At 45.0% G+C, this 113,865-nt stretch carries 84 protein-coding genes (1 of these 84 cut by a window edge); 42 read left to right on the top strand and 42 right to left on the bottom strand.

The genetic code is table 11. From position 1 onward, the window contains the following. Positions 1-994, top strand: the end of a protein-coding gene (locus ACYVE4_RS01385; protein WP_460995001.1) for an alpha-glucuronidase family glycosyl hydrolase. 1,157 nt of this gene lie to the left of the window's left edge; the window shows 994 of its 2,151 coding nt (coding positions 1,158-2,151); the start codon falls outside the window, past its left edge; the stop codon is at positions 992-994. Positions 995-1,012: 18 nt separating this feature from the next. On the opposite strand, the gene ACYVE4_RS01390 is transcribed toward ACYVE4_RS01385, so the two are convergent. Beyond that, a complete protein-coding gene (locus ACYVE4_RS01390; protein WP_460995002.1) occupies positions 1,013-1,774 on the bottom strand; it encodes a tyrosine-protein phosphatase in 762 nt (253 codons plus the stop codon). Positions 1,775-2,189: 415 nt separating this feature from the next. Between ACYVE4_RS01390 and ACYVE4_RS01395 the strand changes: the two genes are divergently transcribed. Beyond that, positions 2,190-3,188 carry a glycosyltransferase family 9 protein gene (locus ACYVE4_RS01395; RefSeq protein WP_460995003.1) on the top strand — a complete coding sequence of 333 codons (999 nt, stop codon included), beginning with the start codon at positions 2,190-2,192 and terminating at the stop codon, positions 3,186-3,188. Positions 3,189-3,203: 15 nt separating this feature from the next. Next, a complete protein-coding gene (locus tag ACYVE4_RS01400) occupies positions 3,204-4,820 on the top strand; it encodes an ArnT family glycosyltransferase (RefSeq protein WP_460995005.1) in 1,617 nt (538 codons plus the stop codon). 4 nt (positions 4,821-4,824) lie between these two features. On the opposite strand, the gene ACYVE4_RS01405 is transcribed toward ACYVE4_RS01400, so the two are convergent. The 3 genes from ACYVE4_RS01405 to ACYVE4_RS01415 all read right to left on the bottom strand — a co-directional run bounded on the left by ACYVE4_RS01405 (position 4,825) and on the right by ACYVE4_RS01415 (position 8,246). After that, positions 4,825-5,838, bottom strand: a complete 1,014-nt coding sequence (locus ACYVE4_RS01405; protein WP_460995006.1) for a glycosyltransferase family 2 protein — start codon at positions 5,836-5,838, stop codon at positions 4,825-4,827. After that, a complete protein-coding gene (locus ACYVE4_RS01410; RefSeq protein ID WP_460995007.1) occupies positions 5,835-7,451 on the bottom strand; it encodes a hypothetical protein in 1,617 nt (538 codons plus the stop codon). The genes ACYVE4_RS01405 and ACYVE4_RS01410 overlap by 4 nt, the downstream gene beginning before the upstream one ends. Before the next feature lie 96 nt (positions 7,452-7,547). Further along, complete coding sequence (locus ACYVE4_RS01415; RefSeq protein WP_460995008.1) at positions 7,548-8,246, bottom strand: hypothetical protein; 699 nt, start codon at positions 8,244-8,246, stop codon at positions 7,548-7,550. Between the two features lie 394 nt (positions 8,247-8,640). Between ACYVE4_RS01415 and ACYVE4_RS01420 the strand changes: the two genes are divergently transcribed. The 18 genes from ACYVE4_RS01420 to ACYVE4_RS01505 all read left to right on the top strand — a co-directional run bounded on the left by ACYVE4_RS01420 (position 8,641) and on the right by ACYVE4_RS01505 (position 29,466). Beyond that, positions 8,641-9,750, top strand: a complete 1,110-nt coding sequence (locus tag ACYVE4_RS01420; protein ID WP_460995009.1) for an acyloxyacyl hydrolase — start codon at positions 8,641-8,643, stop codon at positions 9,748-9,750. Positions 9,751-10,307: 557 nt separating this feature from the next. Further along, positions 10,308-11,150, top strand: a complete 843-nt coding sequence (locus tag ACYVE4_RS01425; protein WP_460995011.1) for a polysaccharide biosynthesis/export family protein — start codon at positions 10,308-10,310, stop codon at positions 11,148-11,150. A gap of 65 nt (positions 11,151-11,215) precedes the next feature. Then, positions 11,216-11,899 carry a sugar transferase gene (locus tag ACYVE4_RS01430; RefSeq protein ID WP_460995012.1) on the top strand — a complete coding sequence of 228 codons (684 nt, stop codon included), beginning with the start codon at positions 11,216-11,218 and terminating at the stop codon, positions 11,897-11,899. 46 nt (positions 11,900-11,945) lie between these two features. Then, the gene (locus ACYVE4_RS01435) at positions 11,946-14,273 is read left to right on the top strand and encodes a GumC family protein (protein WP_460995013.1); all 2,328 of its coding nucleotides are present in this window, start codon (positions 11,946-11,948) and stop codon (positions 14,271-14,273) included. A gap of 115 nt (positions 14,274-14,388) precedes the next feature. Continuing rightward, positions 14,389-15,333 carry a glycosyltransferase family 2 protein gene (locus ACYVE4_RS01440; RefSeq protein ID WP_460995014.1) on the top strand — a complete coding sequence of 315 codons (945 nt, stop codon included), beginning with the start codon at positions 14,389-14,391 and terminating at the stop codon, positions 15,331-15,333. Further along, positions 15,326-15,964, top strand: a complete 639-nt coding sequence (locus tag ACYVE4_RS01445; RefSeq protein WP_460995016.1) for a cyclase family protein — start codon at positions 15,326-15,328, stop codon at positions 15,962-15,964. Before ACYVE4_RS01440 ends, ACYVE4_RS01445 begins: the two co-directional genes overlap by 8 nt. 24 nt (positions 15,965-15,988) lie before the next feature. Beyond that, a complete protein-coding gene (locus ACYVE4_RS01450) occupies positions 15,989-16,672 on the top strand; it encodes an acylneuraminate cytidylyltransferase family protein (protein ID WP_460995017.1) in 684 nt (227 codons plus the stop codon). After that, the gene (locus ACYVE4_RS01455) at positions 16,669-17,616 is read left to right on the top strand and encodes a phosphoglycerate dehydrogenase (protein ID WP_460995018.1); all 948 of its coding nucleotides are present in this window, start codon (positions 16,669-16,671) and stop codon (positions 17,614-17,616) included. Before ACYVE4_RS01450 ends, ACYVE4_RS01455 begins: the two co-directional genes overlap by 4 nt. A gap of 3 nt (positions 17,617-17,619) precedes the next feature. Then, a complete protein-coding gene (locus ACYVE4_RS01460; protein ID WP_460995020.1) occupies positions 17,620-18,348 on the top strand; it encodes an SDR family NAD(P)-dependent oxidoreductase in 729 nt (242 codons plus the stop codon). Positions 18,349-18,350: 2 nt separating this feature from the next. Beyond that, positions 18,351-19,808, top strand: coding sequence for an MATE family efflux transporter (locus tag ACYVE4_RS01465; protein WP_460995021.1), 1,458 nt, complete (start codon positions 18,351-18,353; stop codon positions 19,806-19,808). A gap of 4 nt (positions 19,809-19,812) precedes the next feature. Next, positions 19,813-20,682 (top strand): 6-hydroxymethylpterin diphosphokinase MptE-like protein, encoded by an 870-nt coding sequence (locus tag ACYVE4_RS01470; protein ID WP_460995023.1) that lies wholly within the window; start codon positions 19,813-19,815, stop codon positions 20,680-20,682. 802 nt (positions 20,683-21,484) lie between these two features. After that, entirely contained in the window at positions 21,485-23,302 is a 1,818-nt protein-coding gene (locus ACYVE4_RS01475; RefSeq protein WP_460995024.1) for a sialidase family protein, read from the top strand. A gap of 1 nt (position 23,303) precedes the next feature. Then, the gene (locus ACYVE4_RS01480) at positions 23,304-24,458 is read left to right on the top strand and encodes an EpsG family protein (protein WP_460995025.1); all 1,155 of its coding nucleotides are present in this window, start codon (positions 23,304-23,306) and stop codon (positions 24,456-24,458) included. An 11-nt stretch (positions 24,459-24,469) separates the two neighbouring features. After that, positions 24,470-25,357 (top strand): glycosyltransferase family 2 protein, encoded by an 888-nt coding sequence (locus tag ACYVE4_RS01485; RefSeq protein WP_460995027.1) that lies wholly within the window; start codon positions 24,470-24,472, stop codon positions 25,355-25,357. 29 nt (positions 25,358-25,386) lie between these two features. Then, the gene (locus ACYVE4_RS01490; protein WP_460995029.1) at positions 25,387-26,499 is read left to right on the top strand and encodes a glycosyltransferase family 4 protein; all 1,113 of its coding nucleotides are present in this window, start codon (positions 25,387-25,389) and stop codon (positions 26,497-26,499) included. Next, a complete protein-coding gene (locus tag ACYVE4_RS01495; protein ID WP_460995030.1) occupies positions 26,459-27,181 on the top strand; it encodes an acyltransferase in 723 nt (240 codons plus the stop codon). Before ACYVE4_RS01490 ends, ACYVE4_RS01495 begins: the two co-directional genes overlap by 41 nt. A 29-nt stretch (positions 27,182-27,210) precedes the next feature. Continuing rightward, positions 27,211-28,335, top strand: a complete 1,125-nt coding sequence (locus ACYVE4_RS01500) for a DUF1972 domain-containing protein (RefSeq protein WP_460995031.1) — start codon at positions 27,211-27,213, stop codon at positions 28,333-28,335. 30 nt (positions 28,336-28,365) lie between these two features. After that, the gene (locus ACYVE4_RS01505) at positions 28,366-29,466 is read left to right on the top strand and encodes a glycoside hydrolase family 99-like domain-containing protein (RefSeq protein WP_460995032.1); all 1,101 of its coding nucleotides are present in this window, start codon (positions 28,366-28,368) and stop codon (positions 29,464-29,466) included. Here ACYVE4_RS01505 and ACYVE4_RS01510 read toward each other — a convergent pair. Together ACYVE4_RS01510 and rfbC are read right to left on the bottom strand one after the other, a co-directional pair. After that, positions 29,460-30,968, bottom strand: coding sequence for a capsule assembly Wzi family protein (locus ACYVE4_RS01510; RefSeq protein WP_460995033.1), 1,509 nt, complete (start codon positions 30,966-30,968; stop codon positions 29,460-29,462). The two genes, ACYVE4_RS01505 and ACYVE4_RS01510, sit on opposite strands and share 7 nt — an antisense overlap. Before the next feature lie 132 nt (positions 30,969-31,100). Then, positions 31,101-31,646, bottom strand: coding sequence for a dTDP-4-dehydrorhamnose 3,5-epimerase (gene rfbC, locus ACYVE4_RS01515; RefSeq protein WP_460995034.1), 546 nt, complete (start codon positions 31,644-31,646; stop codon positions 31,101-31,103). A gap of 511 nt (positions 31,647-32,157) precedes the next feature. Here rfbC and ACYVE4_RS01520 point away from each other — a divergent pair. Together ACYVE4_RS01520 and ACYVE4_RS01525 are read left to right on the top strand one after the other, a co-directional pair. Next, positions 32,158-34,200 (top strand): T9SS type B sorting domain-containing protein, encoded by a 2,043-nt coding sequence (locus tag ACYVE4_RS01520; RefSeq protein ID WP_460995035.1) that lies wholly within the window; start codon positions 32,158-32,160, stop codon positions 34,198-34,200. Positions 34,201-34,478: 278 nt separating this feature from the next. Beyond that, entirely contained in the window at positions 34,479-34,712 is a 234-nt protein-coding gene (locus ACYVE4_RS01525) for a hypothetical protein (RefSeq protein ID WP_460995036.1), read from the top strand. Positions 34,713-34,771: 59 nt separating this feature from the next. Here the strand turns inward: ACYVE4_RS01525 and ACYVE4_RS01530 are convergent, their stop codons facing one another. The 7 genes from ACYVE4_RS01530 to pgi all read right to left on the bottom strand — a co-directional run bounded on the left by ACYVE4_RS01530 (position 34,772) and on the right by pgi (position 41,974). Beyond that, on the bottom strand, positions 34,772-35,176 hold the full coding sequence (locus ACYVE4_RS01530) for a hypothetical protein (RefSeq protein ID WP_460995038.1): 405 nt from the start codon (positions 35,174-35,176) through the stop codon (positions 34,772-34,774). 141 nt (positions 35,177-35,317) lie between these two features. Beyond that, a complete protein-coding gene (locus ACYVE4_RS01535; RefSeq protein ID WP_460995039.1) occupies positions 35,318-36,274 on the bottom strand; it encodes a GDP-mannose 4,6-dehydratase in 957 nt (318 codons plus the stop codon). A 171-nt stretch (positions 36,275-36,445) separates the two neighbouring features. After that, positions 36,446-37,732, bottom strand: a complete 1,287-nt coding sequence (locus tag ACYVE4_RS01540) for a nucleotide sugar dehydrogenase (protein ID WP_460995040.1) — start codon at positions 37,730-37,732, stop codon at positions 36,446-36,448. 302 nt (positions 37,733-38,034) lie between these two features. Beyond that, positions 38,035-38,565, bottom strand: a complete 531-nt coding sequence (locus ACYVE4_RS01545; protein ID WP_460995041.1) for an NADPH-dependent FMN reductase — start codon at positions 38,563-38,565, stop codon at positions 38,035-38,037. Positions 38,566-38,586: 21 nt separating this feature from the next. After that, complete coding sequence (locus ACYVE4_RS01550) at positions 38,587-39,153, bottom strand: precorrin-2 dehydrogenase/sirohydrochlorin ferrochelatase family protein (protein ID WP_460995042.1); 567 nt, start codon at positions 39,151-39,153, stop codon at positions 38,587-38,589. A 114-nt stretch (positions 39,154-39,267) separates the two neighbouring features. Continuing rightward, positions 39,268-40,167 carry an outer membrane beta-barrel protein gene (locus ACYVE4_RS01555; protein WP_460995044.1) on the bottom strand — a complete coding sequence of 300 codons (900 nt, stop codon included), beginning with the start codon at positions 40,165-40,167 and terminating at the stop codon, positions 39,268-39,270. 148 nt (positions 40,168-40,315) lie between these two features. Further along, positions 40,316-41,974 carry a glucose-6-phosphate isomerase gene (gene pgi / locus ACYVE4_RS01560; protein ID WP_460995045.1) on the bottom strand — a complete coding sequence of 553 codons (1,659 nt, stop codon included), beginning with the start codon at positions 41,972-41,974 and terminating at the stop codon, positions 40,316-40,318. Between the two features lie 241 nt (positions 41,975-42,215). Here pgi and ACYVE4_RS01565 point away from each other — a divergent pair, with 241 nt between their 5' ends. The 3 genes from ACYVE4_RS01565 to ACYVE4_RS01575 all read left to right on the top strand — a co-directional run bounded on the left by ACYVE4_RS01565 (position 42,216) and on the right by ACYVE4_RS01575 (position 45,980). Beyond that, the gene (locus tag ACYVE4_RS01565; RefSeq protein WP_460995046.1) at positions 42,216-43,880 is read left to right on the top strand and encodes an ArnT family glycosyltransferase; all 1,665 of its coding nucleotides are present in this window, start codon (positions 42,216-42,218) and stop codon (positions 43,878-43,880) included. Between the two features lie 53 nt (positions 43,881-43,933). Next, positions 43,934-44,347, top strand: coding sequence for a hypothetical protein (locus ACYVE4_RS01570; protein WP_460995048.1), 414 nt, complete (start codon positions 43,934-43,936; stop codon positions 44,345-44,347). 67 nt (positions 44,348-44,414) lie between these two features. Continuing rightward, the gene (locus tag ACYVE4_RS01575) at positions 44,415-45,980 is read left to right on the top strand and encodes a M81 family metallopeptidase (RefSeq protein ID WP_460995049.1); all 1,566 of its coding nucleotides are present in this window, start codon (positions 44,415-44,417) and stop codon (positions 45,978-45,980) included. A 271-nt stretch (positions 45,981-46,251) separates the two neighbouring features. Here ACYVE4_RS01575 and ACYVE4_RS01580 read toward each other — a convergent pair whose 3' ends face one another. Further along, positions 46,252-47,262 (bottom strand): alpha/beta hydrolase fold domain-containing protein, encoded by a 1,011-nt coding sequence (locus ACYVE4_RS01580; protein WP_460995051.1) that lies wholly within the window; start codon positions 47,260-47,262, stop codon positions 46,252-46,254. A 156-nt stretch (positions 47,263-47,418) separates the two neighbouring features. Continuing rightward, positions 47,419-48,558, bottom strand: coding sequence for an acetamidase/formamidase family protein (locus ACYVE4_RS01585; RefSeq protein WP_460995052.1), 1,140 nt, complete (start codon positions 48,556-48,558; stop codon positions 47,419-47,421). Positions 48,559-48,697: 139 nt separating this feature from the next. Between ACYVE4_RS01585 and ACYVE4_RS01590 the strand changes: the two genes are divergently transcribed. Then, positions 48,698-50,179 carry an MFS transporter gene (locus tag ACYVE4_RS01590; protein ID WP_460995054.1) on the top strand — a complete coding sequence of 494 codons (1,482 nt, stop codon included), beginning with the start codon at positions 48,698-48,700 and terminating at the stop codon, positions 50,177-50,179. A 75-nt stretch (positions 50,180-50,254) separates the two neighbouring features. On the opposite strand, the gene ACYVE4_RS01595 is transcribed toward ACYVE4_RS01590, so the two are convergent. Further along, positions 50,255-50,656, bottom strand: coding sequence for a Dabb family protein (locus ACYVE4_RS01595; protein WP_460995056.1), 402 nt, complete (start codon positions 50,654-50,656; stop codon positions 50,255-50,257). Between the two features lie 186 nt (positions 50,657-50,842). Here ACYVE4_RS01595 and ACYVE4_RS01600 point away from each other — a divergent pair, with 186 nt between their 5' ends. The 3 genes from ACYVE4_RS01600 to ACYVE4_RS01610 all read left to right on the top strand — a co-directional run bounded on the left by ACYVE4_RS01600 (position 50,843) and on the right by ACYVE4_RS01610 (position 59,103). Beyond that, a complete protein-coding gene (locus ACYVE4_RS01600) occupies positions 50,843-51,616 on the top strand; it encodes a M48 family metallopeptidase (RefSeq protein ID WP_460995057.1) in 774 nt (257 codons plus the stop codon). A gap of 185 nt (positions 51,617-51,801) precedes the next feature. Then, positions 51,802-55,863, top strand: a complete 4,062-nt coding sequence (locus ACYVE4_RS01605) for a hybrid sensor histidine kinase/response regulator (RefSeq protein ID WP_460995059.1) — start codon at positions 51,802-51,804, stop codon at positions 55,861-55,863. 192 nt (positions 55,864-56,055) lie between these two features. Beyond that, positions 56,056-59,103, top strand: a complete 3,048-nt coding sequence (locus ACYVE4_RS01610) for a hypothetical protein (RefSeq protein WP_460995061.1) — start codon at positions 56,056-56,058, stop codon at positions 59,101-59,103. Between the two features lie 163 nt (positions 59,104-59,266). Here ACYVE4_RS01610 and ACYVE4_RS01615 read toward each other — a convergent pair whose 3' ends face one another. Continuing rightward, a complete protein-coding gene (locus ACYVE4_RS01615; protein WP_460995063.1) occupies positions 59,267-60,568 on the bottom strand; it encodes an amidohydrolase family protein in 1,302 nt (433 codons plus the stop codon). 33 nt (positions 60,569-60,601) lie between these two features. After that, on the bottom strand, positions 60,602-63,709 hold the full coding sequence (locus ACYVE4_RS01620) for an amidohydrolase family protein (RefSeq protein ID WP_460995065.1): 3,108 nt from the start codon (positions 63,707-63,709) through the stop codon (positions 60,602-60,604). Positions 63,710-63,876: 167 nt separating this feature from the next. Here ACYVE4_RS01620 and ACYVE4_RS01625 point away from each other — a divergent pair, with 167 nt between their 5' ends. From ACYVE4_RS01625 to ACYVE4_RS01635, 3 genes are all read left to right on the top strand, one after another. Further along, positions 63,877-64,635 (top strand): hypothetical protein, encoded by a 759-nt coding sequence (locus tag ACYVE4_RS01625; RefSeq protein WP_460995067.1) that lies wholly within the window; start codon positions 63,877-63,879, stop codon positions 64,633-64,635. A gap of 191 nt (positions 64,636-64,826) precedes the next feature. After that, positions 64,827-66,071 carry a BamA/TamA family outer membrane protein gene (locus ACYVE4_RS01630; RefSeq protein WP_460995069.1) on the top strand — a complete coding sequence of 415 codons (1,245 nt, stop codon included), beginning with the start codon at positions 64,827-64,829 and terminating at the stop codon, positions 66,069-66,071. A gap of 23 nt (positions 66,072-66,094) precedes the next feature. Then, positions 66,095-66,568: a GNAT family N-acetyltransferase gene (locus ACYVE4_RS01635; protein ID WP_460995071.1), complete on the top strand. Its 474-nt coding sequence runs from the start codon at positions 66,095-66,097 to the stop codon at positions 66,566-66,568. Between the two features lie 36 nt (positions 66,569-66,604). Here ACYVE4_RS01635 and ACYVE4_RS01640 read toward each other — a convergent pair whose 3' ends face one another. From ACYVE4_RS01640 to fucP, 5 genes are all read right to left on the bottom strand, one after another. Continuing rightward, the gene (locus ACYVE4_RS01640; RefSeq protein WP_460995073.1) at positions 66,605-67,717 is read right to left on the bottom strand and encodes a Gfo/Idh/MocA family protein; all 1,113 of its coding nucleotides are present in this window, start codon (positions 67,715-67,717) and stop codon (positions 66,605-66,607) included. 14 nt (positions 67,718-67,731) lie between these two features. Beyond that, positions 67,732-69,159, bottom strand: a complete 1,428-nt coding sequence (locus tag ACYVE4_RS01645) for a DEAD/DEAH box helicase (RefSeq protein WP_460995141.1) — start codon at positions 69,157-69,159, stop codon at positions 67,732-67,734. Positions 69,160-69,360: 201 nt separating this feature from the next. Continuing rightward, positions 69,361-70,281, bottom strand: coding sequence for an ROK family protein (locus tag ACYVE4_RS01650; protein WP_460995075.1), 921 nt, complete (start codon positions 70,279-70,281; stop codon positions 69,361-69,363). A 93-nt stretch (positions 70,282-70,374) separates the two neighbouring features. Next, positions 70,375-71,259: a 5-dehydro-4-deoxy-D-glucuronate isomerase gene (gene kduI / locus ACYVE4_RS01655; RefSeq protein ID WP_460995077.1), complete on the bottom strand. Its 885-nt coding sequence runs from the start codon at positions 71,257-71,259 to the stop codon at positions 70,375-70,377. A gap of 224 nt (positions 71,260-71,483) precedes the next feature. Beyond that, positions 71,484-72,746: an L-fucose:H+ symporter permease gene (gene fucP, locus ACYVE4_RS01660; protein WP_460995079.1), complete on the bottom strand. Its 1,263-nt coding sequence runs from the start codon at positions 72,744-72,746 to the stop codon at positions 71,484-71,486. A 313-nt stretch (positions 72,747-73,059) separates the two neighbouring features. On the opposite strand from fucP, the gene clpB reads away from it, so the two are divergent. From clpB to ACYVE4_RS01675, 3 genes are all read left to right on the top strand, one after another. Further along, the gene (gene clpB / locus ACYVE4_RS01665; RefSeq protein ID WP_460995081.1) at positions 73,060-75,681 is read left to right on the top strand and encodes an ATP-dependent chaperone ClpB; all 2,622 of its coding nucleotides are present in this window, start codon (positions 73,060-73,062) and stop codon (positions 75,679-75,681) included. Between the two features lie 189 nt (positions 75,682-75,870). Continuing rightward, the gene (locus ACYVE4_RS01670) at positions 75,871-76,467 is read left to right on the top strand and encodes a TetR/AcrR family transcriptional regulator (protein WP_460995083.1); all 597 of its coding nucleotides are present in this window, start codon (positions 75,871-75,873) and stop codon (positions 76,465-76,467) included. Between the two features lie 36 nt (positions 76,468-76,503). Then, complete coding sequence (locus ACYVE4_RS01675) at positions 76,504-77,658, top strand: FAD-dependent oxidoreductase (protein ID WP_460995085.1); 1,155 nt, start codon at positions 76,504-76,506, stop codon at positions 77,656-77,658. A 33-nt stretch (positions 77,659-77,691) separates the two neighbouring features. Here ACYVE4_RS01675 and ACYVE4_RS01680 read toward each other — a convergent pair whose 3' ends face one another. After that, positions 77,692-78,513, bottom strand: a complete 822-nt coding sequence (locus ACYVE4_RS01680) for a DUF5694 domain-containing protein (protein WP_460995087.1) — start codon at positions 78,511-78,513, stop codon at positions 77,692-77,694. 230 nt (positions 78,514-78,743) lie between these two features. Here ACYVE4_RS01680 and ACYVE4_RS01685 point away from each other — a divergent pair, with 230 nt between their 5' ends. Next, on the top strand, positions 78,744-80,060 hold the full coding sequence (locus tag ACYVE4_RS01685; RefSeq protein WP_460995089.1) for an aminotransferase class V-fold PLP-dependent enzyme: 1,317 nt from the start codon (positions 78,744-78,746) through the stop codon (positions 80,058-80,060). Between the two features lie 65 nt (positions 80,061-80,125). Here the strand turns inward: ACYVE4_RS01685 and ACYVE4_RS01690 are convergent, their stop codons facing one another. Further along, positions 80,126-80,932: an SDR family NAD(P)-dependent oxidoreductase gene (locus tag ACYVE4_RS01690; RefSeq protein ID WP_460995091.1), complete on the bottom strand. Its 807-nt coding sequence runs from the start codon at positions 80,930-80,932 to the stop codon at positions 80,126-80,128. Between the two features lie 164 nt (positions 80,933-81,096). On the opposite strand from ACYVE4_RS01690, the gene ACYVE4_RS01695 reads away from it, so the two are divergent. The 3 genes from ACYVE4_RS01695 (at position 81,097) to ACYVE4_RS01705 (ending at position 85,359) form a co-directional block, all read left to right on the top strand. Further along, positions 81,097-82,077 carry a Gfo/Idh/MocA family protein gene (locus tag ACYVE4_RS01695; protein WP_460995093.1) on the top strand — a complete coding sequence of 327 codons (981 nt, stop codon included), beginning with the start codon at positions 81,097-81,099 and terminating at the stop codon, positions 82,075-82,077. A gap of 313 nt (positions 82,078-82,390) precedes the next feature. Further along, the gene (locus ACYVE4_RS01700; protein WP_460995094.1) at positions 82,391-82,726 is read left to right on the top strand and encodes a PadR family transcriptional regulator; all 336 of its coding nucleotides are present in this window, start codon (positions 82,391-82,393) and stop codon (positions 82,724-82,726) included. Continuing rightward, positions 82,723-85,359 carry an ABC transporter permease gene (locus ACYVE4_RS01705; RefSeq protein ID WP_460995096.1) on the top strand — a complete coding sequence of 879 codons (2,637 nt, stop codon included), beginning with the start codon at positions 82,723-82,725 and terminating at the stop codon, positions 85,357-85,359. The genes ACYVE4_RS01700 and ACYVE4_RS01705 overlap by 4 nt, the downstream gene beginning before the upstream one ends. A 39-nt stretch (positions 85,360-85,398) precedes the next feature. On the opposite strand, the gene ACYVE4_RS01710 is transcribed toward ACYVE4_RS01705, so the two are convergent. The 4 genes from ACYVE4_RS01710 to ACYVE4_RS01725 form a co-directional block, all read right to left on the bottom strand. Continuing rightward, positions 85,399-86,466: a hypothetical protein gene (locus ACYVE4_RS01710; protein WP_460995098.1), complete on the bottom strand. Its 1,068-nt coding sequence runs from the start codon at positions 86,464-86,466 to the stop codon at positions 85,399-85,401. Then, a complete protein-coding gene (locus ACYVE4_RS01715) occupies positions 86,463-87,101 on the bottom strand; it encodes an ABC transporter ATP-binding protein (RefSeq protein WP_460995100.1) in 639 nt (212 codons plus the stop codon). The genes ACYVE4_RS01710 and ACYVE4_RS01715 overlap by 4 nt, the downstream gene beginning before the upstream one ends. 37 nt (positions 87,102-87,138) lie before the next feature. Next, positions 87,139-89,250 (bottom strand): TonB-dependent receptor, encoded by a 2,112-nt coding sequence (locus ACYVE4_RS01720; RefSeq protein ID WP_460995102.1) that lies wholly within the window; start codon positions 89,248-89,250, stop codon positions 87,139-87,141. Between the two features lie 69 nt (positions 89,251-89,319). Then, positions 89,320-90,393 carry an L-dopachrome tautomerase-related protein gene (locus ACYVE4_RS01725; protein ID WP_460995104.1) on the bottom strand — a complete coding sequence of 358 codons (1,074 nt, stop codon included), beginning with the start codon at positions 90,391-90,393 and terminating at the stop codon, positions 89,320-89,322. Positions 90,394-90,544: 151 nt separating this feature from the next. Between ACYVE4_RS01725 and ACYVE4_RS01730 the strand changes: the two genes are divergently transcribed. Continuing rightward, positions 90,545-91,534 carry an amidohydrolase family protein gene (locus ACYVE4_RS01730; RefSeq protein WP_460995106.1) on the top strand — a complete coding sequence of 330 codons (990 nt, stop codon included), beginning with the start codon at positions 90,545-90,547 and terminating at the stop codon, positions 91,532-91,534. Positions 91,535-91,645: 111 nt separating this feature from the next. Then, positions 91,646-91,993: a hypothetical protein gene (locus ACYVE4_RS01735; protein ID WP_460995108.1), complete on the top strand. Its 348-nt coding sequence runs from the start codon at positions 91,646-91,648 to the stop codon at positions 91,991-91,993. A 79-nt stretch (positions 91,994-92,072) separates the two neighbouring features. On the opposite strand, the gene ACYVE4_RS01740 is transcribed toward ACYVE4_RS01735, so the two are convergent. The 13 genes from ACYVE4_RS01740 to ACYVE4_RS01800 all read right to left on the bottom strand — a co-directional run. Continuing rightward, on the bottom strand, positions 92,073-92,918 hold the full coding sequence (locus tag ACYVE4_RS01740) for an SMP-30/gluconolactonase/LRE family protein (RefSeq protein ID WP_460995110.1): 846 nt from the start codon (positions 92,916-92,918) through the stop codon (positions 92,073-92,075). Between the two features lie 368 nt (positions 92,919-93,286). Next, positions 93,287-93,727: a lipoprotein gene (locus tag ACYVE4_RS01745; RefSeq protein WP_460995112.1), complete on the bottom strand. Its 441-nt coding sequence runs from the start codon at positions 93,725-93,727 to the stop codon at positions 93,287-93,289. Next, entirely contained in the window at positions 93,724-96,576 is a 2,853-nt protein-coding gene (locus ACYVE4_RS01750; RefSeq protein ID WP_460995114.1) for a fibronectin type III domain-containing protein, read from the bottom strand. Before ACYVE4_RS01750 ends, ACYVE4_RS01745 begins: the two co-directional genes overlap by 4 nt. A 23-nt stretch (positions 96,577-96,599) precedes the next feature. Next, the gene (locus ACYVE4_RS01755) at positions 96,600-98,777 is read right to left on the bottom strand and encodes a fibronectin type III domain-containing protein (RefSeq protein ID WP_460995116.1); all 2,178 of its coding nucleotides are present in this window, start codon (positions 98,775-98,777) and stop codon (positions 96,600-96,602) included. A gap of 29 nt (positions 98,778-98,806) precedes the next feature. Further along, complete coding sequence (locus tag ACYVE4_RS01760; RefSeq protein WP_460995118.1) at positions 98,807-105,130, bottom strand: hypothetical protein; 6,324 nt, start codon at positions 105,128-105,130, stop codon at positions 98,807-98,809. Further along, positions 105,114-106,808, bottom strand: a complete 1,695-nt coding sequence (locus ACYVE4_RS01765) for a hypothetical protein (protein WP_460995120.1) — start codon at positions 106,806-106,808, stop codon at positions 105,114-105,116. The genes ACYVE4_RS01760 and ACYVE4_RS01765 overlap by 17 nt, the downstream gene beginning before the upstream one ends. Before the next feature lie 190 nt (positions 106,809-106,998). Next, positions 106,999-107,754, bottom strand: coding sequence for a hypothetical protein (locus tag ACYVE4_RS01770; protein WP_460995122.1), 756 nt, complete (start codon positions 107,752-107,754; stop codon positions 106,999-107,001). Positions 107,755-107,788: 34 nt separating this feature from the next. Beyond that, the gene (locus ACYVE4_RS01775; RefSeq protein ID WP_460995123.1) at positions 107,789-108,403 is read right to left on the bottom strand and encodes a DUF3575 domain-containing protein; all 615 of its coding nucleotides are present in this window, start codon (positions 108,401-108,403) and stop codon (positions 107,789-107,791) included. A 106-nt stretch (positions 108,404-108,509) separates the two neighbouring features. Next, a complete protein-coding gene (locus ACYVE4_RS01780) occupies positions 108,510-109,136 on the bottom strand; it encodes a response regulator (protein ID WP_460995125.1) in 627 nt (208 codons plus the stop codon). A 4-nt stretch (positions 109,137-109,140) separates the two neighbouring features. Beyond that, positions 109,141-109,617 carry a DUF6252 domain-containing protein gene (locus tag ACYVE4_RS01785; protein ID WP_460995127.1) on the bottom strand — a complete coding sequence of 159 codons (477 nt, stop codon included), beginning with the start codon at positions 109,615-109,617 and terminating at the stop codon, positions 109,141-109,143. A 113-nt stretch (positions 109,618-109,730) separates the two neighbouring features. Further along, positions 109,731-111,653, bottom strand: coding sequence for a tetratricopeptide repeat-containing sensor histidine kinase (locus ACYVE4_RS01790; protein WP_460995129.1), 1,923 nt, complete (start codon positions 111,651-111,653; stop codon positions 109,731-109,733). A 2-nt stretch (positions 111,654-111,655) separates the two neighbouring features. After that, positions 111,656-113,590 carry an ATP-binding protein gene (locus tag ACYVE4_RS01795; RefSeq protein WP_460995131.1) on the bottom strand — a complete coding sequence of 645 codons (1,935 nt, stop codon included), beginning with the start codon at positions 113,588-113,590 and terminating at the stop codon, positions 111,656-111,658. A 32-nt stretch (positions 113,591-113,622) separates the two neighbouring features. Continuing rightward, positions 113,623-113,865: sensor histidine kinase (locus ACYVE4_RS01800; RefSeq protein ID WP_460995133.1), on the bottom strand; the 243-nt coding region annotated here is incomplete at its 5' end.

The raw sequence follows: 113,865 nt of genomic DNA on the forward strand, positions 1-113,865 counted from the left end.
CCGGGAACCGTTCTCACCGTTGTTTGGCAGCATGCCCAAAACGCCGGTTGGCATGGAGTTTCAGCTAACACAGGAATACCTTGGTTTTGCCACGCATCTGGTATACGAAGCGCCAATTTTTAAAGAATGTCTGGATGCCGATACGTATGTGAATGGTAAAGGATCTACAGTGGCTAAGGTCGTGGATGGGAGCTTACACGGTTATTCTATGAGCGTAATGGCGGGGGTAGCCAATACCGGCTCCAACCTTAACTGGACAGGGCACCCAATTGCACAGGCAAACTGGTATGCATTCGGGCGATTGGCCTGGGATCATATGCTATCCTCCGACGCGATTGCCAATGAATGGGTCAATATGACGCTGACTCATGAGCCTGATGCCGTCAAACGCATTGTAAATCTGATGAATAAGTCGCGCGAGATTTATGTTCATTACAATACCCCACTTGGTCTTTCGCGCCCCTGGACAGGTGTTCATTTCGCTCCGGAACCCTGGCAAAACCGAAGCTCCCGACCCGACTGGACAGCCGTTTACTATCATAAAGCTGATTCAATAGGACTCGGTTTTGATCGAACAGCTTCAGGAAGTCGGGCTTTGGAGCAATACCGTCCGCAGGTACAGCAACAATGGTCTAATCCTGAAACCTGCCCGTTGCCTTACCTGCTCTGGTTTCATCATGTTCCCTGGACTAAAAAATTGCCAACAGGACGGACACTATGGGAAGAGTTATGTACACATTTGTACACAGGCGTCGATTCTGTTGGTTGGATGCAGCAGGAATGGGCCCAGGTTCGTAATTCCGTTGATCCTGAGACGCATGCGAATGTGGCCGCTCGGTTGGTTACGCAGCAAAAAGAGGCTATCTGGTGGCGTGATGCCTGGGTTTTATACTTGCAGACTTTTGCGAAACAGCCTATACCAGCTCCCTTTAAAAAGCCAGATCGAACGTTGGATGAGGTTAAAAATGCAGTGAATGTTTACCTCCTGCGCTGAATAGATCACTCAGTTAAATTAATCTTGTAGCAACTGACTGTTTAGGAGCGGTTGCTGCAAGATTAATTCAACAGTACTTGGAGAAAGAGCTTTTTCCAGAATAGGCAAGTGGCCGGGTCTGTGCAGATCGCTGCCAATAAAGTTAACCGATTTAGATTCCAGTAACTTAAAGGCAAGTTGTTGTGCTTTCTTCCCGTAATGGCCAGCCAGCGACATTATATTAATCTGAAATAAACAGCCTTTCTCTTTTAGGATCATTAGGTGTTCGGGCTCTGATTGATAGTAATTGTAGCGTTCAGGGTGGGCCAGCACCGGGGTATAACCTTTCAATTGCATCAGAAATAGGGTTTGGCTAAGCTGATGTGGAGCCGTAGCCCAACCCGTCTCAAAGAGCAGGTATTTATCTTTCCCGAAACTCAAAAGTTCACTTTTTTCCAGATGATCGTAAAACGATTCATCCAGGAGATACTCCGCTGCCATAGAAAAGTCGATGGGCAGATTGGCTTCGGCAATAGCCTGTTCAACGAGCAGAAGCGTTTCTTTTAATTGCTCGGGCGTATTGGGGTGATAATCCTGGCTGATGTGAGGAGTACAAATGACCCGTTTGATGCCCCATTCGACATATTGTTGAAGACATAGCAGGGTATCTTCCATGTTGGCAATTCCATCATCAACACCAGGTAAAAGATGATTGTGAAGGTCAACAGGCCAGATATCGGCAAAGTTTTTGGGATCGTTCGTTGTTTTGGTTTGAAGCCATTGAGTAAATTGTTTCCACATACGTTGTACTGATCGATCCCCTGATAATAAAGGATAATCTATAGAGTAAAGTAAACCAGAATTAATAACGAAAGATTACTTCTTACGATATAGATTGCTGTAATATAAGCGGGTTAATCGATGAAGTCATTTTTAATTCAAAGTTAACAATAGTTATACGTAAATAAAATTTGATGCGTTGCGTGGGGCATTGAATATAGTGTATATGTTGTCAATAGGATAATAGTAATAACTTATAATAACCTTTGTTTCGATAGATTAACTGTTTATGTGAATAGTACCAGTCAAAATTCTTTTTTTATCTGATCTTTGATAAATAATTGATTCGTAATTATATTCATTGACCTCATAAGAGCAATCCTACTACTTTTGATGGATTATCTACACACAACCTGTCCGCTGAACCAGGCTATCAATGAAAATTCTGATTTTACGGTTCTCCTCCATTGGCGACATAGTTTTAACGACTCCTGCTGTCAGGTGCCTTAAGCAACAATTGCCAGAATCGGAAGTGCATTTCTGTACGAAACGGATTTACAAGTCCATCGTTCAGCATAACCCTTATATTGATCAGTGCCTTTATCTCGATACGAATTTATTGGACCTGATTCATCAGTTACGGGCTGAACGCTACGATTGTGTCATAGATCTGCACAATAACCTGCGTACGAGAATCATTAAAGCTGCTTTAGGCATTCGGTCGTATTCACTCAATAAATTAAATATCCGCAAGTGGCTATACGTTCAGTGGAAATACAATCCTATCCCTAGCCAGCATATTGTCGAGCGATATATAGCCACCATGCATTCGCTTGGTATTCGGAACGATGGGAAAGGATTGGACTATTTTATTCCGAAAGCCGAATGGATTACCAGTGGTCAGATTCCTGTAACGCATCGGCGTGGTTATGTAGCCTATGCCATCGGGGGTCAGCACGCAACCAAGCGATTGCCACCTGATCGGATGATTGACCTATGTCGAAAAATTAACGAGCCAATTATCCTGTTAGGTGGGCCGGAGGATCGGGCAGCCGGAGAAATTGTTCGGCAAGCGATAGGTAGTCACGTGATCTACAATGGCTGCGGACTGTATACAATCAACCAATCGGCCTCTCTGGTTCGGCAAGCGAGGGTTGTGTTTAGTCACGATACCGGCTTAATGCATATAGCGGCTGCGCTGAAAAAAACAGTCTATTCGATCTGGGGAAGTACGACCCCCCAACTGGGTATGTATCCATATAAGACGCAGTTTTTTGCGCTCGAAAATAAGGAATTGAGTTGTCGGCCCTGTTCTAAAATTGGCCATAGTCGTTGTCCGTTGCATCATTTCCGTTGCATGAACTACCTGCCATTCGATTTCGAGCTACCTTTGCCGACGAATCAGCCGGATGTTCCCGCTACACACATCGCTTAATTCCGAATTACTGCTGTGCCTTCGTTGAAGAAGCCCTCTGACCCGGCTACCATTTCTTTTCCCCTTGGCTGGACAATAGTACTGGTTGTGAGTCTCGTGGTTGTGTTAATTTCCCACCTGGGTCTTATTCCGTTGGATATGGGCGACGAAGCCCGGCGGGCACTGGTCTCTCTAGAGATGATTTTGTCGGATGATTATATCACGCCAACGCTCAATGGTGAGCGCTATTTTAATAAACCTCCGCTCTACAACTGGCTGATTATTGGCTCGTACAAGCTATTTGGCAATTATTCCTCGTTTGCGTTACGATTTCCGATGATTGTGTCGCTCCTGCTGTTTGGTCTGACAATATGGGGTTTTGTTCGACGACACACAACGCCGACGATTGCCATTGCAGCTGCCCTGATGACGCTAACCACCGGGCGCGTACTGATTTACGATTCGATGTTGGGGCTTATCGAAATTACGTTTTCATGGGTTACTTATTCGGCCATGATGCTGGTTTATCATTTCGATCAAAAACGTAATTACTGGCTTCTATACCTCACGACTTACGCGCTTACCTCTGTTGGTTTTTTGCTGAAAGGATTGCCACCTATTGTTTTTCAGGGCTTTACACTGTTAGGTTGGTTTATTTACACCCGACAGTATCGGCGACTGTGGCATCCGGCTCATTTTGTAGGAATTGCCGTTTTTTTAGCCATTACCGGGAGTTACTATGCGGCCTACCTAACCCGAAATGCAATTCCCTTCGGTGATATTGCGAAGGTGCTCTTCTCAGAAAGCGCCAAGCGCACAGGGTTAACATTCGGGCTGGGCGAAACGCTACTGCACCTCGTTACATTTCCGGTCGAGGTGATTTACCACTTCCTTCCTTACCTGCTACTGATCGTTCTTTTCTTTCGGAAGGGTTTGCTGAAAACACTGAAAACGAACTCGTTTGTCGCCTTCAATGCCTTAACTTTCAGTACGACTGTATTGATCTACTGGTCATCACCCCAGGTTTATGGACGTTATTTGATTGGCCTGGTTCCGTTGCTATTTACGGTAATGGCGTATCTGTATTACGAACATTCCCAGCCAACGGATCGACCTCGCTGGTGGGTTGAACAGCTCTGGTTTATTGTCACCGCTATTCTGGCAGTAGGGGCCTGGACGGCTGTTTTTTATCCAGCAACCCGCGACTTACCTGGCGTTATCTGGAAGACAGCGATTGTTTCTGGATTGCTGGGCGCGTTGGCCTGGCAACTGCGTCATGTTTCCCCGAATCGCTTGGGACTGATGCTTGCCGTTATGGTCGTTATTCGATTGGGTTATAATTGGTTAATTTTCCCCGGACGAGTAGCAAAGCGACAGTTTTATCATGACACCGCCGAACAGGCCGCTAAATTAACACTCGGACATCCCCTGTATGGCTACGGAACTACGGTCGGAAATGATAATGCGACCGATGTAAGTTCGTTTCATATTGAAGCTCTGCGGGGGGATATTCTGCGTAAAACGACAAAGAAGATACCCGGAGCCTACTACATTGCCGATTCGGTCAATCTGGTTGGTCAGCCACATCAAGTAATAGGCAAGCTGGTTCTCTTCGACCGCCATCCCGCCAACGTCGTTCGATTTGATAAATAACGTGTCAGAGTCCTGATGAAATGTGAAGCTTTTCCGTGGGCAGGCTTACCCCGCTGGCAGTAGACGGGTACATCTTTCTGACAACATAGGGTTTTTTTTCCTGTCCCTCATAATATGTTCGCATCTGCAGTTCGGTCATGAATCCGATGCCGATGAATTGCAGGCCAGCTACTAGGAGAATGACACCTATTACCAGTGTAGCGTTTCCAGCTCCACTCAAGCCAAATGCCTGCTGGAGAAGCCAATAACCCATAATACCAGTGCCCGTGAACAGGCTGAGAAGTCCCCAGCCACCGAACAGGTGCATCGGTTTCTGAAGGTATTTTTTCAGGAACAGAATCAGCAACAGATCGCTCATTACTTTCAACGTACGATTCAGCCCGTATTTCGATTTGCCGGCGACACGTGGGTGATGTTTTACCGGCATTTGCTTCATCCGGGCACCTTCCAGATGGGCCAATACCGCAATAAAGCGATGAAGTTCACCGTAGATTTTCAACCGTTTCGCCAGATCCGCGCGAATAACTTTAAGTGCACAGCCGTAATCCGTCCAATGCAATCCGGTGGAGCTGGAAATGAGTTTACCCGCTAATCGACTAGGGAACTTCCGAATTAAGGCATTATCCTGCCGGTTGGCACGGACACCCGCTACCAGATCATAATCGCCCTGCTCGGCCAGACGAAGCATCGCCGGAATATCAGCCGGATCGTTTTGTAAATCCCCATCCATCGTGACGATGTAGTCGCCCAGAGCCGCATCAATGCCCGCTTGTAGCGCCAGGCTCTGCCCGTAATTTTTCTGCAAATCCAGAATCCGCAGATGATCATCGTCAATGGCCCGAAGTTCGTCCAGCGTTTGATCCGTGGAACCGTCGTTTACGTAAATTAACTCGTACTCGAATTCATGCAGTTCCTTATGAATTCGCTCAATCATAGGTAAATTGTTGCCTGCTTCGTTGTAAACACAAACGACGACGGATAGAAAAGGGCTTCGGGAGTCTCGAACTCGTTGGGTCACTTGCAATAGATGTCTGCGTTTATTTTGAGTTTCCAGTCAGGATCGTTTACCAGGTAATTGTTTTCGTGGAAGAGCCAGTTAGCACCACCATCCAGGCTGGCCCGAAGATCGTATCGACGCCCAAGTTGTAACTTATACGAAGTCAGTTTTCGGTTTGAATTCGTTACGGTAACCAGATCGCGCCAATTGCCTTTGCCTACGTCACTATACTGCGTTTTAATTAACGAAGGTACCGCCGATTCATCTAACGTTTTGCCCGCCGGGCAGGCATAAAATAACTCCAGACTAATTTTAGGCGGTACTGGTAAGCTGGCCAGATTGATCGCAACAGGCGTTTGATCGCAGGTAGTGCCCGGTGCGGATTCGGCAATGAGGCCACCGTTCGTTCCCTTACCCCAGGCATCGGTTTCGTCGAAAATCTGGAGTTTTAACTTACGGTTTTTCGACTGGTTGTAGATACTTATCGATACCCCATTATTCACATTTGCATAAAACGAACTTACCTGCTGACCAGTACTCACATCAATCAATTTGCATAAGTAATTGACATCCACGCCCGCCAGTTTACTATTGACCTTGAAGATGGGCCCTATGTCGCAAATCGACTCGGTCCACCCCACAACATAAGCACCAACAAACCGGGCACTGGCCAATAACTCAAACCGGGCCGTTTGGCTATTATAGCGAACAACGCCTGGCTTTTCGGCCTGCCAGCGGTTTATCAACTCATCGTAGCTGTACAACGGAATGGAATCCCCCGCCTGAATCGCCTTTTGGGTTACTACATTAAACGTTCCCGGATTCAGATCCATCGTCCACGGAATGGGTTGCGATAGAGTCATCGCCAGCGCATAACTTGGATTATAAACCTGCATCGTCACCGACCCCGCAATCGACAGAATTCGGAGCGTTCCCAGTGACGAGCTGCCATTTCTTGCCCCCACGTTCGACATCACGCCGTTACCGGGAATATAGCTGGTTGCATTATCGTTTCGGGCATTGGTATGAATTACTGCGAGCGTCAAATCGCCCCCGACGGCCTGCCCATCCCGATCCGTCAATTTTGTGCCCGATGGGATCGTTACCGTAGTTCGATCATTACCTGTTTCGGTCTGAATCGTTGTCGTGCTGAAGGTTGTCGTTACTGTTCCATCCGAACTCGCATTTCCGGCCGTACGGGCAACCGCCATTGTGCGGGGCGGTTTCATCATGTTGATCCACCGAATGTAGCGAACCTGATTGGCTAGACTGGTCAACGTATACGGCTGAATAATGGTCAGGTAATCAGGAGCTTCAACGACGGCTGAAAAGCGAAAGGGTTTCTGGCTGGAGATGGTGGCTAGGGGAGAAGCGGCTACGAAAAGAATCCCATCGGTATTGATTTTATAACTGGTGGTGTTGACCGTGTTGACGACCTCAGCGCCATTCGGTCCGGCCATCCTGATCAGCGACGGCTTGGGAAGCGGATTCCCCGCCGGATCATAAAAGCGGGATTCGATCACTCCAACCTGAATCGGATCTTTAAGGCCAAGTTGTACCCCGTCGAGTGGATTCTGGCAGGCTTCTACCGTAACCAGTAGAACCAGCAGACAGTAAATGAGATAACGCATCATGTGGAGGAATAAGCGAACGAGTGAATGAGTGAATGAGCGAACAAGTAGTGTATTTTATCTAGTATTCGCTCATTTACTTGTTCGCTCGTTCACTCGTTAAAGCTTATAGGTTAACGTCAGATTAAGAGAGGGCAAATACCGGTAATTGGATAAATTTCGCTCGATGATCGGAAGTTGCTGATCGAGCGTAGTCGTTTCCAGAAAGCCTTCGTATTGCACGTTTAGGCTGGGTTTGCCTAAATAATAAACGCCCATCTCGAAGCCGACGCCAAAGCGGCTTTTCGGAATACTCCGCCCAAATCCCCCGCCGAGATAGCCGACGACCGGATGCCACAGAATATCCAGTTTCACCGTCCCGACATCCTCCGGCGTCAGAATGATCCCGTCGAGATCCAGCTTATCCTGCGTGGTCAGCACAAAACTCAGATTCGGATGCCAGGTATAGCCAAGGCCACCGACCAGAAAAAACGAACTCCGCGCAAACGGATGCCATTTCACCGCAGCCTGCGCGATACCAATAGCCGCATCGGGCTTGATATCGATATACCCATCTGACGTGGCTTTTAACCGGATCGATTGTTGATAGGCAATGTACTGACCACCAATCCGCAAGGACAGCCGGTGCGATGGACTTAATACACGATTATAAAACAGACCGGGCCCCGTCGTACCAATCTGCGCACTAATCGACTGTTTAGCGCGATAATCAATTAGGGAATCAGGCGGAGGAAGTTGAGTGGAAAAAACAGCCTTACTGAACAGACTCAGTAAGACACTAACATAAATACGTAGCATACATAGTCTGGTTTATGATTTTTCTATATAATCCTCTACTGTGATAATATGTTACTACTATTTGAATTTTTATTTGTAATAAAATACGATTTTTTGTTTTAGTAAACTTCGAATACGAATATAGAGAAAGATTCCTACATGCAAAGACTGTTAGATAGATAAACGTAGCAGATAATCTAAGATTTTGCGTTCGCGATTAAGGTTTCCTGTTTGACGTCAAGTGCTTAAATAGATAGTATATTTTGTGCCCAAATCATGAGTGTATTTTGTCATACTGAGGAACGAAGTATCTTAAGACATCCAATTTTTGGTTATAAAACAGTAAGATGCTTCCTAATGTCAGCGTGACAAAAAAAGGCCTATATCCATATCCCATTTACTTGTACAACTTCTGATGAATTATACGATAGTGGTAAATGCTATCTGCATAGCTTGTTTACTAGGCTGCAACGTTCTAACAACATTTGGGCAGGAAATTAATCTGCGTGAGGAACGGGAGTTTGGCGTTATACCCTTGATTGGGCTAAATAAGCCAGATCGTATTATGCCAGCCTCTACGCAAGCACCAATAGGACTGGAATTGCGCTACAGTCGGCTGCACATGAGTCAGCAGTCCTGGGAGCAATGTCAGTGTTTTTTTCGATCGGGGGCATTTTTTAATACCTATTCCTTCCGAAATCCAGTAGCACTCGGGCAGTCATATGGTGGCGGACTTTTTTTTGAACCTGTTTTAGCCCAGGGTCCCCATTTAGGCTTATCCCTGCGAGCGCTGGCTGGTCTTACTTATGTTACTCGCTATCATGATCCAATTACCAATCCTGGTAATGATGCTTTTGGAACCCCACTGGAAGGGCTGATTGGCGTAGGGCTATATGCACGCTACACAATTGCCACAAACTGGCGTCTGCTGCTTGGTTTCGATTACAAGCACATATCAAACGCGGGTGTCAAGTTGCCAAATCAGGGTTTAAACATTCCCGCACTATCGATTGGTATTACTCGCTTTACGGGAGAAGGCAAGTTACCTAGTACACAGACCTGGGAACCCTCGAGGGCTTACAAGCGATGGATGTTTCGGGTAATGGCTTTAGCTTCGTTAAAAATTCTGGAAGGAACCGATAAAATCCCCGATCAGAGTTATCCTATTTATGGCCTAAACTTATTGGCAGGTTATCATCTAACCCGCAGCCATGTGCTCTCTGGCGGCATTGAATTGGTAGACGACCACTATTTTAAGGAGCAAATTAATCGCTGGACAAAGGGGCAGAATATTGCTTACCGGCAAGGAACAATCCTGATTGGCTATGAATTCTGGCAGGGGCATTTTTCGTTTACCGCCCACTGGGGCTGGAATATTGTGCGTCCGTTATGGTATAAACCGGCTAATTATCAGAAGTATGGCCTCCTCTATCGGTTCACAAATGGTTTAACGGGCGGAGTAGCAGTAAAAGCTTACGGAGACGATACGAAAAATTTTCAGGCAGTAGTAGGAATGACGTTTTAAACCCAATATAACAGTTATTTGCTTTGAGTAATTGCCTTTGCTACTAAGAAGTCTTTTGGCATCGCAATGAATGGAATAAGCTTAACTCTAACCAAAAGCACAGCACAGTATTGAACTATATGGCTTAATTGTACAATTCGTAGATTATAAATCAAGTTTCTGCAAGATATACTAAAAATTGTAATTGTAAATATAATTATTTATTATTGATATGAAATTGAAATAAAGTAAACTAAAAGAATTTTATTGATTTACTTTATTTTAAAATTATATATAAACATTGGTTATAAGTTGTCTGTTAAGTCAAACTTAATGTAAAAATAATCCTGTTTTGAGTGTGAAAAAACAGTATATTATTAGGTTTAACTGCCATTTTGCCAATGAAATTTGTCTTTTTTTATAAAAAAATCGGGATTGGCACTTGTTTTATATGGATTAGCGGTATACTTTTGAATTGAGGATACTCAATAATTTCTTCCATAGTATAAGGCTTATACATCAGATTTGTAGTTTCTATAAGTAGTAATACTTAATAACTTTTGTTATCACTCTTGTCAATGATTATCCCTATAAAGTATACTTTTTCACTTAAAAGAATAGTATTTGTTCACGGGCATATGAGGCTGTTTTGTTGGCTTATTTGTTTATGCGGTTGTCTGTCTAGCTGTATTTCTAGTAAGGAATTAGCCTTATACCAGAAAAGTGAAGGAGGGAGTGACGCTATTATGATAGCTGCTCGCTATATACCGACTATAAAAGCTGGTGACGTCCTGTCTGTACAGATTAGCAGCCTTAGTCCCGAAGCCACAGCTTTTTTCAATCCGTACGCAACAATCAATATGGCAGAAAGAGCTGGAATGCAACAACCAACTACTGCAACGCCGTTACCATATATACCAGGTTATTCAGTTAATGAGGAAGGTCAAATTGAATTACCAATCATTGGCAAACAAACAGTCCAAGGATTGACGAATAGTCAGGCAGCAGCACATATCAGAGAAAAGCTGCTGAATTACTTAAAGGAGCCAACCGTTAATGTTCGTAATTTGAATTTCCAAATTACGGTTTCTGGCGAGGTAGCCAGACCTGCTCTTTTTGCTATTCCAAACGAACAGATTTCGCTGCCAGCCGCATTAGGATTGGCCGGTGATATCACCATCTTTGGTCGACGGGATAATGTTTTAATTATCCGTGAAGAAAATGGTCAACGGACATTTAATCGTATTGACCTGACAAAACGTGACATTTTTAAATCACCGTATTATTATCTACACCCAAATGATGTTGTGTATGTAGAGCCTGGCCGGGCTCGTGTGAATAATGCAGACCAGACATTTCAATTATTGCCTATTATTATTAGTGCTCTATCGTTTGTTGCTATTATCGCTACCCGATTCTGATCCCTCGATAAAGGATTTTATTTCTTCTTGTACTACATCCATACATATTCAACCCAGGCTATTTTATGATTTCATTAGACTCCTCTCATTACCAGAAAGTAAAGCCTAAACTTCTAAATGAGAATCTGTATGGCATAGATAGCCAGCAGACTTGGTATACACAGTACGGTAAGCGCATCTTTGACATAACGGTTGCGTTGTTTGTGACGGCTTTTGTGCTTTCCTGGATGGTTCCGGTCATGGGGATTATTATTTGGGCAACTTCACCAGGACCTGGTTTGTTTGTGCAACTCAGAACCGGTCGAAATGGGCGCATGTTTCGCTGCTTCAAGTTTCGGACCATGTATTATGAAAAGAACCCGGAATTCGCTCAGGCAAAGTTGGGAGATTCTCGAGTAACCCAGATTGGCCAGTTCTTACGTCGAACGAACCTGGATGAAATGCCCCAGTTTCTAAATGTATTACTGGGCGATATGAGCGTAGTTGGACCACGCCCTCATGCGATTCAACACGATAGCCAATTCTGGCATGAAATCGATAACTATCCTGTCCGATATAGTGTGCGGCCTGGAATTACGGGGCTCGCTCAGGTGCGCGGAGCGCGTGGTGAAACGGAGACACTAATAAAAATGAAGCATCGGGTTCGGTATGATTTGCATTATGCGAAACGACGATCTCTGGCTATGGATATTAAGCTTTGCTGGATGACCATAAAGCCAATGATCCGCGGTAATGTGAATGCCTGGTAAACCGACGCGTTATACATTTTCTGGTTATAAAAACTTTAATTATACAATGAACAATCCATCTAATAATTATACATACGTACCATACCAAACGGTTAATGCCGATGCTGTTAATCTAAGGGCAATCGTCTTCCGTTATCTCCGCAACTGGTACTGGTTTGTCATATCAACCTTCTTGCTTATAGCAGCGGCTTATATCTTTTTGCGTTATCAGCCGCCCGTTTATAAAAGCACCGCCAGTTTGTTAGTGACGGATGAAAAGAAAGGGATCGATGCAGAAAATATGCTGAAGGAATTAGAGATGTTTGCTCCTAAAAAAGTAGTGGAAAACGAGATCGAGATATTGAAATCGTACACACTGATGGATAAGGTAGCAAAACAACTTAACCTGAACGTGCTTTATTTTGAAGATACACCTTATGGTAAACGAGAAATTTATGAAAAATCGCCAATTCGGTTGATCATCGAGCAAGCGAAACCAGCCCTTTATGACGAAGACTTCCTAACAATACGTTTTCTGGATAGCCATAGCGTTTCCATCAATGATAAGTCGTATCCACTGAATACGAGTGTACAAACTCCTTATGGCCGTTTACGTGTTTTTAGCCGTAGGTCAGTTAATAGTCAAACTAACCCATTGTATATTAAGACAATAGGCCAGACCACGCTAGTTAATGAGCTGGTAGAAGATTTAAAAGCGGAACCAACCAGCAAGGCATCTACAGTCATTTCTCTAAGTCTGGAAACAAACGTTGCGGATAAAGGAGAAGCCATTTTAAATCGACTAATCGATGTATATAATGAAGCGGCCGTGATTGACAAAAATAGAGTAGCTGCGAATACGTTAAATTTTATAGAAGATAGACTAACGCTCATTTCAGGTGAATTAGCTACAGTCGAAAAGGGGGTAGAAGCCTATAAGTCAAGCCAGGGAATAACGGATCTTAGTACGCAGGCGCAGACTTTTCTACAGACAGTTCAGCAAAATGATACTCAACTTAGCCAAGTCAATGTTCAACTTGGGGCGCTAAATGATTTAGAGCGATACATTAGCCAACAACCGGGTAATCGGGGGGGGACACCTGCCACATTGGGCTTAAGTGATCCTATACTGCTGGGACTCATTGAGAACATGACGAAGCTGGAAGCACAGCGTGACCAGTTAGCCCGAACTACTTCTGAAATGAACCCTCTTCTCCAGACGATTGACAGTCAGATCAAATCCACAAAATCAAGCATAACTGAAAACGTGGCTACGATGAAGGAAATGCTGTCAACAGCAAAAAAACAATATACAGCTACGAATGCTAAAATGGAGGGCGTTATTCGTACAATTCCCAAGAAGGAACGCATTCTGATGGATATTACCCGACAACAGGCAATTAAAAATAATCTATATACATACCTGCTACAGAAACGTGAGGAAACGGCTGTCTCCTTTGCTTCGACTATTGCTGATTCTCGCACCATTGATGCTGCTCGTAGTAACGAAAAACCGGTTAAACCCAATAAGCCAATAATTTACTTACTATTTGCTTTAGGTGGTTTGTTAGTGCCAATTGGGGTAATAGCTTCAAAAGATGCTATGAATAATCGAATTATGCGTCGGAAAGATGTTGAAGAAAGCACGCATGTTCCCATATTAGGTGAAGTTGTTAAGAAACAGCAGTCAGAGGCTATTGTTGTAGCCTCTCGAAGCCAATCCATTATCGCTGAGCAGATTCGGGCCTTACGGACTAATTTACAGTTCTTACGAGAAAACCGGGAAGGAAGTCAGGTGTTACTCTTTACATCCAGTATTAGTGGTGAAGGGAAATCGTTTGTTTCCTTAAATCTTGGTGCCAGTTTGGCTTTAGTGGGTAAACGAACCGTTATTTTGGAAATGGACTTGCGCAAACCGCGATTGCGTGAATCACTGGCTGGTTTCCCGGTTGGTCTCGGTTTGAGCAATTATTTAATCGGCGAAGCAACCCTTAGCCAGGTAGTGCAACCCATACCTGATCAAGAGAATTATTTCATTATAACTTCTGGGCCTTTACCGCCAAACCCTTCTGAACTTCTGAGCGGCCCTAGATTAGAACAACTCATTAGTGAATTGCGTGAGCATTTCGACTATGTAGTTATTGATGCTCCACCGATCGGGTTGGTAACGGATGCCCAAGTGATTGCTCCTTTTGCCGATGCTACGCTATTTATGGTACGCCATGATGTGACGCCTAAGAATTATCTGAAGATGATCGAAACCTTGTATCAGGAAAAGCGATTTAACAAGCTCAATATTGTTATGAACGCTGTAGGCGATGGAGATGAACAATACTATAGCTACGGGTACAGAGGAAATGGCTATGGTTATGGCTATGGAAATAAAAAGAAATAATTATAGTATTTAACAAGGTCTTATAGTAGTAAGAAATCATTGCTATTAGTTAACTATTATAATCTACTGGCGAGTAACCTAGTCCAAGCTAAAGGGCTATAAATGCCTGTAAACGATGAAATGTAGTATTATCATACGAGCCTTTAATGAAGGAAAGCATATTGGTAAGCTAATCGATGGTATTGCTAGTCAGGAAACTAGCCACTCTATCGAAATTATTCTGGTAGATTCTGGATCAACGGATGACACTGTACAAATTGCAGAAAGTAAAGGGGTTCTTTGCGTTCATATTCGACCAGACGAGTTTTCTTTTGGAAGAGCTCTTAATATAGGATGTCAACGAGCTACTGGTGAAATATTGTTATTTGCAAGTGCGCACGTTTACCCAGTATATACAAGTTGGATCGATAAAATGCTTGCTCCATTTGCTGATAACAAAGTGGCTTTGAGCTATGGTCGTCAGATTGGAAACAAATTCAGTAAGTTTTCAGAACATCAGCTATTTGCCAAATGGTTTCCAAAGGCATCGAATTACAATCAATCGATACCATTCTGTAATAACGCAAATACAGCCATACGTCGTACTCTATGGGAACAAATGCCTTACGATGAATCACTGACTGGATTAGAAGATTTACATTGGGCAGAAGCTATACAACAACAGGGGTATAAGATTGCTTATGAGTCTGATGCGGTTATTGTGCATGTTCATGAAGAAACACCTAGGAAAATATATAATCGATACTACCGCGAAGCAATCGCTTTCAAACGTCTTAAGCCCCATGCTCAATTTACGTTATGGAATTTTATTTATCTGTCCATATCGAATATACTAAGTGATTATAGTGCGGCCATACAAAAAGGTGGTTTCTTTAGAAATTTCTTTGACATTGGCATTTTTCGAATTCTTCAGTTCTGGGGCACTTATCAAGGTTATCGATTTGTCGGTACGCTTGACCGAACACTCCGGGAGCGGTTTTACTACCCGAATGAATTCTTTATTCGTGAAAAGGCTAGCCAACCTATTCAGCCTTTCATGAAACAGATTGCTTATGAGTAACAATGCATTCATAGATATTTCCGTAACATTAAATTCTTCACTTCCAACTTGGCCAGGGAGTATAGGTGTTCATACCAAAGCAATACATACAATTGGGGTAGATTCGTATGCTAATGTCAGTAGATTGGATATGGATGTGCATACCGGTACGCACCTTGATGCTCCCCTTCATTTTGTTGCTGGTGGTGCTGATACAAACTCTTTTGAATTATCTACCTTGATTGGTGTCTGCCGGGTAGTTCATATTCCTGATGTGGATGTAGTTACCAGTGCGATATTAAATGAATATATAGGTACACGAGTTCCAAAGCGGTTATTACTGCGTACTGATAATTCTAATAGTCAATGGAATGAGAAGCCATTCTACTCGTTGTTTATTGCCTTATCTGCTGATGCTGCGGAATGGGTTGTGGAAAAGAAAATTGAATTAATAGGGATAGACTATTTATCCATTCAGTGTTATAACGATCCACCCGATACTCATCAGATACTTTTACACAATCAGGTGATTATACTAGAAGGTATTTATTTGGGGCACGTTGAGCCTGGAGATTACCAACTGATATGCCTTCCAATAAAAATAGAAGGCGTAGAAGGCGTTCCTTGTCGAGCAATCCTATATCAAAATTGATCAACTTTTGTAGATAAATTATTTATGCCGTATTCTGTCGCAGCTATTGTACCTATGCGTCATTCGAGTGAACGCGTTCCTGGGAAAAATTATCGAGATTTTGCTGGTAAACCCTTGTATCAGCGCATTATCGATACATTACTTGAATGTCCTTCGATTACTCAGATCGTCATAGATACGGATAGCCCGGTTATTATTGAACAGGCGCAAACGCTCTATCCGACGGTGACAGTTCTTGAGCGACCGGAGCATTTGCGCGATGGAGCTATACCAATGAATAATGTACTGCTCAATACCTGTAACCAGATAGGGTCCGATTTTTATCTGCAGACGCATAGCACAAATCCGCTTCTATCCGCTGAAACAATTGAAAAAGGACTCAAACAATTTCTTAGCCAATATCCAATATACGATACGTTCTTTGGCGTAACCCGAATGCAGGTTCGACTTTGGGATCAACTTGCAAGAGCCGTCAATCATAATCCTAATATTTTGCTACGTACGCAGGATTTACCACCTATATATATGGAAAATTCCTGTATGTACCTCTTCAAAAAGGAAACGCTAATTCAGAAAGGCAATCGCATAGGAGACCGCCCATTCATGTATGAAATACCTGAAATTGAGGCTCAGGATATTGATGTCGAGCTGAATTTTAAAGTTGCCGAGTTTTTATTTACCGAACTGTATCCTGAATTAGTTGTATGAAAGTTCTGATTACATGCCCTCCTATGCTTCGGCAATTGCCTGAGTTTTTACCTATTTTCGAAAAAGCAGGACTAGAAGTATTAGCACCAAATGTAGTTCAAATTTTAACGGAGGAAGAATTAATCGATCTGGTGCCTACAGTTGATGCCTGGATTATTGGTGATGATCCGGCTACTGAACGCGTTTTTAAAGCTGGAAAGGCTGGAAAACTGAAGGCCGCTGTAAAATGGGGAGTTGGGGTAGACAATGTTGATTTCAATGCCTGTAAAGCTTTAGGCATTCCGGTTATAAATACCCCGCAAATGTTTGGTGCCGAAGTAGCTACTATTGCAGTTGCTTATGTACTTGGATTAGCCCGGCAAACCTATTATATCGATCGCGAAGTTAAAGCTGGAAATTGGGTAAAACCGGCTGGCATGTCTTTAGAAGGTCTCACAGTAGGTTTAATCGGGTTCGGGGATATTGGTAAAGCAACAGCCCGGTTTTTGAAAGCGTTTGATATGCACATTAATGTGTATGATCCGTTTGCAAACAAAACCAAGTCCGACGAGGAAAATTATTCATTCTTGGCGTTTCCTGATGATATAGAAAAAGCGGACTTTGTTGTTACAACCTGCGCCTTAACTCCCGCAACAAAATACATGATTAACGCTGAAAGTATTCAGCGAATGAAAGATGGGGTTAGAATTGTCAATGTTTCCAGAGGCCCAATTATTGAAGAAACGGCACTGGTTGCAGCGTTAAAATCGGGCAAAGTTCATTCGGCAGGCTTAGATGTCTTTGAAATAGAACCATTACCGCTTGACTCCGAGCTTCGTCAGTTTGACCGTTGCATTTTCGGAACGCATAATGGTTCCAATACTATTCAGGGCGTTCGTCGAGCAAGCCATCAGGCAATCAAATCATTATTTGAGTTTCTGGAAATTGCAGAACCCGTACAATAACCTATGAAAAAAGTATTAATAACTGGCGTATTAGGAGGTATTGGCAGTGCCTTAGCTCAATCTTTTCGCGAAGATGGCTATTATGTGTACGGTCTGGATGTTCGACAAACAGAAGCACATCAAGCTGATCAATTAATACAATTTGATCTCTATCAGTTTAGTACGGATGAAAGCTATCGGACGGAGTGGCAGCTTAAATTTCGTGCTTTAATTCCTGAGCTTAATGTATTGATTAATAATGCAGCAGTGCAATTATTAGACGGTTTAGACCATCTAAAACTTAACGATTGGAATCATACGATAGCAGTAAATCTGACGGGCCCCCTATTACTCAGCCAGCATTTTTTAGATCAATTAGAAGAAGTTAATGGGTGCATCATTAATATTGGTAGCATTCATCAGCAACTGACAAAACGGAAATTTATTTCCTATGCTACCTCGAAAAGTGCGCTTATTGGATTAACAAAAGCATTAGCCGTTGACTTAGAAGGACGCGTTCGAGTAAATGCCATTTCTCCCGCTGCCATTGAAACGGATATGCTCTTAGCCGGTTTTAATGGGAATCCCGAAGCACTAGATGAATTACGCAAAATACATCCTGTACAGCGGATTGGTTTTCCAAAAGATGTTGCAAAGCTTGCCATGTTTTTAGCATCTGAAAATTCAGGTTTTATTCATGGCGCAAATCTTACATTAGATGGAGGAATAAGTTCGGTATTAAAGGATCTTTAGAGATGCAAAGTATAAGTATATATCCTAAAACTTTAGCAGTAAAATTATGGCAATCTCCTACATTTAATACTTGGGCAAGTCTTCTTGCTCGATCTTTAAATTTAGTAATATTAATTCCTTTCATCTTAAAAAGATTCTCACCTGCTGAAATATCTCTTTGGTATCTTTTTAGTACAATTATTGGATTAAATTTAATGCTTGATCTTGGTTTTAATGCAACTTTTACTCGATTTATTGCATATGCAATGGCTGGTAAAAAAGATAAAAATCAAGGAGGAAACAATTCTATTAGTTTGCCAACAGATTCGCATGAAAATTATTTATCTAGAATAGTAGGGACACAGCAAGTGCTGTTTAGGTGGATGACTTTATTTATTTTTGCTCTATTAATTACTATTGGGACACTATCTGTACTACATCCTATATCCCTATTGAAAAATCCCTTAAATGGTTGGTATGCATGGGTTATCGTTATAGTAGCAACTACAATTAGCTTCAGAGGAAACGTATTTTCAATATATCTACAAGGAATAAATAAGATTACAGAACTTAGACGATATGAAACTTTTTTTTCGCTAGCTGCTATTTTGTCAAGTATAATAGTATTATCTCTAAATCCTAGTTTGTTAAGTCTAATAGCTGTAAATCAATTTTGGATAGTGGTTTCAGCTCTAAGAAATAAGTGGCTTAGCTTTCATTATCATGAAAATATTTTTATAAAAAATGCTGTTTTTGTTTTTGATAGGGAAATATTCAAAGAAACTTGGCCAAGTGCTTGGAGAAGCGCCGTAGGTGTTTTAATGTCGTATGGAGTTATTCAAAGTAGTAGCTTAATATATGCACAAAGTAATCAAGCGGAAGATGTATCGTCTTATTTATTTGCTATGCGCATAGTGCAAATAATTATAACTTTTTCACAGGCTCCCTTTTACAGTAAGTTACCATTACTTGCTCGTTTGTATGCCCAGAACGACTTTAATCAAATAGTTAGTCTTGCCCGAAAAGGCATGATGAGAGCGCATTGGACATTTGTGATTGGTTTTATTGGTGTAGCACTACTAATGAGACCAGCTATGAAAATTATTGGTAGTAATATAAATTTTGTAGATACTAACTTATGGATATTAATCGGATTAGGCTTTTTTATAGAACGATATGGAGCAATGCATTTGCAATTATACAGTATATCGAATAAAATAATATGGCATATTGCAAATGGCGTTACCGGAGTTATTTATATATGTCTGGCTATTCTTTTATATAAACAAATAGGCGTATATGCTTTTCCTATATCTATATTAATCAGCTACCTGTGCTTTTATTCATGGTATACAAGCTATAGATCATATAAAACTTTCCATTTGTCATTTTTTAATTTTGAACTCCGCACATCGATATTTCCTTTAATTGCCCTTATTATAGCTTCGTTAGTTTCCGTATCCATCAATCTAAAATTATAAAGTTATGAAAAAGATATTGAAAGCTGTTGCACTTCCAATATATCATATATTTGTTGAGAAGGATTCTTATTCAATGAATACTTCTATTTTAAGCCAAATTTGGTATAGTACATGTTTTAGACTGTCTAGTCTTGGAATACATTTAACAAAGAGTCAAAAAGTTCTTGCCTCATTAAAAGATAAATACAAAGGTCAACGCTGTTTTATTATTGGTAATGGCCCTTCGTTAAATAATCTGGATTTAACAAAACTCAAAAACGAATATACCTTCGGGGTAAATGCTATTTATCTTAATTATGATAAAATGGAATTTCATCCTACGTTTTACGTAGTAGAAGATTATTTAGTGGCTGAAGATAGAGCAGATGAAATAAATGCATATTCAGATCCTCAGTTAAAATTCTTTGGAACTTATTTAAGCTATGTACTAAAAAAAGATGAAAAGTCAGTACATATGAATGTTTTAAGGAATTATGAAGACTCTAACTACGAGCCTATGTTCTCGCAAAACTGCGTTAGATATGTAGGTGTTGGAGGCAGCGTCACATATATATGCCTTCAGCTGGCATATTACATGGGTTTTGAAAAAATATACATGATTGGGTTTGATCATAGCTATCGTGTACCTGATGAAGCGAAAGTATCTACCAACTCAGTAATTGAATCGACAACTGATGATATAAATCATTTTGCTCCAGGATATTTTGGAAAAGGATATCGTTGGCATGATCCTAAAGTTGATCGTATGGAAGGGGGATTTATGAAAGCGCGTGAACAATTTGAGAAAGCAAATCGTAAGATTTTTAATGCTACTGCTGGTGGTAATCTTAATGTCTTTGAACGAGTTGATTATAATTCTTTGTGGCAACCTTAAATTACAGGTAATATTTTAAGATCAATTGAATACTATTATATCCTTATTGTTATTATGGTTATAGTCACTAAATAAAATAAATAAAAACCACAATTTCTAAAGTAAAAAAGCAAACGATTCTATGTACGTATAGGCTAATAGTTGTATTATCTATCTGTTAATAGAAAGTCATAAAGCTGATAACGTACTGTGATTCCTTCTGTAAAATACCTTAGTTAAGCTTAATGGTTAAAATAGGATAAGGATTTTGTTAAGGGCCAGTCTGCTTAACTAAATTAGGACTTATTAACTTAAATTTAACCTAACAGAAATTATAAAACGCAATTGAAGTTGTCCGTTTCCTAAATCTTTACTCGCTATCGTCTACATATCAGCTATTAAATGATATATATAGCAGTGGTAATCTTGACTACTTTCTATTAAATCTACTTTAAATATCACATTGTCAATTAAATAATAGTTTATTAAGTCGCCCTGTGTTGAAATTAAGTGTCCTGAAAAGTGGTAAATGTTGACATAGTAAATTGGATATTTTTGTACAGGTTGAATCTAGTTTGTTAATATTTCGAGAATATATGACATATAAGAGTATGAGTAAAAGTACTTAAATAAGTTATGATTTAATTTATTTAAGTACTTTGTTTATTGGTCAGTAACAAATATATAAAAGACCAAGATAAATCCGTATTTTGGTCTGTTTAGAACCACGCACTCAATTGGATTGATTTAATTGTGTATCCAATTAGGCTAAATGGTTACTATTTGTACTTATTAACCAATAATAATAAACATAATACCTAAAATGAACCTAAGTAACTTATTATGCCTAATTCTACTTACATTCTTTTTCGCCACATGTACCACCATTTACCCTGATGCTTTAGAAAAAATCGATCCAGAAGCTTACTCCGCTGAAGCGATCAACTTGGGTTTTAAAATCGATAACCCCACTTTAAAATCTAGAGATGCAGATTATAGTAAAACAATATTTAGTGCATCTTATGTCGACCAACCATACACGGTTGTTTTACCAAGTGGTAAGTGGTTTTGCGTTTTAACATTAGGTGTTGCGGCAGAGGGAAGTGATGGTGAAACTGTTAAATATAGTATAAGTGAAAATAAAGGAATTAGTTGGTCGATGCCGAAGGTGGTTGAAAGCGATACACTTAGGTCTGCCTCTTATGCCATTCCTTATTTAGCTCAAAATAAAAGGCTATATGTTATTTATAATTTTAATGGTGATAATGTAAGACAGTTAAATGGAAAGAAAATTCGGAATGATATGCTGGGTTGGTGTTGTTATAGATATTCTGATGATGAAGGGAAGACCTGGTCCAGCAGATATCGAATTCCAATACCTGTGACAAAGGCAGATACGGAAAATGATTGGCAGGGAAAGGTCCAAATGTTCTGGAGTGTAGCTAAACCTATCAGAACAAAAGATGGTATGTATTTTAATTTTAGTAAAATAAAAAAATACGTTATTGACGATTCAGAGGGCTGGGTAATGTTCTCTCCAAATATAGATTATGAAAATAAAGCAGAAAACATCATTTGGAAAATGTTGCCTGGCAATGATACAGGTTTAAAAACAGAAGCCTTAGGTAGATGGCAGGAAGAACATAATATGGTTGAGTTAAGTGATGGAACTTTATATTGTGTTTTTAGAACTGGAATGGGTTACGCGGGATATGCAGTAAGTAGTGACAAGGGGACTACTTGGAGCACTGGGGCACCAATCACGTTGGAAGATGGGACAACACTACGCCATCCTAGGGCCTGTGTGCGTATCTGGAAATGTAAGAATGGAAAGTATTTATTATGGTGTCATAATAATAGCCAGGGTCTTCGAAATCCTGCATGGATAATGGGAGGTGTTGAACAAAATGGCTCAATAAAATGGTCGCAACCTGAAGTGATCCTGTATAAAAAAGACCGAAAGGGACAGCTGACTTATCCAGATTTATTAGAAGATAATAATCAATATTGGATAACAGTTACTCATAAAGATAAAGCAACTATAAGCCAAATTGACCCATATTTATTGGAAGCGATATGGAGCCAAGGAACCGTGAAAGATCTTGTAAAAGACAATTTGGCATTTGATCATATTAAAGACCGTACTAATTTTTTACAAAAAGTTACCGTGCCTAGACTCGACCAAGGGGGATTTTCAATCGAGATTAAACTTAAGTTTAATAAGTTTAATTATGGAGAAATTTTGGTTGACAATAGAAGTTTGGATTCATTAGGTAGACAAAAAGGGATTGTTGTACTTGTTGGAAAAGAACAGAATTTAATTTTACAATTAAATAATGGGATTGAGAAATTATATCTGAACACCGATATCAATGGTATGCAGGCAAACAAAATATATAACGTTGGCTTTGTTGTGGATGGTGATGCTGGAATAATAAGTTCAACTATTAATGGGAAACTGTGCAGCAAAGCCTATACTTATACAGGCTGGCAACCACTTCGTAACAATGATATTGATATAAATAGTAATGCAAATGTAAAAATCAGCTCTACGTTTTCAGGGACGATAAATGCAGTGCGCATTTACAATCGTCCATTGTTAACATCTGAATTGATGTCTAATTTTTTATCCGATCAATAAAATGGAAAGTGCTTATATAGTGTATACATGCTTAATGCTATTTACGATTATCTTCTCCATCCCTGTATTGGCTTTTAAGCCAATAGGGATGGTAAGTGATAATCGATACGAGGTATTATACAAGGATAATCGATTTAAGACGATTTTAGTCATCTTAATTTATACCCTAGTCATTGGGCTTCGTTATAATGTGGGAAAAGATTATACAGCTTATTTGGATTGGTATAAAGAATTATTTAGGTATGGGCATTTTTTAGAAGATAAAGAACTTGGCTATGTTCTATTGAATGAGGTATTATACTGGCTGAATGCTCATTACTCTTTTTTATTTATATCATTAGCTTTTTTACAAATATTTTTTCTTTTTAAAGCCCTTGAGCGCTTTAAATTTATTTTGCCTTGGTATCTTTTTTTCTTCTTCACTACATTATTAATGTTTAGTAGCATGAATATCATGCGTCAAACATTAGCCTATTTTATATTATTCTATTGTATAAATATATTAGAAGAAAAGAAATACATTAGTGCTCTCTTTTTCTTTTTACTTGCGTTGAGCTTTCATACAAGTGTGCTATTAGTTGCATGGTTATATCCATTTTTAAAATTTAATTGGTTTAAAAATAGGATTATACAAGTATGTTTATTGATATTTTTTACTTTTTTTTCAACTAACATTCTCTCTTTGTTAACTTTGGTTAGTTCACCTATAACTGGTTCTCTAGGAAACTATCAATATTATCTTGAAAACAGCGACCAAATGCAGGAATTAACAGTTGAAAATGCAAATGGATTAGGATTAGGTAAATATTTGTGGTTTTTTATAGACTCAATCATTATATACTATAGTTTAATACTTAAGGAAAGATTTAAGTATTATTCTTTTACTAAATTTTATAATCTATATTTTTTAGGTGTCTTACTGGAAAAGATGTTCAGTGGTAACTTTATATTTTTAAGAACTAATGATTACTTTTTGAACTTTAGAGTAGTAATATTAAGTTTTCTGTGTTTTTATCTTTTTAATAAAGAAAATAGACAAATACATAATTTAATTGTAGGGGGGGGGATATTGATCACAACACTTTTCTTCTTTTATAGAGGGATATATAATTCTGCTGCTCAGTGTTCACCTTTTCAGTTAATATTTAGTGAGTAATTTGAAATAATATGACTAGTTTTTCAATACCTGTCTCAATTATTATAGCCACTTTTAATAGAGCTGATTTATTAAGGGAGACTCTAAATAACTTAATCTTTAATTATGGAGATATATTAGGTAAAACAAATTCGGAAATATTAGTTATTGATAATAATAGTAAGGATAACACTGAATCAATTGTTAATAACTTTGGTCAAATGTACCCTTTTGTGAAATATTATCTTGAATTATCTCAAGGCTTATCTTACGGACGAAATAGGGGTATTCAAGAAGCTAAAAATGAATACTTAATTTTTGCTGATGACGACATTGAAGTTGATAAATTTTGGTTGCAAGAATCCATTAACCCATTACTAAATAATTCTGAAATCGGTGTGGTAGGTGCAAAAGTTGTTCCTTTTAATCATGATGTGCCTGATTGGATACCCTCTAAATATTTTTGGCTAATCGGTATTACAGATTTAGGTAATACTAAACGTATAGTTAATTATGTTATGGGAGCAAGTATGGCCATGCGTAAATCAATATTCAGTGAAATTGGACTGTTTGATGCTACCTTAGGACGGACAGGAAACCAATTGCTTGGAGGTGAAGAAACAGATTTACAAAAGCGCATGCGAACAAAAGGATATAAAGTTTACTATAATCCTGATGCATTAGTATATCATAAAATTACAACCAAATTAAACGAAAACTATATTCTGAAATTTGCCTACCTTGACGGTGTATCAAATAAGCGTATAGATAGTAAAACGACAAAATTCCGTTATTTACTTAAATCTACTTATGGCTTTCTTACATTATATATATTTTTACCTCTTAAAAAAATATATACTAACCCGATAGAAATAAATATTCGGAAAAGGTATTTTGAAGGTTATTTAGCGCAAGAATAAAGTAAAATACATTAAAGTTTACCTGAGAAATGAGAATAGGAATTGATGCTAAATGGTATTTTAATGGCCCGCCGAGCGGGCAAGTAGTAGTCAAAAATTTGGTAGATAATATTATTTTGAGTAACCCTTCATTCAAGATCTATTTATTTATAGATAAAGCTAATAAAAAAGATGCTAGTAAATTGTGGGGTGAAAAAGTTACTATAATACCTACTCTTACAACGCCTAACTTGTTTTCTAATCTTTTTTTACTTCCTTATTTAAGTTGGAAGTTTAAACTTGATATAGTATTATTTCAAAACTTTGCAGGATTTCTATTTAATAAATGTAAAGGGATTGTATATATTCATGATATTCTTTTTCTAGACTACCCTTCGTTTTATAGCTTAAAAGAGAGATTGTATTTGTCACCAATCCGATTCTTAGCTAAAAGAGCAAATTATATTATTACTATTTCCAAAAGTGAAAAAGAACGATTAATTAGACATAAAATTGGTAAAGTCGATAATATTGATGTAATATATCATGGAGTAAGCCAAAGCTTTAAACCTATTTCTAATTATTCTGAAAATCAGTTAGAATCTTTTGAAAATAAATATCAGATTCCTGAGCGCTACCTTTTGTATGTTGGTAGGATTAATATTAGAAAGAATTTGCTTAATCTGATAAAAGCGCTACCTTACTTGCGCGATAAAAAAATAAAACTTTTAATTGTTGGAGGAGTAAATCATAAAAATATCAATTTGTCTAATACAATAAAAGAGTACAATCTAGAAGAAAGGATACAATTTACTGGACATATACCAGAAAAAGATTTATACATTCTTTATGCGCGTAGTACGTTATTTTGTTTTCCTTCATATGCAGAAGGATTTGGGTTGCCTCCTTTAGAAGCAATGAAGTGCGGAATTCCAGTCATTACATCTGATAGAACTTCTTTGCCAGAAGTCTGTGGAACTGCTGCACTTTATGTAAATCCAGATAACCCCAAAGATATCGCTAATAAGATTGATATGTTGCTTTTAGACCCTGTAAAGTATGCGCAAAAAAGCCAAGAATCTTTATTGCATAGCAATAATTTTACTTGGGTAAAATCATCACTTGAAATTATTAGAACTTTTGAGAAGAATTATGACTCTTGAGAAGTTAATAAGATTTTTAAAGAATGATCCTTCTTATAAATGGGAGTCTTCTTATTCATTATACGAACTAAGTATAATTTCATTCAATCGATTAATTCAAATTTTGAGAGGGTTACCTCTAAAATTCTTACTTAAGAGTTCTAATGGTGTAATTTTTAGGGGAAAAAATGTTACTTTAAAGCATCTTCGTTCTATTACTTCGGGACGTAACTTAATTCTCGATGATAATGTAAATATTGATGCACTATCGTTCAATGGTATTCAATTAGGAAACGATGTTACTATCGGTAAAAATTCTATTATTGTATGTACAGGCGTAATAGCTCAAAAAGGTATAGGAATCAAAATAGGTAATGGTGTAGGTCTTAATGCTCGTGTCTTCTTAAGTGGTCAAGGGGGAATAGATATTGGCGATAATGTGATCATTGGTCCGGATGTGAAAATATTTTCTGAAAACCATCTTTTTGAAAAGGCCGATGTTTTGATAAAAAAGCAAGGTGTTAAAAGGATTGGTGTAACTATTGAAGAAGATTGTTGGATAGGTTCAGGAAGTATTATTCTAGATGGAGTAACTATTCAACGTGGTTGTGTTATTGCAGCAGGAAGCGTTGTTACCAAATCTTTTTCTGAAAATCTTATCGTAGGTGGGGTACCAGCTAAGGTAATACGTAATCGAATTTGAAAGGTATTTTTAATATCTATTTCTAAAAAATGAAAATTGGCATAATAGGTACTCGAGGTATTCCAAATAATTATGGTGGATTTGAACAGTGCGCTGAGTATTTGGCAGTTCAGCTGGTGAAAGACGGCCATAATGTATCAGTATATAATTCTCACTATCATACTTATCAAGAAAAGATTTATCAGGGAGTGCATATTATCCACTGTTATGACCCGGAAAAGTATTTTGGTTTGGCTGGCCAATTTATCTATGATTTTAACTGCATCCTAGATGCCAGAGGACGTAATTTCGATCTAGTCTTGCAACTTGGTTATACTACGAATTCTATGTGGGGTTGGATGCTTCCTTCTAAACCTGTTATTGTTACTAATATGGATGGAGTAGAATGGATGCGTAGTAAATACCCTCCATTGATTCAGCGTTATTTAAAACTAGCCGAGCGGTGGGCTGTGAATACAAGTGATTACTTAATAGCGGATTCAGTTGGAATTCAACAGCACCTGAGTAAATTTTATAGTAAGCCCTCTACTTATATACCTTATGGCTCTTATGTATTTGATGCACCCGAAGAGAGTACTATTAAAGAATATAATGTGGCCCCGTTTCAGTATGATATGTTAATTGCCAGACTACAATCTGACAATAGTATTGATGTAATTTTAGAAGGCGTTTCAGCTGCAGTTAGCAAGAGACCGTTTTTAGTAATTGGCAATCATAAAACAAAGTATGGCCAATATTTAGTTGATAAGTATAAAAATTTTACAAATATTATTTTTTTGGGTGGTATCTATGATTTAAATAAGCTTGATAATTTGCGGTATTTTTCTAACTTGTATTTTCATGGTCATCGAGTCGGTGGTACAAATCCTTCTCTGCTTGAAGCAATGGGATCCAGCGCTTTGATTTGTGCTTATGATAATGTATTCAATAAAGCAATTTTAGGCAACGATGCTTTCTACTTTATTACTATGTCAGATGTAACAAAAGTTTTGGATAGTTTTCACAAGAGATCTGACTCGGAAGTACTCGAGGTTAATCGAAAGAAGATTCGAGAAATTTACCATTGGCCGATAATAACTGCCCAATATGAAAAGTTATTCAGAGAGGTCGTCTCTTCACCTGCAAAGCTGGAGGAACAAGCTACTCTGAATTAAGCTGTCTAATTTTTGTCATGCTATTCGTAAATGCCTACTATTCGTTCAATAATTACCTACCTGTTTGTGTCACTAGTAGTAGGGGTAATAAGCGCTCAGAAGAGTATTAGAACTATTGGTATTCACGCTAAAGTTCAATTAGGTGCATACTATTTTGACGGTTGGTCAGGATTGACTAGCGGACATATTACAGAAGCTTTACTTGACAGTTTCCCTGAGCGTAAGCCTATTTGGGGCTGGCTTACTAGTTCGCCAGCTATTGTACAAAAGCAGATTGATGCCGCAGCTAATGCGGGTATTTCATTTTTTAGTTTCTGCTGGTATCCAACCAGCCAGAATAACAAAACTTCTCAGACGAATCCTCTTAATCGAGCTTTAGGGTTTTATTTAAAAGCACCTAATCAGAAGCGTTTAAAGTTTTGTTTGATGGTTGCTAATCATCAAGGCTTTTTTATTGGTCCGTCAGAATGGAAAAATGTGTCTGAAGCTTGGCTCACTTTGTTTAAGCAGCCACAGTATATTAAAGTAAATGGGAAGCCATTGCTAATATTTTTTACAATCAATTCCCTTTTACAAAAATTTGGTAATGCCCAAGCTGTTCACCAGGCACTTGATAGTTTACGAACGGCAGCTCAGGGTCAAGGACTGACCGGTGTGAGTATAGCTGTCTGTCAGGCAGGGAGCAAAGAAGATCAGATACTTGCCAGACAGTGTGGAGTTGATATATTAACAGGCTATAACTACCATAGTGCTGGGTTCAGAAGAAATAATCAAGTTGTACCAATTGATAGTTTAATCGTTGGTAGCCGTCGTATTTGGAATCAGTTTATTGAGTCGCCAGTACCCTATATACCTGTTGCTACTTTAAACTGGGATCCTCGTCCTTGGGCTGCAACTAATAAATCGTATGCTAATTCCTCACGATATACAGGATATAGTTCAGGTTCTGTATATCGCTCTATTACTGATGCTATTAAATGGATAAATCAGCATCCCAACAATACGCCTAAAGAGCGTATTATTTTAACCTATGCCTGGAACGAAAATGGTGAGGGGGCTTGGTTGACTCCTACTGAAAGTCAACCTAACCTATTAGAGGGGGTTAAGAAAGCGGTCACTAATTCTTATTGAATTTGTTTTCGAATACGAAACCAACCACCAATGTTATTAGTGAGCCACTGCCCCTGATCCATAGCAACTGCTAAACCGAGCTGCGTGCCCCCAAGCCATTGGACAGGTAGATTAAAGTCTACTAAGCCAGAAAATTGAGAGCGTGGCGTTCTAGGGTCGATAGTAATTGGACGGCCGTAGTTTTGGCTAAAGGAAAAAAGCGCTCTAAGTTGTGGACCAGACCTCCATTCACCAAGTAAGCCAAGATGTCCTACTTGAACTCGATTATTGCTAATCATTAACAGACCACTATTCTTGAAACCTCCTTTGAGGTTATGGAGGTCTTCTCGCGAATCAAGCCAGCGTGTCATAAAAGGAGTTCCTATAATCCGTTGTCGGTGCGTCCATCCATCAACATACTGATAATTATTAAAATAGTCGTCAGCGCCATTATAGAGTCGGCTGCCAATATCAAAATTAAATCCAGTTTGATCCAATGTTGTTAAAAATTCGGCTGTTACCTGCATAACCCGGAAGCTTCCCGATTCATTTGCCTTTTTATTTTTCCAACGAATACCATATAGACCATCAGGCATATTCTGAAACGCAACTCCCGATTTATCTTCAAAAGGATGTTGATAGTATAGAAACCAATTGGATAAACTATTATCTATTTCCAATGCTAAATCAATCGAGCCTAGATGATTACCAGCCTGATTGGATAAGTCAAAGGCACTATATAAAGTGGTATCAACAGGGGGTTGGCGAACCAACACAATATCTTTATAAGTAGATAGTGAACTTGGGATTTTTCCATTAACAGTTACTCCATTTTTTAAAACACTTGAAGAGCCTCCCCATTGCGCATGGTGAGTAACCCCACCGTATAGCCGTACCCGATTCTGAGCAAGACTTATTCGGATAAATAGTGCCTTTTGATGTAAAAATGAGTTTTGTATAGAATCCGTGTTGCTAAACCAGCCGTGAGCATACAGGGCATTTACAGCGACAATGCCCTTTGTAAATCCTAAAGGTACGTACCCACGCGTACCCAGCTGTATCTTATACAATGGCAAAGCATTCCCTGACCATGAATATGAGCCTGAGGTTAAGAGTGTATCGACTAAGCCAAACAATTCACGTCGTCGGCCAGCATAAAGCTCAAAATTCTTTGAAAATACACTGACATAGGCCACGGGCAAAAGCACGTTCGATGTACTTCCGACATTAGCTACACCCTCGATAGCTGCTTTAATATTGAATTTATGAATTTGCTGAAGGTTACCAAACTGTTTAGTTAAACCTACACGCACAATACCAGCTGATCCTTTAAGTGGAACAGTACCATACTGGCGTGAGCGAAACCAAAATGGGCTTTGTGAAGTTGACGAACCTATTCCACCAAGCTCAATAATCAAGGCTTGTTTTGCAGTTAGTGTATCTGGAATTGCTTGCCCATAAATTGAGTAACTTGTAAATAAAACTAATAATAAAATAGAGAAAGAACGAACAAATAAAAACATTGAATTGCCTCTTTTTTTAATTACCCTATAATATAATACAGAAAATAGTGTTTTTGCTATTCTATACACAACAAGAATGATAAAGAATGCTTGAAATCTTAAAGTAGAAAAAAAAGTAAAACAGATAAAAGATTAAACAACAACTTGCGGAAAAATATCTCGTAATAATTTCAATTCCTGGTCCTTCACTGATACTATTGGATCCTTAATTCCCCAGTCGATATTCAAATCTGGGTCATTCCATAAAATGCCTGACTCTGAAGTTTTATTATACACGTTTGTACATTTATAACTGAAGATACTATCTTCTAAAGCAACAAATCCATGAGCGAATCCTTCAGGTATATAAACTAAATTTGAAAGCTTTGCATCCAATAAAAATGTTTCATATTGACCAAAAGTTTTTGAATCAGGTCGCAGGTCAACGGCAACATCCAGTACTTGTCCACTAATGACACGCACTAATTTCCCTTGAGCAAAAGGTTCTTTTTGCATATGTAAACCACGCAAAACCCCTTTAACTGAAAATGATTGATTGTCTTGAACGAACTCTGTGGGCAATCCTAGCGATGCAAAGATAGGTTCGTTATAAGATTCAAAGAAATGGCCACGTTCATCGTTAAATATGCGTGGTGTTAATTCAATTAAACCTGCAATTGCGGTCTGTCGGACTTGCATAATGTAGCTTACTGTTAATTATATGATAAAATTAGGATATAGTACACTTATTAACGACTTTATTTAATAGCAGAATGTAAGCGATAGTTAGTTTAGGACGACGAAACTAGCTAAGTTTTTTTATTTTTGCTATTTATGATAAATAAAAAGAATGTATGCTATGAAATTTATATTATTAACTTGTATTGTCCTATTTTTTGGTATAATGCTTTAGTTTTTCAAGACTGATATGAGTTAACTGCTGTGACTTTGATTGGTTAAGTGAATTTAGAAAGTACGAAAAAATAGAATAAATTTCAAAAACAGGCCAAAAAGGGACCATTCATATAAAAATATTTAACACGTGTATAAACTATACCTTTTTCTCTGATAAGTAGATATATATTCAAATAGCCCCACCCTAATTTTGACTGTTTGGTATTAGGGTAAGGCTAACGAATCAGTCAGCTGATAAGAGGCTTTAATGTGATGGTAGTATAGATAAAAAATGATTAAAAGAAGTATAGTTTCTATGCGCATTTTCACTAAGTTTTCGATATTAATCTTTATAGGTTATAGCTTTTTTCTAGGCTTTTATGAAGCTAATGCGCAGTGCTACGTTTGGAGTAGTTGGAAGAAAAAGGATATAAATCAAGCGTATGGTTCAATCTCCTTAGGGGAAAAGGAAATAGCTGTGACAATGTCTACAAACTATCCTTTCGATTTGACAAATCAGATATACAGATTTGATGTATTCAATGCCTTCAGAGGGTTTTCTACCATCCCAAACTCAACGGTGCCTAATACGTCATGGACGGAACAAACAGGCGTTATGGGCAAAACAACTCTTTGTTTTTCTGAGCCCATAACGAATTTAACTTTGTTAATAGCTTCGTTGGGTAGAGGTGGTATAGGTGCTACAAAAGTTTCTTTAAATTTTTCCAATCCTTATACTGTCCTGTATGATGGCGGCAGGATAAATTATATCGATTCACATTCACTAGAAGGAGAGGAGGGCAATACGATTATTACATTTCCAGGAACTTTGTCTTGTTTAACCATATACTCTGACATTAATGAATTTGCTAATATTAATTGTGCTATTTCTTCGCCATTTATTAGTATTTATGAAAAAGGTAACTGTAGCGTTCCTTTAGTGGCTAATGGAGCAGCCTCCTATAAATGGAGTGGAGGAGATAGCCCTACTAGTGCCCGGAATACTGTTCGAGAAAGCGGAATCTATAGTGTTACGGCAGTAGATCAGAATGGCTGTATAGCAGTTGCTGAAAAACAGGTAGAGGTTCCTAAAAATGTATTAAGAGGGACAGTTACAAAGACGATTTGCAAGGGAGAGGCTTATCTAGGTTATCGGACAGCTGGTAGCTATGTCGATACATTAAAAACGGCGGAGGGGTGTGATAGTGTCCGAACGGTTAACTTAAATGTGGTAGAAAAGCCTGTGCCCGTTTTAGAAAATAGTTACCGGATTTGTGAAGGACAAACTGCCCAGCTAAGCCCAACACTAACGCATGCTACAGGCAGTTCAACTTATGAATGGTCGACAGGTGATACAAGTTCACAGATTTCTGCTAATAAATCCGGAGTTTACAGCGTCACAGTTTCCAATGGGATTTGTTCCAATATAACCTCTACTAGCGTAACGGTTGCCAAGCTGCCAGCTCTATTGGCCGATGCAACAATTTGTAAAAATGAGCCGCTGGCAGCAGGAAGTATAGAAAATAACCTCAAGTACTTATGGGAGCCTACGGGAGAAACGACAGAAACAATTACGCCGATCCAAACAGGAACGTATACTGTAAGGGTGACTAATGTGTTCAATTGTTCCGCAATTCGCACATTTAATGTGTTGGAAAAGCCAGTACCTGTTTTGGAAAAGCATCATCTGATTTGTGAAGGAGAAAGCGTAAGGCTGAGACCAACGATAACACCTTTAGAGGTAAATCCTGTTTATAAATGGTCAACGGGAGCGACAAGTTCAGAAATTAAGGCAAATTCGTCAGGATTATTTAGTGTCACAGTTACTAATGGGATTTGCGCGAATGTAGCTTCCACAAGTGTGACTGTAGCTAAATTGCCTACTGTTTTGCCAGCTGCGACGGTTTGTAAAAATGAACCTGTTTCGGCAGGAGGGCTGAATGATAATCTTACCTACTTATGGGAGCCTACAGGTGAAACTACCGAAGTTATCAAGCCTGGGCAAGCCGGGACCTATACCGTAAAAGTGACCAATGAATATAACTGTTCTTCTATCAGGAGATTAGAAGTTACAGATTGCGTGACAGAGGTGTTTGCGCCGGATGCGTTTACGCCTAATCTTGATCAGCTCAACGATACGTTCAAATTTATTATTACGCATGGCATTCCGTTAAAACTAGCAATTTATAATCGTTGGGGAGATGCTGTGTATGCTGACGAAAGCGATAATCCGGAATGGGACGGTACATGGAAAGGCAGTGACTGTCCGAGTGGGCAATATGCTTATCGATTTTTTTATAAGTCTTTAAGTACAGGAGAAGTACTTGAACGGCGGGGGACTATTTCGCTGATTAGATAGAGGCTAACATTGAAACATACTGTTGCTTCGTCACTGGACTATAGACATTGGGTACGACCATCATTCAATTCCATTTTAGTTGTTTTTTATCAATAATCCGTAATAAAAAATCCCCTCATTTGAAGAAAGGTCGTCAGCTCACTTCTCGGCTAAATCAGTTAATGCAAAGGGAAAAAAGAAGGTAAGACCCTATTTGGATTCATTTGGCTGATTGATTCACTAAGCTTTTATATTTATACTTGCAGAATAATTATATAATCTCCTTTTTAGTCAAACATATGTACTCGATAAAAGAAAATAAATTCTCCGTTTATAAATATATGGTTTTAATGAATGGTACCTATGTACGCCAGTTTCGTACAAAGCAGGAAGCTGAAACGTATATAATTGGGATGCCACACACCGCTTTAACTCCCATTATTCCCGCTCAGCATATGGCTACTGATCACATTAATCCAAATCAATTGACTAAAGATCGGGATGATAAAGCGGGTCGCATTTTAAGGTATTAGCATTTAGTTTACGCTAAAAACAAACCCATTGCACTGGCAATGGGTTTGTTTTTTAGCACTTACTCGGTTGAAATAAACTCCGGTTCTTCGGCAATGTAATAGCCCTCAGTTAAAACTTTTTGAATAATCGTTTCGTCTGCGGTAGAATTAGAGGGTACAATCAGATTTAATTTGCCCAACTGCTTTAGAACCTCCTGTGGAATGGCTGAAATATCGTCTGATTTCGGTGTCCACTTAATTCGAACATGCCGTTTAGCTTCTTTCGAATGGTATACTTTGGTACTTAAAAGAATCCGGTAAGCTCCAGGTTCAATTTTTGCCATGATAGCATCTTCGCATTCTTGTAATTCTCCCCAGACCGATTGCGTTTCAGGGGGGAAGGATACCAAATCCAAGCTTGGACATAAAGAGACGATCAGGGTATTTCCCTGGCCGACATAGACTTTTGGATTAATAGGTTGCATGGTTTTAACAGGTTGATATGGAATCTGAATAGGAAAGATACCGTATTTGAATGGCAATTGTGAGGGGTTTTTATATCTTTTGCACTATTACAAATCGATAGTGGGGTGCCATTTTATGATTTTCACTTGTTGGGTAGCCTACTAAATCGCCCGAACCATATTTGCTATCCCTTCCTGCAAGCTCACGGCTGGCTGATAGCCTAGCTGCTGTTTAGCTTTGGTCAAATCGGCCCAGGTGTGGGTGACGTCGCCAGTACGGTCGGATTGGTGAAGGATGATCGCTGGCTGGCCAGTTACGGCTTCCATGGTATCGATCAATTGCCGGACGGAGATATGAGTGCCGCCACCAATATTATAAACCTCAAATCCATTGATGTGAGAAATGGCTTTGCTGATCCCCTGAACAATATCGGCTACGTACGTATAGTCGCGGCTGGTGCCTTCGCCGTAGATCGTAATTGGGCGATGTTGTAGCAAGGCGTTCAGAAATAGTGAAATGGCCATGTCGGGGCGCTGCCGTGGGCCATAGACGGTAAAAAAGCGTAGACAGGCCGCTTCGAGGCCGTATTGATCGTGATACTGTCGACACAGCTGTTCGGCCTGGTATTTAGTGACGGCGTAGGGGGAAATGGGTTGTAAAGTCTGATAGTCTTCCCGTAAGGGTAGAGGAGCGGTTTCGCCGTAAACCGATGAGGAGGAGCCGTAAATGAGTTTTCGAATACCCGCTTTTTGCATGGCTTCCAGCAGGAGTTGTGTACCCGTTACATTGACGTCGGTGTATTCCGCAGGCCGCTGAAGCGACTGCTGAACGCCGGGTAAAGCGGCTAAGTGAATAACGACATCAATTGGGTACTGTTGAAAAAGAATTTCTACCTGAGTTGTATTGCGAATGTCACCTTCGTGCAGGTAATAGGCTGGATTCGTCAGATGAGGTTGGACATTCCGACGTTTCTGCTCGGGATCGTAATTCGGATAAAAATTGTCCAGCACATGAACCGTGCACCCTACTGTTAGCAGATAATCAGCCAGATGTGATCCAATGAAGCCAGCTCCGCCCGTAATCAGAACATGGTTAACGAAGTTGTCAGGTGCGGTCAATCGATTACATGTAGGAAGTTTGATTGGCTAAACTACATACAAAACTGAATTTAAACGAACGTTTCTTTCGAAGTACCTGTCCATACGTAGATCTACAGGTGCATATGGGCAAAACTAAAATGCGTGGATACGCAGAACCGTCATTTCGACTGGCCAATGGTTAACCAATAGTTACAGACGCATATCGACTAAATCTCGGTCGAAATAGGACTTTACGTCGAACACCACGGATTTTTCATCTCGTTTCAAGCTATTGATATCGAGTTCCAGGAACTGTCGGTGCGAAACGGCTACGATAATACCGTCATACGTATGCGCATTGATGCCTTTCTGCAACATGATCCCGTATTCCGCTTCCACGTGATCCGATGACGCCCAGGGATCGTAGACATCCACCTGAATGCCAAAATCAATGAGCTCCTCGTAGATGTCGACGACTTTGGTATTTCGGGTATCGGGGCAGTTTTCTTTAAAGGTGATGCCCAAAATCAGCACCCGGCTGTCCTGAAGAAGTAAACCGTTGGCAATGAGTCGCTTTAAGAGCCGTTTGGCGACGAAGCCACCCATGCCGTCGTTGACCAGTCGACCCGAAGCAATGACCTGCGGATAGTATCCCAGGCTTTGGGCTTTGTGTACCAGATAATATGGATCCACACCGATGCAGTGACCACCGACAAGGCCGGGTTTAAAAGGCAGGAAATTCCATTTGGTACTGGCAGCTTCCAGTACATCGTTGGTATCGATGCCCATGCGGTCGAAAATCAGGGCCAGTTCATTCACGAACGAAATGTTGATATCGCGCTGGGCATTTTCGATGGCTTTGGCAGCTTCTGCAACCCGGATCGAGGGGGCGCGGTACGTACCGGCTTCAATGATGGAGCTATACAAGTGATCGACGAAGCCGGCCGTTTCTTCGGTCGAACCGGAGGTAATTTTACGGATTTTCGTTAAGGTGCGTACTTTATCGCCGGGGTTGATACGCTCAGGGGAGTAGCCACAGAAAAAATCGCGGTTGAATCGGAGACGACTGTATTTTTCCAGAACGGGTACGCAATCTTCTTCGGTGCAACCCGGATAGACCGTTGATTCATAAATGACGGTATCGCCTTTCTTGAGCAGTTTGCCCACCGAAGCGGAGGCTTTCCGCAGATAACTTAAATCCGGTTTTTTAAACTTGTCGATCGGGGTGGGGACCGTAATAATGAAGACTGTGCAGGGCTGTAGGTCTTCAATATCCGCCGTGAAGCCTAAACAACGGGAATCCTGGATTTGCTCTGTCGTGATCTCCAGTGTTTCATCGTAACCTTCGATCAACTGGTCAATGCGATCGGGGTTAATATCAAAGCCAATGGTTGGATACTTTCGGCCGAATTCTACGGCCAGAGGGAGACCAACGTAACCTAATCCGATAATGCCAATTTTAACGGTTTCTCGAGCGTTGAATAGACTATTTTCCATATTGTTGAAGTAAGTACATGATTGACTGCTAACTGAAGCCGGTTTAAACATTTCATGACAAAACAAATGCTCGTCCGGTTAAGAAATTGTTTAAACGGTTTAAAAAACCTTCTTCTTCTTTTCTGTCAGCTTTATCAATTTACTGTGTACAAGCGTGCAGTTTTGATGCCGAACGCAGAGTAAATTAGTGATTTTTACTCAATAAGATTGGCAACAGTGCGTTAAGTCACTTACTTTAAGATATTTTGCAGAAAGAATAGGACGATGGCTGTATAATTGGTATAGTTAGCCAGGGAAGTTGACTAATTAATCGCCAGTTTTAGAGCCGCGACCACGCTCTGCAATTCTTGAGCCGTTTTTTCATCGGTGAGTCGGCCCTGGGCATCCATTTTTTGCCGGATGAATGGAACAATGAGCGAAGTGCCTTCAGGTAATTTTGCGGTCAACACAGCCATGGTGTGAAAGAGTAGTGCGTGTGCCCGCGAACCACCCATATCCGAAGGCCCTGCGCTAATGACACTAACGGGTTTATCGACAAACTCACCCGATGAAGCCATCCAGTCGAGCATATTTTTCAGTACACCCGGCATGCCGTGAATATATTCGGGCGTACAAATCATCACGGCATCGGCCTGGCGAAGCTGGGTTCGTAAAGCACTAACGGATTCAGGCGCTGGATCAACATCTCGTTCGGGACTGAAATAGGGTAGATCGTCCAGACCATTATACAGCGTGATCGTAACGTCGGGAGGAGCCAGTTCGGTGGCTGCCCGGAGGAGGGACGTATTGGTTGAATTAGCCCGAAGGCTACCCGAAATAGCGAGAATGTGCATACAAAATGAAACGCTTATTTGTTAGCGCAACACCTTGGTGATCTCATTAAGTTTCTCCAGTTTCTGCTGGAAATCGCCTTTGAGCTGGTTCCGGATGGTGGTTAGGTTATCAAGGGTTTCCTGCAGGCTGTCGGGTAAAATTTCCTCCAGGACTTCACGGAATCGTTTGGCAAAGGTGGGCGATTTACCGTTGGTGGAGATGGCAATTTTGAGGTCGCCTTTTTTTACGACGGAACTTAGGTAAAAATCGCACAGGTCGGGCGTATCGGCTACGTTGACCAGAATCCGGTGTCGTTTGCAATCGATCTGAACCTGATGATTGACGGCTTTGTCATTGGTACCGGCAATGACTAAATCTTTGTTGGATAAATAAATTTCGTGATACGGTTCCTGAATGAGCTCTAGTTTGGGAAATTGCTGGGCGAAATCCCTGATTTCAGGCCGGATCTCGGGAGCGACCAGCGTAACATGGCCATCGGGCGAGTTGCTTAGTACGGCCGTTAGTTTTTCCAGGCCCACATAGCCCCCGCCAACAATCAAAATATGGAGATGTTCAGCCTTGACGAAGATGGGAAACAGCGTGTTCATAAAAATAGCCGAAAGTCGCCAGTCGATAGTGGTTTATGAAGTAGGTTAGCAGGGCCAAATCTACTTGACAAACCGACACTATTGACTGACGACTAGCTACTTTTGCCTATTTTTTTAGAATTTAAAGCCGACGCTGGCGCTCAGGATTCGGCGCTGCGACCCGTTAAAGCCGGTCGAAGTCGTCGTACCATTGGTCGGATTTTTGATCGCATCGCTCAGGCCGTGGTGGTACGTCAAATCAATCAGCAGGGGGCCAATATCAAAACCGAGCTGACCGAGGCCGTTGAATGTGCCGCTTTTAATTTCGGAGTTGCTCAGGTTGAAGTTGCCGCTGCTCGAACTGATCCGGTTGGCGTATTCCAGACCAACCTGTAATCGTACGGCTGAAATACCCCGATCCGATTCGACCAGTTTGAAACCTAAATAAACCGGAATCTGAATGTACTGGATGTTGATCTGATCCTGAATGTTTTGCGCTGATTGGCCGTCTCCACGGGTAAAATAATTAGAGCTTGACGCAAAATATTCGCCCCCAATCTGACCAAACAGTCGGCCACCACCCCGGACAAAGAAACCCGCCTGATAGCCTAAACGCCCTGATAGATCACCGCCTGTATTGACGCTTTCCCCTTTCAACTTGGTCGAGTTCAAACCGGCGTAAATGCCAAACGCGAAGTTTTTGTAACCTTTCTGGGCTTTCTCGCGGGTGGTGTAGGTCTCCGTCGAAGTCGTCACCGTCGTCGTTGTCTGCGTGTTATCCGCTGGCGACATGGTATTGGTTGAATACGTACTGTTGCTGCTTGGATTGACGCTGTTGGTATTTGTGCTATCCGACATGGTATTCGTCGGCGTCGTGCTGCTCATCGAATTCGACGAATTCATGGAATTGGTCGAATCCGTAACAGTCGTTGTGGGCGTTGTGGCACTCGTTGAGTACGTGGTGGTAGTCTGTTGGGCATGCGCCAGGCCGAGACTACATAGGCATACAGCCAGTAGAGAGAATTGCTTTTTCATGTCTTTTTTCGTTGAGTGATATAAAAAAAGGTGTAACCGAAATTACACCTCTTTAACCCTTTGTAGGGGCTAATGTTTGATCGACTCTTGATTTTGTGGAATAGTTATGCTTCTTTCCCCTATAGTGAAATTTTGAGAAAACCTTCCGTTAGCCCTGTCGCATCGCCTTAAACGCATTCATCAGACCATTCGTCGAACTGTCGTGCGTGCTGACCGGAGCGTCGTTTTGAAGCTCGGGAAGTATTCGGCTGGCGAGTTGTTTGCCCAGCTCAACACCCCACTGATCGAAGCTGAAAATGTCCCAAATAACGCCCTGGGTAAAGATTTTGTGTTCGTACATGGCAATCAGACTACCCAGTGTGCGTGGTGTAAGCTGCCTAAACAGAATCGAGTTGGTGGGCCGGTTGCCCGAGAATTCCTTGAACGGGGTGAGTGCTTTGATCTCTTCCTCACTTTTGCCTGCTTTTCGCAATTCGTCGGCGGCTTCGGCTGCGGTTTTGCCGTTCATCAGGGCTTCGGTTTGGGCGAAGTAATTGGCCATCAGAATTTTGTGATGGTCGCCAATGGGCCGTTGGCTAATAGCCGGGGCCAGGAAATCGCAGGGGATAAGTTTGGTACCCTGGTGAATGAGCTGATAAAACGCGTGCTGTCCGTTGGTGCCGGGCTCTCCCCAGATAATCGGCCCCGTTTGGTAATCGACAGGATTTCCGTCACGATCCACCGATTTGCCGTTGCTTTCCATGTCGCCCTGCTGAAAATACGCGGCAAACCGGTGCATGTATTGATCGTAGGGGAGAATTGCTTCGGTTTGGGCACCGAAAAAGTTATTGTACCAAATGCCCACTAACGCCAGAATAACCGGCAAATTTTGCTCAAGCGGTGTGTCATGGAAGTGGGTATCCATCGCGTGAGCACCCTCTAATAGCTCCTCAAAGTTGTCGAAGCCAATGTAGAGCGCGATCGAGAGACCGATGGCCGACCAGAGTGAGTAGCGACCGCCGACCCAATCCCAGAAACCAAACATATTATCGGGGTCAATGCCGAATGTTTCGACGGCCTTCTGATTGGTCGACAGAGCCGCAAAATGTTTGGCAATGGCCGTTTCGTCTTTAGCCGATTCCAGAAACCACTGCCGGGCCGTTTGGGCGTTGGTCATGGTTTCCTGCGTGGTAAACGTTTTCGAGGCAATCAGAAACAGGGTGGTTTCGGGCCGAACGGTCTGTAGCGTTTCGTAGATATGCACGCCATCGACGTTCGAGACGAAGTGTACGCGCAGTTTTTTGTCGTCTGCATAGGGCTTCAGGGCTTCGGTCACCATAACCGGACCCAGATCCGAGCCGCCAATGCCAATGTTCACCACGTCGGTAATGGCTTCGCCCGTATAGCCTTTCCATTCGCCCGAGCGAATCCGCTCCGTAAACGATTTCATGTGAGCCAGCACACTGTTTACCTCCGGCATCACATCGGTTCCATCCACCAAAATGGGCGTATTGGATCGATTCCTGAGCGCAATGTGCAGCACGGCGCGATCTTCGGTCTGGTTAATTTTATCGCCCGAAAACAGTTTACCGATGGCACCTTTCAGTTCCGCTTGTTCTGCCAATTGAATCAGCAGGGAAAGCGTTTCGGCGGTGATGCGGTTCTTGGAAAAATCGAGCAGAATATCCTCGAACTGACGGGAGAAGGTCGTAAATCGCTCAGGGTCTTCGGCAAATAAATCCCGTAAGTGACGATCTTTCAGATCAATGTAATGCGCCTGGAGTAGGGAAAAAGCAGCTAAATCGGTGAATCGATGATTGACAAGCATAGATGTTTCAGATTTCAGGTTTCGGGTTTCAAGTTGGAGATTAAAGATTTGAGGTTAGCGTTCCGCAGAGAATGCCTGCGTTGGCAACTGCTACGGCGGACCGGTTGAAACCTGGAACCTGAAACTTGAAACTCATTTTCGTCGGCGCGAATATCGTGAATCCCGGCAATCTTTTTTCGGCTATTTTTGCCATTCTTTTGTAGCATTTGTGCTGCTTTTGTTTCGCTGACTACATTACTGAATGAATCAAAAACTTTTCTATTCGCTTGTGCTAGCGGCACTGGGGATCTTATTTTTTGTCCCGTTTCTAGGAGGGGTACGGTTGTTCGATTGGGACGAAATTAACTTTGCCGAATGCGCCCGGGAGATGATCGTACTGGGCGATTATCTCCATGTTCATATTGACTTCAAGCCGTTTTACGAAAAGCCGCCCTTGTTTTTCTGGATTCAATCCATCATGATGAATCTGTTCGGCATCAACGAATTTTCTGCCCGACTTCCCAATGCTATTTGCGGAATCATTACGCTGGTGTACCTCTATCACATTGGCCAGAAACTGCACGGTCATCGGTTTGGGTTGCTGTGGTCGCTGGCTTATCTGGGTTCGCTGTTACCCCATCTTTATTTTCGTTCAGGAATTATTGATCCGTTTTTCAATCTGTTCATTTTTAGTGCTTTAGTGAATCTGATTTTTGCTTCCTGGAAGCGTGAGCGGCTCGGCGGGGCCATGACGGTACCCAAGCCCGAATGGACGTACGTATTGATCGGCGGTTTCGTGCTGGGGCTGGCAATTCTGACAAAAGGGCCCGTGGCTTACCTGATCGTTGCGCTGGTCTTGTTTGTCTATTGGCTATTGAACCGGTTTCGGTGGTTCATTACGCCCGTTCAATTTATCGCATTTTCGGTGGCCGCTTCGGTAGCATCACTGATCTGGTACGGGCTTGATATTTACCTGCATGGACCCGCGCTGGTTCGTGAATTTCTGGCCTATAATATCCGGTTATTTAGCACGCCCGATGCCGGTCATGTCGGCTTTCCGGGCTATCACTTTATTATTCTGCTGGTAGGCTGCTTTCCGGCATCGATCTTTGCGATTCGGGCGTTTGCACCGTTGTTTATCGAGCGCAACTATCAGCGCGATTTTCGGCAGTGGATGCTGATTTTGTTTTGGGTGGTGCTGATTTTATTCAGTATTGTTCAGTCCAAAATTGTTCATTATTCATCGCTTTGCTATTACCCACTCACCTACTTCGCAGCACTGACCTTGCTTCAACTGGAGGAGCGAAAAATACAGTTTAACAACTGGTTACGAGCGGGATTGATCGTTATCGGCGGTATTTACGCACTGGCCATCGGGGGATTGCCGCTACTGGCTCGCCGGATGGATATTGTACGGAAGTTTGCTGATCAGGATGCGTTTTCGCAAGGGAATCTGGACGCCAACATCGACTGGCCAATGTGGACGATCATCCCCGGTATTTGGTTGTTGATTATTCTGATTCTGGTGATTCGCTGGTACAATCAATACGAACCTGGGCAGGCATCGGTCGTCCTGTTTGGGGGAATGGCTGTCTTTATTACACTGGCTCTCTGGGCGGCTATTGGCCGGATTGAAGGCATTTCTCAGGCGGCTGCCATGCGTTTCTTCGAGCGGGCACAGGGGCAAAATGTGTACGTGAAAACGTATGGCTATCACAGCTACGGCCCCTATTTCTACACGCAGAAACCGGCCGTTACAAACCCGAATTATTACAATAACGACTGGCTTCAGCATGGTAAGATTGACAAAGATGTGTGGTTTATTCGGCATGCGTCTGAGAGCCCCACGCACCTCGATTCACTGCCCGACGTTAAGAAAATAGGCCAGGAAAATGGATTCGTCTTTTATCGGCGGCTAGCCAAATAAGGCAATTCGACCGGATTGAAAACCGTCAGCCCGGTGAATTAGTTGTAGTGCGTATGACACTTTCAGCGACTACAACTAATTTATTGACTATTAAACGCCTGATCCAAGTTGGCTGGATAGTCGGTTTTGGGATCATGATCCTATCCTGTAATCGAGCAAATTCGGCGGCTAAAAAACGGCTGAAAATTGAGGTCGGGGAAATCAAAGAAATTTCCTTGCCTGGTCAAAGCGATGGGACTGCTGAACTGATCGGAACGTCGGATAATCAGGAGATCGTGGAGGTGTCCAGGCGGCAGCTTGCCCCAGCTGTCGATACGGTAAAACGGGCAGATCAGGGGCCGTCCGTTTTTCAGATAAAAGGCGTTACGGTCGGTACGGCGAATGTCGTTTTCACGACGAAACCGCTGGGCAGCGCCGGAGCTGGCGAAACGATCCGGACGTATGTCGTGCAGGTAGTTGCCAACTAGGTCGCCAGAACGACAATTTAGCCATATAGTATTTTGCCTACTCTGCTGAATGCCTTAATTTGTAGGCATGAAACATCTTCTGTTAGGTCTTACAGCCATAGTTTGGGCTAATACTGTTGGCTTTGCCCAATCGACCAGCAATACCCTCCCTCGTATCGCCATTGCTGGTTTAGGCATCGAATCCAGCACTTTTTCGCCTGCCGTTACGCATGAACCCGCTTTTCACGCCCGCTACAGCGGTGAAGTGTTCAACGCCTATCCGTTTTTGATGGGTACGGCTCCCTTGCGTAAGCAAGTGCGGTGGGTGCCGACCCTGGTCGGAAAATCGCTACCCGGAGGAATTGTCGCGCGGGAAGCGTACGAATCGCTGGTGCGTAAAATGCTGGATTCGCTCAAAAAATACGCACCCTACGATGGCCTTTATTTCGACATCCACGGAGCCATGAGCGTACAGGGCCTGGAAGATCCCGAAGGTGATTTGCTAACCCGAATTCGGCAGGTCATTGGCTATAAAACCCTGATTTCCACCTCAATGGACTTGCACGGGAATGTATCGTGGCGACTGGCGCAGAACACCGATCTGATGACCTGTTATCGTATGGCCCCGCACGAAGATGCGATGAAAACCAAAGAACGGGCGGTCGCTAATTTGATCGAACGACTCAAGAGCGGGAAAGGAAAACCGGCTTACAAAGCGTTGATTACGGTGCCCATTCTGTTGCCAGGCGAAAAAACAAGTACACGCATTGAACCGGGCAAAAGTCTGTACGCGGATATTCCAGGACTGGTTGATAATCAAGAGGGGGTTGTGGATGGCGGTATCTGGATTGGCTACGCCTGGGCTGATGAACCGCGTAATCATGCCGCTGTGATGGTTACCGGCGACGATAAAACCAAAGTGACACAAGCCGCTGAGAAACTGGCTGGCCACTTTTGGGAGGTCCGTTCGCAATTCGGGTTTGTAGCCCCCGTTGGCACGTTGGATGAATCGTTGAACAAGGCAGTTGCCAGCAACAAGCATCCTTATTACATCAGCGATACGGGCGATAATCCAACCGCAGGTGGGGCGGGTGATGTAACCTGGACGATCACCGAAATTCTGAAACGGCCCGAGTTCAAAAAGGCAGACGGCCCTACTCTGATTTATGCGTCGATTCCTGATCCGGAGTTTGTCAAAAAAGCCATTGCTGCGGGCGTTGGTGGTCAGGTAGACGGCAAAGCCGGCGCCATCGTCGATTCCCGGTTTGCTCCGCCCGTTCCATTAAAAGGGACTGTAACCGCCATTGAATACGGCGATAAAGATGCTGAAGTCGAGGTCGTGGTGAAAATAGGCAGCGTCAATGTGATTGTTACGCAGAAACGAAAGCCATATCACGAAGAAAAAGATTTTAAGCGGCTGGGGCTCAATGCCCGTACCGCCGATATTGTAGTGGTGAAGATCGGTTATCTCCAGCCTGAACTCTACGACATGCATAAAGATTGGATCATGGCTCTAACACCCGGTGGAGTCGATCAGGATCTGTCTAGGCTACCTTACAAACACATCCAGCATCCTATGTTTCCTTTCGATAAGGACATGAAAACGCCGGATTTATCCGCTAAACTCGTGCCGGTGTCGGGGGCAGTGAAATAACCATATCAACAGCGGCTATCTTCATGGTAGAACACAGATCATGTCGACATGATCTGTGTTCTATCCAATTTGACCCATAAGCAGACTCGCCGGGTAAGATTTAAGTTCGCTCAGAAGTCCTATAGTATTATTTGGAGAATTATCGGATACTATCTCGTCCTGTGTTGTAGTATTTGGAGAAATTAGGCAGCCATTTGCGGTCCAGCTCGCTTCATTCGTCATGCTGACACTGGAATTTGAGGACAGTCACAAGTGGAAGAAATAAACCCGTTTAAGGTTTCCAAACCTTATGCAGAAAATCAGTGATGTAAGTCAACGTAGGGGCAAACCACGGGTTGAAAAACATGAATGTATGGGGCGCATCGGGAAAGGTATACACTTCTGAATAGGTGTTAAACGGCTTTAGTTTAGCGATCAAATCGTCTCGCCCAGCGTGCATACGACTCACTGAACTGTTCAGAAATAAGATAGGTGGCGTGTTTTTATCCGCATGATTGAGTGCAGACGCTTCCTGCCATAATTCAGGCTTTTCGGTTTTCGTATACCCAAACCAGTATGTACCGGCAGAAATCGATTTTGAGTCATTTCCTTCGGCTGATTCGGGGTGAATAAAGGCTAAAACCCCATCGATATCGACAATGGCCTGCACAGCGCTGGACTGTTTTGCATTACCACCTGCTCCTTCGAAAGCCGCGTTTCCGTTCGTCGTTCCGACCAGCGCTGCTAGCTGCCCGCCCGCCGAAAAACCCAAAACGGCAATCCGATTGGGGTCAATGGCATATTGGCGAGCGTTGGCCCTCACCCAGCGAATGGCCGCTTTTACATCCTGTACGCCCGCCGGATACAAGGCTTCAGTCGATAGACGATACTCGACCGGCATGGACACAAAGCCTTTCGCAGCCAGTTGTCCGGCCAATGGATTATTATGGGAACGGTCGCCGGAGCGCCAGCCTCCTCCATGAATCAGGATAATGGCTGGATGCACTTTCTCGCTAGTGGCCGGTGGCGAATACACGTCGAGCAGAAGCTTTCTCCCGGCCGCTGGTGCGCTGTAAGTCATGTTTCTGGTTACGCGAACACCAGCGGGTATGGTGGAATCTGCCAGCGTTATGTCAGGATGATATTTCTTTTCCTGTATATAAGATTTTCGTACCGTAAACGATGTATCCCTACCGCCAGTTGGCCCCAGCTGTGCCCAGACATGATCTGTTAGCAGCCAGCTCATTACACCGCTAATTACCGCACAACGCGTTCGGATTTGTACCCTGTTAATCGTACTCATAAACCCTATTTTGTATTACCTATAAAAATGGTCGTTCACCGGGCTGTAGGGATAATATGTAGTTACTGTAGCCAGCTTTCGCAAAGAGAAGCCCATTCCCATATTGAGCCTGGATTATTCCGCAGCGCAATAGCGCAACCATCCTACCGGCTAAAATTACGCCCAATAGTCGAATTTCTTCTTCGTGAAAATAGACTTGGGTATCATGGCATGGACGCCCAATGTTTGATCGACGACTTGACTGACCTCAAAATCGACGGCGGTACTGGCTATAGATAATGCTTCATTGAACGTAAAGCCTAATTCAGTCGATATAAAGGCGCAGGCTTCGGAAAGAGCATTTTTCATGGCCTTGTTCAAATCTTTATCCAGCCCGACAGCGATAAAATGAGTCGACGTTTCGGCGCGGGGAACCTTCAGTGACTTTCCTTTGTGGACGATAAATTTAACCGTCAGATTGATGGCCGTTTCAATAGCGACCCCACTTACTTCCCCATTTCCCTGGGCCCCATGACCATCGCCCGTGGTAAATAAACCACCCGCTACCGAAACCGGTAAGTATAAGGTAGCACCTTTGGTTAGGTGTTTAATGTCGAGATTGCCGCCGTAGAAGTTGGGTGGAATAGAACTCTGGTGGCCCATATCGGCCGGTGGCGACAGTGCCATGACGCCCATAAACGGCTTCAGTGGAATGTCGACACCGTCTTTCAGCGACGCCGTTTTTCGTTTCATGTCATACCGATATACGAACGTTTCGCGGGTTTTTACTTCGTCGGGGATGCCACCCCCCCCCGGCCATACGCTGTTGACACCAAACGGAGCGGGGAATGTCATGTCGAGAATACGAATTTCCAGACTATCGCCTGGCATCGCTCCGTCGATATATACAGGACCAGTGAGCATGTGTCCACGGATACCGGAGGGCTCAGGTTTCACATTTTTCAGGATGGCAATGACCTCCTGGGCATGCTGATCGAGAGGTAAGTTATTTTTTGTATAAAACTCCTCCGGATTCGCTCGACTCAGACCCGATGGATTGACCGTCTGAATTTCAACCACATCACCATCGTTCACTTTGGCAACGGGCGGTACGTCGGCTCCATAATATCCCCAAACCATGTTTTCGGGCAAAGATCGAACAACATAATCAGCTTTGACCGCGCTAGTTTGGCGAAGGAACGTTTCGGAAAGGGGGGAGGCCGTTGCTAACGGATTGGTTACTAGGCTACTGGTTGAGAGTAAAGCAAGCCCATTTCGGGAGGTTTTTCGTAAAAAAGTTCGTCGTGAAGTTTTCATCAGGTTATATGATTGAGAGGCTTTGGCTAATCAGGCTCCTAAGATAAAAAAATGCTGATAGTTAGCGGGCCTATTCTATAATATCCTGAACAAGTGGCTGATTTTGCCAGTTAGCCTTGAGAATAAACCCGTTTTGCTCGTGTCTGTTCCTGTTTCTACAACGAATACATCATCGCCCAATAAATGGATTATTCTGGGTACAGTCATGTTTGGCACGTTCATGTCGACGCTGGATAGTAGCATTGTAAATATTGCTTTGCCAACGATTCGCCGGGAACTGGCGGCTGGTGACAGTGTTGAATGGATCGTCCTATGCTATCTACTTACCACGACCAGTACCTTGCTCATCATGGGCAAACTGTCGGATTGGGTCGGTCGTCGGCAGTTGTATATCACTGGTTTCTGTGTGTTTGTACTGGGTTCTTTACTCTGCGGATTAGCCTGGAGCCTGTGGGCGCTGGTGGGATTTCGGGTTGTGCAGGGCCTGGGCGCTGCCATGATTTACGCCGTAGGGCCAGCCATCATTGGCGATGCGTTTGCGCCAAACGAACGCGGTCAGGCACTTGGCTTTATGGGGTCAGTCGTAGCGGCAGGTTCCAGTGCAGGGCCGGTAATTGGCGGTTTACTGTTAGGCAAATTTGGCTGGACGAGCATTTTCTGGGTCAACGTGCCGATTGGATTAATCGCCATCTGGCGTGCCTGGACCATTTTGCCCGAAAGCCCGAAAGTGAATGGCCAACGATTCGATCTGGTAGGAGCAGGCCTGTTCTTATCAGGTGTCGTTACCCTATTGACAGGTCTGGATTTCGGGCCTGAACCCCAATACGGTTGGGGAGATCCGCTCGTCATTGGCCTGCTATCAGTTGGAGCGGTGTTGCTGACTCTTTTTCTGATCTGGGAAATGCGCGTCAGCGAGCCAATGTTACGGCTAAGTTTATTTAAAATCTGGCCGTTTAGCTCAGCAATTCTGGCGGCTTTTTGTGGATTTGTCGCATCAGGAGGAAACCTGTTTGTCATCCCATTTTTTCTACAACAACTCCTGGGGCTGAACCCCGAACGAGCTGGGTTAGTGTTGCTGGCAGGCCCCTTAACACTCAGCATTGTCGCTCCACTGGGCGGTTATCTGTCCAGCCGCGTTCCGACTCGGTGGGTTTCTACTATTGGCTTGTTGATCACGGCCTCTGGCTATTTCGCCTTTTCATTTCTGGATACGAATTGGGAATGGAAAGATGTGATCTGGCGTAGTTCGCTGGTGAGCTTGGGATTTGGCCTATTCCAGTCGCCTAATAGTAGTAGTGCGCTGAATTCAGCTCCGTTGGCGCAGCGCGGTGTTGCCAGTAGCATGATTGCATTCATGCGGAATCTTGGATTTGTGGTTGGTATTGCCCTGGCTGCGGCTGTCTGGTACAGTACTCGTAATCAGTATGCCATAGATGCAAATAGTTCTCCTGAAACGGCCAGGGCTCAATTAGTGGGCATGCATTATGCCTATCTGACGATGACTGGATTAATCCTGTTAGGGGCTCTTCTCTCGTTTACACGTGGAAAACCTACTCCGGCTATCTCACCCACGATCACTGATGTACCTGCCGGATCAGTTGCCAGTCCGCCTGGGAATTGACCTCACCCCCGGCCCCTCTCCTACAACAGGAGAGGGGGGATTTGGTGTAAAGTCCCAGAGGGGTTGGGGGTGAGGTTACCGCTTCGGGCCGATTGAATCGTAGATGACTACTTTTTCCCACAAGTGCGCGTAGTTATTCCGGAAGTCGTCGTGAATGGGGTGTTTCTGGTAAGCTTCTTCGTCGGCTGGACTATCGAAAAAACATAGCCAGGAGTAAGCGTATTTGCGCTCAATAACCTCGCGATTGGTTGCTGCGGGTGTACCAATGTTAACGAGTTTGATGGTAGGACATTTCGCTAGTTTGTTTAACCCTTCCAGCAATTTAGCCTTATCAGCTTCGCTGTTAGCGTTTTTCAAATAAAAGAGAACATGGTGAACAAAGAGCTGTCCGGCGGCTGGTTCAGTAGCAGAAATTGATACGCCCAGACCGGCAGCTACACTATTTCTAACGAATTTTCTTCTTGATTGCTGGCTCATGAAACGAATTGATTATTGGATCTACAGTCATGTTTTAAGCCACAAAAATGCCAAACGATTTTTCCTTCGCCAACTGTTTCTGGAAGGCAGTTTATAGATAGTTATTTAAACTTTTCTGCCCGTTAACTAGTCAATTAATAAAATTCCGACACTGTGCGGGATCGTAAACACTAAATTCACTCAACGATGAAACGGATAATAAAGCTCTTTTTAATGGTATTGGGGTTACCTGCCATCAGTCTGGCTCAGGTGAAAATAGACTCCAATTTGGCAAAGGCTGGTCTGGAAGCGATCGGCTCACTTACATTATCTGATGCGCAGGTAGCCGACTATTCGCGGCAGGCGGTTCAGCAGATGGACGCTCAAAACCAGGTGGCTGGCCCCAATGATCCTTACACGCAACGGTTGAATAAGATTGTCAGTCGGCATCGTACAATCAGCGGTTTGCCCCTGAATTATAAAGTCTATAAAGTTGGCGACGCGAACGCATTTGCCACGGCAGATGGAAGTGTTCGGGTGTTTACTGGCCTGATGGATATGATGTCCGACAATGAATTGCTGGCCGTGATCGGGCATGAAATTGGTCACGTAGTCAATCACGATTCGCGTGATGCCATGAAAAAATCCCTTCAACGTTCGGCCATTCGTAATGCCGTAGCATCCAATTCGGGGGCTCCGGGAAAGATAGCCAGATCTCAGTTAGGTGATGTGGCTGATTATCTATTCGGAGCCTCGTTTAGCCGCCAGCAGGAAACGGAAGCTGATGATTACAGCTATGGATTTTTGAAAAAGAACGGCTACAATGTATTGGCTCTGGCCACCTCGTTTGAAAAACTGGCTAAATTAAGTGGAGGCACTAAAGGGGGCAAAGTAGGAACTTTTCTATCAAGCCACCCTGATAGTAAAACCCGCGCCCAACGCATTCGGGACCGGGCTCGCCGGGACGGATTGGCTCGCTAGGAATTTACCTCACCCCCAGCCCCTCTCCTAAGACAGGAGAGGGTTGAAAAAGAGATATTATGCTCCTCTCTCCTAAAACAGGAGAGGGACTGGGGGTGAGGTAAATCTCTAGTTAATTGAGAGGTATGCAGTAGGTACTTACAATTTTGTAGTTTTAGCCTGTAAATTGAATTGATCTGTTTACAGTGCGCACCTATTTTCTGTCGATCCTGCTGATTATCAGCCTAAGGGGCTTTGCGCAGTCTACGCGCTCAGGCAGGGTCGATATTGCCCAACACCTGCCAATTCTTAATCAGTTCGACCATTTATCCGTTAAGGATGGACTTTCCAACAACTCGGTGAACTGTATCCTTCAGGACCGGGAAGGATTTATGTGGTTCGGTACCAACGACGGGCTGAATAAATACGACGGATACACCTTTACGACACTTAGACCCAACCCAATTAATCCCGCTCACGGTTTTCTGAACAGCATGATCTCAGGATTGTGCGAAAGCCACGACAATCGATTATGGGTAGTAACGCAGGGTGGTTTGCACGAGGTCGATAAACGAACGGGAGGTGTTATTCCGCACCTGATTAAAGCCTCGGATGCCGAACGCTGGAATTTTCAGCACTCGATTTTTGAAGATAGTCAGCACGTATTGTGGGTAAGTACCTTGAGTGGGGTTGCTCGTTATGAACCAGCCCTTCGTCGGTTCACGCTTTTTCGGATGCCAGACCCAGAGGCAACCATCAAAACCGTATTCGAAGATCCTCAACATCGACTTTGGGTTGGTACTTACCAGGGATTATATCTGCTGGATCGACAAACCCGGCAATTTACACTGGTTCCGGTTTCAGTACCTGCCGGTGTGGCTCAGCCTTCGTTTATGGCCTTTCATCTGGATCGGCGTCAGACCATGTGGATTGCCACCTCAACGGCTGGTTATGGGTTATTTCGTCTGGATTTGGGTAAGAAACCCTGGCATCTGGAACACTATAATCCGAATGGTCAGATTAACCCGTTTACGTTCCTGAATTCCCTGATTATTGATGCCACTGGTATACTATGGCTGGCCACAACTACGGGGCTTCAGCGAATCGATCCGGTGACTAACCAGGTGTATACCTATCGACCCGACCCGAATGAACCCAAGGGGATTAGTAGCAACACGGCGCAAACAATTTATCGGGATCGGGTTGGTGCGCTTTGGGTCGGAACCGATAATGGAATTGATCGGCAGATCATGAATAATAAGCCATTCATGACGTATCAGATTCGTCCAAACAGAGGAACGGCGAACCTGCCCGAAAATAAAGTAGTAGCACTATTGCCCGGGCAAAATGGCAATTTCTGGATTAGTAATGGCTATACTGTGTATAGGCCATCGGTCGATGGGAAGCATTCGCAAATCCTCACTCCTGATATTCTGGGCTCCAATAGTCAATTTAAAAACTATACTCAGACATTCTTACCCGATGGTTTGGGCGGGGTCTGGCTAGGAACCTGGTCGGGGATGTATCATTTCGATCCGCAAACAGGCCGTTTTACAAGTTATCCTGCCGAAGTTCCTGGTGAATCGGTTAGTCAGGGGCCTACGGGCGATATCTGGATTGGGGGTTATGTATCGCCGGAAAATGGCGTGGCTTCCTTTAATCCGCACACCCATCAATACCGGTATTACAAGTACAGCCCTCAAAAACCTGATGGGCTGCCTGATAAATATGTAAATGGGGTAATGGCCAGTAAGAAAGGTGATGTTTGGGTAGCCTTCCGAAAGCAGGGACTCGGACGGTTAAATCCAGTCAATGGTCGATTTGTTCACTACAAAGCTGGCGCAAAAAATGGTTTGAATGACAATGATGTACAAGCGATATATGAAGATGACTCGGGAACGATTTGGGTCGGCACGCAGCAGGGCGGCCTCAATCGGTTTGATTCTCATACAGCTACATTTTCGGCCATCACAACCCGCAATGGTTTGCTCAGCAACAATATTGTAGGCATCACAAGCGATCGTGTGGGTAATTTATGGGTAAGTACAGATAAAGGACTTTGTCGGTTTAATCCGGCCACAAACATTGTTCGTACGTATCAGACAACAAATGGCTTACCCAGTAATGACTTCCTTCGGAATGCCGTTTTTCGCCAGAAAGACCGGCTTTTTTTCGGTACCCTGAACGGAGTTGTGTATTTCAATCCGGATAGTATTCGCGACGATACACGACCGTTTCCGGTCTATATTACCGAACTCAAAGTCAGAGATCAGGTTCGCCTGATAACGAATCCGGTCATTACTCTGAATCATGACGAAAACTTCCTGTCGCTCAGTTTTGCCGCACTGACCTATAGCCAGTCGGAGCTGAATCACTATGCCTATCAACTGGTTGGAGTCGATCAGGACTGGGTTCAGAATGGGAATCGTCATTTTGTAAATTATACGAATCTTTCGCCTGGTACGTATACATTCCGGGTTAAGGCTGCTAATGGCGATGGTATCTGGAATACAAAAGGAGCATCGGTTCAGATCGTTATTCTGCCGCCGTGGTGGGCCACCTGGTGGGCATACGGAATCTATGCGTTTTTGGCCATTGGTGCGATCTGGGTTTTTATTCGATTCTACACAAATCGCATCCGGCAGCAGCAGGAGTTTGAGTTGAATCGGCGGGAAGCCGAACAGCTCAAAACGGTTGATGAACTGAAAACACGTTTCTTCTCGAACATCACTCACGAATTCCGCACGCCGTTATCCTTGATTCTATCGCCCGTCGAAAAACTTTTGCAGGATAACCGTTTCGACGGATCAACTCACCAAACGCTACGATTAATTCAACGCAATGCAGATCAACTCCTTCGGCTAATCAATCAATTGCTGGATCTGTCGAAATTAGAAGCCCGGCGGATGGATACCTCGTTGATGCGTGGGGATGTAGTGGACTTCGTGAATCACATGGTCGAGTCGTTTCGACCGGCAGCTGAACAGAAAGGAGTTCGGCTGATTTATTCGGCTGATCCGATCACACAGGAGTATTTGTTCGACGCGGATAAATGGGAGAAAATTCTGACGAATCTGTTATCAAATGCACTGAAATTCACGGCTGAAGGCGGGCAAGTAACCGTGACGCTCCAAGCCATAAAAGCACCATTGGCCGATGAACTTTCTGGGGTACATCTTCAGATTGCGGATACCGGTATTGGTATCGCACCGGAACATCTCCAGCATATTTTCGATCGATTCTACCAGGTGGATACATCCCGAACGCGGGCCTATGAGGGAACAGGTATTGGGCTGGCTCTGGTGAAAGAACTGGTTGATCTGATCAGAGGGGCTATTAAGGTAGAAAGTCAGCAAGGTGTCGGTACAATGTTTGATCTGATCTTGCTTATTCATCCGATTACGGCCAATGCAGAAGCTCCGCCGGTGGTTTTATCTACGAAAGAGATAGTGCCTAGTGAGCAACCGTCTACGCCTTCAGGTAAATCATCAACCGAAGATGCCAATGCTCCTTTGGTGTTAATTGTAGAAGATAATACCGAGCTGCGTGAATTTCTGGCAAGCGAACTGGCTTTTGCCTACCGGGTTCTTAAAGCATCCGATGGCGAAGATGGCTGGCAACTCGCCCAAACCGAATTGCCGGATATCGTTATTTCGGATGTGATGATGCCTCGTATGGATGGATACGAATTGACGCGGCTCCTCAAAAATACACCGGCAACGGATCATATTGCCGTCATTATGCTGACGGCGAAGGCTGCCCACCATAGCCGTATCGAGGGTTTGCAGGAGGGAGCCGACGATTATCTGGCTAAACCATTTCATCTGGATGAACTGCATTTGCGGTTACGCAATCTTATATCCCGGCAACAGAAACTGCGTGATCAGTATCGGCAGCAATTAGCCCAGTCAGATGCTCCTCAAACGCTCGACATGGTGCAGGATATTTTTCTGCATCGGATTTATGAGTTATTGGAAACGCACCTGAGCGATCCATCGCTGGATGTAGACTGGCTGGCCGATCAACTGGCAATGAGTCGGAAAACGCTCTATCGTAAAATTCATAGTCTGGTTCAGTTAGCACCTAATGAGTTGATTCGACAATATCGCCTGCGTAAGGCTGCGGATCTCCTACGGACTGGACATACTGCCTCCCAAACAGCTTATCTGGTCGGCTTCAAAACACCTTCCTATTTCACGATCGTCTTCAAGGAGTTTTATCATAAAACGCCTACCGAATTTGCGCAAACCGGTCTCGATAAGGTTTAAAAAATCGGGAAAATCAGCGGTTTCCAACCAACGGATAGTTGCTAAGGGCGGGGTATCTATGTCAAATTCGGGACAATTGCTTTCACTTTAGGGGCAAAGTGAGGAATTGACCATTCAATGGTCTTCAATCCCACTTACCTTAGTCTGCCATGTCAGATTAATCAACAAAACCGCTAAACTCAAGCTAGTACCATGAAACAACAATTTACCCAACTAATGAAGACTAGTTGGCTGGCCCTACTTAGTATAGGGCTATTGAGCAATCTATCTGTTCGGGCACAGTCGATTCCCGATAATCAATGGTCGAAAGAAGCAACGGCTCTGGCCGTAACATCCGATGGTGGGATTATCGGAACGTCGTTTACCAGTCAGGGGAACAGTCCTGGTTTCCCAAGTGTGGCTGGCGATAGAGTGATCAAGTATTCAGTACAGGGAAATCAGATCTGGAGTACGGGCCTGCTGAAGGGAGGGTTCTATCTCGGTGGAAAAATTCCTGGCTATGATTATGAAGCTCTTGGTGTTGTTCTGGCTGCCGGAACAACCGATGGCGGAGTCGCTATTATGGGAAAAACCAGCCTGCGAGGAGCCAATATTGTCATGAAAATTGGGGCGAACGGAAGTGCTGGACAATGGCAAGACAGCGACATCTTTTCTACTGATCTAATTCCCGAAGATTTGATCGGTACGCCTGACGGAGGAGCGTTGTTTCTCTATACGGATAACTCTCATCAGACTAGTCCAGGGGTATTGGCCGGTATCCGGAAATACGATGCGTCTGGCAATTTCTCCTGGTCAAAACAGATCGCTTATCCAGCGCCGAATCCTCCTGATAGCCCTGATAAAATCATAACCAAGCCGGAAGCCGTTATCAATACGCCCGATGGTGGTTATTTGATTGTTGGCTACCACAACATAACCAAAACGATGACTCCTGACGCTAATCTGTTTCTGGGTAATTCGGGCTGGGTAGTAAAACTTGATGGGGAGGGAAACGTGCAGTGGCAGAAGTTGTTAAATGGTCTTCCAATTAATACAAATTTCAATGGCCCGGTCCTGAACTCTATACTCAATATGTATGCGGCATTCGATGTTACGATGTCGGCTGACGGAAATGGATATGCCTTGGTTGGTTTTGGATTACCCCCTTATAGTGGTCATACACCCCCTCCACCATCGACGGCTATTGTCGAACTGAATCTGGATGGAAGTTTCAAACGGGCTCGCATGATTCATCCGACAACTACTGAAGCCTTTATTACCAATTATACGGCTAGTAACAATACAAAATACTATGCCGTTGGGCATTCGTCTACGCAGAATGGTGTCGATCCGGAAATTTTGCTGGTCAATACGACAAATTTGCCAATAGCTGATCCCGCCCTGTTCAGTGTAGCAACCCAGCGCACATTTGATGATGCAACCAACATTGATTTAAAAGGTATCGACCGTGCTGGCGATGGTAGTTTAGTCTTTTTAGGGAGCAATAAGCAAGTCAATAAGCTGAAAGCTGATGTAGCTCCGGTTTCTAATCTTACCATGAATGCGCCGACTTACAATTGCCAAACTGGGGCTATTACCTTTAATGTGAGTGGAGGTGATGGATCGCCTATTACGTATATTGCTCCCGGAGTTAGCCGCGCTTCAGCCACGGATAATTTCGGTACGGTCGAACAGGGATTACGGAGTGACCCAAAAGTGATTCAGATTACGGCTATCCAAAACGGGCAAAGCGTTACCTATAATTTTGATCTGAAAGCTGCCTGTACGAATACACCTGAACTGAAACCGATTGTGTTCCAGACCATTCCCGATCAAAATTATACAGTTGGCGAATCGTTGCCAGGAACGGGTTTTGCTGTAGGTGGCTATTTTTCAGATCCCAATCTGAGTGTTCCCAATTATGTACCCGGTTGGTCGTTTACCATAACGGGCCTGCCCGATGGATTATACGTATTTTCCCGGCCACAGGATTTGCTTTACACGCCAGCCGTCGTGATCCTGGGAACACCATCGGCTACGGGCGTTTATACCGTTACCGTAAGAGCCAGTACATCCGCTTTTCGGGATAATCCGGTTGTTACGACCTTTAAAATCACCGTATCCTCGACTCCTACGGGTAACGGGTTAGCGTTGGTAGCTCCCGAGTATAACTGTGCTACCGGTGCTATTACGTTTAAAACGACGGGCGGAAATGGTACACCCATTGAGTTTCAGGCCGCCGGTATTACCGGCTGGACCACCAATCCGGCTCAGTTTGTTGATAAAGATAGCCGAACCGCCAGCGATGTACAACCCTTTACGCTGATGGCTCGCCAGAGTGGTCAGATTGTGACCTACGTCTGGGACTTAAAAGCGGCCTGTAACAATACACCAACACCCCAGCCACCCCGCTTAAATCAGACAATACCTGATCGAACGTTTGCTTCTGGCGAGTCGGTTAATATCCCCGTTGGTAGCTACTTTAGCGACCCAACGACAGGTGTGCCAAATTACCGCTCGAACTGGTCTATCGGTGTGCAGGGATTGCCACAAGGACTAAGTTTATTCCTGGTAACCTCAGAGCTTCCGTTTACACCAGCTGCTGCCATTGTCGGGAATTCATCAGCAACCGGCGTTTATACCGTTACCGTTACGGCTAGTACAGCTGCTTTTAGTGGTAATCCGGTTGTTACAACGTTCAAGATTACCATTACGTCTTCACCAACGGGTAATGGATTGGCGTTGATAGCCCCTGATTACAACTGTTCTACTGGAGCCATTATGTTTAAAACAACGGGGGGAGATGGTACACCCATTGAATTCCAGGCCGCTGGTATTACAGGCTGGACCACCAATCCGAATCAGTTTGTTGATAAAGACAGTCGTACTGCCAGTGATGTACAACCCTTTACGCTGATGGCTCGCCAGAGTGGTCAGATTGTGACCTACGTCTGGAATCTGAAAGCAGCCTGCGGCCGGGCGCGTATTGGCGTTCCGGAACCGGGAACTGGTTTACAGGTGCAGGTATTGGGTAACCCCATCGAAGGCAAAACGGCAGAGATTGAAATTGGTGGCGCCGAAGGGAAAGCAGTCCATCTAAGATTGGTAGATAGTCGGGGATGGGTGCTGAATCAAGTACACATAGATCAGGCTGAATCTCGTCATCGAGTGAGTTTGCCCGTCGAGACTGCGCCCGGTGTTATGCTCCTACAGGTAGCTACAGACACCGAACTGAAGAAAGTTAAATTAATTAAGCAGTAACATTTCCGCTTCTTCCAACTAAAAAACGCCAGGTCATTTTTGATCTGGCGTTTGTGTTTTGGTATCTTTTGTCATTCTGACGAAGGAAGAATCTTACTGTATCATCACTCACAAATAAGGTACCTTAAGATTCTTCCTTCGTCAGAATGACAAAAAATTACTCTTATTTCTGCTCGTATTTGTCTTTATACGTTCTATACAGACGCTTATGGCGATCATCCAGATCCACTTTTTTACCCTGGATAAATACCTTCTCGACGACGTTGGTACGCATATCCAACGCATCCCCAGCCGACACGAATAACGTCGCGTGCTTGCCTTTCTCCAGCGTTCCAACCATACTGTCGATGCCGAGAATTTTGGCGGTGTTCGAGGTAACCATTTTCAGCGCTTCTTCTTTTTCGGTAACACCAAAACCAGCCGCAGTACCTGCCTGGAAAGCCAGGTTACGGGTTCTCCACCAACCGTCAGAATAGCTTAATCCAACCAGAATTCCCGCTTTTTGAAGGATACCTGGTAGGCGGTAAGGTAGATCTACATCTTCATCTTCGCGGGCGGGTAGCCGGTGCAACTCACCCAGGATTACGGGAACATTGTTCTCTTTCAGAAACGTAATTGCCCGGCTGGCATCTTCACCACCTACAATCACCACTTTCTGAACACCCGCTCCTTTGGCAAACTTCACCGACTCAATGATATCTTTTCCATTATCAGCCCGGATGTAGAGATTCTGTTTACCCGTAAATAAGCCTTTCATCGATTCCAGTTTCAGGTTCATGGGCGTCGGATTCGAAAGGGCAGCATACGCACGAGCATCGGCAAACGTAGCTTGTAACGTAGAAATGGCTGCTTCGCGCCGTTCGTTTCTCCGCACCACCAGCGAAAAATCCTCCATGTTGAAATCGCGGGCAAAATAGGCGGGCCAGGTCAGCCAAATACCATCATCTTTCTTCAAAACGGCATCTTCCCAGTTCCAGCCATCCGACATCATTACGCTCGAACTGCCCGAGATGGTACCTCCCTGTGGAGTTGCCTGGGAGAATAGCACGCCATTGTTTCGGATCGTTGGAATGATCTCCGAGTCGGTATTGTAGGCAATCAGCGCACGAACGTTCGGATTCAAAGCGCCCGTCTCGCGCATATCGACGGTAGCTCGTACAGCACTGATTTCCTGCAAACCTACGGTCGATGATGGCGAAATAAAGCCTGGGTAAACGTGCTTACCCGATACGTCAATAACTTCTACACCATTGAAATCCAGTCGGGCTGTAGTGCCGTCGATGACGTTGGTAATGACTCCTTTATCGAATAACACAACTCCATTGGGAATCACCTGACCGTTTCCGATGTGAACGGTTCCGCCCGTCAGCGCAATCGGTTTGGTTTGCGGCTTCGCTGGAGCGGGATTCTGGCCATAACTCGTAAGTGCAGCCAGAGCAAATAATAGTGAAAGCGGTTTTTTCATGTGTCTTTTTCGTTGACTAGTTCAACTTGAAACCTATTTCTTTTCTGCTTCTTGTTCTTCTTCCCCTTCGGCCATCACGCCTTCGATGTCTTCGCAATGCCACATACGGGCGCGTCGGAAAGCCGGGCGAACGGTTGAAGCACCACCGGCCTTGGCAGCCAGCATTTTCTGAATGATCCGCGACCGTTCGGCGTGCAGTGCGTCGCGTTTGGCGTCTTCATCTTTGAGGCTGAAATAGGTTGCACCTTCAATCATGGTGAATTCAGGGCGAGCGTAAATCGACAGTGGGTTTGCGTTCCAGAGGACCAGATCAGCATCTTTACCTTCCCGAATACTGCCCAGTTTCTTATCCAGATGCAGGAGTTTCGCTGGATTGAGCGTTACCATTTTCCACGCATCTTCTTCTTTCACCGCACCATATTCGACGGTTTTAGCTGCTTCCTGATTCAACCGACGGGCCATTTCGGCATCGTCAGAATTGATCGACACCACAACACCCTGGCTTTGCATCAAAGCAGCATTGTAAGGAATGGCATCATGTACTTCCATTTTGTAGGCCCACCAGTCGGCAAACGACGAGCCGCCTGCGCCGTGTTTCGCCATTTTGTCGGCTAGTTTGTAGCCTTCCAGAATATGCGTGAACGTGTTGACTTTAAAGCCCAGCGAGTCAGCTACTTTCAGCAGCATGTTGATTTCTGACTGCACGTAAGAGTGACAAGTGATGAATCGTTTGTTTGCCAGAATTTCAGCCAGTGCATCGAGTTCGATGTCACGTCGTGGAGCAATAGCTGTTGCCTTTTCTTTGGCTGAAAGTTTATTATAGGTATCCCAACCTTTGGCATATTCCTTCGCCCGCGTAAAGTGATCCATGTATACTTGCTCGACGCCCATCCGCGATTGTGGGAAACGAGTCAATACATTCGGGTTAGGGTAGTTAGCCTGCTTCACATTTTCACCCAAGGCAAACTTGATAAAACCATCCGCACCCTTAATCAGCATATTTTCCGCTGGCTCGCCCCATTTCAGTTTCACAATGGCCGATTGGCCGCCAATTGAGTTGGCTGAGCCATGCAACAGTTGCGACGTGGTAACACCACCGGCCAGTTGACGATAAATATTAATATCGTCGGGATTAATCACATCCGACATCCGTACTTCCGCCGAACTCGACTGACCGCCTTCGTTAATCGATAGCAACGCGATGTGGGAGTGTTCGTCGATGATGCCGTTAGTCAGGTGTTTTCCTGTGCCATCCACAACCTTAGCACCAGCCGGAGCCGTAAGGCCTTTGCCTACTTTAGAAATTTTTCCATCGGCTATCAATACATCAGCACCGGTCAGAATACCGTCTTTTTCGTTCGTCCAGACGGTCGCGTTCCGAATGAGAACCGATTCAGCTTTTGGCCGTTGGGCATTTCCCATCCCAACAAATGGATACATCATGGCCGTGCCGCTCATAGGGCCAGTAGCCGTTGTTGAAGCTATTGCTGATGTAGAGCTAGTCGCTGACGTAGATGTTGCCGACGTAGACGAAGGGGCATCACCCGTACGTACTGCTGACCAGGTAATGATCTGACCATTTGGCATTTCGCCATCGCCTTTGATATTGGTGGGAGAGGTGCGATAGCCCGTTAGCCGCGTTGTGCCGGGCTGACGTCGGTTCATCTGGATTTGCATCGAGATCATATCACCACTTACCGCTACTTTTGGGGTAATGCGCATGGTATCCGCCACAATCTGATACTCTACTTTATCCGACGTTTTGCCGGTGATGTTCAATTTCAGATTGCTGCGATCGCCAACGGTCAGCGTCCAGGCTCCGCGCAAATCGACCGGAGCTTTTGTGCCAATAATGTGTTGTTTGCCCCGCATCCAGTTTTCGTAAATCACGTTATCAGCGCTGAACAGGTTGCCAGATGTGATAATGAAATTGGCAATACGGCCTTTTTGTAACGTGCCAATCTGATCTTCCGCATGAATTAAGCGAGCTGGAACGGTCGTCAGGGCTTCGAGAGCCTTTTGTTCAGACAGACCATTTTCGATGGCTTTACGAAGATTGGCCCAGAAATCAGCCTTGTTCCGAAGCCCCGACGTAGTTAGCGCAAACGGAATATTTGCCGCTGCCAACCGACTCGCATTCATAGGGGCCATTTCCCAATGTTTAAGCTCCGCCAGCGAAACGTTATCCGCATCCCAGGGATCTTCAACATCGTAAGGCTGCGGGAAATTCAGCGGAACAATAAGTGATGCGCCTGTAGCTTTAACTTCGTCAATCATCTGATATTCGTCGCCACCACTTCGGATAACGTATTGAATACCAAACTCATCACCAATTTTATCCGCGCGAACAATTCCTAATTTATCATTCGCGTCGAAAATGGCAGGAAGTGTACGAATGCGGTTCAAGGCGTCGAGCGACATATTTGCCTGCTCTTTGCTGCCTGCCCGTTTGTACCAGTCAGCATCATACATCGCCTGACGTAACAGGGCTACCACACCCATCATCGAGTTTGGATACTGTTGTCCCGATGTGCCTTTGCTGAATGAGAAATGGGCCGTTGCGTTGGATTTGAGAACCAGCGTATTTTCCCGATCATCCGCTAATGTAACCAGGGCACCAGTTCCGCGCGCAATACCGTCGTGAGGATGAACTAATGCAGCGCCAAAACCGAGCTTTCGTAACTCATCGGCTTTAGCCGCGTTGGCTTTGAATACTGTACTGGCATCATTTTCAGGCTGGATTGCCTGGTTCCAGTAATAAGGCCCTTTCTTGTTCGATTCATACTGAGGTGCACCTCCTCCACGGCCGCCCCCTCCACCGGGTCCACGAGCTATTTCGGGCATACCGTAATCAGAATCAATTTCGATCAGTGCGGGATAAATGCGTTTACCTTTCAGATCGGCAATTACCGTTCCGGCAGGTACCGAAACATTGGTACCAACGGCTTCAATTCGCCCATCTCGAACAAGTAGCGTAGCATTCTGAAGTGTCGTTTGTGGGTCAACGATGATGGTCGCGTTGGTAAAGGCGTAGAGCCCCGGTCGTTCATCGAAAACACCATTTTGTGGGAAGGTTGTCTGAGCCAAAGAGGAGTAGGCCAGACTGACTGTGCACAGTCCTGTCAGGAGAGATTTTATCATGAAGTGACTAGTTGATGATTGGGTTAACTGCCAAAAATACAGAAATAAAAGAGCCTTTTGGCATTAAATCCAAAGAACATTTCGTCAACCGCTCATAACAATTCGGATTTAGAGTCGCTCAAAAAGAGCTTTCTTTATTACTTGATAACCATTCTCTTTATTTTCCTATGCGTACGTTTTTCTACTTTGTTAGCCTCGTCGTTGCATCGACATCGGCGTTCGCTCAGGCTCAATCGGAATACATGAATCAATCGACTCGTGAGCGGATTAATTTTACCGAACTTAATTCCGTCAACAATGCTACGTTATTCACGATCAAAGGTGAACCCGGCAAACTGATCGGCACGCCTTACCTCGACACGACCTGGCAAGCTGGCAATGTGAAGTTCTATAACCGAGTTGGCGTTTCGCTAACTGCCGATTCGCTGGCTGGTGTGCCGGTTCGACTGGATCTGTTTGCGAATGAGGTAGAAATTCGGTCGGGAAATAAACAGGTCAAAGCTGTCAAATCCACAGCGGTTCGGTATGTCGATATGAATAATTCGATGGGATCGGTGAGTCGCTTCGTTAATGTGCGGGAGTACAAGGGGGAAGCTGAAGGATTGACCGGTTTTTTCGATCAGCTTATTACGGGAGAACTGGACTTACTGCACTATACGTCTACGTACATCCGAAAAGCCAACTTCAATGTAGCGATGAATACGGGGACCAAAGACGACGAGATTATGCAGAAATCAGACTGGTACGTTGCTCAGGACAAAAAAGCCATAAAGTTTTCGTCCAGTAAAAAGTCGATTCTGGAACTTATGGCCAATAAAAAAGACCAGATAGAAGCGTTCCTGAAAAGTCAGAAACCAGATCTCAAATCCAGAGCAGGGCTGTCAGCAGTGTTTACCTATTACAATAAATTACAAGGGATGAATTAGGGATTTATGTGCTCGTAAGCTTTGGTTATCAGTAGATTAACTTTCCATTAAATTTTGCGTTGAATTCTCAGTCTGCACCGATATTCGTTTCATGGAAAGCGTTTTGACTGCAACGTTCGGGCAAGGTTTCGCGTTTGCCTAACCGGGAAGTTTCCAGCCCCTAACTCCACAAGATGCACGCAGTTTCACTTATGAAATCACTTATCCGTTCGTTTGTGGGCTTCCTGTTACTGTGTGTGTCGGTAACAACTGGCCGAGCGCAGATGCCTTTATCGGATACGTTATCGGTGAAAACCGAAGTGCCTGTGGCAAGATTAACTCCTCCGTTTCAGGATGTGGCTGATCTGGTTGGCCGATGGTATCCACGTTTGCGAATCAAACCGCACGATTCGGTGAGCCTGCACGAAGGCAAACGATTTGTTATGGTCATTCCGCAGGTTGGTTATACGCTGCAAACTAGAGCTTTAGCTGCCATTTTGGTCAATACACCCTTTCGGTTAGCGGGGGCTAACATGTCGTCAATCAGTACGCAGCTTTCCTACACGCAGAATAATCAGGTTATTTTAATCGCTAATTCATCGATCTGGAGTCGGAATAATCGGTACGTCTGGAACAACGACTGGCGGTTGATGCATTACCCACAGGCGACATATGGCCTGGGCATGTATACGTCTACCGATCGGCGGGTGGTTGACATGGATTATGCTTATTTCCGGTTTTACCAGAGTCTTTTGCGGCAACTGGCTCCCAATTTTTATGCTGGTCTTGGTTATCATCTGGATCTTCATTGGAACATAGAGAGTTATAATGATTTCCGGGAATTCACGCGGATTTCGGGCTATCCCTATGGCGTTCAGGGACGTTCTGTTTCTTCAGGGCCAACGTTGCATGTACTTTACGACAATCGGCAAAATTCCATTAATCCAGCCGGAGGGCTATATGCAAACGCTGTTTTACGCTCCAATATGGAATGGCTTGGCAGCGATGATACTTACCAGTCGTTGTTGCTGGAAGTGCGGAAATATATTCCGGTTTCGGTGCAGTCGGGTAATATTCTGGCGTTGTGGTCTTACAATGCGTTCACATTAACTGGTAATCCACCGTTTCTGGATTTACCCAGTACGGGTTGGGATAGCAATGGAAATGTTGGGCGAGGGTTTATTCAGGGACGTTTCCGGGGTAAAAATCTCTTATATGCAGAAGCCGAATACCGATTCCATATTACTGCTGATCGGCTATTAGGGGGTGTTATTTTCGCCAATGCGCAAACCGTAACCGAGCAATCCTCGAAACAATTTGAAAAAGTAATTCCCGCGGTAGGAGGGGGCCTTCGGATTAAAATGAATAAGATTTCCCGCACGAATCTTTCCATCGACTACGGCTTCGGCATGGATGGTTCACACGGGCTTTTCTTTAATTTAGGGGAAGTGTTTTAGTGAATTTTGAATTGAATAGGGGAATGAACAATTCAGAGTATACGATCAAAAAGCTTCAGCCAGCAAACAACCTTCCATTCAATCTATTGTTACTGGCTGATGAAACAATTGACGCTATTGAAAAATACATTTATGATTCCGATGTATATGTTCTGATTTCTAAAAAATCAGCAGAGCCAATTGCCGTATTTGTTTTATATAGAATCAGTAACGCAGAAATCGAACTTAAAAATATTGCCGTTTCGGAGGGGTTGCAAGGCAAAGGAATTGGAAGCTATTTAATGCGTCAAATCAAGGAAATTGCAAAACAAGAGAATGTTCAAAGCCTACTTGTAGGAACACCGGATTGTGCTTACCAGCAGATCAAATTTTATGAGCAGCATGGATTTGTTACCTACTCGGTGAAAAAGGATTTCTTTGTTGAAAATTACGCGGAACCAATCATTGAAAACGGGATACGATTAATAGACATGGTTTTGTTGAAATTTATCTTTTAAGAACCCGTTTAAAATCAGGGCAGTTAGCTAACGCGATCAACTTCGTAAATCAATCTCAATTTTTCGGCCCGTTTCGGCAGCTTGTAGAATAGCGCCGATGAGTTTCATGTCTTTCCAACCCTCTTCGCCCGACGCTTCAGGTTTGGTTTTGTTCCAGATCGACTGGGCGAAAGCGTCTATCTGAGCAATCTGCTGATAGTGTGGAGATGGAACATCCATTGGTCCTTTACTTGTAATACCTTGTGCACCAGTAGCATTATAGGCGGGTTCAAGCTTATACCAACCCCAGCGTTCGCAGGTAACGTACAGTCGGTCGATGTAGGACGAGTAGGTGGTTCGACAATCGGCAATGGTACCGCCCGGAAATTCAAACTGCCAGGATACCATTTCGTGAACATCTTTAAAGTGCTCTTTATCAAACGTAAATGCTTGTGCGGTTACGCTGATCGGGTCTAGGTTGAGTGTTCGTCGGGCACCCTGAATGGCGTATACTCCTAAGTCCATAATGGCACCGCCACCACCAATTTTCTTGTCTAATCGCCAGGAGTTTGGACCGGGTACAGTGAAGCCTAACGCCGATTCGATCACTTTCACTTGCCCAAACTCTTTAGCCGCCACCAATCGACGCATTTCCAGATGGTGGGGTTCGAAATAAAGACGATAGCCCACTGACAACTGAACGCCTGCTTTTTCACAAGCCGTAATCATCTGACGAGCTTCCGTCGCATTCATGGCCATCGGCTTTTCGCAGATAACATGTTTTCCGGCCTGTGCTGCCCGAATGGTATACTCTGCGTGCAGGAAATTGGGTAACACCACATAGATGACATCGATATCCGGGTTGTTCCGAATCTGGTCGAATGTCTGGTAATTGTAGATATTTTTGGTGGGAATATTGTATTTTCCGGCCCAGGTTTTGGCTTTTTCGGGTGAACCAGTTACAATACCGGCCAGGTAACAAGTTTGGGTTTCGAGCAGCGCAGGTGCCAGCTGAGTGGTTGCGTAATTTCCAAGCCCAACCAGTGCAATCCCTAGCTTTTTAGGGGCAGCCTGGAAATCTGCCAGCAATTCGCCGGGATGCATTAGTAAACTACTGGCTGCCAAAGACAGCGTCTGTAAGGATGTTCGGCGCGAAATTAGGGAAGCCATGAGCCATTTTGCTATTACTCACCACCAGACGCTTGTGAGGCAGAATTAGTATTTTGTTGTCCGCTATTATTATCTCCACGGGGACCACGTCGGCGCTTCTTCCGCTTTTTCGCCTTTTCGCTGGACTGACCATCTGCGTTTACTAAGCCAGCTGCTGCCTGGCCATTCAGCGATCCCTCAGCAGGCGGCTTAGGCGCAGAGCCTTCGGGTCGATTTCGACGGTTCCCATGACGATTTACTTCCGATTCGGTTGGTTCAGGTCGGCGTTTTCCTTCTCGTTTATCGCGCCCTCGGCCTGCTCCACGAAACCCTTTATTCCGTAAACCACTGAATCGTCGGGGATCAAAAATGGGTGATTTTCCCATGCCCAGCTCCTCGGTAATCGATAACTTTTCGACATCTCGCTCAATAAGTTTTTCGATATTGACGATTCGGTTCTGATCCTGATCGCTGATAAATGTAATAGCGGTACCCGTAGTTGCCGCTCGTGCCGTTCGACCAATTCGGTGAACATAATCCTCCGCATCGCGCGGAATATCGTAATTAACAACGTGGGTCAAATTGTCGATGTCGATGCCACGCGAGAGCACATCGGTTGCCACGAGAATTGGAAATGCTTTGTTTTTAAAATCGCGCAGAACGACTTCGCGATCATCCTGTTCGAGATCAGAACTAATCCCACGAGCTTCGTAACCCAGTTTGCTTAAGGCACGCACAATGCTATTTACTTCCGCTTTTTTCGACGTAAACAAAACCATGCTCTGCACTGGCTTTGTACTATTTTGAATCAGATGCGCCAGTAGCGGTAGTTTCTGGGCGTCGTAGGCCAGATAAAATTGTTGGTCAATTCCAGCAGCCGGTTTCGATACCGCTAGTCGAATTTCTTCAGGATCAGTCAGAATACGTTTCGAAAACTCCCGAATTTTATTGGGCATGGTAGCCGAAAAGAGCAGCGTTTGCCGTTTTGCGGGCAACTTGGCTACTATATTCAGAATATCCTCTGAAAAGCCCATATCGAGCATTTTGTCGGCTTCATCAAGCACCAGATAATCTATTTTATCGAAATTGACGTAGCCGAGCTGCATGTGCGCAATCAGTCGTCCTGGAGTGGCAATGATGATGTCAGCGCCGGTTTCGAGGGCTTTGCGTTGTTTATCCCAATCGTCTCCTTTGCCTCCGCCGTAAATCGCAATACTGTTCGCTTCTACAAAATAGCCGAACCCTTCGACTTGCTCGTCGATTTGTTTGGCAAGTTCGCGTGTGGGAACTAAAATGAGGGTACTGGTATGATCGTGGTTCGCGTGCGAAATCCGATCCAGGAGGGGGATGAGGTAGGCGGCTGTCTTACCGGTGCCCGTTTGTGCACTGGCGACGAGATCACGCCCTTCGAGAATTTTTGGGATAGCCAGCTCCTGAATAGGGGTGGCTTTTAAATAGTTCATGGCATCTACACCGGCCAGCAGGTCGTCGTGCAGATTAAATTCCTGAAATGTCAAGGTACAGCGTCGTGAAGGTGAAAAACCGCTGACCATACTTTCCCGGCCAGCCAATTGCCTGATCGGAAACAAATATAATGAAAAAACGATACGGGTGTCTAGTCGTAAGAGACCCGTATCGTTTGCTGATTTACAGGCAGGGGATGGCTACATCAACGCAGCGCCAAATACACCCGCACTATCACCTAGTTTAGGTTTCAGAAATAGTGTATCAAGCTTTCCATTATTAAACGCATATTTCTTAGCTCGTTCAACGCCTTCCGTGTAAAGTAGATCAACGTTGCCAACGCCACCACCCAACACAATCGCATCTGGATCGATCATGTTAACAATCGTTGAAACTGCCCGTGCGAAGTACTCTAGTAATCGTTCTACAGTAGCTTCTGCATGAGGATCGATTCGTTGCTGATATCGCTCCAGAATTTCTTTCAGATTTCGACTTTGTCCACTTTGCTCCTGATAAAATCGCTGTAAAGCAGGCCCGGAAATCACCTGCTCATTGCAACCTCGTTTACCACAGTAGCAAGGATATCCGTTCTCTTCCAGGATGTTATGGCCCCATTCGCCCCCGATCCCCTGTCGACCCGCCTGAACAACAGCCTGACCGTCGAGACCGCGAAAGACAACACCACCTCCTACGCCGGTTCCCATAATCACGCCGAAAACAATTCGGAAATCGGGAATTACATCCTGTACACTACCCATCGTTGCTTCAGAAAGGGCAAAGCAGTTCGCATCGTTCGTCGTTGTGACGGGTACGCCAAGGGCTCGAATCAGATCATCGCGGAAGGGCATTCCGTTGATGCAGGTCATGTTCGAGTTTTTCATGGTATTGGTCGTCGGATCGAGCGTGCCGGGTGTGCAAAAACCGATTTTATCGGGTTGAATACCAGATTCAGCTTTAAGCAAATCGACTAGCTTGACAATCTGGCGAATAATATGTTCGTAGCCAAGATGCGCTTCGGTGTCAATTCGTTTACGGATGAGGACCGCATCTGGGGAGGGGGCCGTTAAAATTACGCCTTCAATCTTGGTGCCGCCTAGATCGACACCCCAATACGTTTGCATTTGGGTAAGGTTTCAGGTTTATTATGTCAGGTTTCAAGTTCTCCAGTTGCAGTAGAAAAAACTTGAAACGTTAAACCTGAAACCTGAAATGGACTAACGAAGTTCGGTGATCGGACTGAAATCCATATCGCCATAATCGAGGTTTTCGCCCGCCATGCCCCAGATGAACGTATAATTCGATGTACCTGCGCCCGAATGGATCGACCAGTTGGGCGAGATAACGGCCTGCTCATTCTGCATCCAGATATGGCGCGTTTCCTGCGGTTGTCCCATAAAATGGCAAACGCTTTGTCCTTCAGGTACTTCAAAATAGAAATACACTTCCATTCGTCGATCATGCGTGTGTGCGGGCATCGTATTCCAGACACTACCTGTTTTTAGCTCTGTCATGCCCATTTGCAACTGGCAGGTTGGTAATACGCTGTTAACCAGTAGCTTATTGATAGTTCGATGGTTCGCCGTTTCCGGGCTACCTAAGGTGACTACCTCCGCATCGGCTCGCGACACTTTTCGGGTGGGGTAGTTGCGGTGAGCGGGCGTTGAATTCAAATAGAATTTTGCCGGTTGGCTATCGTCGTGCGACAGAAATTGAACATCCTGCGTTCCCTGACCGATGTAAAGTGCTTCTTTGTATCCCAGATCGTATGAGACGTTATCAGCTACAACTCGACCAGCTCCCCCCACGTTAATAATCCCTAATTCACGACGTTCCAGAAAATAAGCGGCTTTGAGCTGTTCTGGAGCTACAAGTTTCAGGGGACCATTTATAGGCATAATACCTCCTGTCAGATAGCGATCGAAAAAGGAAAGTGTCCAGCGAAACTGATCGGCAACGAACAGACTTTCAATGAGGAAATTCTGCCGGAGTTGCTCGGTCGTCATCCCTTTTACTTCGTTGGGCGAGGAAGCATATCGGCTTTCAAAAACCAGTTCCTGTTCGGTGCGGCTATCGGCCAGCGGGGTCAATTCAGTTTGCATATACACATCGATTGCCCGCAAATGACAGGGCAGTTAAGCGTTTTGCTAAGTAAATAAGAAATGACTGATTTCAGTCCGTAAAGAAATAGTCTGAAATAGACTTATCATACTCGTTGTTTACGGAGTATTTTCGGGATAGGAATTTTTCCTGCTGAGGAACGAAATTACACGAATGAGTTACGCAGGAAGCTTCAGGATACTTCGTTCCTCGGCAGGAAAAAAAGCTACTTCACTTTATAGAATCTCGCACCAAATAAGAAAATAACCGCGTAGCAGATGACGGGTAAATAATAAGCGGCAGCTATATCTTTATCCGCAATTTGGCCCATCAGCGGGGGGAACAAAGCACCACCAACAACCCCCATTACGATATACGAAGATGCTTGCTGGGTATGTTTTCCTAAACCTTTCAGACCCAGGCTAAAGATTGTCGGGAACATGATGCTGAAGAAGAAGTTCAGCATAATCAGAGCAATGAACGAGACTAATCCCCAGCTTTGAGCAATCAGCAGACACATGGTTATGCTACCTAAAGCAAAGAACGCCAGCATTTTATTGGGAGCGATATAGCGCATCAGGAAGGTGCCCACAAATCGCCCAATCATCATCATTACCATGCTGAAGGAAAACCAATAAGCGGCATTTTCAGCCGTAAAGCCCATTTTTTCGACACCGTAGTTGATGAAAAAGGCCCACGTACCACCCTGTGCGGCTACATTGAAAAACTGAGCAATAGCAGCCCAAATGAAATGCGTATGGCCAAACAGTCCTTTCGGTGCCTTCAGAGTGGCTGGGTCAGTTGGTACGGCGTATGAATCCGCTTCAGCTTCGATAGCATGAGCATCCTGAACAGCAGGAACTTTTACGAAAGAGAAGGCCACGGCGATAGCAAGAATTACCGATCCAATCACAACGTAAAGCATTTTGACTGACTCCAGATCGTTAGAATGCTCCTGCCCCCCACGAAGAATAAAATAACCCCCAACAAGTGGCCCAATAACTGCACCCAACCCGTTGAACGACTGAGCGAAATTGATACGTTGATCGCTGGTACGCTGATCGCCCAGACCCGCTACGAAGGGGTGAGCGACCGTTTCCAGTGTCGCCAATCCACACGCAAGCACGAACAAAGCGCCCCGGAAAAAGCCAAACGATTCGGCATTGGCTGCGGGAATAAATAGGAAAGCGCCCAGTGCATAAAGGCCTAATCCGAGTAAAACGCCGTTTTTATACCCGAATCGTTTCATGAACAGACCCGCCGGAATTCCCATCACGGCATACGCACCGAATATGGAAAACTGCACCAGGCCCGATTGAGCTTTTGACACGTGCAGTACATTCTGAAAATGCCGGTTGAGCACATCGCCCATGGTGATAGCGATGCCCCAGAGCATGAATAGGGATGTGACAAAGACCAGCGTAACAAGGTATTTCTTTTCGGTAAACGCGGCTGTTTTTAAGTTGCCTGCGGTGGATGCTGCCTGCATAACGGTAGGTAAAATGAGTAATTAACGTCCCATAACATGGATTTGTCTGGAACGGGCCAGTTGATTTAGCATCAATAAGACGTTCCTGGTAGTAAAATACCCTTTTAAGCTCATCGATCTTTGTGCCATTCAAACTGTAATCAGGCCAAGGTACATAGATAAACATGTAAAATCGTCAAGAAAAATCTAAGACAATGTGTCGCAGTTTCTGCTGTAAAGAATGCATTTTCGGTCAAAATGTCTGAAAAACTAGGTCGGCCCGTGATTTGTTACAGTATGAGTAAACAGTAAATAACCCAATACCTGCTTGGTCATGGATTTCAAGAATTACACCATCAAAGCACAAGAGGTCGTACAAAAAGCGTCGGAGATCGCGCTTGGAAACGGCCAGCAAGCCATTGAAACAGGTCACCTGCTCCAGGCGATTCTGTCGGAAGACGAAAACGTAGTTGGCTTTATTGCCAAAAAATCGGGAATTAACCTGCAAAATACCAGTGGTGCCGTACAGGCCATTCTGACGACCTATCCAAAGGTTTCGGGCGGTAATGGCGGTGTTTACCTGAGTAATGATACAGCCACAGCCTTAGCCAAAGCCAGTGCCTTGACCAAAGAATTCGGCGACGAATTTGTGAGCGTCGAGCTGATGCTACTTGGACTCATGGCGGGCAAAGACCAAATTGCGACGTTATTGAAAGATGCTGGTTTCAACGAGAAACAGACGAAAGCAGCCATCAACGAACTTAGAAAAGGAAACTCGGTGAAAGACCAAAACGCAGAAGCAAAATATCAATCATTAGAGCGGTATAGCATTAACCTGAATGAACGGGCTCGTAAAGGTAAAATCGATCCGGTAATTGGCCGCGACGAAGAGATCCGGCGGGTTCTGCAAATTCTGAGTCGCCGTACCAAAAATAACCCGATTCTGCTTGGCGAACCGGGCGTCGGGAAAACCGCTATTGTCGAAGGATTAGCCCAGCGTATCGTGTCGGGCGATGTTCCTGAAAATTTGAAAAGTAAAACCATCGTCTCGCTCGATATGGGTCTGCTGATTGCAGGCGCTAAGTATAAAGGCGAGTTCGAAGAACGTCTGAAAGCCGTTATTAAAGAAGTGACCGACTCCAATGGGGAGATCGTTCTGTTCATTGATGAGATTCATACACTGATCGGCGCGGGTGCTGGTGGCGAAGGCGCTATGGACGCTGCCAATTTGTTGAAACCGGCCTTGTCGCGTGGTGAATTGCATACGATTGGCGCAACGACGCTGAAAGAATATCAGAAATACATCGAGAAAGATAAGGCACTCGAACGTCGTTTCCAGGCCGTAATGGTCGATGAACCTGACACCGCTGATGCTATTTCGATCTTACGCGGTATCAAGGAAAAATACGAATTGCACCACGGCGTTCGCATTAAAGATGATGCTGTTATTGCTGCTGTTGAACTGTCGACGCGCTATATTACCGACCGTTTTCTGCCCGATAAAGCCATCGATTTGATGGACGAAGCCGCTGCTAAACTTCGGCTGGAAATGGACTCCGTTCCCGAAGAACTCGATGAATTGAACCGGCGGATTATGCAGTTGGAAATTGAACGGGAGGCCATTCGTCGGGAGAATGATAAGGAAAAAGAGACGTACCTCAACCGGCAGATTGCTGATCTTAGTGAGCAACGTAATGAGCTGAAAGCGAAGTGGGAAGGTGAAAAAGCGTCGGTCAATGAAGGGCGTACGCTGAAAGAACAACTCGATCAGTTACGGTTCGAAGCTGAACAGGCTGAGCGATCGGGTGATTACGGTAAAGTGGCCGAGATTCGTTATGGTCGCATTCCGGAAATCGAAGCGAAGCTGAATACCTTATCACAGGAGGGTTCCGATAAAGATTCGTCGGATCGGATGATGCCGGAAGAAGTAACTGCCGAAAATATTGCCGAAGTTGTGGCTAAATGGACGGGTATTCCGGTATCGAAAATGCTCCAAAGCGACCGTGACAAACTGCTCAATCTGGAAAAAGAACTGGGTAAACGCGTAGCTGGTCAACAGGAAGCGATTGAAGTTGTTTCGGATGCCGTTCGTCGGAGTCGGGCTGGTATGCAGGACCCCAAACGGCCAATTGGTTCATTTATCTTCCTCGGTACAACCGGCGTAGGTAAAACTGAAGTCGCCCGGACGCTGGCTGAATACCTCTTTAACGACGAGAATGCGATGGTCCGGATCGACATGTCAGAATATCAGGAACGTCATGCAGTAAGCCGACTAATCGGTGCTCCTCCGGGATACATTGGTTATGACGAAGGTGGTCAACTGACCGAAGCTGTCCGTCGGAAACCGTATTCGGTGGTATTGCTTGACGAGATTGAAAAAGCACACCCTGATGTTTGGAACATCCTGCTGCAAGTACTTGACGAAGGCCGTTTGACCGATAATAAAGGTCGTGTCGCCAACTTCAAGAATACGATCATCATCATGACGTCGAACATTGGTAGCCACCTGATTCAGGAGAAATTCGCCGAAGACGAAGGCTGGAACCACACGTTGGTGCTTGAAGAGGCCAAAACCGCGGTGATGGAATTGTTAAAACAGACGATTCGCCCTGAATTCCTGAACCGAATTGACGAAATCGTAATGTTTGAGCCACTGACGCAGGCCAACATCCGCAAGATTGTGGACATTCAGTTCAGCGAAATCAAAAAGCGACTGGCTGAAAACGGTATTCAACTCGATGCCACCGACGAAGCATTGACCAAAATTGGCGAAGAAGGTTTCGACCCAATTTTCGGCGCCCGTCCGCTGAAACGGGTATTGCAACGCCGAGTACTAAACGAACTTTCAAAATCCATCCTGTCGGGTGAAGTCAAAAAAGATTCGGTCGTTCTAATGGAGTTAAACGATGATGGTGAAATCGCTTTCACAAATCTGGACGCCGAAATAGAATTATAGTTAACAGATAAGAATGCAAAGCCCGGTCGCTGCAAAGTGGCCGGGCTTTTTTGTTTCCATAGTATTCTGATTGTCAGAGTCTCTATTTGATTCATCAAATTGATTGGGTATAGAAAATCGATTAAATTTTTAAGTAAATGAACGTTTACTTACTATTGTCGTTAATAATATAAATCAGTCGATCAACTTATGAGACCGAAAAATCTGGAGAAAGAAGAAGCGATTCGTACCATAGCGCTACAGATCATCGCTGAAGAGGGGTTGGAAAATTTGAGTATGCAGAAACTGGCTAAAGCAGCTAATATTTCACCCCGGACGATTTATATAAAGTACGAGAATAAAGAGGATTTCCTGATCAAACTTTTCATCGATGAAGTGCTAAGCGCTTACGAAACGGCTGTGCTGGAAAACTTTGATGAAATGATGGATTTTGCGTTGGGCGTTCGAAAAATATGGCTAAATAGTTTTCAGTATTTCATTGCTAATAAACAGTCATTTGCCTTGATGCAATATGGTCGATCATCGCCCTTATTAAATAAGGCATTTCGGGAAAGGAATATTGAAGAAGGACAGTTTTTTGCTCCGATTCATCGCTTCTTTGACTATCATAGTTCAGCCGGTCTCATTCAAAAATTTCCTTTTGAAGTACACCGGGCTTTATTGTTTGCTCCGCTTCTGGATTTGGTCAATGAATACGTCGAACATGCCAATCGGCCCCGGCAAATTATTACCGAAACAATCATTCTGGAATGCGCTGATTCGGTTGTAAAAGGAATGATGATCTGATATCATAAATACAACCATTAGTTAATAAACAAACCAATGAACGCAATCAACAATAAAAAGATAGCCATCGTCGGTGGAGGTCCAGGCGGTTTAACACTTGCCCGACTTTTGCAGCAAAAAGGCGCTACCGTAAACGTCTACGAACGGGATGTAAATAAGGATGTTAGAGTACAAGGGGCCACGCTGGATTTACATGAAGATTCGGGATTATTAGCCCTCGAAGAAGCCGGTTTAATGGATGCGTTTAGAGCAAATTATCGACCAGGAGCGGATAAAATGCGCATTGTTGACAAAGCTGGAACGATCCTGTTAGACGAAGAAATAAATGAAGAAGGCGAATTATTCAGACCGGAAATTGATCGAGGGCCATTACGGAAAATTTTACTCGAGTCGTTACAACCTGATACGGTAGTTTGGGATAGTCAATTTGTATCGATGGAGCCAGTTGGAAACTCCTGGAAACTGACATTTAAAAATAATACATCAGCGTTAGCTGATATTGTAATTGCAGCCGATGGAGCCAATTCGAAAATACGCCCATTTATTACGCCAATCCGTCCATTTTATTCAGGCGTTACAATGGTTGAAGGAACAGTTTATGATTCAGCCACAGCAACTCCTGCTATGCATGCGTTACTGGATGGCGGAAAAATATTCGCCATGGGCGATGAAAAAACATTAATTGTTAGTTCCAAAGGCGATGGTAGCCTGGTGTTTTACACAGGTTGCAAAACAGATGAACAGTGGGTGCACAACAGTGGAGTCGATTTTAGCGACAGAGCGCAGGTTATTGCCTGGTTTCAGCAGGAATTTTCAGCATGGGATTCGAGTTGGCTCGAATTATTCGAAAACGCCAACGTCCCATTTACTCCCCGCCCGCAATATTGCATGCCACTAGACCAAACCTGGGAATCATTACCGAATCTAACGATGCTGGGCGATGCGGCTCACCTGATGCCACCGTATGCTGGAGAAGGCGTAAATATGGCTATGCAGGATGCGTTGGAATTAAGCCGTTGCCTGACTAGCATTGAGTTCTCAGATACGCAGGGAGCCATAGCTGCTTATGAAAATCAGATGCGTGCCCGAGCTGCCGAAATAGCGAAAATGACCCTGGAGCAAACCGATTCAATGCATTCGCCAACAGCACTTACCAATATGCTTACGATGTTCAATCCGGATCATAACTGATTTTGAACGTTTGATAATTGGAAAAGAATCAAATTATTTCAATACATCCGCTAATTCGACTACTTCGAAAAAAGGATGCATTTGAAAATAGTGGCGAAGCGGTAGCATGTGTGACGAGCCGAACAGCACAATATGCAATTTATCCGTTGGCTCAGCTGCGCGCAGAATGTTCGTAAAAATCTTGGCGTTGCGGTCGTACCAACTCGTAATAAATTCAACGCCCGTATAATCATTATCATAGCCCGATGCAGGTGCGTAGACGAAGTAATCCGCTCGGTTACTGGCATCGTATTCAGCCGAGTTGACATACAACAGGAAATCCTGGAGCGTATTTCCTGTTAACTTTTTAGTCTTTTTCGGATAAGGATAAGTTAGGCTAAGCAGTTTGTAAGACGCTATTTTTCGGAGCGCGGCAGAGTCTTTATTCGCTCGTTTTTCAAATGCGTCGAGTTTGGCGTAGGGGAGGGGTTGTTGATGATCGACGCAGACTACGTATGGTAAGCCCGCCTTACGAGCCGTTCTCATTGCTATCTGGAAAATCTCATTGCTTAGTCGGGTAGTATCAAGTTTACCTTGCCGATATTTCGTATATAGACTGTCCCAATGAGCTTGCCGATCCGGTTCGTTTTCGATGAAAATTTTGTCGGGTTTTAGGCGGGCTAATTGGCTCGTTAACTGTTGAATTTCCTGTTGGCGTGTTGGAGAAAACAGATCAGGAAAATCGGTTTTGCCTCTATCAACCGTTTCCCCAAAATGAAATGTACCCAGCAATAGAATCTTAATTTTGGGCGTGGGTTGCGCATAGATAGCAGAAGTAATCAGCAAAGTAGCTAGTAAAGAAAAAAGTCGATTCATGTACGATGGCTGCCGAACGTTGAGTCAGCGTGTAGGTTATATATTTCTAAATAGATAGCGCTCAAAATACTCAATTTCTGCCAAGAATAAATTGGATAATGGCAGAAAAACCGCATTTCAAGGAAGCAAATGGCCTTTTTTGTAGAAGAATCTAGTGTTAATGGATTGATATATAATTCGAAACGTGTAGCTTTACCGTGTAGCCTTCATTCTCACATATATACAGCCTTATGTCTACTCGCCGATCGTTTTTTCGCCAATCCGCAGCGGCAGCTACTGGTGCTCTTACGCTTCCAACGTTTCTTCCCGAAGCCTTTGCTCAACCGTTTGCCAGCGCCGATGCCGGACTAAAATCGGCGGCTGAATGGGCGAAGGATGAGGATTTTTGGTCGTGGGTAAAATCGGAATATACCGTATCGCCGAATCTGCTAAATCTGAATAATGGCGGGGTTTGTCCCCAGCCGAAAGTTGTTCAGGATGCACACATTCGGTTTTACCAGTATTCCAATGAGGCTCCATCGTATTATATGTGGCGAATTCTGGACCAGGGACGTGAATCGCTCCGCGAAAAACTCGCTGATTTGGGGGGCTGTTCACCCGAAGAAATTGCCATAAACCGCAACGCTACCGAAGGATTGAACACCGTTATTTTCGGACTAAATCTGAAAGCAGGTGATGAGGTTGTGCTGACCAAACAGGATTATCCGAACATGCTGAATGCCTGGAAGCAACGCGAAAAACGCGATGGTATTAAGCTGGTTTATTTGAATTTAGATCTGCCTAGCGAAGATGAGAATGCCCTGGCCGAGCAATACATCAAGGCATTTACGCCTAAAACAAAAGTGGTTCACGTAACCCACATGATTAATTGGATCGGGCAGGTGATGCCGGTTCGAAAAATTGCGGATGAAGCGCACAAACGCGGTATCGAAGTGATTGCCGATGGAGCGCACTCCTTTGCCTTATTCGACTTTAAAATCCCTGATCTCGGTGCTGACTATTACGCGACCAGCCTGCATAAATGGCTCTGTGCGCCGTTTGGTAGTGGTATGTTGTATATCCGACAGCCGAAAATCAAAAATGTGTGGGCTTTATTATCGAATAATGAGCCGGACGGCCCCGACATTCGCAAGTTTGAAAGTTTAGGTACGCGCTCATTCGCATCGGAAATGGCGATTGGAACTGCAGTTGATTTTCACAATAGCATTGGGTCAGCGCGAAAATTTGCACGGGCGCATTACCTCAAAAACTACTGGATGGAGCGGGTAAAAGACCTCCCCGGTGTGAAAATCCACACGTCGCTCAAGCCTGAATTTGCCGGAGCGGTGGCCTTGTTTTCTATCGATGGCATGAAAACCAGCGAGGTTGACGGCCAGCTACTAAACAAATACAAAATTCATACGACGGGTATTGATTGGGAAAACATTCACGGAGTGCGCGTAACTCCGCACGTTTACCATTCCCCCAAAGACCTGGATCGACTAGTAACCGCCATCACGGCCATGTCGGAGAAGCAGGCGATGGCCAGCAAGCAGAAGAAAAGCTAGTCTGATTAATAGAATCAAATGGTTAAGCCCGTGGGACACAAAGTCGAACCCACGGGCTTAACCATTTATGATTTGCTTTGATCGACGGGTTCCTGTTGCTTGTCCATCGAAGCGGCCACCATGCTATCGGGCATCACATTGCTCATAGCCATTTGTAATTTATTTTTCAGGCCCGATATGACTTTGTCATCGCCAGACATCAGCGCTTCATAACCATCTTTAGCCACACCAGCAGGGTCAGCCAGATCTCCTTTTTGAACGATTTTAGACGATTCCATCTGCGCTTTGTGGAAGAAATCGGTGTTTGTGGCCCCAGGTTGTAGAGCCGTAATAGTTACGTTCGTATCCTTGACTTCCTGTCGAATTGCTTCGGTGAACGAAAGAACAAAGGCTTTGGTAGCGTGATAAATCGCTTGCCACGGTCCTGGCGTTTGACTGGCTATAGACGCTAGATTAAGGATTTTACCCTCGTTTCGGGCAACCATCTCCTGTAGGAAAAATTTGGTCAATACGACAGTAGCCGCCATATTAAGTTCCATTATTTCCAACTCTCGTTCGAGATCGTTATCGACGAAAAGTCCGTATTGACCCTGCCCTGCGTCGTTGACAAGCGCGTTAATTTGTATTCCTTTCGCGTTTATTTCCTGATATACCTCAAAGGCGTTCTGTCGCTTGCTCAAGTCTTTTGAGATTGTTGTTACCTGGATGCCATATTGCTGGCTCAGCTCGGAAGCAGTTTTATCGAGCTCCTCCTGACTACGGGCGACAAGAACAAGATTATAGTTATCGTTGGCGAATAATTTGGCCAGTTCATAGCCAATTCCACTGGTGCCCCCCGTAATGAGGGCATACTGTTGTTGAGTAGTTGTCATAACGTGTAAGTAGATAAGAGTAAACATAACCCCCGTCATAAATGCATGTTAGTGATTGCCTTTTCTAGTTAGGAAATGGGCTTTCAATTCGTAGAAAATGAATAGATTCGGCTCGTATCTGCTTTTATAGGCGTTGTTCAGAACGAATCAAGTTGACACTACACATGGACCAAATCAATTGGGGTATTATTGGTTGCGGAGATGTAACCGAGGTAAAAAGCGGACAGGCATTTAATAAAGTACCGCATTCAAAATTGGTCGCAGTGATGCGACGGGATGCTGCGAAAGCCGCCGATTACGCCAAGCGACACAAGGTGCCAACCTGGTACGACGATGCCGATGCACTAATTAATGATCCTAATGTCAACGCCGTTTATGTAGCAACACCACCGGGCAGCCATGCCGATTATGCCATTCGCGCCCTGCGTGCCGGGAAGCCGGTTTATGTTGAAAAGCCGATGGCGATGAATGCTGCTGAATGTGAAGCCATGAATCAGGCAAGTCGCGAAACGGGCAGGCCATTATTCGTAGCCTTTTATCGCCGAGCGCTTCCTTACTTTTTAAAAGTGAAAGAGTTGGTTGACCAAAAGGTAGTTGGCGATGTTCGCTACGTGAATGTCCAGTTAAACTGGCAGCCCGCCGATCGAGAACTTGGCAAAGGCCCCGAACCGAATTGGCGGGTTACACCGGCTATTTCGGGGGGAGGCCTTTTGCATGATTTAGCTTCCCACCAGTTCGATTTTCTGGAATACGTAGTTGGACCTTTAAAAAGCGCCAGGGGCATTTCCCGGAATCAGGCTGGATTATACGAAGCCGACGACATTGTGATGGCCAATTTCGAATTCGAATCGGGGGTATTAGGAACTGGAAGCTGGTGCTGGACCGTGAACAAAGAGCAACGTCTGGAACAAACCCAAATCATCGGTTCCAAAGGCAAGATTACCTTTTCCTATTTCGAGAATTTCATTATCAAAGTAGAGACCGAATCCGGATTGGAAGAAATCACCGTTCCATTTCCTGAGCACGTTCAGCAACCGCTGATTCAACTTATTGTCAATGAGTTACGGGGTGAAGGCAAAAGCCCCAGCACAGGCGAAACGGGTGCCCGCTCCAATATGATCCTCGACTGGATAACCGCTCGCTAGCATAACTGCGTAGGCTTCTCGATTAGTAGTTTTTGGTTGTTGCGTCTCCATGGCCTTTCCTGTTTCATGCTGACGAAGATATAAGCATCCCATCAGAGGAGTTGATTAGTCGTTGATATCATGTGAAAAGTTTACTAATTGCTGTTATAGGATAGAATAAAAAATTTTACATACAAATACTGAATTAATTAAACTGATTATACATACATTTGATGAATTAATATCCAGAAGCGATGAGTTATGATCGAAAAGTGATGGACTCGCTGACATAATCATGTTACTCATCACTTATCGTTCATCACTATTATATTTTATGAAAGGAACCAATCTGGGCGAGTTTGAAGAACTGGTTTTGCTGACCATTGCTGCCTTGGTGAACGATGCCTATAGCGTAGCGATTTGTGATGAGCTGGAAAAACATACGGGCCGAGCAGCTAAACTGGGCGTTGTTCATGCTGTACTGAATCGATTGGAAGAGAAGGGATTGGTGAAAAGTCGGATGGGCGATGCGACCAGTACGCGGGGCGGTAAACGCAAACGGTACTACGAAGTAACGCATGCCGGAAAAGTAGGACTGATGAAAGCAAAAGAGGTACGTCAATCGCTCTGGAACATCATTCCCGGATTCAATCTGGAAGGATCAATATGAAACAAAAGACCAGTCCGCCAACTCAATCTGTTCCGCCCCGTTGGGCGCAGCGACTGCTTAGCTGGTATTGTCGACCTGAAATACTGGAGGATTTGCAGGGCGATCTGAACGAATATTTTGAGCGGAATTTGATCGCCAAAGGTGCTCATCGGGCTAGGCTGATTTATTGGCTTGACGTCCTGAAATTCTTTCGGCCCTATACCGTTCGTAAACCTGATTTTATTAACCTTTTCATTCACTGGATCATGATTGGCAGCTACCTCAAAACCTCCCGGCGCAGTCTGGTGCGCAATAAATTGTTCTCCTTCATCAACATCGTTGGCTTGGCCGTCAGTATGTCGGTTGGTTTACTGGTCATAGCTATTGTCATTGATTTGAATTCTTATGATGATTTTCATGTCAAAAAGGATCGAATATATCGGGTATTCAGCAATTTCCAGACACCCGAGCAGCCGCCGATGCAACTGGCATCGACCTCGGTGAAAGTTGGTAAAAAAATCCGGGAAACGATGACCGGCGTTGAAGAGGTCGCGATTTTGCGGAATGGATTTGGTGGAGATGCTACGGTCGGTGAAACGATAATTCCTCTTGGGGGGCTGTATGCAGATGCATCATTTTTTAAGGTATTTACTTTTCCATTACTGGAAGGGAATCCGGCTACGGCATTAAAAGAACCGTATTCGCTGGTGCTGACTGAAAAAACGGCGAAAAAACTGTTCGGCGATGTCAATCCTGTAGGTAAAATCGTCCGCTTTGATACACTGAATTATACGGTAACGGGTCTATTAGCTGATATTCCCAAGCTTTCGCATATTCAGTTTGAGGCTTTAGTATCCTTCACTACCGCCGATATTCGGCTGGCTAAGCAGGACCCTAATTTTTATGGTTGGGACAATATCTGGCAGAATTATGTGTACTGTGTTCTGCCAGAAAACGGAAATACGGAGGCCTTGAAGGCTAATCTGAATAAACTCAACAAAGAGGAAAATACCCATCTGGTGAATCGAACAATTTCGGTCGGGCTTCAGCCACTCAAGGAAGCCGCCTTGGGGCGAAAAATGTCTAACCCGATCGGGCCTAGTATGCCACCGATTGTACTCTGGATATTGGCAGGTTTGGCGTTTGTTATTATTCTTTCGGCCTGTTTCAACTACACCAATCTGTCGATTGCGCGTTCACTCCGGCGGTCGCGGGAAGTGGGTATTCGCAAAATTATTGGCGCTTTAAAAAGTCATGTGCTGGGTCAGTTTATGGTCGAATCAGTGATTATTGCGTTGCTGGCACTCTCCGTTTCTTTTGCCTTGTTTTTATTACTGCGGACTCAATTCCTTTCCCTCGACCCGCATCTCGACGAGTTGGTTGCCCTAACGCTTTCTCCGCAAATTATCCTTTATTTCATCATAATGGCCGTGGTTGTTGGGTTGCTTGCAGGCTTCTTACCAGCCGTGTTTTTCTCCCGAATCAATGCGCTTCAGGTGATTAAAGATGTAACGTCGATCAAAGTGTTTCGTCGCGTGACGATGCGTAAGGTACTGATTGTTGTTCAGTACATGTTCTCTCTAATTTTTATTGCAACCACACTAATCGGCTATTCACAGTACCGGAGTTTTGTGACCTTCGATTTGGGTTACAATACCGAGAATATTCTAAATATCAAGTTACAGGGAAACAAGGGCGATGTACTGGTAAAGGAATTGTCAGAAATTCCTGCGATTCGGGAGATAGCCAGATCACAAATGGTAACAAGTCTGGGAAGTATGGGGGGGACAACCATGAAATATCGCAACCCGAATGATTCTGCCATGGTCTGGACGAATATGGTAGATGAACATTATTTGCCGATTCATAAGCATAAACTGCTGGCAGGAACTAATTTTCGGCTACGACCAAAGCAAGGCGAAGAATCTGAAGCGATTGTAAATGAGCAGGTTTTGAAACGATTCAATATTGCCAATCGTAACCCCGAAAAAGCGATAGGCCAAGTTGTTACGGTCGATAAGAAAAAGCTCACGATTGTGGGTGTCTTGAAAGACTTTCATTACGGAACCGTAGAAAACAAGATCGAACCCGTTATGTTTCGTTATTCGACCGATGGGGGTTATTTGAACGCCAGGATTATTTCCACGGATATTCCGGCTACTATGGCGCGAATTGATGATGTGTGGAAGAAAATCGATAAAGTGCACCCATTGGAAGCTAAATTCTATGACGATCAGATTGAAGAAGCCTACCGTCAATTTTCAATTATGGTGAAAATTATTGGCTTTGTTGCTTTCCTGGCCATCTGCATCGCCTTCCTGGGACTATTAGGTATGGTTGTCTTCACAACGGAGACCCGGCTAAAAGAAATTAGTATTCGGAAGGTGCTGGGTGCCAGCGAAGAAGGATTGATTTATTTATTAAGCAAAGGGTTTCTGAGTCTACTTTTGTTAGCGGCCTTTATTGCGCTTCCCGCTACGTATCTCGTTTTCGACCAGTTTATTCTCACCAACTTTGCTTATCATCAGCCGATTGGTCTAAGCGAATTGCTGGTCTGCGTATTAATTGTACTGCTACCCGCTGGTTTGTTGATTGGTTTCCAGACGCTAAAGGCCGCAAGAAAAAACCCGGCTGCAATATTGAAAAGTGAATAGGATCGGTATACTCCTAAATTCACTGAATTATTGATTCAGTTACCTAAACGACCGATAGCCAAACCAAACGGCTCCTAACCAACCTAATCCTAGCCATGTGCCTACGGGCAGGCCAAACATAATGGCTAACAAGCCAACAATGAATCCCGAAAAAATTCCTGTAAGCCATCGGTCGGGTAGAATGTCACGGTTGTAGGCGTAGGTATGCATGAGCAATAACCAGCCCCAGCCCGTCAGCCAGAGCCAGATCACATAATCCAGGCGAATCTCGACTGGGCAGTTACGGATCAAAATTAATAGCTCGGGTAGCCACAAGAGACCATGAGTGAGGCTGTGTCGACTAAGACGTTGGGGCCATGAAAAGGGTAGATTAGGAAGAAGTAATAGGTATTGTCGTTCAAACGTGCGTATCTGATTGCCTACTTGCGAATGGCCAAGTACTGCCATCAACAAACCAATAAGCAATAGGCGCTGGTCGTAATCATCAGTTGGATAAAGGCGACAGACGCCCGCTAGTAGAAGTCCCGAAAATGCTTTTGTTAGAACGAGCGACAGAGGTTCATAACGGAGCCAATACGTTGGGAAAAACAATTCATACGGAATCTTAAAGGTCAGGCTTGGCAACTGGATCGCTTCGGGACTCGGATGACGGAGACGATAATCGTTGAAGGCGGCTCCCGATACAATCAAACATAGTACGTAAATGAGGATTGCGCTCAGAGAGTCCCATTTCTGATACGTTGCCGCTATCTGAATCATCCAGACTGCGTACGCGAGAATAGGGGCAAGGAGTGCGGAGTGTATTACCAGCCAAAGCGTCAGGCGCTTTGGCGTAGGTATTAGCCAAAATGTTTGCAGAAACAAGTGTTCGGGCGCTCTCAGCTCCTGCCGGACGAATGACGTAGTTTTCAGCCAATACAAACTCCACAAAACAAAAATAAGTCCTAGTAGAAATGGCGATCCGAGCGCGGCTGTGATTAGGGCTTTGTGTTCGCGTGCACTCAAAAAACCGAATGCTAACAGAATGACTACCAGAAATGTACCGGCATTACGGGCGTAGAACGGACCCACAAACACCCGATTCAGAAACGATAGCATCCGACTCATTCCATTACGGGCTTTATCTGTCCCTCGCCAACCTGCCAGATACCTGTCAGCTCAAGACCTGTCAAACTAACATCTTGGTGAGACGTCAGTAAAAAGGAAACGCCATGATCCTGAATGAGTTGGCGAATGTGAGCGAAGAGATTGGCGGCTGTCGCTACGTCTAATGTCGTCAATGGCTCATCCAGTAGTACAAGTTTGGGCGAACCTAACAAGGCTAGCATCAACGACAATTTCTTAAGCATACCGCTCGAAAACGTTCCGGTTGGTTGTGTCCAGAATGCATTGACGCCCAATATGTAAGCCAGTTCGTCTACCTGTCCTGCCGGAGATTGTTTGGCTTTACCCACAAATCCGACCAGATCGCGTGGCGTCAGGAATGTTGGATAGAGTGGTTCTGCTTCAGCATAATTAACCCGCATCCGATAAGCGACCGGATCACGATTAATTTCGTATTTACCTGCCAGAACGATCTCACCCGAAAAAGGAAGCAGACCGGCGACGGTACGAAAGAACGTGGTTTTGCCGGAGCCATTTCCACCCCGGAAATAATGGATACCCGATTGAAGTTGTAACTCAGGTACTGTCAGAACGGTGCGACCGTTGTAGGCTTTGGTAAGATTCGTGACGGAGAGCAAAATAGTTTCAGAGGTTACAGACTGCTCATCATTTTTCTTACCATTTCACACTTAACCGGATGCCGCCAAGTGCGTTACGGCCAGGGGCGGCATTGTAGTATCGGTTGCCAACGGCATTGAGATCGTAGCCGAGCGAATATTGGCGATCCAGTAAATTATCACCACTGGCATATACATCAAGCATCCAGTGCTGGCCTAGATTTTTGCGGAATCCAAGCGTAGCCTGTAACAATTGGGTTGGATTGGATAAGGCTGTATTGGCGTCGTTTAGCTGAAATTCCAGCAAAAATTGATAGGTTAAATGCGCGTAGAATCCAGCGCGAGTTTCCATGTCGACACCCGTGACATTGGCGGTTGGCGCTACACCCGGAATCCGGTTGTTCGACAGATCAACGCTTCCTTGCTGGTAATCGCGATATCGATAATTGATGAGGGCAAGGCTATTCCATAAGCGCAACAGTGTAAAAGTCTGAGTGCTGGAAAAGGACGATGGTAGAACGAAATCGTAAGCCAGTTGCGCTTCCAAACCAGGCTGATCTGTACGACCTGCATTGATAAAATAATCGGCTCCGGCGGCATCTGACCGGCGAACGATGGTTTCCTTTAGCTGTAGTTTATAAAGCGCGATATCGAACCGTAAATGATTGTGAAGAGCGGATCCACGAATTCCAACTTCATAATTCGTTCCTCGTTCGGCGTTCAGCGTAGTACTGAATCCACCCGCCGAAGGATGTACTTCCTGACTCGATGGAGCCGAATAACCTGTGCTAATGCTGGCATAGGCTGACAAGTTTGGCCCAAACGTTCGGAGCAACGCAACGCGCGGTAGCCAGACGGGTGTAAAATTACGGGTAATCATCGCCGTTGGTAATCCGCCCGTACGGGTCATAAACCGGGTGAAATCATACCGTACATCGTTTCGACTCAGGCCAGCCGTTAGCCGGAAATGGCCGGGCAATTCGGTTTCGGCCTGGGCAAAGAGCGTTGTTTGTCTTGAGATCAATTCTTCGTCGGTTTGAATTGTATCGGCGACACCGCCCCGGTTTCCAAAATTCCGAACGACCATAAAATTCCGCAGTAATTCGGCCCCTACGGTTATAACTGTCGGCAGTGGACTATTGGGAAAGCGGAATTGAGTAACCGTACGACCGCCTAATCCCAGATCTGTCCGCTTTTCGTAATTCGTGATAAATGGATTGGCAAAGTCGGTCGTCGATCCGTAGATCACGGTTGTGTTTTGAATTCGGTCGCTCCATTTGTATTCGTGCGATAACCCGAAATAGCCCAATTTCTGATAAATGCTTGCTCCTTGAGCGGCACTGCTGGGAAGTGTAGCTGTAGCCGGACGTGAAGCGCGCGGGTTTGCCAAGAACTGCGCTTCGGTTAGGCCGCCCGGCGTCTGATAGCGCAGATCGGAATACAACGCTAATACGGAGACAGTTCGTTTAGGGCTGACATTGAAGGAAGCAGTCAGACTTAAATTATCGCGAACCATCGCACTCTGATCGCGATAGCCATCGCTTTGTAAGTGGTTGTAGCTGAGTGAAATGGCCGAGTTGTTTTTGCCTGTCTGTAAGGCGATTCCATTGCCATACAAACCATATGATCCGCCAAGCGCCGACACTTCAATGTTGCTTTTATTGGTCGGAACAGATAGGCCACTGAACAAAATAGTACCGCCCGTACCAGCCCCGTATAAACTTCCCGATGGCCCTTTAATTACTTCAACCCGACCTAATGATCGGATATCCAATGCATTCAAAGGTGTATTACCACCCGCATCGGTTAGCGGTAGTTCATTCCAGTACGTTTTTATATTCCGAACCCCAAACGGTGATCGAATCGCACTTCCCCGAATCGCCAGCCGATAACTCCCTGGCGACCGTTCGTCGGCCCGTACACCGGGTACTGTATTGAGCGCAGGAATAATTGTCGGTATACCAAAGCGTTGATTCAAATCCCGACGAGTGAGCAAGCCAACCGATGCGGGCGTTTCTAATAACCGACGGTTCGTCGCATATCCCCGAACCACAACCTCATTGAGTTGAAGCGTATCGTCTAATGAACCAGGAGCCGAATCTTGTGCGAAAAGAGTAATGGAACTGAATAAAAGTAAACAAAACGTCGATGTAGCGTAGCGGTTGAGCATAAGGCTAGAGGAATGTCATGTAAAAGTACGCTGGAATAAGGGAATCTGGTATTCGCATTGTGGTTAAACCTAATTCGGCAACTTAACCCGGTAAAGCCGAAATGGATAATCGACTTTATCCTGTCCGTCGTTGTATCGTTTGCCACGCTGGAGTTGAGCGGCTGTAACATAAAGATATCCATCGGAGCCAATGCCAAAGCTGTCAGGCCAGAGCAGGCGATCATCCTGTACGAGCATTTTAAGTTGGTTGTTCGGCGTGAAATAGCGGATGGCTTTATCCGGCGAATCCGTCAAAAAAACGTTCCCGGCTTTATCGGCAATCATACCATGCGAGACGCCCGTTTCACCCATAACTTCCACATAAGATGATAGTTCGGTAGGAGAGAGGGAAACATTTGCCAAATGATCTACTGCAATCCGAAACAGCTTCGTTTGGGTGATCGGTCGAAAATAGAGGTACTTGAAGTCGTGGGTTAGCGCAATCCCGTTGACGTTACTGCGAAACGGATTTCCTTTGGCATCCCGAACGTCTTTGTCATCAATACGAAGCACAAAATTGGGGTCAGCTTTGGTTGATTTGTCAGCTTCCAACACAGTTCGGCTTTTCCCCGATTTCAGATCCAGAATAACAATAGCTCCCCGGCCAGGATCAGATAAATACGCCAATTGTCGACGGGTATCGATCTGAACATCATTCAATCCTGTTCGTTCGCGGGGTAAATCCTCAAACCGATAAATTTTCTCAATCTTATTTGTCGATAAGTTGATTTTCAGGAGCTTATTACCTTCCGGGAAAGACTTCATTCCGGAAGGCGCAGCGGGATCTAGTACCCAGAGTGCATTCGTTTGATCGACGAACAGAGCTTGAACGTTAATGAATCGGTTTTGCGGATTGAGCGAATCCCATTGATTCCATTCAGCGTTTGGATAAGGGACTCGTTTCCCATTGATGATTTCTGCCAATCCATAATCGTAGTCAGTAGGCGACTTTGGAAACGTAACAAAAAGGCGATTGGTCTGCGAAACGCCTAATCCAATGCACTGGTGTTTGCCGAATTCCGCAACCGTTTCCAGTTTAGCCGATTGAGCCACTGAAACGAAAGAAACAATCAGAAAAAATAAGCTAAAGAAACTAGTTTTCATACGATGGATGTATAAGCTGTTTACCGATTTTGGTTTGGTCTGAAACGGCAGTTGGTTAACCAGAAAAAGGACATTTTTGATATAGAGTTGACCTTTTTATCATATAGTATGGATCAAACATTTCCCGCTTTTTTGCGAAAAAACCTATCTAATGAAAACAATTTACTACGCATTAGTTCTGCTGATGGCTGGTGTCCGGATCAGCGTTGCGCAAACTGATCCTCCGAAACGACCACTGCCAATCATTGATGTGCACGTCCATGCGATGAAGGTCAATCCGAGTTTTAGCCTTGAAATGTGCCCCTGGTTCTTACGCGATATGCCCGGTGGCGATCCTAACCAGCAAATGCGTGCTTTTCTGAATACGGACTGCGTTGATCCATTGAAACCGGCCAAATCGGATGCGGAAATGCAGGCCGCCATACTCGAAACCATGAAACGGCTGAATATGACGATTGTCGCGTTTGGTGATCCAGCGATATTGCGTCAATTAAAAAAAGGTGCTCCAGGTCGGGTAATTGCTGGAATTGGCGTGAGTTCTCCCAATGATATGACTGTACAGGCCTTTACTGATTCCCTATCGTCGGGCTTCTATCAGGTGATGGGCGAAGTCGCTCCTCAATACCAGGGACTTTCGCCAAGCGACATGAGTCTGGACCCTTATTTCGCTGCCGCTGAAAAGCTGAATATTCCGGTCGGCATTCATATGGGAACGGGCGGAAACGGAATGGCGAATATTGGTCAGGCTAAATACCGGGCTTCATTGGGCCGACCGTTTTTGTTGGAGGATTTGCTGGCTCGCCATCCGAAACTGAAAATATGGGTTCAGCATGCTGGTTATCCCATGATCGACGAAATGATTGCGCTGATGGGGGCAAACGCTTATGTGTACGTCGATCTGGCCGGATTTATCTGGAGTTATCCGCAAGCCGAAATTCATGCCTACCTCAAGCGACTGGTACAGGCTGGATTTGGCAAACGAATTCTGTACGGAACGGATTTTATGATGTGGCCTAAGTTGTTCGAAACCTCTATCAGCGTAATTGAAAATGCAGACTATTTATCATTCGATCAGAAGCGGGACATTTTGTTTAACAATGCTGTTCGATTCTTTCGGTTAGATCCCAACAAGTTTAAATAAGCGTTGTGATGGAACCAGTAGATAATTCTGTAGTTTATTGGTAGAATGTTTTTTTGCAGGACTTGGTTATTGGGGATAGAGACATTAGCCAAGTGATTTATTAGTAAACCGGTGAGTACACAGGACGCAAAACGAATCATTGAATTACTTTCTTCCGATTGGCAGATTGGGGATTATGGGAGCGAGCAGAAAAAGTATGCTCGCTACACGAAAGTGATTGCTGATTTGATTGCTGCAACGCACAGTATCGATTGGTCGGCCCTGATGCTCGCTAAAATCATTAACCAGGCGAAAACGGGCCGCGAATCGTCGGACTGGATCGAACAGGAGATCCGTTTTGAAGCCCTTGCCGCTGCGATGGGTCTGCGTTCGGAATACCTGCTGTATGACTTGAAAAAAGGAGCGGGTAGTGATGAATCGTTGGACCTGTATAATAGTCGTTTGAAACGCCTGGTTTGATTGCAGATTCGACTACTATGAGAATAAAAAAGGCCGGTTCGGAGCTGTTAACTCCGAACCGGCCTTTTTTATGGATGACTTATTTCAGCGAGTACGCTTTTACGGTATTATGGAAAAACGTAGGTACGAACAGCATTTGAGAAGAAGCGCTGTATCCAATATCAGCTGAGTTGATTTTCTCGCCAGACGTATCCAGTTTCAGTTCGGGTGTTCCGTTATTGATGTACCAAACCTTTCCGCCCCACTCCGTCACCACATATTTCTTATTGCCCAGGGCCACAATGCCATCGATACCACCCATACCTTTGGCGATGGTTGACACATTTTTGGTCGTTGGATCTAAAGAAAGTAACGAACCATCGCCGTTGCCGATTAAAAGCTGATCGTTTTCAAACAAAAGGCCATTGCATCCTTTGAGCGGAGCACCTAATAACACAAGCCGGGGTTTACCGTTGTCGATTGCCCAAATCTTGCTATCGTTCGAATCGGTAACATAAACGATTCCTTTCTTGGTATCGATAGCAATATCATTCAGGAATTTAGCCCCATCGATTGGATATCGTTTCACGACCTGGCCGGTAGCTAGTGAAATTTCAGCCACCTGGTTCATCTCGGTAACATACAGTTTATCTCCCAAAATGCCCATTCCTTTGGTCGAGTTGAGATTTTCGGTGAACTTCAACTTGATGACTTTCCCATCCATACCAACTTTAGCCACAAAACTTCCCGTATTTTCCAGTTTTGGACTACCGTTAATACAAGCTACGTAGAGCACTTTTTGGACAGGATCAACCAAAACACATTCGGGTGTTCGTAGCGTTGTGTCGGATTCCCAAACGGGTTTAAGCGTAATGGTTTGTGCCTGAACGGAAGCCGTTAGATAGGCCAGAAGGCAAAGCAGGGCAATACAGAATGACTTTCCCATGAATTGGTTGGTTTAAAGGGGTGATAAAAGCAAGCGGTTGAGCCTTGCTCGAGATAACCGGGCGAATCTACTAATTTCCATTAACTCTTCCCGACTATAAAAAAAGAAGGCAGTATGAAGATAGACTCACTGCCTTCTTTTTTTATAGTCGGGAAGAGTTAACAAAGAACCTGTTTGAAGTTTTTGCCGAAAGTACGTTTATCATTCTGACGAACGAAGAATCTTAAAGGTACCTTACTCTTGAACTATGAAATATTAAGATTCTTTGTTCCAATGACAAAGGTGCGTTCTTAATTTCTCCTGGAAACCCTAAACAGATTCAACTTATTGGTTTAGATAACCGTCAGAAATCGCCTATTCTAGTCCAATTATTCTGGAATCAAGGCATATTGGTTGACGCTATTACCAGTTTTGCGGCTTTCGGCAGTTCGCTCCAGGCTGAGCGATGACCCATCAGGATCGGTCAGGATATAATATTCAATCGTTCCACCGGTATTAGTTGGCTGCGGTGTCAAACCCGTCAAGATCAGTCGTTTATTATCGGTCGATACACTCCAGGTGCCGGTCGTTACGCGCCCGTCGACATCTTTAAGGATGACTTTGTCTAATTGGCTCAGATCGAGTCGATAGTTGGTATAGCCGGGTTTGATATTATTCGTTGCGCCAAGCGTATACACCAGCAGATCGGCTTCCTTAACGGTATTGGCTTTCCAGATTTTTTTGATCAGGTCGGTAATGGGCGTTATGGGTTTGGGCTGGCAACCACTTAAACCTGCCAGCAGCAAAAGTATATACAACTGTTTTTTCATGGCACTAGAATTTTTTTGGTGAAAATGCGCCCTTCGGCAACCAGCGCAACAACGTACAAACCAGCCGGTGTCTGTCCGAGCGAATACGACCAGGCATCGGTTGAGCCAACTCGTCGCGTATCAGAAATCTGCACTTGCCCACTCAAACTATGCAGTTGAACCTGGGTCGGGGTTGCACGATGCCAATCAGTGCGGATGTGCAGCGTACGATTCTCGACAAACACCTGCGTTTGTGTAATCCATTCATCTTCAACCGCAATCACTACTTCTTCCACACGAGCTTGAGCGATGTTCGAGAAATTCGAGTTTCCGGCAGTGTTAATAGCCCGAATCTGATAATAATACGTTGTGTATTCCTGCAAGCCTACGTCGATATACGAGGTCAGATTGGCCGCCGGGAGCTGTTTGATTTCTATAAATGGCCCGGACGGACTGGTCGAACGCTGGATACTAACGGTTACGGCTTTGGGCGAAAGAATATCCCACGTTAGTCGAATTTGATCGTAATCGAAAATCTTAGCCGTCAGATTAGTTGGCGTAGCCGGTGGAGCTAAAGGCGTAGTGGCGCAAACTGGATCGGTATAAGATGATGGACCTGCCGCATTCACCGCCCGAACTCGAAAACAATATTGCGTCGCATCCGTCAGTCCTTTGACTTCAAACGTGGTGGCATTAGCAGGTAGTTTCGCAATATTGGTGAAAGCACCGGTTTGACTATTTCCCTGTTCTACTTCAAAACTGCTTTCATTGGTCGACAGATCGGCCCAGGCCAGATTGATCTGGTTTGGAGATATGACCGTAGCGGTCAATCGGGTTGGAGCGGCTGGTGGAACATCGGGTGTTGTAGCGTCGGCGACGTTACTGTTATTGCTGGTTCCACTGGCATTCGTAGCGCGAATACGGTAGTAATAATGGTTATTCGGCGCCAAACCGTTATCGATATAGCTCGTCGTATTACCAGCTACCGTTGTGACAGAACTCCAGTTGCTCGTACCGTCTGGACTCCGTTCGATGACAATACTAGTCGCATTCGGGATACCGCTCCAGTTTAGGCTGATTTGCGTGGTTGAAGTTGCTGTAGCTTTTAAATCCTGAGCTGCTACGGGTGGGCCAACGGGCGTGGTTACTTCAACGACGTTAGATGGATTCGACGAACCAGCCCCATTGACCGCTTTGACTCGGTAATAATAATGCGTTTGTGGTAGGGCGGAGTTATCCGTATAAGTCGTTGCGTTGACACCCGCATCACCAATTTTGTCCCAACTCGTTTCATTCGTTGAGCGTTCAATCTGGAAGCCAGACTCGTTGGTCGATACATCAGCCCATTGCAAATTTACCTGGTTATAGGTGAACGAAGTAACTGTGAGTCGGGCGGGATCGGCGGGGGGGATATCGGGCGTAATGGCATTCACGACGCCCGAGAAATCACCCGGTGCGCCAGCACTATTCAAGGCCCGAACTCGGTAGTAGTAGCGTGTATTAGGTGTCCGCCCATTATCTGTAAATGTAGTTGCTGTAGCGGGTGAAGGACCTATGTTTTGCCAACCGTCATTACCGTTTGGACTGCGTTCAAGTTGATACCCACTGGCTCCTGCTACGGCATCCCATTTCACATTAATCTGGGTGGAAGATGTGGCTGTAGCCTGTAAATTCTGTGGAATACCGGCTGGGGGAGTGGGCGTTGTAGCACAGGCTGGCGGATCTGTATAGCCGCTGGCACCAACATCGTTGACGGCTCGCACCCGGTAGCAGTATTGCGTATTACCCTGAACACTCTGGTCGCTGTACGTCTGCGTGTTTGGTCCTACATCCGCAATTTTGATGTACGAAGCCGTTGGACCTCCCGTGGCTCGTTCAATCTCAAATCGAGATTCATTATTGCTCAGATCGGCCCATTGCAGGTCAATTCGGTTATACGCGATTGCCTGAGCCTGCATTCGGGCCGGGGCTGTCGGGGTGCTCTGAAGAGTCGTTTTGCAGACCACTGCCGAATACTCATGCCCGCTTTCGCCAATGCGATAGCAGTATTCAGTGCCCGCTTCCAGGCCCGTATCGGTGAACTCGCCACTGTCGGCCAGCCAATCTTTGATCTTCTCGAAATTGCCAGATTGACCTTTACGTCGTTCAATTGTAATACCCGATTCCTTTCCGTAACGATCCCAGGTTAATTTAATGGAACTACTACTCAAGGTAGTTGCGCTCAGGTTTTTGATATTGGTCGGCGTAAGCGGAATCGACTGGCAAGCGGGCCCGGCAAAGCCTGACGAACCTCCACCGTTTGTCGCCTGAACGCGATAGCAATACTGCTGTCCTCCCTGTACGCCATTGTCGGTCAGGCTGGGCGTCCGGCTATACGAAACCGTCTGATACAAACTGTATGCACCGCCCTGTACAGATCGTTCGACACGGTAGTTGGTTGCCGTTCCGCCAGATCCATTGCTCCAGCTAAGCACTACACTACCATTCTGCAAGGTTGCTGTAAGGCCTGTTGGGGTGCCTGGCGCTTCCTGAGGAGTTGAAACCGTCAGCGTGTTGGAGTAGGTAGACGAAGCTCCGGTGACAAATACAGCCCGGACGCGATAGCTATACGTATTCAGGCTTGTAACGCTCTTATCCTGATATGAAGGTGAATTAGCATTAGCTTCGCCAATTTTAATGAAACTACCGGTTAGCCCCAAACGCTCAATCTCGAACTTGGTTTCGTTGGTCGATTTATCGTCCCAGGCCAAGTCGATCTGATTACTCGTAACGGCCGTTTGGCGTAAGTTCGTCGGAGCGTTGGATTGGGCGTACACAACTGTGCTACTGACAAGGCCAAGTATGACCCAGACTAAGGAAATTGCTTTCATGATGCGTTGGGTTTATTCCTTTATTAGGGCTTATAGGTTGCCTGAACAGGTTTGCTAAGGGCGGATTTGCGATCAGCGGTAATGAGCTGAACGGCATATGTGTAGGTTCCCGCTTCGGAAAAATTCTGATCGGTAAAGCTTGTCTGTTCTACCGAGCGATACATAACAGGCGATTCGTTGTTTAATCCCCGGTAGATCATGAACTTATAAGAACCCGCAGGAGCAGTTGATTTCCAGTTCAGTTGAATGCTCTTTTGCTGCGAATTATAGACTGCCTGAACATCGGTGGGGGGCAGGGCATTGGCTTTCAGTAGATTGACATACTGGGCCGCTACCACAAACGAGCGCGCAGATAGGCGACCACCCGCGTCGCGTGCCTGCAAACTATACTCGTACGATTGCTGATGTACCAGTGTGCTATCGAGGTACGTAAGTTCGGCTGTTGGATGGCCTGGGATTTTGCTGATTGCCTTCCAATTACCACCCGATTCACGTCGGTATAACGTATGCTCCGTTACATCTTCACTCAGACTTGGAATCAGGGTTAACAGAATACCGTTGTTTTGGACGGTTGCATTCTTGACAATTGGCGTGGTGGGAGGGATCTTATCTGGTATATCAACGACTAGTGGCTCCGAAAAATCGGAGTGGTTATTGCTCAAATCCACCGCAACTAGCTTATAATATGCCTGACGGGTTAGGGTTTTTGTGGGGAGTGTATCCACAAACATCGAATCGGCCAAAATGTCGAGGGTTCGCTGCTGATAGTATTCATTATCTCTCTGGTACGACCGATATAATTTATAACCGAGCACATCTGCTTCGGCATTTTTAGGCCATCGAAGGGTTGCTACGCCATTTGTATCAACTTTAACGGTTAGTTTCTTAGGGGCAGATGGTGGTGTTTTATCGTCTATCTGAGCCGTAACTGGAGAGCTGTAAGCAACGTTGCCCGCCGTATCGACAGCTGCAATAACATAGTATTTCCCTAAATAAGGCACTGGTTTCTCATTGGTATACGTCCGGGTTGAAGTCGGTAACAGCGTTTTCATCAACGGCTGATACGGTCCGGCAATATCGTTCGCCTGTCCAATGTAGAATCCTTTCAGATCGGGTGATGGAGACGAAAGTGTCCACGACAGAATGATCCGGCGGTTATCTTCTACTTTCTTCTGAATGTCGATTGGCGGGCGGGGAGGGGTGAGGTCGCGACCACTACCGACGAGTATTTTCGAGACTGGGCTAAGGTCGCCGAAGCTGTTGATGCCGATGATGCGGTAGTAAAATTTCCGGTAGTTAACCCGAACAGAATCCGTGTAATCGACTTCCAGACGGTTGATTTGTTTGTTTTGTCGAAGAGCGGCTGTATCGGGGGCTGCGGCTACATAAGGAATTTGATTCAGTCGGGTAAATTTCTTGCCATCCTGACTCCGCTCGATGTAGTAGCCTGCATAAGCGCCACTGTTATGATTCTTATACCAGATGAGTTTCAGCGTACTATCGCCCGATTCGACACGAGCCACTCGCGGAGCCGACAAGCTATCAAGTTGGTAAGGAAGAACGCTCACCGTAACTGTATCGGTCAGGTCGTTAGGTTTTGGTGTAGGTCCATTATTAATCCATAGCCGATAGAGGCACCGTATTGCCGACTTGTTGAAACTCCGATCAACCCATCGTAAGCCGAGTGCGTTGGCGGCTAACGGTGAAAATTCAGCCGCCATGGCCGCCACCAACAATTGTCCCTGTTGCTGTTGGTGAAGCCGATAGAAATCAGCAGCCCCCGTCTGTGGATCATTTCCCGGATTTTTACCATGCAGGATCTGAGCGGCAATAGCTACATAGCGGTCATCGCGTGGTAACCGTTTTTTCATGGAATCCAGCGACCAGGGCTTAATGGGTGCGACTGAGAGTCGTTTTCGCAATGGAATTTTTCCGTTAGGCATGAATGTAATCCGCTCAAGTATATAGCCTCGTTCGTTGGCCAGCAGCCAATAGGCTCCTTTATTGACATTCCAGCGCAGCACAATGGAATCGCCATAATTCCGGGCTTTCATGGCTAATTGAACGCCTGTAGAATTCGCTGACCGTTTGGGCAGCCCCTTAGGAAGTGGCCGGGCTTTTGTCGGCTGGGTTGGTTGGGCCATTACTGTGGTTCCGCTCAGGAGTATAACCAGCCCTATAATTTTAAACAGCGTATGCATGAGTACGATTCGATTTAATAGTTTCCCGATTAGTTACCACCCATCGGGAAATAATAAAAAGTAGTTGGAAAGAAGGTCTGTAGCGGGACAAACTTGTTGATTTCGCCGATGATGAAATTGTTGGTATAATTCCGAATGGCTATATCATCCTTAGTGGGTATTTCATAGCGGAAAGCAATGTACATGGGCGACTTTTCCGTGCGTTGGGGCACATCACCATAATCGTAGTTGCTCTGTTTGTAGAACGGATCTTCGATTGTTTGCCAGTAGCTTGCATACGTGCCATGGCTAGCTCCTCCCTGTATGGTCATGGTTGGCGAACTACCGTAACCTCCGGCTCCATAGCTCAATTTTATAGAGGCATCGTGCACATACTTTGTAATGAACTGCTGTTCGGTCATGCCTTTCGGTAAATTATACCAGCTCGGTATACTCATTCGGAGCTGGTATTCTTTCCGAAGAGCCTCCCAGTGGTTTTTTTGCATCTCTTTGAAGAACTGAACCAGCGCGCCCATGTCGCTGAGCATAATGTGATCTCGCAGGTAGGTAAAACGCACCATATCCGAGCCGTTGTAACTCCATTCGACAGCTTTGTCGAGCGGTCGGGCTTTCAGGTCCGGGAACCAGCCTGTGCTTTGATAATTCGAGACCGGAATCTTCTCACGCCAGTCTTCGTAAGCGACAAACGTCTGATTCAGTGTGGGGTCAATTGGCACCGCAGTGCTGCCTTCATATTTATAGTTACCCTGATCCACATACCCATCCTCGTTCATTTCTTTGCCCAGATAGGTGTAGTTGTCGACAATATCGTAATCACCATTATCGTGTAGCGCCTGCATGACGTCGTAGATCTTGGTTTTCATTGTCGTCTCGAACGGATTACTGGGCGTCTGTACGTAAGGCGAACTAACTGTCAGCATGGGCGTGAGAATTTCTACCCCTGGTGCTATTTGCGTATACCCATTCATGTCGAAAGAATCAAAAGGTTCATAGCCAGGACCAGCAGTGGATCGAAGCTCAAGTTTGTAATAGGCTTGATAATCAGTTGCCTTTAAACTCAATCCTTTCATTTTCTCCAGGAATGTGTTGTATTTGCTCGTCTTGAAGGGGATACTGAATAATAGGTTCCCCTTGTTGTTTCCAGAAGCCGTCGCGCTGGCCTGCACAGCCGCCACATTCAGACTGGTTTGGAGAAATTTCGCTTTCCCTTGCGCTACTGATACATATTTGACCGACGTAAGTGCACTACCAGATCCATTTCCAGTGGCCTTTTTGCGTTTAACAATGTTTATCGTGTAACGCTCCTCGTTTATCAGTCCGTTAGGAATGTCAAACGTAATGCGTCCATTCTTGTCGTACTGAATTGGAACGGTGGCTACAGTTGATTCATCCCAGTCTTTCGTGAAATCGGCAGTATATTGAAAGGCTGGATTGCCTACATCGTCCAATACGGCTAATCCTTTGTACTGGCCTTTCAGGAACCCTTGTGCTAACTCCTTCTTAAGGAAATATTTCTGCATAGTCACCGGCGACATACGCTGGATAGCGTCGACGGGAATTTCGTCGGGTTGTTTGCCCAGGGTGAACGCAACGCTTTTTTCCTGATGCCGAGCTTCGCGGATTCCCTTCGAGTCAATAAACGGATCATCAAGTTGACCACCGGGGCCGATTTCTTTGATGACGACGTTCTGCGCTAATTTGCAGACTGCATACGATGGTAAGAACGCACTGGCAGATAGTACATACGACTTTGCATCGCCCGACCATTTAATCGGATTGAGATCGACAAAAGGTTTGTAGGCTTGTTTACCATCTTTATACGTGAATACGGGTTGATCGGGAATAAATTTATACTTGCGAATAGCATTTGGAATGTGTACCTCAAACGGCTGATTCATCGGCATATTAAAGGCTACAGCCATCGTTGGTCGGCATGAAATCTCGGTTTCACCTTCCTGCGGAGTAAAGTCGGCGATGATGTCAATATCTTTCAGCGGATCGCCATTATAAACGGGTGTACACTTGCTGCCAAATGAGAAGCTTTGCGTGGTTTCAACCGAAATCAGGCCATCGAGTACTTCGCCTTTTATCTTGACTTTCCCATCCGCCCAAGTCGGGTCGGGTACGCCAGCTTTTAACACCGCACCGGCCTGTAAAGTCATCAGCGAGAGAGAACCTGAGAAAAACCAAACGTCTACGTAGATATCGATACCGCCACCTAGATAGGCATACGCCTGACCCATTCCATACCAACCCATGATGCCTTGTGGCGTACTATTGGATTCGCCACATTTCAGATTCTTGGCTAAAGCTGCATCGAAACCGACAATAGCATCGGCCCAAAGCCGGAAAGGTTGTACCTGTACTTTCAGCTTCCCTTCTATACTACCTCCCATAAGCAGTTTGTAATCATTGCCTGTGGCCAGCAAGTCGGGTAGCGAACGTTGTTTGAAAGCCATTTTGGCTTCTGGCAGTGTATTACTTCCGTTCGACAGGAAATCGGATACTTTTTGCGGCAACGGTGGTAAGCCACCCAAATTCGGACCTACACCGACGGCCAGATAGCCTTTAGCCGCTAAGTAAGCGCGTAAAGCACTCTTATCATTTCCTACATCGAGCAAAGTGACCGCTATGCGATTATTCTCATCTTTTGGATCGCCCAACTTCACGTACCAGTCTTTGCCGCTTGCTACGTGCATCATGAAGGGAACATGCACTTTCGCTGTCAGAACTTTGGCATCGACACCCAGCGAGGCATCCAGAACGCCCTGTGCATAATTGATATCCATAACAGCATGGGCAACACCGTCGGAACCGTCGCCATCACCCGATTGGCTGATTACGTTCGCGTTGCCGTGCATATTGATGCCGCCCATACTGCCGCCCGCAAAATCGACGGTCATGGCTAAACTGGCGTTGAATACGTGCGGATCGACCAGCCCAGCATAGATTTTTGCCGTAAGTCCCCAACCTCCTTTGGCTGGTTTGAAAACGGTGCCGGATAACGTTTTCCCCGGCTGGGTCAGATCGACGGGAGGTAGGGCTTTTTTGTTGTCTTCACTAGCTTTGGCCAGTTTCGTTATCTGACTGGGGTCCGCCAGCGCATCTTTCCCATTGACGGTCATACTCATATTATAGTGCATACCACCACCGAGCCCCGTCAGAACGATCGGCCCAACAACGGGTATTCCGCCAGGAAACTGAACACTTCCATCAACGAAGCCGTATTTGAATCCGTTGACATTTCCGAAGAGCATCATCATCTTTATTTTTACATCGAAGCCCGGAATGGTAACATCCGCATTTCCTTTTATGCCGTTGCCATAGATTCCGTCGCTATTGATAAAGTCCAGACCGCCTTTTACCGTCAGAGGGCCAATGGCACCATCAACGCTTATACTGCGAGGGTAAACACCTGAGAAACTTGGCTTAAAACGGTTTCCATCAGACGTGACAGAGCCTAGAACATCAAGCGAACCATGCGCCTGAACAAACTTCGCATCATCTCCACCCTCGCCAAGGTGCAGACCAATCCCTAATCGTACGCCCGTTCCTTCTTTTGTGGAAACGATAGTCGGCGGATCAAAGTCAAGAGGGAATCCGGCTAATGACGATTTGGCGTCGTCGGATGGGGCCAAAAACCATTCATTCAGTTCATCATCGGGCGACCAGGGACCACCGCCTTTTTTAGCATTGCCACTTGGCGTATTATTCGCTTTAGCAACATCATTCGTCAGGCTCCATTCCCCCGTATTCAAATATAATCCAGAGCCGCCAAGCGCCGTTGCCCCCGGTGTAGACGTGTTGCCGATGGTGAATTTCTCAAAATACAGTTTTGGCAATACCGTATCAATGGCTTTACCTACCGATCCCGATCCCGCAAACTTCTTGACATCGATGGCTACTTTTCCACCCAAACTCATGCTGATCTGGGTCTTTTGGCCTGATTTATACGTCACGTTGATGGCCGTATTGGCATTTAAGTCCATTGTAGCAGCCAACAAGGGAACATTATAACCGTCTTTTGGAGAAGCCGTAAATTGCACATTATCAAAACCACCCGATAGGCTACAACTGTAACTGAAGAAATCCGTGCTGATCGGGAACTGCAATTTTCCCAGGATATTTCCCCCTCTGTTGCTGTTCTGAACGATGGTCCACTGAATATCGTCGATACCAAATCCGAAGCCGGCCAACGAACCTTTTGTGTAGTCCAGAATCGGTTTATTGGCAGATGTAATGAAACCGGTAAAACCAGACCCGTCGAGGATGCCACCGTTTACGCTTACCCCTATACGCGGGTTGTCTTTGAAGGATTTTGGCAGTTCGACAGTAACTTTCTTGAAATACGTACCATGAAACGTGAGGCCTGTATCGCCGTTATAATCTTTAGGCAGGTTGAACCCATCCGGATTGGCTTTGTCGGAATGATCATAAACAATGTCATTTCCGGTGAATGTTACCCCACTCAAACCAGGAACCTGAAACGGAGGTAACGAAACGGTACCGACCCAATCGCTCCACTGGACGAAATCAGCCGTAATGGTTCCGACTAAATCGCCTGCTTTCACGGCACCCTTTCCATCATCTAGTTTCAGTATGGTACTGCCCAGATTCAAATCCATAACCCCATGTACCTTGTCGAAATCGCCATTGGTAATGGTTGCATAGGTTCCTTCGGGTTTGCCACTATTGGGGTCGCTTTTCTTGAAAACAAACTTCTGACCGATACCGCCCGGTATGGGCATAGGCATGTCTTTTACCAGATAGAGCGTACCGGTGTTGGGGAGTTTTTCCTGGGGGCGAGTGCAGACATTTACGGCCGCCAGAAACAAATTCAGATTGGCCTCGGGCAGCGAAACGCCCACAACCATATCCATCTGAGCACCAACCGGACTAAAACTCATTTGATTGATCCCAACGGTACCAATTTTTCCATCGTATTTGAGCGGCAGAGGAATGGCTACGGCCTGCTTAGCGGCTTCAACCAGGGTATTCTTGACCTGATCGAAATAATTGTTCGGTAATCCGCCAAAGCCATCGATCTGTCCAAGTGGAATATTGGGTGTGCCCGGTCCTTTGCTGTCTGAATTGACATCGCCGTCAAATACTTGATTCTGGCCATTGACTTTCAGGTTTTGAAACAGGACTTTAATGGGTGCTCCGTTCCAGGTAACTCGTCCTTCGCCAGTATAACCGCCATTTATGTACTTGGCAGTCGCTACGATCAGGTCGAATTCGCCTACTTTCACCGTTTTCCCATCGAGGGGGCCGGTTAGCGGATTTGCCTCACTTGGTAATTCAACTGCTTTACAAAATACTTTGCTCTTAAATGCTTTCGGCGTTGTTGATTTGGTCGAATCGTTGGAAACGACGGGTATAATCGGCAGCTTCGGGCCAGTCGGTTCTGTGCCGTACGTAAAGGCGCAGACTGGACTTTTGCCGTCGTTCTGGAAATTCAATTTGCGCGAGCGATCAATCGCCTGAACGCGCCAGGCATACCGTTTGCCAACGACGAACGGCGGTTGGGTAGGACCGTATAAAAAAGTGCTCGTCCGTAAATTCCGAACCTCTACGCCGGATTTGGGTAGGGTAATCGCATCGATAAATACGTTCGGGTCAACATTTTCCTGCGGCAGCTCAACAATGCGTAAGGTATAGTCAACTGATGCAGGGGATACGCCAGCAGGTGGTGTCCAGGTAAAGACTGTTGACTGGGGAATGATGGCTGGTATACTGGCGTCGCAAAGGGGCGAAATCAGGATCGGTGGCTCGACGGATTTGACAACGATTGGGGCAGAACAACCTAATGGAAATTCTGCCGAAAGGGCTTGACCAAAGGCAACGGCGGCTGTGTTGGTAGCCGTTTCGTTATACGCCCGAATACAAAGCTGATACGTACCATCCGGTAGCGGAAAACCGCGGGCCAGCAGATTTTTGTCAATACCCGTCACCTCAATCTGGTTCAGATCAAATAAGCCTTCCAGATCATTTCGCGTGAGTAGTGTCTGACCAGGCGGAATCGTCAGTGGGCGGGGGGGACGATAGTTCGGCGACGTACGAATCTCAATGCCGTTATCGCCCGTCAGTTGACCCGCCAGCCGAATCTGAAAATTCGTGCGACCTGTGTTGATGACAAACACACGTACTTGCTGTCCGGCACCGGGATAATCCTGCAGATAGGCGCTGTAAGGTGGCATAACGCTCACCTGAATTTGCAGCGGAAAGGTCTGAGCTTGTACAGAGCTGACCCTTAGGACGCAAAGCATCGCGCAAAGCACGCTAAGAGTCGTAACACGTTTGCGAATGAGACGTGTCGTCGCCAGTAGAATAGTATTAAAAAGAGATGCCATAGCCGAGGTTCCCTCTGAGTTCGTTAAATGCTTGTTCCTGAATACCAGTATTGGAGTTCAAATAATTGAGCGATACGTTTATAGTCTGCCGTTTAGCTACCTGATACCCACCAGTTGCTGAAATAGTCATTACTTTCCCCGTCACACCCGACTGCTGGTTGACTAAGTAGCTGGCGTTAAACGAAGTCGTTAATTTTTTCTCGAAAAAAGACTGCGTCGCACCCAGTGTTGGTCCGAAGAAGCGCACCGTCCGGTTCGTGTCGCCAACGGCAATCGGTAATTGCGTTTGCGTGTACGATAGCATCCCGTTGAAGCCCCAGCCAGTTGTCGTTTGCTGATAGAAATAGCCCAGATTCAGATTGATGTTGTTGTTCTCTGTTTGGTTGGCAGTATTGACATTTAGATCGCTGAGTTTTTGGTAGGTCGTAGTTAGATTAAAAACCTGGACAACATCTTCTTTCTGGAGTGTGTAGCGCGTATTAACCGTTGCGGAAAGATTATTCTGCGCTAGTTTCAGTGTATCGATAATTGGTCGCAGACCCGCCTGTTGGCTAATGCCGTAATTGGATAAATGTACATCAATACCAAACTTCGTTTCGGGATTGTAGGAGGCTGTCAATGAGCCAATTGTACGACCTGTACGAGCGTTCTTGTTATTAGCCAGATTATCAAACTGAATACCGTAACTACCCGATATGTGAAGTTTCCCCTCCATTAGGGTAAGGTTCGGAGCAATAGCGTAACTTTCAATATCACTCTGGAAATAATAAGCTCCCATTGTCTGGAAATTGGGATCGATGCGTTTGTACTGCAATTTGATCCCTGCGTTCTGTCCACGATACCCAATAGCGGCCTGCGTTGCCTGCGTCAGTTGGGTTGACAAACGTGGGGTAATGAGTGTCCCGAATAAACGTGCTACCGGATTACTGCCTTCGGTCGATACCAGAGTTGCCCGTACATCGCGTGTATAGGCACTCACCGCGCCATCCAGTTCAACCGTAATATGTTTTAGAATTAGTAATCGGGTTGTTAAGCCAACGACCAGATTTTCGGCGGGCGTAACCGTTGAGGAAACAGACTGAGGAGCTGATGCGATGGAGGCCGAATCGTCTTTGGCTCGTAACATAATCAGATCGACGTAATTACCGGGTTTGCCGTATCCCACTTTCACTGCGTAACCGGTGCGTTGGTAAGCCGGAATAATATCGGGCTCCGCAATATTTGTAGAGATTGCTTTGTTGAATCGGCCGTAGACTGCACCAAGCCGAAGTTTACCCGGATTTAGTTCAACTCCACCGCCCAGAAACGTATGGCCAGCTAGCGTAAATGGCGAGAAACTTACATTGCGATAACCTGCGTGAACAGTAGCCCATTTGTAGGTTGGCGACACACCAAATTGGTTGAATGGCTGCCGGAAGCTACTCCCCTGATTGCCGAGTACAGCCGAAAATGGTAGCGAAATGCCTCCGGGTAAGGCCACTGTAACCGAGCCGCTTAGACCCAGAGGAGAAGGTTGATTTCGGGCGGCAATACCACTGGCGGTATAAAAACCAGCGTAAGCATTTAACCCACCCGACACCTTCACGGGTGACGATTTTTGAGTGGGAGCATCCGTCTGAGCCCACGTGGGAAAACTCAGCCAAAACCCGCAAAGGAGAAGTAGTAAACTTGAGCGCATTCCTGACACCGTTTTGACTCGAAAAACTTGTGTCAAAACTACTTACACGCTCTAGGGTAATCAATCGGATAAATGTATGATAGGGAAACTACTTTTTAGAGTTTATTAGAGATAACCTATTGATTATTAGGTGGGTTGATATTGTTTCAAGGTCGCTCCCGGGCGTTTATTGCGTAGAACTACGTAAGGCTTACTGACCAATGCCCACGCCAATTGCAACGACTATCGGATTCAGGAGTTGCATGTTGGGTAACGACGACAGAAACTCGCTATCACCCATCAAATTGTTGTAGGCTTTTTCCTGTTCTGCAGTCAGTTTTATCGGTGGACCGAACGTGAGCGCGAAGGTTGATTTTTTAGTGGTTAAGCCGCTCATTTTACCACCCTGCCAATCGGATAATATACCGCCATAATCCCAGGCGAATCCCCAGATTTTGAACGGTTTACCATTTCGTTTCTCCAGCTCTTTCAAGGTCGTACCGATGTGTAAGCCGTCGGCCGTCGTCCAGCGCGTGGGAGTGAGGTTTTTGATTGGATTGCCTTCATCATCCAAAAGGTTTGGTCTAATGGTAATGATTTCAGGACGAATACGTGCTGAATCCGTGTAGGAAATTTGAACCTCGTCCGATGTGCCTTTATAGAGTGTCGTTCCTAAATACGTAATACCTTCAGGACCATACATTGTATCCCCAGCCGTGACAATCGTTGAGCCCAGTGTCCTGAGTAAGTCGGCTTCGGACGTTTTGATGTTGATCGGCCCAACTCGTTCGCCGGGTACGATCAGAAAGTCGTTTTGAGACGATTTCTGAGCCGATTTGGATGATACCGCTACTGCCTGCGAATCGGTTTTGGATTGTGTCGCTGCCTGATCGGTTGCAGATGGTTTTGACTGGCAGGCCAATACAACAAGGACAAGAAAAAATACGTAGGGTGATCGAAGGTTCATTCGTATTGTATGGTATTAACTTAGTCAAAATCAATTAGAATGTATAGCCCACACTAACCCCTGATCGGAGGTCTGCCATCAGATAATCCTGGCCACTATCCGACGTTAGGGTGCTGTAGCGCATGGTATGTTGAAAGCTGGTTAGCGCTTCTGGCATGAAACCACCACCATGAACCAGTTCGATGACAAAACCATGTTTTAATACCCACATATACCCAATCGTCAGCCCGAAGCCGACGGATTTAACCCTGATCTCATCCAGTTCAACTGGTTTATTTGGGCCAGTGCCAATTTCATTTACATACCGCAACGACCGGACTTTTACGTACGGATTGACGAAAAAACCAGCGGGGTGTTCACGAGTCGTTAACCGAGCCATTTTCGCTGTATAGATCTTCCCTTCAACAGTTGCATTGACAAATTTTACATCTTTGGCAACCACCCCAAACTGCCACCATCGAGCACTGGTACGAAGGGCAAAACGGGGAGACAAGGCTCGCTCGTAAAATACGGAAACTGGTGCTAATATATTCGTTTTTAGGAGATTTGGTCGGGCCCAGCACTGAGTCGTGTTCTGGGCTGAACCTGACACACATGCCAGAGTAAAACTGCATACGGTAAACGCCAGACGCAGGACTATAGAATGCATTGTGTGCAGGAACTAGTATGGTGAGGGATTGGAATAGTAAAGATTATTCTTATCCGTAAGCTACTGTATGACAAGGTAGGTCTATTAATGTTCAGGCGTGCCCTATTTATTTAAACAGTCCCGTTTTCAGTGCTTTAGCTACTGCTTCCGATTTGGAGTTGACGTGTAATTTTTCGTAGATATTAACAATGTGCGTACGAACGGTGCCCATGCTGATGCCGCAATGATGAGCGATGAGTTTGTAGCTATCTCCTTCGACCAATCGTTTCAAAACCTCTTTTTCTTTGTCGGTTAGCAGAAAATTGCTCGCTTTAGGTTGTTGAAAGGCTTCCAGCACTTTAAGCGCAATAGAAGGCGTCATTGCGGCCCCACCCGACATTACCTCGCGAATCGCATCCATAATTTTATCGGCTGGGGTTTTCTTTAGCAGGTAACCGACGGCCCCGGCCGAGATAGCCGCAAAAATTCGTTCGACGTCTTCAAATACGGTGAGCATCAGAATTTTAGGCCGAGTTGTTTGCTCGCGAATAAGTTTTACCGCTTCGATACCTGTACGGCCTGGCATGTCGATATCCATCAGGATCACATCGGGTTGGGTGCTCTTGACGACTTCTGCAGCCTGAAGTGCATTGGGATATTGACCCGTTACGATCAGATCGTCGGTAGCGTCGAAAATCAGAGCGAGGGTTTCCCTCAGGGAATTGTTGTCATCGAAAATAGATACTCGAATCATATGCCTAAATAGTCTCTACGGATACTTTAAAGCTGCCATTGGTTAGTACAATTTCTCGTTTTTGCTGGAGATTATAGGTCTTCATCGAAAAAGTACCTTCAATCGTAGCTCCATCAAATTTTGTTACGGTAACCGTACCGGTACGCCCTTCTTTATTGGAATAAGTCGTATTGGTTTTCACATCTACATAACTTCCCGTACTGCCTGTTTTGCTAATATCAACCAGCGTAATTGTACCGGGGCCTGTCAATTTTTCAAGCGTAAAGCCCATCATGTGAGCACTATTATATCCCACAAGAGTGAGGTCTTTAGTCGTTTTGTTATAAGTCGCTGTTGCTTGCTCCGACGTAAACGATTGTCCATCTAACGAGGCTGTCACAACCCCTTTACTGGCTGGCGTAATGCTATCCTCTCCTTTTTTGCTACAGGCGAATGAACTGACAACCAAGGTAAGTATCCAGACTAGTTTGAGCGTTTTCATACGATAAGCGTGTTTGTTGGTAAGTAATCCGGACGGGTTCCTTAGCTGCCGTTACTTACTCGACAAAAATAGCTTGTCTGCTCATGCCGGGAAATCGGATAAATGTATGACTTTCATGGGTTCATGATCAGTTGTAAACGAGTTCCCTGTCCCGGTGTTGATTGTACGGCTAATAGGCCACCCATCGCCACGGCCCGCTGTTGCATACTCCGTTGTCCGTTACGGGGGCTGGCCTGAGCGGTGTTAAATCCTCGTCCATTATCTTCAATCAATACCCTGAGCTGATCGTTCTGAAGCTCAACTCGTAGGGTCGCCTGGGTTGCCTGTGAATATTTAATCAGGTTATTAATGGCTTCTTTCCCAATCAGATACAGGTTCCGGCGGACTTCCATCGATACGGGGTAATTGTCCAGCGAAGAGTCGACCGAGAAGTGAAACACGATTCCTTTGGATTCCATCAGGGGCTGGGCGTACTCCTGCAAGCGTAGGGCAATGCGGTGCAGGGAGTCGTTGCCGGGATTGATGGTCCAGATGATCTCATCGATGGACTCCAGAATCTGGCGGGCATCGGTGTATATTTTGTGGACCATTTTCTGGGCTGATTCGGGCTGATTCTGTTTGAGCAAGGCATCGGTGTGGCCGCTGAGCATTGAGATGCTACTTATTGTACTGCCCACCTCATCATGTAAATCATGCGCAATTTGCTGACGTAGTGTGTGAGCTTCCTGAAGTCGCCGGAGTCGCGCCCGGTTCAGCAGCCAAGCTGAAAAAAGTGCTCCAAGAATCAAGATTAAAAGGCCACCGATTATGAAAGCGTTCCGTTGAAATTGAGCACTTTGTTTCTGTTGATTCAACAGCCTGACCTGCGCATCCCGTTTCCCAGCTTCGGCTTTAGCGAGTAAATCACGCGTTTTCTGAGTAGCCTTATAGGAAAACAGTGAATCGTTCAGTCTGCTAAAAGCCATTTGAAAGCGATAGGCTTTATCGTACTGATGCACTGCTGCATACACTTTCGATAATCCTTCGCTGGCGTCCAGTTCATCGAGGGGTTCCTTCAATTGCCGGGCAATTTTCAAGCTTTTCAGGAAATAAGGTTCAGCCTGTTGGTAGTTTTGATGGGATAGGTAGTACTGTCCCAGCGCAAAACTGGTATTTAGTCTATCCATATCATTCGCTCTGAAACTTGCCTCCTGAGCATAGTGTTCCGCTAGTTTGAGAGCATGCAAGGCATTGGCAGGTTGATTAAGTTGGTTATAGCAATCGCCGATAGTTAAATAGATATTGATTTTCCAGGATTGAAATAGAAACTGATCCGTATAGGGAAGGACTTTGGCTAGGTGATTTATAGCCTCTTGATACTTATGCTGGCGTTTGAGTAATGCCGTCATAGTGCCTTCGGCCCAGAATATCATCATTTTATTTTGGTCGTGATAGGCGATCGCATACGCTTTTTGGGCATACTTGTCTCGCTCCTTGTCCCGGCCTAGTATCCCCATAATCTCACTAACGCCCAGATAAGCACGGGTAGTATTATTTGTTAGGTGATACCGTTCGGCGAGTCGGATTGACGCTAAAAAATGCTTAAGCGCAGGCTCGTGTTGATGACTGAAATAGCAGGCATCGCCAAGTCCGGTTATGGCCAGTAGTAATTCACCCGACGGCAAATGATTTCTGATTATAAGCTGTCGGGCTTTCTCGAAATACGCCCTGGCTTTAGGAAGGTGTGCACTTCCCGGACGTAGCATATAAATGTTACCAAAATGGAAAAACACGCGTTGCAGCCCCATGGTATCCTGTAAACGCATCGCCAGGGTTTCTGTACGTTTGAGCAGCGAATCGGCCCTATCCAATTCCCTAAGTCTATAAAGCCATTGCGCGTACTGGCAGGCAGCCCGTATGTAGGTCGTGTCCTGTTTAGCCGTGTGCAGATAACGTAGTAATGAATCCGCACCACTCACGGTGTATACCTGACCCTTACAGGTAAGAATCGTCAGAAGAACGACCAGGCTACATAGTAGGTGACGATTTAGTGTCATAGTCAAACCAGTGAGGTAGTTAAAATCAGACGCGTTCCCTCTCTAGGAATTGAACGTATCTCCAGCAAACCACCCATGGCCTCAGCCCGTTGCTGCATACTCGTCTGGCCGGTTCGCTGATTAGCTTGAGTAGCATCATACCCTTGCCCGTTGTCTTCAATCAGCACCTGCAACTGCCTGTCCTTGCGCTCAAACTTTACGGTCGCTTTACTAGCGTGAGAATACTTCACTAAATTATTAATAGCCTCTTTGCCAATTAAGTACAGGTTCCGACGCACCTCCATGGAGATGGGTGATCCCTCTAAAGCTGGATCAATCTGGAAGGAGAACTGAATCTGTTTAGACTCCATCAGGGGCTGGGCGTACTCCTGCAAGCGAAGGGCAATGCGTTGCAGCGAATCGTTGCCGGGGTTGATGGTCCAGATGATCTCATCGATGGCTTCGAGGATGTGTCGGGCATCGGTGTAGATTTTCTGGACAGTTTTCTGGGCTAATTCCGGCTTATTTTGGCTAAGAAGGGTATTCGTGTGTCCGCTCAGCATAGAAATGCTGCTCAACGTACTGCCTACTTCGTCATGGAGGTCATGAGCGATTTGTTTACGTAGGTTCTGGGCTTCCTCAAATCGCTTAAGCCGGGAGCGATTGAGCAGCCAGGCGCTGATGGCAGCTCCCAGCGACAGCACCAGTAAACTTACTACCAGAAGCGCATTGATGCGAAATTGAGTTCGTTCAGCTTCCTGCTGATTGATTTTGGCTTGTTGCTGGAGAAGTTTGATTCGGGCTTCTTTTTTCTCAGTTTCGTACTTGGCCACTAGCCGCTGGACTTCGGCGGAAGTACGGACGGTGGTAGTGGAATCCATGCGTTGGTTTCGTTCGAGCTGGAAGACATACGCTTGCTGAAAATCCTTCATGCCGCCAAATAGATCAGCTAACCCCTGCGTATAGATGGCAATTTTAGTTTTGTCCTCTAGTTCATTAGCCAGCGAAAGGGCCTTTTTCATATACTGCTCGGCAAGCTTATAGTCTTTCAGTTCTTCATGAACTTGCCCCAGATTGAAATAATCCGTAGCCATAGCTGATTTGTTCGCTTGCTTTCGAGAAATGGCCAGCGCCTGTTCGATGGCCTGTTTAGCTTCAGTGAAACGCTTCACTTTTCGTAAGGCCAGCCCCGTATTGACTAAAATATCTGCCTGTAAAAGTTCGGATCCTGCCTCCCGAGCGTGACCGTGAGCTGACTTGTAATAACTTAACGCTTTTATTTGCTGATCCAGATCATCATAACATTTACCCATATTTTGCTCGCAGATAGCCATTCCATATGCGTTTTTCTGGGTTTGGTTCAGGATCAATGCCTGCTTGAAATAGCTGATCGCTTCGGAGGTTCGTTTCATGTCTTTCAACGCTAAACCAATTCCGTTAAACGTGTCTTCATTGCGAGGTTGCAGATTGTGTTGTTCCTGCATTCGTAGAGATTGTAAATAGACTTCTATCGATTTTTCGTACTGATGCGCAGTACGGTAGGCGGTTCCAAGGTTTGTTAGGGCTCGCGCTATTGTCCGAGAGTCGAGTTTATAGGACTCTGCAATGGAAAGGGCCTTCCTGAGCGATTCAAGGGTTTGTTGCGGTCTGTCCGACAGGTAATAATTGGAACCCATATTGGTATTTGCTCTGTAAATACCACGGCCAAAGTTTAGTTTAATCGCTACTTTTTCGGCGGTACGCAATAACGAATCGGCCCGGTCGTAATTGGCTTTTTTACGAGTAGTCAGGTTCCCTAATTCATTTAAGGCATTGACAAAATTTGTGTCGGTTGGCGTATGCGTCTGGACATACATTTCCAGCGAATCGAGTGATTTGGGTATTTGAGCTACGACAGCGGTAGCATGGACAAGAATCAGACTTAAAATCGTAAATAAGGGCTGATAAACGTGTTTCATAGTTGAATTAGGATGTGCGCAGAGAGTTAGTCTTAACTAAGAGAGGTGGTCAGTACTAATCGGGTACCCTGCTCAGGACCCGATTGCACCGCCAATGAGCCTCCCATCGCTTCAGCTCGCTGCTGCATACTGCTTTGCCCCGTTCGCTGGCTGGCTTGGCTTGGGTCAAATCCTCGACCGTTGTCTTCAATCAGCACTTGCAAGTGCTTCTCCTTGCGCTCAAACTTTACGGTCGCTTTACTAGCGTGAGAATACTTCACCAGGTTGTTGATGGC

It is taken from the genome of Spirosoma harenae (assembly GCF_054776975.1).

Bases quoted from the DNA above. Each gene is read 5' to 3' on its own strand.
- ACYVE4_RS01580 (WP_460995051.1), bottom strand. From the start codon at position 47,262: ATGAGTACGATTAACAGGGTACAAATCCGAACGCGTTGTGCGGTAATT.
- ACYVE4_RS01555 (WP_460995044.1), bottom strand. From the start codon at position 40,167: ATGAAAAAGCAATTCTCTCTACTGGCTGTATGCCTATGTAGTCTCGGC.
- ACYVE4_RS01505 (WP_460995032.1), top strand. From the start codon at position 28,366: ATGCCTACTATTCGTTCAATAATTACCTACCTGTTTGTGTCACTAGTA.
- ACYVE4_RS01685 (WP_460995089.1), top strand. From the start codon at position 78,744: ATGTCTACTCGCCGATCGTTTTTTCGCCAATCCGCAGCGGCAGCTACT.
- ACYVE4_RS01610 (WP_460995061.1), top strand. From the start codon at position 56,056: ATGAAACAACAATTTACCCAACTAATGAAGACTAGTTGGCTGGCCCTA.
- ACYVE4_RS01690 (WP_460995091.1), bottom strand. From the start codon at position 80,932: ATGACAACTACTCAACAACAGTATGCCCTCATTACGGGGGGCACCAGT.
- ACYVE4_RS01520 (WP_460995035.1), top strand. From the start codon at position 32,158: ATGCGCATTTTCACTAAGTTTTCGATATTAATCTTTATAGGTTATAGC.
- fucP (WP_460995079.1), bottom strand. From the start codon at position 72,746: ATGCAGGCAGCATCCACCGCAGGCAACTTAAAAACAGCCGCGTTTACC.
- ACYVE4_RS01540 (WP_460995040.1), bottom strand. From the start codon at position 37,732: ATGGAAAATAGTCTATTCAACGCTCGAGAAACCGTTAAAATTGGCATT.
- ACYVE4_RS01525 (WP_460995036.1), top strand. From the start codon at position 34,479: ATGTACTCGATAAAAGAAAATAAATTCTCCGTTTATAAATATATGGTT.
- ACYVE4_RS01755 (WP_460995116.1), bottom strand. From the start codon at position 98,777: ATGCATACGCTGTTTAAAATTATAGGGCTGGTTATACTCCTGAGCGGA.
- ACYVE4_RS01765 (WP_460995120.1), bottom strand. From the start codon at position 106,808: ATGCGCTCAAGTTTACTACTTCTCCTTTGCGGGTTTTGGCTGAGTTTT.
- ACYVE4_RS01790 (WP_460995129.1), bottom strand. From the start codon at position 111,653: ATGACACTAAATCGTCACCTACTATGTAGCCTGGTCGTTCTTCTGACG.
- ACYVE4_RS01600 (WP_460995057.1), top strand. From the start codon at position 50,843: ATGAAACGGATAATAAAGCTCTTTTTAATGGTATTGGGGTTACCTGCC.
- pgi (WP_460995045.1), bottom strand. From the start codon at position 41,974: ATGCTTGTCAATCATCGATTCACCGATTTAGCTGCTTTTTCCCTACTC.
- ACYVE4_RS01675 (WP_460995085.1), top strand. From the start codon at position 76,504: ATGAACGCAATCAACAATAAAAAGATAGCCATCGTCGGTGGAGGTCCA.
- ACYVE4_RS01415 (WP_460995008.1), bottom strand. From the start codon at position 8,246: ATGCTACGTATTTATGTTAGTGTCTTACTGAGTCTGTTCAGTAAGGCT.
- ACYVE4_RS01795 (WP_460995131.1), bottom strand. From the start codon at position 113,590: ATGAAACACGTTTATCAGCCCTTATTTACGATTTTAAGTCTGATTCTT.
- ACYVE4_RS01575 (WP_460995049.1), top strand. From the start codon at position 44,415: ATGAAACATCTTCTGTTAGGTCTTACAGCCATAGTTTGGGCTAATACT.
- ACYVE4_RS01490 (WP_460995029.1), top strand. From the start codon at position 25,387: ATGAGAATAGGAATTGATGCTAAATGGTATTTTAATGGCCCGCCGAGC.
- ACYVE4_RS01545 (WP_460995041.1), bottom strand. From the start codon at position 38,565: ATGCACATTCTCGCTATTTCGGGTAGCCTTCGGGCTAATTCAACCAAT.
- ACYVE4_RS01740 (WP_460995110.1), bottom strand. From the start codon at position 92,918: ATGGGAAAGTCATTCTGTATTGCCCTGCTTTGCCTTCTGGCCTATCTA.
- ACYVE4_RS01680 (WP_460995087.1), bottom strand. From the start codon at position 78,513: ATGAATCGACTTTTTTCTTTACTAGCTACTTTGCTGATTACTTCTGCT.
- clpB (WP_460995081.1), top strand. From the start codon at position 73,060: ATGGATTTCAAGAATTACACCATCAAAGCACAAGAGGTCGTACAAAAA.
- ACYVE4_RS01420 (WP_460995009.1), top strand. From the start codon at position 8,641: ATGAATTATACGATAGTGGTAAATGCTATCTGCATAGCTTGTTTACTA.
- ACYVE4_RS01430 (WP_460995012.1), top strand. From the start codon at position 11,216: ATGATTTCATTAGACTCCTCTCATTACCAGAAAGTAAAGCCTAAACTT.
- ACYVE4_RS01625 (WP_460995067.1), top strand. From the start codon at position 63,877: ATGCGTACGTTTTTCTACTTTGTTAGCCTCGTCGTTGCATCGACATCG.
- ACYVE4_RS01730 (WP_460995106.1), top strand. From the start codon at position 90,545: ATGAAAACAATTTACTACGCATTAGTTCTGCTGATGGCTGGTGTCCGG.
- ACYVE4_RS01615 (WP_460995063.1), bottom strand. From the start codon at position 60,568: ATGAAAAAACCGCTTTCACTATTATTTGCTCTGGCTGCACTTACGAGT.
- ACYVE4_RS01460 (WP_460995020.1), top strand. From the start codon at position 17,620: ATGAAAAAAGTATTAATAACTGGCGTATTAGGAGGTATTGGCAGTGCC.
- ACYVE4_RS01645 (WP_460995141.1), bottom strand. From the start codon at position 69,159: ATGAACTATTTAAAAGCCACCCCTATTCAGGAGCTGGCTATCCCAAAA.
- ACYVE4_RS01440 (WP_460995014.1), top strand. From the start codon at position 14,389: ATGAAATGTAGTATTATCATACGAGCCTTTAATGAAGGAAAGCATATT.
- ACYVE4_RS01425 (WP_460995011.1), top strand. From the start codon at position 10,308: ATGATTATCCCTATAAAGTATACTTTTTCACTTAAAAGAATAGTATTT.
- ACYVE4_RS01410 (WP_460995007.1), bottom strand. From the start codon at position 7,451: ATGATGCGTTATCTCATTTACTGTCTGCTGGTTCTACTGGTTACGGTA.
- ACYVE4_RS01745 (WP_460995112.1), bottom strand. From the start codon at position 93,727: ATGAAAAAACAGTTGTATATACTTTTGCTGCTGGCAGGTTTAAGTGGT.
- ACYVE4_RS01785 (WP_460995127.1), bottom strand. From the start codon at position 109,617: ATGAAAACGCTCAAACTAGTCTGGATACTTACCTTGGTTGTCAGTTCA.
- ACYVE4_RS01750 (WP_460995114.1), bottom strand. From the start codon at position 96,576: ATGAAAGCAATTTCCTTAGTCTGGGTCATACTTGGCCTTGTCAGTAGC.
- ACYVE4_RS01585 (WP_460995052.1), bottom strand. From the start codon at position 48,558: ATGAAAACTTCACGACGAACTTTTTTACGAAAAACCTCCCGAAATGGG.
- ACYVE4_RS01780 (WP_460995125.1), bottom strand. From the start codon at position 109,136: ATGATTCGAGTATCTATTTTCGATGACAACAATTCCCTGAGGGAAACC.
- ACYVE4_RS01630 (WP_460995069.1), top strand. From the start codon at position 64,827: ATGAAATCACTTATCCGTTCGTTTGTGGGCTTCCTGTTACTGTGTGTG.
- ACYVE4_RS01700 (WP_460995094.1), top strand. From the start codon at position 82,391: ATGAAAGGAACCAATCTGGGCGAGTTTGAAGAACTGGTTTTGCTGACC.
- ACYVE4_RS01595 (WP_460995056.1), bottom strand. From the start codon at position 50,656: ATGAGCCAGCAATCAAGAAGAAAATTCGTTAGAAATAGTGTAGCTGCC.
- ACYVE4_RS01550 (WP_460995042.1), bottom strand. From the start codon at position 39,153: ATGAACACGCTGTTTCCCATCTTCGTCAAGGCTGAACATCTCCATATT.
- ACYVE4_RS01705 (WP_460995096.1), top strand. From the start codon at position 82,723: ATGAAACAAAAGACCAGTCCGCCAACTCAATCTGTTCCGCCCCGTTGG.
- ACYVE4_RS01510 (WP_460995033.1), bottom strand. From the start codon at position 30,968: ATGTTTTTATTTGTTCGTTCTTTCTCTATTTTATTATTAGTTTTATTT.
- ACYVE4_RS01710 (WP_460995098.1), bottom strand. From the start codon at position 86,466: ATGAGTCGGATGCTATCGTTTCTGAATCGGGTGTTTGTGGGTCCGTTC.
- ACYVE4_RS01530 (WP_460995038.1), bottom strand. From the start codon at position 35,176: ATGCAACCTATTAATCCAAAAGTCTATGTCGGCCAGGGAAATACCCTG.
- ACYVE4_RS01775 (WP_460995123.1), bottom strand. From the start codon at position 108,403: ATGCATTCTATAGTCCTGCGTCTGGCGTTTACCGTATGCAGTTTTACT.
- ACYVE4_RS01670 (WP_460995083.1), top strand. From the start codon at position 75,871: ATGAGACCGAAAAATCTGGAGAAAGAAGAAGCGATTCGTACCATAGCG.
- ACYVE4_RS01500 (WP_460995031.1), top strand. From the start codon at position 27,211: ATGAAAATTGGCATAATAGGTACTCGAGGTATTCCAAATAATTATGGT.
- ACYVE4_RS01770 (WP_460995122.1), bottom strand. From the start codon at position 107,754: ATGAACCTTCGATCACCCTACGTATTTTTTCTTGTCCTTGTTGTATTG.
- ACYVE4_RS01640 (WP_460995073.1), bottom strand. From the start codon at position 67,717: ATGGCTTCCCTAATTTCGCGCCGAACATCCTTACAGACGCTGTCTTTG.
- ACYVE4_RS01395 (WP_460995003.1), top strand. From the start codon at position 2,190: ATGAAAATTCTGATTTTACGGTTCTCCTCCATTGGCGACATAGTTTTA.
- ACYVE4_RS01725 (WP_460995104.1), bottom strand. From the start codon at position 90,393: ATGAAAACTAGTTTCTTTAGCTTATTTTTTCTGATTGTTTCTTTCGTT.
- ACYVE4_RS01760 (WP_460995118.1), bottom strand. From the start codon at position 105,130: ATGGCATCTCTTTTTAATACTATTCTACTGGCGACGACACGTCTCATT.
- ACYVE4_RS01445 (WP_460995016.1), top strand. From the start codon at position 15,326: ATGAGTAACAATGCATTCATAGATATTTCCGTAACATTAAATTCTTCA.
- ACYVE4_RS01485 (WP_460995027.1), top strand. From the start codon at position 24,470: ATGACTAGTTTTTCAATACCTGTCTCAATTATTATAGCCACTTTTAAT.
- ACYVE4_RS01470 (WP_460995023.1), top strand. From the start codon at position 19,813: ATGAAAAAGATATTGAAAGCTGTTGCACTTCCAATATATCATATATTT.
- ACYVE4_RS01570 (WP_460995048.1), top strand. From the start codon at position 43,934: ATGACACTTTCAGCGACTACAACTAATTTATTGACTATTAAACGCCTG.
- ACYVE4_RS01650 (WP_460995075.1), bottom strand. From the start codon at position 70,281: ATGCAAACGTATTGGGGTGTCGATCTAGGCGGCACCAAGATTGAAGGC.
- ACYVE4_RS01450 (WP_460995017.1), top strand. From the start codon at position 15,989: ATGCCGTATTCTGTCGCAGCTATTGTACCTATGCGTCATTCGAGTGAA.
- ACYVE4_RS01455 (WP_460995018.1), top strand. From the start codon at position 16,669: ATGAAAGTTCTGATTACATGCCCTCCTATGCTTCGGCAATTGCCTGAG.
- rfbC (WP_460995034.1), bottom strand. From the start codon at position 31,646: ATGCAAGTCCGACAGACCGCAATTGCAGGTTTAATTGAATTAACACCA.
- ACYVE4_RS01465 (WP_460995021.1), top strand. From the start codon at position 18,351: ATGCAAAGTATAAGTATATATCCTAAAACTTTAGCAGTAAAATTATGG.
- ACYVE4_RS01695 (WP_460995093.1), top strand. From the start codon at position 81,097: ATGGACCAAATCAATTGGGGTATTATTGGTTGCGGAGATGTAACCGAG.
- ACYVE4_RS01620 (WP_460995065.1), bottom strand. From the start codon at position 63,709: ATGATAAAATCTCTCCTGACAGGACTGTGCACAGTCAGTCTGGCCTAC.
- ACYVE4_RS01390 (WP_460995002.1), bottom strand. From the start codon at position 1,774: ATGTGGAAACAATTTACTCAATGGCTTCAAACCAAAACAACGAACGAT.
- ACYVE4_RS01480 (WP_460995025.1), top strand. From the start codon at position 23,304: ATGGAAAGTGCTTATATAGTGTATACATGCTTAATGCTATTTACGATT.
- ACYVE4_RS01720 (WP_460995102.1), bottom strand. From the start codon at position 89,250: ATGCTCAACCGCTACGCTACATCGACGTTTTGTTTACTTTTATTCAGT.
- kduI (WP_460995077.1), bottom strand. From the start codon at position 71,259: ATGCAAACTGAATTGACCCCGCTGGCCGATAGCCGCACCGAACAGGAA.
- ACYVE4_RS01635 (WP_460995071.1), top strand. From the start codon at position 66,095: ATGAACAATTCAGAGTATACGATCAAAAAGCTTCAGCCAGCAAACAAC.
- ACYVE4_RS01475 (WP_460995024.1), top strand. From the start codon at position 21,485: ATGAACCTAAGTAACTTATTATGCCTAATTCTACTTACATTCTTTTTC.
- ACYVE4_RS01435 (WP_460995013.1), top strand. From the start codon at position 11,946: ATGAACAATCCATCTAATAATTATACATACGTACCATACCAAACGGTT.
- ACYVE4_RS01565 (WP_460995046.1), top strand. From the start codon at position 42,216: ATGAATCAAAAACTTTTCTATTCGCTTGTGCTAGCGGCACTGGGGATC.